The sequence below is a fragment of the Methylorubrum rhodinum genome, from assembly GCF_014199935.1.
In the GTDB taxonomy this organism is placed as follows: Bacteria; Pseudomonadota; Alphaproteobacteria; order Rhizobiales; family Beijerinckiaceae; genus Methylobacterium; species Methylobacterium rhodinum.
Genome location: NZ_JACHOP010000019.1, coordinates 1 through 106469, shown reverse-complemented (window position 1 = coordinate 106469; position 106469 = coordinate 1). Strand labels below are relative to the sequence as shown.

The 106469-nt window shown below is 71.0% G+C and carries 109 protein-coding genes, 1 tRNA gene and 2 pseudogenes; 60 read left to right on the top strand and 52 right to left on the bottom strand.

All coding sequences use genetic code 11. The features are described from left to right. Positions 1 to 330: 330 nt before the first annotated feature. From HNR00_RS18825 to HNR00_RS18785, 9 genes are all read left to right on the top strand, one after another. Positions 331 to 519 (top strand): Flp family type IVb pilin, encoded by a 189-nt coding sequence (locus HNR00_RS18825; protein ID WP_183571905.1) that lies wholly within the window; start codon positions 331 to 333, stop codon positions 517 to 519. A 179-nt stretch (positions 520 to 698) separates the two neighbouring features. Next, the gene (locus HNR00_RS18820) at positions 699 to 1217 is read left to right on the top strand and encodes an A24 family peptidase (RefSeq protein ID WP_183571904.1); all 519 of its coding nucleotides are present in this window, start codon (positions 699 to 701) and stop codon (positions 1215 to 1217) included. Between the two features lie 339 nt (positions 1218 to 1556). Then, positions 1557 to 2339, top strand: a complete 783-nt coding sequence (gene cpaB / locus HNR00_RS18815) for a Flp pilus assembly protein CpaB (RefSeq protein ID WP_183571903.1) — start codon at positions 1557 to 1559, stop codon at positions 2337 to 2339. Positions 2340 to 2350: 11 nt separating this feature from the next. Continuing rightward, positions 2351 to 3838 carry a type II and III secretion system protein family protein gene (locus HNR00_RS18810; RefSeq protein ID WP_183571902.1) on the top strand — a complete coding sequence of 496 codons (1488 nt, stop codon included), beginning with the start codon at positions 2351 to 2353 and terminating at the stop codon, positions 3836 to 3838. 92 nt (positions 3839 to 3930) lie between these two features. Next, the gene (locus HNR00_RS18805; protein WP_183571901.1) at positions 3931 to 4671 is read left to right on the top strand and encodes a CpaD family pilus assembly protein; all 741 of its coding nucleotides are present in this window, start codon (positions 3931 to 3933) and stop codon (positions 4669 to 4671) included. A 65-nt stretch (positions 4672 to 4736) separates the two neighbouring features. Then, the gene (locus tag HNR00_RS18800) at positions 4737 to 5981 is read left to right on the top strand and encodes a CpaE/TadZ family protein (protein WP_183571900.1); all 1245 of its coding nucleotides are present in this window, start codon (positions 4737 to 4739) and stop codon (positions 5979 to 5981) included. A gap of 49 nt (positions 5982 to 6030) precedes the next feature. Further along, a complete protein-coding gene (locus HNR00_RS18795) occupies positions 6031 to 7488 on the top strand; it encodes a TadA family conjugal transfer-associated ATPase (protein WP_183571899.1) in 1458 nt (485 codons plus the stop codon). Then, positions 7485 to 8456, top strand: coding sequence for a type II secretion system F family protein (locus HNR00_RS18790; protein ID WP_183571898.1), 972 nt, complete (start codon positions 7485 to 7487; stop codon positions 8454 to 8456). Before HNR00_RS18795 ends, HNR00_RS18790 begins: the two co-directional genes overlap by 4 nt. 98 nt (positions 8457 to 8554) lie before the next feature. Then, a complete protein-coding gene (locus HNR00_RS18785; RefSeq protein WP_183571897.1) occupies positions 8555 to 9529 on the top strand; it encodes a type II secretion system F family protein in 975 nt (324 codons plus the stop codon). Between the two features lie 7 nt (positions 9530 to 9536). Here HNR00_RS18785 and HNR00_RS18780 read toward each other — a convergent pair whose 3' ends face one another. Next, positions 9537 to 10586: a siderophore-interacting protein gene (locus tag HNR00_RS18780; protein WP_183571896.1), complete on the bottom strand. Its 1050-nt coding sequence runs from the start codon at positions 10584 to 10586 to the stop codon at positions 9537 to 9539. A gap of 334 nt (positions 10587 to 10920) precedes the next feature. Here HNR00_RS18780 and HNR00_RS18775 point away from each other — a divergent pair, with 334 nt between their 5' ends. From HNR00_RS18775 to HNR00_RS18750, 6 genes are all read left to right on the top strand, one after another. Next, on the top strand, positions 10921 to 11136 hold the full coding sequence (locus HNR00_RS18775) for an MbtH family protein (protein WP_183571895.1): 216 nt from the start codon (positions 10921 to 10923) through the stop codon (positions 11134 to 11136). Between the two features lie 31 nt (positions 11137 to 11167). Further along, positions 11168 to 12106: a TauD/TfdA family dioxygenase gene (locus tag HNR00_RS18770; RefSeq protein WP_183571894.1), complete on the top strand. Its 939-nt coding sequence runs from the start codon at positions 11168 to 11170 to the stop codon at positions 12104 to 12106. A 10-nt stretch (positions 12107 to 12116) separates the two neighbouring features. Beyond that, positions 12117 to 12938 (top strand): ABC transporter ATP-binding protein, encoded by an 822-nt coding sequence (locus HNR00_RS18765; RefSeq protein WP_183571893.1) that lies wholly within the window; start codon positions 12117 to 12119, stop codon positions 12936 to 12938. Next, the gene (locus HNR00_RS18760; protein WP_183571892.1) at positions 12935 to 14953 is read left to right on the top strand and encodes an iron ABC transporter permease; all 2019 of its coding nucleotides are present in this window, start codon (positions 12935 to 12937) and stop codon (positions 14951 to 14953) included. Before HNR00_RS18765 ends, HNR00_RS18760 begins: the two co-directional genes overlap by 4 nt. Beyond that, a complete protein-coding gene (locus tag HNR00_RS18755; protein WP_183571891.1) occupies positions 14953 to 15891 on the top strand; it encodes an ABC transporter substrate-binding protein in 939 nt (312 codons plus the stop codon). The genes HNR00_RS18760 and HNR00_RS18755 overlap by 1 nt, the downstream gene beginning before the upstream one ends. Positions 15892 to 16193: 302 nt before the next feature. After that, positions 16194 to 16937, top strand: a complete 744-nt coding sequence (locus HNR00_RS18750) for a DUF4336 domain-containing protein (RefSeq protein ID WP_183571890.1) — start codon at positions 16194 to 16196, stop codon at positions 16935 to 16937. On the opposite strand, the gene HNR00_RS18745 is transcribed toward HNR00_RS18750, so the two are convergent. Next, positions 16934 to 17074 carry a hypothetical protein gene (locus tag HNR00_RS18745; RefSeq protein WP_183571889.1) on the bottom strand — a complete coding sequence of 47 codons (141 nt, stop codon included), beginning with the start codon at positions 17072 to 17074 and terminating at the stop codon, positions 16934 to 16936. The genes HNR00_RS18750 and HNR00_RS18745 overlap by 4 nt on opposite strands. A 244-nt stretch (positions 17075 to 17318) precedes the next feature. On the opposite strand from HNR00_RS18745, the gene HNR00_RS18740 reads away from it, so the two are divergent. Beyond that, on the top strand, positions 17319 to 18311 hold the full coding sequence (locus HNR00_RS18740; RefSeq protein ID WP_183571888.1) for an SDR family oxidoreductase: 993 nt from the start codon (positions 17319 to 17321) through the stop codon (positions 18309 to 18311). Positions 18312 to 18469: 158 nt separating this feature from the next. On the opposite strand, the gene HNR00_RS18735 is transcribed toward HNR00_RS18740, so the two are convergent. The 12 genes from HNR00_RS18735 to HNR00_RS18680 form a co-directional block, all read right to left on the bottom strand. Next, entirely contained in the window at positions 18470 to 19132 is a 663-nt protein-coding gene (locus tag HNR00_RS18735) for a hypothetical protein (protein WP_183571887.1), read from the bottom strand. A gap of 39 nt (positions 19133 to 19171) precedes the next feature. Then, on the bottom strand, positions 19172 to 19411 hold the full coding sequence (locus tag HNR00_RS18730; RefSeq protein ID WP_183571886.1) for a hypothetical protein: 240 nt from the start codon (positions 19409 to 19411) through the stop codon (positions 19172 to 19174). Between the two features lie 80 nt (positions 19412 to 19491). Beyond that, positions 19492 to 20529 carry a formate dehydrogenase subunit gamma gene (locus tag HNR00_RS18725; protein WP_183571885.1) on the bottom strand — a complete coding sequence of 346 codons (1038 nt, stop codon included), beginning with the start codon at positions 20527 to 20529 and terminating at the stop codon, positions 19492 to 19494. A 105-nt stretch (positions 20530 to 20634) separates the two neighbouring features. After that, entirely contained in the window at positions 20635 to 21231 is a 597-nt protein-coding gene (gene fdh3B, locus HNR00_RS18720) for a formate dehydrogenase FDH3 subunit beta (protein ID WP_144768302.1), read from the bottom strand. Positions 21232 to 21249: 18 nt separating this feature from the next. After that, positions 21250 to 24192: a formate dehydrogenase subunit alpha gene (locus HNR00_RS18715; RefSeq protein ID WP_183571884.1), complete on the bottom strand. Its 2943-nt coding sequence runs from the start codon at positions 24190 to 24192 to the stop codon at positions 21250 to 21252. A 7-nt stretch (positions 24193 to 24199) separates the two neighbouring features. Next, positions 24200 to 24445 carry a formate dehydrogenase gene (locus tag HNR00_RS18710; protein ID WP_183571909.1) on the bottom strand — a complete coding sequence of 82 codons (246 nt, stop codon included), beginning with the start codon at positions 24443 to 24445 and terminating at the stop codon, positions 24200 to 24202. 82 nt (positions 24446 to 24527) lie between these two features. Then, entirely contained in the window at positions 24528 to 25163 is a 636-nt protein-coding gene (locus HNR00_RS18705; RefSeq protein WP_183571883.1) for a TorD/DmsD family molecular chaperone, read from the bottom strand. Between the two features lie 87 nt (positions 25164 to 25250). Next, positions 25251 to 26000 carry a DUF3306 domain-containing protein gene (locus HNR00_RS18700; protein WP_183571882.1) on the bottom strand — a complete coding sequence of 250 codons (750 nt, stop codon included), beginning with the start codon at positions 25998 to 26000 and terminating at the stop codon, positions 25251 to 25253. Further along, complete coding sequence (locus HNR00_RS18695; RefSeq protein WP_183571881.1) at positions 25997 to 26503, bottom strand: DUF3305 domain-containing protein; 507 nt, start codon at positions 26501 to 26503, stop codon at positions 25997 to 25999. Before HNR00_RS18695 ends, HNR00_RS18700 begins: the two co-directional genes overlap by 4 nt. 9 nt (positions 26504 to 26512) lie before the next feature. Then, a complete protein-coding gene (locus HNR00_RS18690) occupies positions 26513 to 27514 on the bottom strand; it encodes a DUF6352 family protein (protein WP_183571880.1) in 1002 nt (333 codons plus the stop codon). 207 nt (positions 27515 to 27721) lie between these two features. Beyond that, positions 27722 to 28279 (bottom strand): DUF6505 family protein, encoded by a 558-nt coding sequence (locus HNR00_RS18685; RefSeq protein ID WP_183571879.1) that lies wholly within the window; start codon positions 28277 to 28279, stop codon positions 27722 to 27724. Beyond that, positions 28276 to 29025: a biotin/lipoate--protein ligase family protein gene (locus HNR00_RS18680; protein ID WP_183571878.1), complete on the bottom strand. Its 750-nt coding sequence runs from the start codon at positions 29023 to 29025 to the stop codon at positions 28276 to 28278. The genes HNR00_RS18685 and HNR00_RS18680 overlap by 4 nt, the downstream gene beginning before the upstream one ends. A gap of 185 nt (positions 29026 to 29210) precedes the next feature. On the opposite strand from HNR00_RS18680, the gene HNR00_RS18675 reads away from it, so the two are divergent. Further along, positions 29211 to 31193: a 4Fe-4S dicluster domain-containing protein gene (locus HNR00_RS18675; protein WP_183571908.1), complete on the top strand. Its 1983-nt coding sequence runs from the start codon at positions 29211 to 29213 to the stop codon at positions 31191 to 31193. 52 nt (positions 31194 to 31245) lie between these two features. On the opposite strand, the gene HNR00_RS18670 is transcribed toward HNR00_RS18675, so the two are convergent. Further along, complete coding sequence (locus HNR00_RS18670) at positions 31246 to 32529, bottom strand: c-type cytochrome (RefSeq protein ID WP_183571877.1); 1284 nt, start codon at positions 32527 to 32529, stop codon at positions 31246 to 31248. 188 nt (positions 32530 to 32717) lie between these two features. Here HNR00_RS18670 and HNR00_RS18665 point away from each other — a divergent pair, with 188 nt between their 5' ends. Genes HNR00_RS18665 through HNR00_RS18650 form a run of 4 tightly spaced genes read left to right on the top strand, consistent with a single transcriptional unit; the run spans position 32718 to position 37568 of the window. After that, positions 32718 to 33812 carry a molybdopterin-binding protein gene (locus HNR00_RS18665; RefSeq protein ID WP_183571876.1) on the top strand — a complete coding sequence of 365 codons (1095 nt, stop codon included), beginning with the start codon at positions 32718 to 32720 and terminating at the stop codon, positions 33810 to 33812. Then, positions 33809 to 35788 carry a molybdopterin biosynthesis protein gene (locus HNR00_RS18660; protein ID WP_183571875.1) on the top strand — a complete coding sequence of 660 codons (1980 nt, stop codon included), beginning with the start codon at positions 33809 to 33811 and terminating at the stop codon, positions 35786 to 35788. The genes HNR00_RS18665 and HNR00_RS18660 overlap by 4 nt, the downstream gene beginning before the upstream one ends. After that, a complete protein-coding gene (mobB, locus tag HNR00_RS18655) occupies positions 35785 to 36321 on the top strand; it encodes a molybdopterin-guanine dinucleotide biosynthesis protein B (RefSeq protein ID WP_183571874.1) in 537 nt (178 codons plus the stop codon). Before HNR00_RS18660 ends, mobB begins: the two co-directional genes overlap by 4 nt. Beyond that, on the top strand, positions 36321 to 37568 hold the full coding sequence (locus HNR00_RS18650) for a molybdopterin molybdotransferase MoeA (protein ID WP_183571873.1): 1248 nt from the start codon (positions 36321 to 36323) through the stop codon (positions 37566 to 37568). The genes mobB and HNR00_RS18650 overlap by 1 nt, the downstream gene beginning before the upstream one ends. 3 nt (positions 37569 to 37571) lie before the next feature. On the opposite strand, the gene HNR00_RS18645 is transcribed toward HNR00_RS18650, so the two are convergent. Beyond that, complete coding sequence (locus HNR00_RS18645) at positions 37572 to 38564, bottom strand: substrate-binding domain-containing protein (RefSeq protein ID WP_183571872.1); 993 nt, start codon at positions 38562 to 38564, stop codon at positions 37572 to 37574. An 83-nt stretch (positions 38565 to 38647) separates the two neighbouring features. Between HNR00_RS18645 and HNR00_RS18640 the strand changes: the two genes are divergently transcribed. The 3 genes from HNR00_RS18640 (at position 38648) to HNR00_RS18630 (ending at position 41065) form a co-directional block, all read left to right on the top strand. Then, positions 38648 to 39343: an ABC transporter permease gene (locus HNR00_RS18640; RefSeq protein WP_183571871.1), complete on the top strand. Its 696-nt coding sequence runs from the start codon at positions 38648 to 38650 to the stop codon at positions 39341 to 39343. A gap of 199 nt (positions 39344 to 39542) precedes the next feature. Continuing rightward, positions 39543 to 40259 (top strand): ATP-binding cassette domain-containing protein, encoded by a 717-nt coding sequence (locus HNR00_RS18635; protein WP_183571870.1) that lies wholly within the window; start codon positions 39543 to 39545, stop codon positions 40257 to 40259. Beyond that, positions 40232 to 41065 (top strand): ABC transporter substrate-binding protein, encoded by an 834-nt coding sequence (locus tag HNR00_RS18630; protein WP_183571869.1) that lies wholly within the window; start codon positions 40232 to 40234, stop codon positions 41063 to 41065. Before HNR00_RS18635 ends, HNR00_RS18630 begins: the two co-directional genes overlap by 28 nt. A gap of 60 nt (positions 41066 to 41125) precedes the next feature. On the opposite strand, the gene HNR00_RS18625 is transcribed toward HNR00_RS18630, so the two are convergent. Together HNR00_RS18625 and HNR00_RS18620 are read right to left on the bottom strand one after the other, a co-directional pair. Then, positions 41126 to 41902, bottom strand: coding sequence for a cobalamin-binding protein (locus tag HNR00_RS18625; RefSeq protein WP_183571868.1), 777 nt, complete (start codon positions 41900 to 41902; stop codon positions 41126 to 41128). Between the two features lies 1 nt (position 41903). Next, the gene (locus tag HNR00_RS18620) at positions 41904 to 42425 is read right to left on the bottom strand and encodes a DedA family protein (RefSeq protein WP_183571867.1); all 522 of its coding nucleotides are present in this window, start codon (positions 42423 to 42425) and stop codon (positions 41904 to 41906) included. 122 nt (positions 42426 to 42547) lie between these two features. Here HNR00_RS18620 and pdxY point away from each other — a divergent pair, with 122 nt between their 5' ends. Genes pdxY through HNR00_RS18605 form a run of 3 tightly spaced genes read left to right on the top strand, consistent with a single transcriptional unit; the run spans position 42548 to position 45050 of the window. Then, entirely contained in the window at positions 42548 to 43399 is an 852-nt protein-coding gene (gene pdxY, locus HNR00_RS18615) for a pyridoxal kinase PdxY (protein ID WP_183571866.1), read from the top strand. A gap of 12 nt (positions 43400 to 43411) precedes the next feature. Next, the gene (locus HNR00_RS18610; RefSeq protein ID WP_183571865.1) at positions 43412 to 44329 is read left to right on the top strand and encodes a PhzF family protein; all 918 of its coding nucleotides are present in this window, start codon (positions 43412 to 43414) and stop codon (positions 44327 to 44329) included. Further along, positions 44319 to 45050: an NUDIX hydrolase gene (locus HNR00_RS18605; RefSeq protein ID WP_183571864.1), complete on the top strand. Its 732-nt coding sequence runs from the start codon at positions 44319 to 44321 to the stop codon at positions 45048 to 45050. The genes HNR00_RS18610 and HNR00_RS18605 overlap by 11 nt, the downstream gene beginning before the upstream one ends. A 1-nt stretch (position 45051) precedes the next feature. Here the strand turns inward: HNR00_RS18605 and HNR00_RS18600 are convergent, their stop codons facing one another. Then, positions 45052 to 45381 (bottom strand): hypothetical protein, encoded by a 330-nt coding sequence (locus HNR00_RS18600; RefSeq protein WP_183571863.1) that lies wholly within the window; start codon positions 45379 to 45381, stop codon positions 45052 to 45054. A gap of 390 nt (positions 45382 to 45771) precedes the next feature. Between HNR00_RS18600 and HNR00_RS18595 the strand changes: the two genes are divergently transcribed. Together HNR00_RS18595 and ilvD are read left to right on the top strand one after the other, a co-directional pair. After that, positions 45772 to 47322: a 2-isopropylmalate synthase gene (locus HNR00_RS18595; protein WP_183571862.1), complete on the top strand. Its 1551-nt coding sequence runs from the start codon at positions 45772 to 45774 to the stop codon at positions 47320 to 47322. Positions 47323 to 47524: 202 nt separating this feature from the next. After that, positions 47525 to 49360, top strand: coding sequence for a dihydroxy-acid dehydratase (gene ilvD / locus HNR00_RS18590; RefSeq protein WP_183571907.1), 1836 nt, complete (start codon positions 47525 to 47527; stop codon positions 49358 to 49360). Between the two features lie 48 nt (positions 49361 to 49408). Here ilvD and mdoH read toward each other — a convergent pair whose 3' ends face one another. Then, positions 49409 to 51337 (bottom strand): glucans biosynthesis glucosyltransferase MdoH, encoded by a 1929-nt coding sequence (gene mdoH / locus HNR00_RS18585; protein ID WP_183571861.1) that lies wholly within the window; start codon positions 51335 to 51337, stop codon positions 49409 to 49411. Between the two features lie 35 nt (positions 51338 to 51372). Between mdoH and HNR00_RS18580 the strand changes: the two genes are divergently transcribed. Further along, positions 51373 to 53040, top strand: coding sequence for a glucan biosynthesis protein G (locus tag HNR00_RS18580; RefSeq protein ID WP_183571860.1), 1668 nt, complete (start codon positions 51373 to 51375; stop codon positions 53038 to 53040). Between the two features lie 175 nt (positions 53041 to 53215). On the opposite strand, the gene HNR00_RS18575 is transcribed toward HNR00_RS18580, so the two are convergent. Further along, a complete protein-coding gene (locus tag HNR00_RS18575; RefSeq protein ID WP_183571859.1) occupies positions 53216 to 53458 on the bottom strand; it encodes a hypothetical protein in 243 nt (80 codons plus the stop codon). A gap of 93 nt (positions 53459 to 53551) precedes the next feature. Beyond that, positions 53552 to 54373, bottom strand: coding sequence for a cold-shock protein (locus HNR00_RS25850; RefSeq protein ID WP_183571858.1), 822 nt, complete (start codon positions 54371 to 54373; stop codon positions 53552 to 53554). 368 nt (positions 54374 to 54741) lie between these two features. Between HNR00_RS25850 and HNR00_RS18565 the strand changes: the two genes are divergently transcribed. After that, complete coding sequence (locus HNR00_RS18565; protein ID WP_183571857.1) at positions 54742 to 55221, top strand: response regulator; 480 nt, start codon at positions 54742 to 54744, stop codon at positions 55219 to 55221. Positions 55222 to 55230: 9 nt separating this feature from the next. Here HNR00_RS18565 and HNR00_RS18560 read toward each other — a convergent pair whose 3' ends face one another. Further along, positions 55231 to 56175: a metallophosphoesterase family protein gene (locus HNR00_RS18560; RefSeq protein ID WP_183571856.1), complete on the bottom strand. Its 945-nt coding sequence runs from the start codon at positions 56173 to 56175 to the stop codon at positions 55231 to 55233. Positions 56176 to 56411: 236 nt separating this feature from the next. On the opposite strand from HNR00_RS18560, the gene HNR00_RS18555 reads away from it, so the two are divergent. The 3 genes from HNR00_RS18555 to lpxK are packed head-to-tail and all read left to right on the top strand — an operon-like array spanning position 56412 to position 59451. Further along, complete coding sequence (locus HNR00_RS18555; protein WP_183571855.1) at positions 56412 to 57158, top strand: lysophospholipid acyltransferase family protein; 747 nt, start codon at positions 56412 to 56414, stop codon at positions 57156 to 57158. After that, positions 57155 to 58459: a 3-deoxy-D-manno-octulosonic acid transferase gene (locus tag HNR00_RS18550; RefSeq protein ID WP_183571854.1), complete on the top strand. Its 1305-nt coding sequence runs from the start codon at positions 57155 to 57157 to the stop codon at positions 58457 to 58459. The genes HNR00_RS18555 and HNR00_RS18550 overlap by 4 nt, the downstream gene beginning before the upstream one ends. Then, positions 58459 to 59451 carry a tetraacyldisaccharide 4'-kinase gene (gene lpxK, locus HNR00_RS18545; RefSeq protein ID WP_183571853.1) on the top strand — a complete coding sequence of 331 codons (993 nt, stop codon included), beginning with the start codon at positions 58459 to 58461 and terminating at the stop codon, positions 59449 to 59451. The genes HNR00_RS18550 and lpxK overlap by 1 nt, the downstream gene beginning before the upstream one ends. Here the strand turns inward: lpxK and HNR00_RS18540 are convergent. Next, the gene (locus HNR00_RS18540; RefSeq protein WP_183571852.1) at positions 59426 to 59650 is read right to left on the bottom strand and encodes a DUF2093 domain-containing protein; all 225 of its coding nucleotides are present in this window, start codon (positions 59648 to 59650) and stop codon (positions 59426 to 59428) included. The two genes, lpxK and HNR00_RS18540, sit on opposite strands and share 26 nt — an antisense overlap. A gap of 117 nt (positions 59651 to 59767) precedes the next feature. On the opposite strand from HNR00_RS18540, the gene HNR00_RS18535 reads away from it, so the two are divergent. The 4 genes from HNR00_RS18535 to deoA are packed head-to-tail and all read left to right on the top strand — an operon-like array spanning position 59768 to position 63080. Beyond that, positions 59768 to 60214, top strand: coding sequence for a cytidine deaminase (locus HNR00_RS18535; RefSeq protein WP_183571851.1), 447 nt, complete (start codon positions 59768 to 59770; stop codon positions 60212 to 60214). Further along, the gene (locus HNR00_RS18530) at positions 60204 to 61016 is read left to right on the top strand and encodes a purine-nucleoside phosphorylase (protein ID WP_183571850.1); all 813 of its coding nucleotides are present in this window, start codon (positions 60204 to 60206) and stop codon (positions 61014 to 61016) included. The genes HNR00_RS18535 and HNR00_RS18530 overlap by 11 nt, the downstream gene beginning before the upstream one ends. A gap of 10 nt (positions 61017 to 61026) precedes the next feature. Continuing rightward, complete coding sequence (gene deoC, locus HNR00_RS18525) at positions 61027 to 61773, top strand: deoxyribose-phosphate aldolase (RefSeq protein WP_183571849.1); 747 nt, start codon at positions 61027 to 61029, stop codon at positions 61771 to 61773. Next, positions 61770 to 63080: a thymidine phosphorylase gene (gene deoA, locus HNR00_RS18520; RefSeq protein ID WP_183571848.1), complete on the top strand. Its 1311-nt coding sequence runs from the start codon at positions 61770 to 61772 to the stop codon at positions 63078 to 63080. The genes deoC and deoA overlap by 4 nt, the downstream gene beginning before the upstream one ends. Before the next feature lie 226 nt (positions 63081 to 63306). Here deoA and HNR00_RS18515 read toward each other — a convergent pair whose 3' ends face one another. The 4 genes from HNR00_RS18515 to dnaK all read right to left on the bottom strand — a co-directional run bounded on the left by HNR00_RS18515 (position 63307) and on the right by dnaK (position 68124). Further along, positions 63307 to 63645: a hypothetical protein gene (locus HNR00_RS18515; RefSeq protein WP_183571847.1), complete on the bottom strand. Its 339-nt coding sequence runs from the start codon at positions 63643 to 63645 to the stop codon at positions 63307 to 63309. A 138-nt stretch (positions 63646 to 63783) separates the two neighbouring features. After that, positions 63784 to 64431 carry a class I SAM-dependent methyltransferase gene (locus tag HNR00_RS18510; protein ID WP_183571846.1) on the bottom strand — a complete coding sequence of 216 codons (648 nt, stop codon included), beginning with the start codon at positions 64429 to 64431 and terminating at the stop codon, positions 63784 to 63786. 270 nt (positions 64432 to 64701) lie between these two features. Then, a complete protein-coding gene (dnaJ, locus tag HNR00_RS18505) occupies positions 64702 to 65859 on the bottom strand; it encodes a molecular chaperone DnaJ (RefSeq protein ID WP_183571845.1) in 1158 nt (385 codons plus the stop codon). 348 nt (positions 65860 to 66207) lie between these two features. Next, a complete protein-coding gene (dnaK, locus tag HNR00_RS18500; RefSeq protein ID WP_183571844.1) occupies positions 66208 to 68124 on the bottom strand; it encodes a molecular chaperone DnaK in 1917 nt (638 codons plus the stop codon). A gap of 371 nt (positions 68125 to 68495) precedes the next feature. Between dnaK and HNR00_RS18495 the strand changes: the two genes are divergently transcribed. Both HNR00_RS18495 and HNR00_RS18490 read left to right on the top strand, forming a co-directional pair. Then, positions 68496 to 69527 carry a hypothetical protein gene (locus tag HNR00_RS18495; RefSeq protein WP_183571843.1) on the top strand — a complete coding sequence of 344 codons (1032 nt, stop codon included), beginning with the start codon at positions 68496 to 68498 and terminating at the stop codon, positions 69525 to 69527. 86 nt (positions 69528 to 69613) lie between these two features. Further along, positions 69614 to 71911: an FdhF/YdeP family oxidoreductase gene (locus tag HNR00_RS18490; protein ID WP_183571842.1), complete on the top strand. Its 2298-nt coding sequence runs from the start codon at positions 69614 to 69616 to the stop codon at positions 71909 to 71911. Positions 71912 to 71936: 25 nt separating this feature from the next. On the opposite strand, the gene HNR00_RS18485 is transcribed toward HNR00_RS18490, so the two are convergent. Beyond that, positions 71937 to 72500 carry a hypothetical protein gene (locus HNR00_RS18485; protein WP_183571841.1) on the bottom strand — a complete coding sequence of 188 codons (564 nt, stop codon included), beginning with the start codon at positions 72498 to 72500 and terminating at the stop codon, positions 71937 to 71939. Next, positions 72500 to 72694 (bottom strand): hypothetical protein, encoded by a 195-nt coding sequence (locus HNR00_RS18480; RefSeq protein WP_183571840.1) that lies wholly within the window; start codon positions 72692 to 72694, stop codon positions 72500 to 72502. Before HNR00_RS18480 ends, HNR00_RS18485 begins: the two co-directional genes overlap by 1 nt. Positions 72695 to 72991: 297 nt before the next feature. On the opposite strand from HNR00_RS18480, the gene HNR00_RS18475 reads away from it, so the two are divergent. Then, positions 72992 to 73285: an RNA polymerase sigma factor region1.1 domain-containing protein gene (locus HNR00_RS18475; protein WP_056244240.1), complete on the top strand. Its 294-nt coding sequence runs from the start codon at positions 72992 to 72994 to the stop codon at positions 73283 to 73285. Here HNR00_RS18475 and recN read toward each other — a convergent pair. From recN to HNR00_RS18405, 14 genes are all read right to left on the bottom strand, one after another. Continuing rightward, the gene (gene recN, locus HNR00_RS18470) at positions 73282 to 74988 is read right to left on the bottom strand and encodes a DNA repair protein RecN (RefSeq protein ID WP_183571839.1); all 1707 of its coding nucleotides are present in this window, start codon (positions 74986 to 74988) and stop codon (positions 73282 to 73284) included. The genes HNR00_RS18475 and recN overlap by 4 nt on opposite strands. A gap of 127 nt (positions 74989 to 75115) precedes the next feature. Further along, positions 75116 to 75994, bottom strand: a complete 879-nt coding sequence (locus tag HNR00_RS18465) for an outer membrane protein assembly factor BamD (RefSeq protein ID WP_183571838.1) — start codon at positions 75992 to 75994, stop codon at positions 75116 to 75118. Between the two features lie 165 nt (positions 75995 to 76159). Further along, positions 76160 to 77107: a UDP-3-O-acyl-N-acetylglucosamine deacetylase gene (gene lpxC, locus HNR00_RS18460; RefSeq protein ID WP_183571837.1), complete on the bottom strand. Its 948-nt coding sequence runs from the start codon at positions 77105 to 77107 to the stop codon at positions 76160 to 76162. Positions 77108 to 77444: 337 nt separating this feature from the next. Next, positions 77445 to 79232 carry a cell division protein FtsZ gene (gene ftsZ, locus HNR00_RS18455; RefSeq protein ID WP_183571836.1) on the bottom strand — a complete coding sequence of 596 codons (1788 nt, stop codon included), beginning with the start codon at positions 79230 to 79232 and terminating at the stop codon, positions 77445 to 77447. A gap of 109 nt (positions 79233 to 79341) precedes the next feature. Then, positions 79342 to 80664 (bottom strand): cell division protein FtsA, encoded by a 1323-nt coding sequence (gene ftsA, locus HNR00_RS18450; RefSeq protein ID WP_183571835.1) that lies wholly within the window; start codon positions 80662 to 80664, stop codon positions 79342 to 79344. Positions 80665 to 80723: 59 nt separating this feature from the next. After that, the gene (locus tag HNR00_RS18445; protein WP_183571834.1) at positions 80724 to 81662 is read right to left on the bottom strand and encodes a cell division protein FtsQ/DivIB; all 939 of its coding nucleotides are present in this window, start codon (positions 81660 to 81662) and stop codon (positions 80724 to 80726) included. Next, positions 81629 to 82552: a D-alanine--D-alanine ligase gene (locus HNR00_RS18440; RefSeq protein WP_183571833.1), complete on the bottom strand. Its 924-nt coding sequence runs from the start codon at positions 82550 to 82552 to the stop codon at positions 81629 to 81631. Before HNR00_RS18440 ends, HNR00_RS18445 begins: the two co-directional genes overlap by 34 nt. A 29-nt stretch (positions 82553 to 82581) precedes the next feature. Then, positions 82582 to 82788, bottom strand: a complete 207-nt coding sequence (locus HNR00_RS18435) for a type II toxin-antitoxin system HicB family antitoxin (RefSeq protein ID WP_183571832.1) — start codon at positions 82786 to 82788, stop codon at positions 82582 to 82584. Continuing rightward, positions 82788 to 82982 (bottom strand): type II toxin-antitoxin system HicA family toxin, encoded by a 195-nt coding sequence (locus tag HNR00_RS18430; protein WP_183571831.1) that lies wholly within the window; start codon positions 82980 to 82982, stop codon positions 82788 to 82790. Before HNR00_RS18430 ends, HNR00_RS18435 begins: the two co-directional genes overlap by 1 nt. Positions 82983 to 82988: 6 nt before the next feature. Further along, positions 82989 to 83921 carry a UDP-N-acetylmuramate dehydrogenase gene (murB, locus tag HNR00_RS18425; RefSeq protein WP_183571830.1) on the bottom strand — a complete coding sequence of 311 codons (933 nt, stop codon included), beginning with the start codon at positions 83919 to 83921 and terminating at the stop codon, positions 82989 to 82991. Continuing rightward, a complete protein-coding gene (locus HNR00_RS18420) occupies positions 83918 to 84379 on the bottom strand; it encodes an endonuclease domain-containing protein (protein WP_246390790.1) in 462 nt (153 codons plus the stop codon). The genes murB and HNR00_RS18420 overlap by 4 nt, the downstream gene beginning before the upstream one ends. A 78-nt stretch (positions 84380 to 84457) precedes the next feature. After that, on the bottom strand, positions 84458 to 85864 hold the full coding sequence (murC, locus tag HNR00_RS18415) for a UDP-N-acetylmuramate--L-alanine ligase (protein ID WP_183571828.1): 1407 nt from the start codon (positions 85862 to 85864) through the stop codon (positions 84458 to 84460). Between the two features lie 150 nt (positions 85865 to 86014). Beyond that, positions 86015 to 87127, bottom strand: a complete 1113-nt coding sequence (gene murG, locus HNR00_RS18410; RefSeq protein WP_183571827.1) for an undecaprenyldiphospho-muramoylpentapeptide beta-N-acetylglucosaminyltransferase — start codon at positions 87125 to 87127, stop codon at positions 86015 to 86017. A 115-nt stretch (positions 87128 to 87242) separates the two neighbouring features. Further along, positions 87243 to 88409 (bottom strand): FtsW/RodA/SpoVE family cell cycle protein, encoded by a 1167-nt coding sequence (locus HNR00_RS18405; protein WP_183571826.1) that lies wholly within the window; start codon positions 88407 to 88409, stop codon positions 87243 to 87245. A gap of 447 nt (positions 88410 to 88856) precedes the next feature. Between HNR00_RS18405 and guaB the strand changes: the two genes are divergently transcribed. Then, positions 88857 to 90350 carry an IMP dehydrogenase gene (gene guaB / locus HNR00_RS18400; protein WP_183571825.1) on the top strand — a complete coding sequence of 498 codons (1494 nt, stop codon included), beginning with the start codon at positions 88857 to 88859 and terminating at the stop codon, positions 90348 to 90350. A gap of 396 nt (positions 90351 to 90746) precedes the next feature. Here guaB and HNR00_RS18395 read toward each other — a convergent pair whose 3' ends face one another. Next, the gene (locus tag HNR00_RS18395; RefSeq protein ID WP_183571824.1) at positions 90747 to 91625 is read right to left on the bottom strand and encodes a hypothetical protein; all 879 of its coding nucleotides are present in this window, start codon (positions 91623 to 91625) and stop codon (positions 90747 to 90749) included. 437 nt (positions 91626 to 92062) lie between these two features. Here HNR00_RS18395 and HNR00_RS18390 point away from each other — a divergent pair, with 437 nt between their 5' ends. Further along, positions 92063 to 92278 (top strand): hypothetical protein, encoded by a 216-nt coding sequence (locus HNR00_RS18390; RefSeq protein ID WP_183571823.1) that lies wholly within the window; start codon positions 92063 to 92065, stop codon positions 92276 to 92278. A gap of 13 nt (positions 92279 to 92291) precedes the next feature. Here the strand turns inward: HNR00_RS18390 and HNR00_RS18385 are convergent, their stop codons facing one another. Then, positions 92292 to 93137 (bottom strand): hypothetical protein, encoded by an 846-nt coding sequence (locus tag HNR00_RS18385; RefSeq protein WP_183571822.1) that lies wholly within the window; start codon positions 93135 to 93137, stop codon positions 92292 to 92294. 160 nt (positions 93138 to 93297) lie between these two features. Next, a complete protein-coding gene (locus tag HNR00_RS18380) occupies positions 93298 to 93780 on the bottom strand; it encodes a universal stress protein (RefSeq protein ID WP_210306549.1) in 483 nt (160 codons plus the stop codon). Here HNR00_RS18380 and HNR00_RS25615 point away from each other — a divergent pair. The 14 genes and pseudogenes from HNR00_RS25615 to HNR00_RS18315 form a co-directional block, all read left to right on the top strand. Next, positions 93779 to 94015 (top strand): annotated as a pseudogene (locus HNR00_RS25615) (heavy metal translocating P-type ATPase); the annotation flags it as partial. The gene HNR00_RS18380 and the pseudogene HNR00_RS25615 overlap by 2 nt on opposite strands. Before the next feature lie 48 nt (positions 94016 to 94063). Next, positions 94064 to 94246, top strand: a complete 183-nt coding sequence (locus HNR00_RS18375) for a hypothetical protein (RefSeq protein WP_183571820.1) — start codon at positions 94064 to 94066, stop codon at positions 94244 to 94246. Next, on the top strand, positions 94243 to 95823 hold the full coding sequence (locus tag HNR00_RS18370; protein WP_246390788.1) for a cytochrome ubiquinol oxidase subunit I: 1581 nt from the start codon (positions 94243 to 94245) through the stop codon (positions 95821 to 95823). Before HNR00_RS18375 ends, HNR00_RS18370 begins: the two co-directional genes overlap by 4 nt. A gap of 17 nt (positions 95824 to 95840) precedes the next feature. After that, complete coding sequence (gene cydB, locus HNR00_RS18365) at positions 95841 to 96983, top strand: cytochrome d ubiquinol oxidase subunit II (protein WP_183571819.1); 1143 nt, start codon at positions 95841 to 95843, stop codon at positions 96981 to 96983. 16 nt (positions 96984 to 96999) lie between these two features. Continuing rightward, a complete protein-coding gene (gene cydX / locus HNR00_RS18360; protein ID WP_183571818.1) occupies positions 97000 to 97140 on the top strand; it encodes a cytochrome bd-I oxidase subunit CydX in 141 nt (46 codons plus the stop codon). Continuing rightward, entirely contained in the window at positions 97118 to 97396 is a 279-nt protein-coding gene (locus HNR00_RS18355; RefSeq protein WP_183571817.1) for a cyd operon YbgE family protein, read from the top strand. The genes cydX and HNR00_RS18355 overlap by 23 nt, the downstream gene beginning before the upstream one ends. A gap of 204 nt (positions 97397 to 97600) precedes the next feature. Continuing rightward, the gene (locus tag HNR00_RS18350) at positions 97601 to 97825 is read left to right on the top strand and encodes a hypothetical protein (RefSeq protein ID WP_183571816.1); all 225 of its coding nucleotides are present in this window, start codon (positions 97601 to 97603) and stop codon (positions 97823 to 97825) included. A 107-nt stretch (positions 97826 to 97932) separates the two neighbouring features. After that, positions 97933 to 98328, top strand: coding sequence for a hypothetical protein (locus tag HNR00_RS18345; RefSeq protein WP_183571815.1), 396 nt, complete (start codon positions 97933 to 97935; stop codon positions 98326 to 98328). Beyond that, positions 98325 to 98579 (top strand): hypothetical protein, encoded by a 255-nt coding sequence (locus HNR00_RS18340; protein WP_183571814.1) that lies wholly within the window; start codon positions 98325 to 98327, stop codon positions 98577 to 98579. Before HNR00_RS18345 ends, HNR00_RS18340 begins: the two co-directional genes overlap by 4 nt. Before the next feature lie 41 nt (positions 98580 to 98620). Then, complete coding sequence (locus HNR00_RS18335; RefSeq protein ID WP_183571813.1) at positions 98621 to 98833, top strand: hypothetical protein; 213 nt, start codon at positions 98621 to 98623, stop codon at positions 98831 to 98833. An 8-nt stretch (positions 98834 to 98841) separates the two neighbouring features. Further along, positions 98842 to 99324: a BON domain-containing protein gene (locus tag HNR00_RS18330; protein ID WP_183571812.1), complete on the top strand. Its 483-nt coding sequence runs from the start codon at positions 98842 to 98844 to the stop codon at positions 99322 to 99324. Between the two features lie 80 nt (positions 99325 to 99404). Further along, positions 99405 to 99620, top strand: coding sequence for a hypothetical protein (locus tag HNR00_RS18325; protein WP_183571811.1), 216 nt, complete (start codon positions 99405 to 99407; stop codon positions 99618 to 99620). Between the two features lie 95 nt (positions 99621 to 99715). Next, entirely contained in the window at positions 99716 to 99982 is a 267-nt protein-coding gene (locus HNR00_RS18320) for a BON domain-containing protein (protein ID WP_183571810.1), read from the top strand. An 82-nt stretch (positions 99983 to 100064) separates the two neighbouring features. Beyond that, positions 100065 to 100874, top strand: coding sequence for a universal stress protein (locus HNR00_RS18315; protein ID WP_183571809.1), 810 nt, complete (start codon positions 100065 to 100067; stop codon positions 100872 to 100874). 102 nt (positions 100875 to 100976) lie between these two features. On the opposite strand, the gene HNR00_RS18310 is transcribed toward HNR00_RS18315, so the two are convergent. Beyond that, positions 100977 to 101666 (bottom strand): PAS domain-containing protein, encoded by a 690-nt coding sequence (locus HNR00_RS18310; RefSeq protein WP_183571808.1) that lies wholly within the window; start codon positions 101664 to 101666, stop codon positions 100977 to 100979. Positions 101667 to 101826: 160 nt separating this feature from the next. On the opposite strand from HNR00_RS18310, the gene HNR00_RS18305 reads away from it, so the two are divergent. Next, complete coding sequence (locus HNR00_RS18305) at positions 101827 to 102567, top strand: Crp/Fnr family transcriptional regulator (protein ID WP_183571807.1); 741 nt, start codon at positions 101827 to 101829, stop codon at positions 102565 to 102567. Positions 102568 to 102579: 12 nt separating this feature from the next. On the opposite strand, the gene HNR00_RS18300 is transcribed toward HNR00_RS18305, so the two are convergent. The 3 genes from HNR00_RS18300 to HNR00_RS18290 are packed head-to-tail and all read right to left on the bottom strand — an operon-like array spanning position 102580 to position 104309. Then, positions 102580 to 102858 (bottom strand): c-type cytochrome, encoded by a 279-nt coding sequence (locus HNR00_RS18300; RefSeq protein WP_246390794.1) that lies wholly within the window; start codon positions 102856 to 102858, stop codon positions 102580 to 102582. Between the two features lie 35 nt (positions 102859 to 102893). Continuing rightward, positions 102894 to 103706, bottom strand: a complete 813-nt coding sequence (locus HNR00_RS18295; protein ID WP_183571805.1) for a universal stress protein — start codon at positions 103704 to 103706, stop codon at positions 102894 to 102896. Positions 103707 to 103751: 45 nt separating this feature from the next. Continuing rightward, the gene (locus HNR00_RS18290; RefSeq protein ID WP_183571804.1) at positions 103752 to 104309 is read right to left on the bottom strand and encodes an ion channel; all 558 of its coding nucleotides are present in this window, start codon (positions 104307 to 104309) and stop codon (positions 103752 to 103754) included. 150 nt (positions 104310 to 104459) lie between these two features. On the opposite strand from HNR00_RS18290, the pseudogene HNR00_RS18285 reads away from it, so the two are divergent. Both HNR00_RS18285 and HNR00_RS18280 read left to right on the top strand, forming a co-directional pair. Beyond that, positions 104460 to 104735 (top strand): annotated as a pseudogene (locus HNR00_RS18285) (alcohol dehydrogenase catalytic domain-containing protein); the annotation flags it as partial. 437 nt (positions 104736 to 105172) lie between these two features. Further along, positions 105173 to 105248, top strand: a tRNA-Ile gene (locus HNR00_RS18280). 79 nt (positions 105249 to 105327) lie between these two features. Here the strand turns inward: HNR00_RS18280 and HNR00_RS18275 are convergent. Continuing rightward, positions 105328 to 106293 carry a tyrosine-type recombinase/integrase gene (locus HNR00_RS18275; RefSeq protein WP_183571803.1) on the bottom strand — a complete coding sequence of 322 codons (966 nt, stop codon included), beginning with the start codon at positions 106291 to 106293 and terminating at the stop codon, positions 105328 to 105330. Between the last annotated feature and the right edge of the window lie 176 nt (positions 106294 to 106469).

Below are 106469 nucleotides of genomic sequence, written 5' to 3'. Positions count from 1 at the left end.
GGGGGCGGTGGTGCTTTTTTGGTGGTCTGTGCGGGGGGCTGGGGGGGGGGCGGGGGGGGGGGGGGGCCCCCGCCCCCCCCCCCCCCCGGGGCGGGGGGGGGGGGGGGGCGGGGGGGGGGGGGGCGCCCCCCCCCCCCCCCCCCACGGCTCGCTCCGCAATCGAAGCAACCGACCGTTAACTGAGCTGTCGAACAGCGCTCGCGGGCCGATCTTCGTTGATCCATTTAACCCAAACGCAACGCGTCCGCGGTAACTCTAGCCCCGTCGCCGATCGAAGCCTGAACAGACTTTCGACGGTCGCCCGGGACACCAGTTCAAGTGGAGATCACCATGAAAGCCATCGCCAAGCGTTTCGCCTCCGACGAGTCCGGCGCCACTGCAATCGAGTACGGCCTTGTGGCCGCGATGATGGGCATCGCCGTCGTCACCATCTTCACGGCCTTCAAGGACAAGCTCACGCTCGCCTTCGGCACGATGGGCGACGCCATCAACTCTCAGGCCGGTAAGATCAGCCAGTAAGCGGACTTCACCGAACACTCGGGCGTGCCGGGCCGTCAGGCGCCGTACGTCCGGGGGTTCTGGGACGGCGCGGGGCATTCCTTCGGGCTGCGGTGTCGCTTTCGCGCCGCCCGAAGGAATGCCATTTTTTGTCGAGGCACCGGGACGGGCCCGGGCGGATCGGGGATAGCAGCCAGACCATGTCGATGAGCGCAGCCCCTCTCCTGCTCGGCGTGGCGTTCCCCTTCCTCATGGCCTACGCGGCCGCGAGCGATCTGTTGACCATGCGGATCTCGAATCGGGTGACCGGCTTCGTGGTCGCCGGCTTCGTCCTCTACGCGCCGGTCTCCGGCATGGCGCTCGAAGAGCTGGCCTGGCACGTCGCCGCCGGGGCTTTGACCCTGGTCGTCACCTTCGTGATGTTCGCCCGCGGCTGGGTCGGCGGCGGGGATGCCAAGCTCGCGGCAGGTACCGCGCTCTGGCTCGGGATCGGACATCTGGCCGATTACCTCGTCGTCGCCTCGATCCTCGGCGGCGCCCTCACCCTGGCGATCCTCTACGCCCGCACCTTCCCGATGCCCGCCGTGACGGCCCGCCTGCCCTTCGCGGTGCACCTGCACGACACGAAGACCGGAATCCCCTACGGCATCGCGCTTGCCGCCGCCGCCCTCATCGTCATGCCGGGCGCCGCCGGCTGGGAACGCCTCGCCCTGATGTGAGGCGCCACTGCCGGCAGCACTGCTTCGGAGCGGGGCCACAGCCACGCGCCCGAGCCGCCGCGCACGCGTGTCTGAGACCGGCCGACACGTCGCGTCCCTCTGCGTCCCTCGGCGGCCGTCGTCGCTTCGCGCATCCCCGCTCTCCCGTGATCGCATCCAGGCGGTGTCCGTCGCCGCGAGCCCGCGCGCCGTCGCGGCGGATCGGCTCCCCTCCTCCGAAAAGCGCGTCAAAATCCGCGAGAAACGCCTCGGTGACGGGCGGTTAACCTTAACTACACGAATCCCGGGCAAGTCTTGGAACCTGACGGCGGAGAGCCGTCGAACGGTTCCGCACCCGCCATGAAACCTGCCCGTCTCGCCGTCCTGGCCGTCGCGATCGTCGCGGGCTGCGGCGCCGCCCTTCTGATGAGCGGCGAAGAGAAGCCCCCCGAGCCCGTCGCCCAGGCCGCGCCCGCGCCTCAGATCCCGCTCGCCGAGGTGCTCGTCGCCGCCGTCGACCTGCCGATGGGCCAGACCCTGAAGGCCGAGGATCTGCGCTGGATGCCCTGGCCGGAACAGGCGCTGTCGCCGACCTATCTCGAGCGCAAGGCCGCGCCGAAGGGTCTGGAGGACTCGGTCGGCTCGATCGTGCGCACCCCCTTCTCGGCCAGCGAGCCGATCCGCCCCGAGCGCCTCGTCAAGGCCGGCAGCGGCTTCATGTCGGCGATCCTGCCGCCCGGCATGCGGGCGGTGGCGATCACCACCGACAACCGCGGCTCGTCCTCGGCCGGCGGCTTCATCCTGCCCAACGACCGGGTCGACGTCATCAAGACCGCCCGCGACGAGGGCGGCAGCGGCAACGACCAGTTCGCCGAGACGCTGCTCACCGACATCCGCGTGCTCGCGGTCGGCCAGATCGTCCAGGAGAAGGGCGGCCAGAACGTCGTCACCGCCGAGACGGCCACGCTGGCGCTGACCCCGGGCCAGGCCGAGATCGTCACCCTCGCGCAGAAGATCGGGCAGCTCTCGCTCGTGCTGCGCAGCGTTCAGGATGCGGGCCAGACCGCCACGGTGGCGGATGCCGAGCCCGAAGGAGCCATGACGGTGGTGCGCTTCGGCGTCGCCAAGCAGCAGCGCCGGTAAGGACGAGACCGATGTCCCTTCAGATCCGCCACCGGGCTTTCGCCCTCGCCCTCCTCTCCGGCTCCTGCCTCGCGGTGCCGGCCCCCGCGACCGCCCAGGGCGTCGCCTCCCCGGTGCTCGCCATCGGCGCCAACGAGGCCGGCGTTTCGCGCAAGGTCGAGCTGACCAAGGGGCGCTCCCTGATCGTCGATCTGCCGCGCGACGCCAAGGAGGTGTTCGTGGCCAACCCCGCCGTCGCCAACGCGGTGGTGCGGTCCAGCCGCAAGCTGTTCCTGATCGGCATCGAGAACGGCGCGACCTCGATCTTCGTGATGGATGCCGACGGTCGCCAGATCGCGGCGCTGGACGTCACCATCGCCCGCGACATCAACGTGCTGAAGCAGTCGCTCCAGCAGAGCCTGCCCTCGGGGCGCTTCGACGTGAAGGCGGTGGGCGACTCGATCGTTCTCACCGGCACCGTCGCCTCGGCCTCGGAGGCACAGCAGGCGCTCGACATCGCCAACGCCTTCGTCGGCATCGCGGGCGCCGTCGGCGGCATCCGCGGCGCCGTCATCAACAACCTGACCGTGCGCAACAAGGATCAGGTGATGCTGCGCGTCACCGTGGTCGAGGTCTCCCGCAGCGTCATCAAGCAGTTCGGCATCAACACCGCCGGCAACTGGTCGGCGCTGAATCCGGTCGGAGGCAATTTCCTGACGAACGACACCGGCTTCCCGCTGACGGGCACGAGCACGCCGGTGGCCAACCAGCTTGCGGCCTCGGTCTCGGCCGGCGGCTTCTCGCTGCAGGCGACGCTGAAGGCGTTCGAGCGGGCCGGCGTCTCGCGCATCCTCGCGGAGCCGACGCTCACGGCCATCTCGGGCGAATCCGCCAAGTTCACCGCGGGCGGCGAGATCCCGGTGCCGAGCAACTGTTCGGCCTCGTCGTCGGTCGCGATCGGCACGACGCTCAACCAGAGCTGCACGGTCACGCTCGTCTACAAGCCCTACGGCGTCAGCCTCGCCTTCACCCCCGTCGTGATGGCCGAGAACCGCATCTCGATCCGCGTCGCCACCGACGTGGTCGAACTCGATCAGCAGAACAGCTTCACCTACTACCTGAACAATCGCCCGACGCCGGTGCCGGCCACGACGAAGCGCAGCTCGGAGACGACCGTCGAGCTGGCGTCCGGCGCCACGATGATGACCGCGGGCCTGATCCAGCAGAAGAACCGGGCCGCGATCTCCGGCCTGCCCGGCCTGATGAGCCTGCCGATCCTCGGCGCCCTGTTCCGCTCGCGCGACTACCAGCGCGACGAGACCGAGCTGATGATCATGGTCACCCCCTACATCGCCAAGCCGATGGAGGCGCGCCAGGTGCAGCGGCCCGACGACGGCTTCGTCGATGCGCCGGACGGCAAGGCGGTTCTGCTCGGGCAGATCAACCGGGTCTACGGCACGGTCGGCGGCGGCACGCTGGGACCGGCCTATCGCGGACGCGTCGGCTTCATCGCCGACTGAGATCGGACACGTGCAGCGGGGCCGGGCCGAGAAGGTCCGGCCGATCAGACGGATCGCGGGCGCGGCGTCGCCCCAGCAGGATCGAAGAACCGATGCCCTCCCCCACTCGCCTTCCCGTCCGGTCGCTGGCTCCGGTCTCCGTTCTGGTCCTCGCCGGCCTGCTCGGCGCCTGCCGGGCCGACCGGGTCAGCACGACCGGCTCGACCTATCCGATCGACGTGCGCACCCGCCATCCGATCGTTCTGGCGGATGCCGACCGCACCCTCGACGTGTTCCCGACCGGGGTCGGCCACATCGATCCGCGGCAGGCGGCCGACATCGAGGCGTTCCTGCTGGAGTACCGCCGCTACGGGCGCGGCCTCATCACCCTGGAACTGCCCCAGGGCGTGGCGCCCGCCCTCGCCGGCCCGGTCGAGCGCACCGGCGCCGCGATCCGCCGGCTCGGGGCCGAACTCGGCGTGCCGCCGGGCGGCTGGATCGTCGGCGGCTACCCGGTCGCCGCGCCCAGCCTCGCCGCGCCGGTCCGGCTCACCTTCCAGCGGATGCAGGCCAAGGTGTCGAGCAAGTGCGGGCTCTGGCCGCGCGACCTCGGCACGAGCGACATCCGCTCCGACTGGTCGAACGAGCCCCAGTGGAATCTCGGCTGCGCCACGCAGTCCAACATCGCCTCCCAGGTCGCCGACCCGGTCGATCTCGTGCGCGGGCGCCCCGAGGGCCGCATCGACACGGTCCGACGCACCCGCGACATCGGCGAACTGCGCCAGGGCAAGGATCCGTCAACCGAGTGGAAGCAGGATGGGAAGACGAACGTCAAGGACACGGTCAAGAACTGACCGGCGTCCTCGGCTCCGCCCACTCGCTTACGCTCCGCCAGACCATCGAACCGGAATCACCCGTCATGCCGGACATCCACGAGGCCACAGAGCGGACGATCGCCCCGGTGCCCCGGATCACGATCCAGGCCTTCTGCGAGACGCCGGAGACCGCGGCGATGATCGAGGGGATCGTCTCGGACCGGCGGATGCACAAGGCGCACGTCAAGGTGCAGATGGGCGGCGGCGCGGCCGCCGTCGAGGCCTACCGGCACGCACCGACGCCCAACGTCATCCTGATCGAGTTCGTCGGCACCAAGTCGCGCCCGCTCGAATGCCTCGACCTGCTCGCCGAGGTCTGCGACGAGGGCACCAAGGTGCTCGTCGTCGGCCACGTCAACGACGTGCTGCTCTACCGCCAGTTCATGCAGCGCGGGGTGAGCGAGTACCTGATGGCCCCGGTCGCCCCCGTGACGATGATCGCGGCGGTCTCCGACCTGTTCTCGGCCCCCGGCGCCAAGCCGGTCGGGCGCACCGTCGCGGTCTACGGCGCCAAGGGCGGCGCGGGCGCCTCGACGGTCGCCCACAACCTCGCCTGGACGGTGGCGCGCGAGCACGGCACCTCGACGGTGATCGCCGACCTCGACATCGCCTTCGGGACGGCCAGCCTCAACTTCAACCAGGACCCGCCCCAGGGCATCGCGGAGGCGGTGTTCGCCCCCGAGCGCCTCGACGCCAACCTGCTCGACCGGCTGCTCTCCAAATGCGCCGACAACCTCAGCCTGCTCTCGGCGCCCGCCACGCTGGACCGGACGATCGACCTGACCGAGCCGGCCTTCGACGCGCTCACCGACCTGCTGCGGGCGGCGGTGCCCTGCATCGTGCTGGACGTGCCGCATCACTGGTCGGCCTGGACGCGCCGCGTGCTGGTGGCGGCCGACGAGATCCTGATCGTCGCCTCGCCCGACCTCGCGTCGCTCCGCAACACCAAGAACCTGCTCGCCCTGCTCCAGGCGAGCCGGCCCAACGACGCGCGGGCGCGGGTGATCCTCAACGGCGTCGGCATGCCCAAGCGCCCGGAGATCGGGGCGGCCGAGTTCGCCAAGGCGCTCGATGCCACGCTCCAGGCGTCGATCCCGTTCGATCCGGCGCTGTTCGGCACCGCGGCCAACAACGGTCAGATGATCGCCGAGGTGCAGGCCGGCTCCAAGGCCGCCGAGATCTTCTCGGAGGTGGCGGGCATCGTCACCGGCCGGTCCGAGGTCAAGCGGGCGCGTGCCAACCTGCTGGAGCCGCTCTTGGCCCGGTTGACCCGCAAGAAGGCGTCGTGAACGTGCCTTCCGCCTCTTCCCTTTCCCTCAACTGAGGGCGCACGGCACCATGTTCGGACGACGCTCCAACGTCGCGGCGACGCCCGCCGCCCCGGTCGTCCCGGCCGGAAAGCCGGTCGCGCCCGCGCCCGTGCTGCAGGACGAGGTGCGCGCCGCGCGCCCCGAGGCCCCGCCGGCCGCGCGGCCCCCCGCCGCCCCGCCGCCCGCGCCGCACAAGTCGGAAGACTATTTCCGCACCAAGAGCATGATCTTCGGCGCGCTGATCGAGGCGATCGACCTCGCCCAGCTCGCTCGGCTCGACGCGGAATCGGCCCGCGAGGAAATCCGCGACATCGTCTCGGAGATCATCGGCCTCAAGAACATCGTCCTGTCGATCGCCGAGCAGGAAGAGCTGCTCGACGACATCTGCAACGACGTGCTCGGCTACGGCCCGCTGGAGCCGCTGCTCGCCCGCGACGACATCGCCGACGTGATGGTCAACGGCGCCGACCGGACCTTCATCGAGGTCGGCGGCAAGATCCAGCTCACCAACGTGCGCTTCCGCGACAACCAGCAGTTGATGAACATCTGCCAGCGGATCGTCAGCCAGGTGGGCCGCCGCGTCGACGAATCCTCGCCGATCTGCGACGCGCGCCTGCCGGACGGATCCCGCGTCAACGTCATCGCCCCCCCGCTCGCCATCGACGGGCCGGCGCTCACCATCCGTAAGTTCAAGAAGGACAAGCTCACCCTCGACCAGCTCGTGCGCTTCGGCGCGATCTCGCCGGAGGGCGCCAAGATCCTGCAGATCATCGGCAAGGTCCGCTGCAACGTCGTCATCTCCGGCGGCACCGGCTCGGGCAAGACGACGCTGCTCAACTGCCTCACCGCCTATATCGAGCACGACGAGCGGGTCATCACCTGCGAGGACGCGGCCGAATTGCAGCTCCAGCAGCCGCACGTGGTGCGGCTCGAGACCCGGCCGCCGAACCTGGAGGGCCAGGGCTCGGTCACCATGCGCGACCTCGTCAAGAACTGCCTGCGCATGCGGCCCGAGCGCATCATCGTCGGCGAGGTGCGCGGACCGGAGGCGTTCGACCTGCTCCAGGCGATGAACACGGGCCACGACGGCTCGATGGGCACGCTCCACGCCAACTCCCCGCGCGAGTGCCTGGCGCGAATCGAATCGATGATCACCATGGGCGGCTTCTCGCTGCCCTCCAAAACCCTGCGCGAGATGATCACCGGCTCGGTCGACGTCATCATCCAGGCGATGCGCATGCGCGACGGCTCGCGGCGCATCACCCACATCACCGAGGTGCTGGGGATGGAGGGCGACGTGATCATCACCCAGGACCTGTTCGTCTACGACGTGCTCGGCGAGGACGCGAACGGCCGCCTGATCGGCCGCCACCGCTCCACCGGCATCGGCCGCCCGCGCTTCTGGGACCGGGCGCGCTATTACGGCGAGGAGCGGGCGCTGGCCGCGGCCCTCGATGCCGCCGCAGCCGAGGGAGAGGCGGCGTGAGCGCCGTCAACCTCCCCCTCGCGGCCGGGCTCGTCGCCGTCGCGGCGGGCGCCGTCGCCTACGTCGTCCTGCTCCCCGTCCTCTCCGGCGAGCGGCGGGCCGAGCAGCGCCGCAAGGCGCTCGGGAACAACCGGGTCTCGCTGGCCGAGCGCGCCACCTCGGCGAGCCGCCGCGAGCAGGTCGCCAAGAGCCTCAAGGAGATCGAGGCCAAGAAGGACAAGACCAAGGTCACGCTGGAGCTGAAGCTCGCCCGCGCCGGCCTCGACTGGAGCCGGCGCAAATTCTACGTCGTCTCGGCCCTGATCGCGCTCGGCCTCGGTGTCGGCGTCCTCGCCGTGTCCGGCCGTCCGCTCGTCGCCCTGCTGGCGACCTTCGTCGGCGCGCTCGGCATCCCGGCCTGGATGCTCAAGCATCTGCAGAAGCGCCGCATCGCCGCCTTCATCGACGAGTTGCCCAACGCCATCGACGTGGTGGTGCGAGGCTTGAAATCCGGCATACCGCTGGGCGACTGCCTGCGGATGATCTCGCGCGAGGCGAAGGAGCCCCTGCGCAGCGAGTTCCGGGTCGCCAACGAGGCGCAGGCGCTCGGCCTGCCGATGTCGGAGGCGATCCAGCGCATGTACGAGCGCGTGCCGGTCACGGAAGTGAACTTCTTCGCCGTGGTGATCGGCATCCAGGCCAAGGCCGGCGGCAACCTCTCCGAGGCGCTGGGCAACCTGTCGCGGGTGCTGCGCGAGCGCAAGAAGATGGCCGGCAAGATCGCCGCGATGAGCATGGAGGCGAAGGTCTCGGCCGCCATCATCGCCGCCCTGCCCTTCGTGGTGGCCTTCACGACCTACCTGTCGAGCCCCGACTACATCTCCCTGCTCTGGACCACGGCGATCGGCAAGATCGCGCTCGCGGCCTCCGCGCTGTGGATGGGCCTCGGCATCGCGATGATGAAGAAGATGATCAGTTTCGAGGTTTGAGCATCGCCGCGTCCGATCCCGGCCGGGCCGTCGGGTCCGGGCGCGGATCGGGCGACGGGTGGAGGCGGGGCCGGCAGGCCGGGCGATCGGGGAAAGCGATGATCGAGGAAATGGTCGACGCGGCGCTTCAGCCGCGCTTCGTCGCCACCGTGCTGACCGGCATCGCGGCGGCCGCCACGGTGTTCACGCTGGTGCAGCCGCTGATCGAGACCGACCAGCTCGGCAAGCGGATGAAGCTCGTCAGCGACGAGCGCGAGCAGTTGCGGCAGCGCGAACGCGAGCGGCTCTCGACCCGCGCGACGCTGCGCAGCGAGCCCAAGGCCTACATGAAGCGGGTGGTGGAGCAGCTCAACCTGACCCGCTGGCTCGGCACCGAGACGGCCAAGGCCAAGCTCGTCCTGGCGGGCTATCGCGGCGCGGGCGCCGAGACGGCGTTCCTGTTCTTCCGCCTCGTGATGCCCGCCGTCCTCACCGTGCTGGCCCTGTTCTACCTGTTCGTGCTGGAGGTGCTGGACCAGCCGTTCATGATCCGGGCCGGCGTCGTGCTGCTGGCCGCCTTCGTCGGCTTCAAGCTTCCCGAGGTCTACCTGTCCAACGTGACCACCAAGCGCCAGGCCCAGATCCGGCTGGCTTGGCCCGACGCCCTCGACATGTGCCTAATCTGCGTCGAGTCCGGCATGTCGTCGGAGAACGCGTTCCGCCGCGTCAGCATGGAGATCGCCGTGCAGGCGCCCATCCTGGCCGAGGAACTGGCGCTGCTCAACGCCGAGCTGTCCTACCTGCCGGACCGCCGGGTGGCCTACGAGAACCTTGCGCTCCGCACCGGCCTCGAACCGGTGAAGTCGCTCACCACGGCGCTGATCCAGGCCGAGCGCTACGGCACCCCGGTCGGTCAGGCCCTGCGCGTGCTCGCCCAGGAAAGCCGCGACACGCGCATGAACGAGGCCGAGAAGAAGGCCGCCGCGCTGCCGCCGAAGCTGACCGTGCCGATGATCGTGTTCTTCCTGCCGGTGCTGTTCGTGGTCATCATGACGCCGGCCGGCATCCAGGCCTACGCGATGATGAACAAGTAGGCGCGTCTTAACTGCGCGTCGCCTGCCCCCGCTCCCAGTAGCCGACGGCGAGGTGGCGCTCGCGGCTCAAGGAGCGCTCCGAGCGCAGATGCTTGCGCAGCGCGCGGGCGGCGGCGAACTCGCAGCCGGCCCAGACGAAGAGGTCGTCGGTGTCGGGGAAATCGAGGGCGCGCACGCCGGCCACGAGCGGGCTCTCGCCCCCCTCGGACGGTTCGAGCCAGCGCACGCTCACACCCTCGGGCGCCGTCAGCGGATAGCCCGCATCCGCCTCCTCCGCCTCCAGGAGCACGATTCCGCGCGCCTGCGCCGGCATCGCCTCCAGCAGGCGGGCGATGGCGGGCAGCGCCGTCGCGTCGCCCGCGAGCAGGGTCCAGGCGGCGGGCGGCGCGGTGCGGCCGAGCGGACCGGCGATGCCGCAGACCGTGCCGGGCTCGGCGGTGACGGCGAACAGCGCGCCCGGCCCCGGCGCGTCGTGGAGCACGAAGTCGATCTCGACCGTGTCGGCCGTGGCGCGCCGGATCGTGTAGTAGCGCACCGCCGGGCAGCGCTCCGTCTCCGGCCACAGGGTGCGCCCGTCGGGGCCGGGACGGGGCCATTCCGGCCGCGTCACCCCCGGCGGCGGCAGGTAGAGCCGCACGTGCAGGTCCGCGTCGCTCGCGAAGCGGCCGAGATCGGTCCCGGTGAAGGTGAGCCGGCGCAGCCGCGGGGTCAGTTCCCGGCTCTCGACGAGCCGCAATTCGCGAAAGTTCGCGAAGGTCGCCGCCCCCGCTTCGAAGCCCGACCAGACGATCGCCGGCGTCTCGCCCTCGGCGAAGTCGACGATGTTGGCGGCGAGCAGCGCGCGCAGCATCTCCAGGCCGCCCTCGTCCGGCGCCTCGACCCTGACCCGCAAGGTCGCACCCATCGGCTCGAGGATGCCGGTGCCGACGCCGAGATGGGCGACGACGCGGGCTCCCTGCCGGTCATGGGCGACGTCGTAGGCGAGCATGTGCGCGACGAGGTCGTCGGTGAGCTTTTGGGGATCGGCGAGTGCGACCGTCGCCTCGGAGAACAGCATCGCGGATCGGCTCCTCGCCCGCACCTCGTGACAACGCCTCGGGCGGCTTCGCTCGGTCCGTTCCGCCTCGCAATGACGGCGTGAGTTGGAACCTGAGGTGATGGACCGGCAGCCGTATTAAGCGGCGGCCTCCCGGCCCGTCAACGCAATGCTGTCTTTCTTCGATCACGATTGGCAAGCGGCCTGATTGTACTTGTTCTAAACTCCCCCACATCGCTCTCGCGCGGCCAAAAGCTCCCTCCCCTAAATTCCTCAGGCCCCCGTTCGTCCCCCTCCCGACACGCCCCGGAGCGGCCCCGCCCCGACCGGGGCGCTCCGCAGGGAGTCCGCACCCTTGAGCTTCGACCGCGACGACATCCAGTTCCACGTGGTGGTGAACGACGAGGACCAGTACTCGATCTGGCCGGACTTCAAGCCGACCCCCGAGGGCTGGCGCTGGGTCGGCGTCAGCGGCGACAAGGCCGCCTGCCTCGCGCACATCGAGACCGTCTGGACCGACATGCGCCCGCGCAGCCTGCGCGAGGCGATGGACCGCGACGCCCGCGCCTGACACATCCTCCCCTCAAGCCGAGAGGCCGACCATGCCCGCACCCGCCCTCCCCGTCGTGCTCGAAGGCTCGGGGCCACTGATCCGGGCGATCGAGGCCCGCGATGCCGAGATCCGCGACGCGCTCGGCACCGTCGGCGGCGTGCTGCTGCGGGGCTACGACGTCGAGAGCGTCGAGGCGTTCCGGGCCTTCGCTGCCGGCTTCGGCCATCCGCTCCTGTCCTACGAATTCGGCTCGACGCCGCGCAGCAAGGTCGAGGGCGGGGTCTATTCCTCGACCGAGTACCCGGCCCACCGCGAGATTCCGCTCCACAACGAGCAGTCCTACACCCGCGACTGGCCGCTGCGGATCTGGTTCCACTGCGTCACCGCCTCTCCCGAGGGCGGCGCCACCCCGCTCGCCGACAGCCGCGCGATCTACCGGGCGCTCGATCCCGCACTTCGGGACAAGTTCGCCACGAGGGGCCTGCGCTACGTGCGCAACTTCGGCAACGGCCTCGATCTGCCCTGGACCAAGGTGTTCGACACCGACGACCGGAGCGCGGTCGAGGCCTATTGCCGGGACCACGCCATCGACTTCACGTGGAAGGAGGACGGCGAATTGCGCACGAGCCAGCTCTGCCAGGCGGTCGCCAAGCATCCCCGCACCGGCGAGGACGTGTGGTTCAATCAGGCCCACCTGTTCCATGTCTCGGGGCTCGACGAGGTGGAGCGCGAGGTGCTGCTCGACACGGTCGGGGAGGACGAACTCCCCCGCAACGTGTACTTCGGCGACGGAAGCCCGATTCCCGACGCCGACCTCGACGCCGTGCGCGCCGTGCTGGAGGCCGAGAAGGTGAGCTTCCCCTGGCAGGCGGGCGACGTGCTCATGCTCGACAACATGTTGATCATGCACGGCCGCGAGCCCTATGCCGGCCCGCGCAAGGTCGTCGTCGCCATGGCCGAGGCGCACGGGATGAACAAGGCAACATGAGCGTGACCGCATGAGCGGAGCCGCGATCCTCCGCGGACAGGGCCTCACCGTCGGCTACGGGGCGCGGCGGGTCCTCGACGGGCTCGACGTGGCGATCTCCGCCGGCGGCGTCACCGCGCTCTGCGGGCCGAACGGCTGCGGGAAGTCGACGCTGCTGCGCACGCTCGCCGGATTGCAGCCGGCCCAGGCCGGGACCGTGGAGATCGACGGGCGACCGCTTAGGGAGTTGCGACGGCGCGAGCGCGCCCAGGCGCTGGCGATGCTGGCCCAGGCCAACGAGGTGCCGGCCGGCCTCACCGTGTTCGAGCTGGCGGCCTACGGGCGCCACGCCCACCGCCGGCTGATCGGCGGGCTGTCTTCCGCCGACCGCAGCGCGATCCTCGACGCCCTCGCGGCGACGGGCCTGCGCGATCACGGCGCCCGCGAGGTGGCGGCGCTGTCGGGCGGCGAGCGGCAGCGGGCCTGGATCGCCATGGCGCTCGCCCAGCAATGCCGCGTGCTGCTCCTCGACGAGCCGACGACCTGGCTCGACGTGCGCCATCAGGTCGAGCTGGTCTCGGCCCTCAAGGCGCTGAACCGCGAGCGCGGCATCACCATCGTCTGCGTGCTGCACGACCTCAATCAGGCCGCGGCGCTCGCCGACCGGGTGCTGCTGATGAAGGCCGGGCGTATCCTCCACGACGGCCGCCCCGCCGAGGTGCTGCGGCCGGGGCCCTTGGCCGAAGTCTACGGCGTCGAGATGTGGCGGCTCGACCATCCGGATTCGGAGGCGCCGCTCTGCGTGCCGGCCTTTGCTCCGGCCCGACGCCAGACCCGCGAAGCCCGCTCATGACGGCGCTCGCCGCCGAGATGCCGGCGCGGGTCCGGCCGTCGCCGGGCCTCCGGCTCGGCCTGATCGCCGCCGTCCTTGTCGTGCTCGTGGCACTGGCCCGGCTGTCGCCGACGCTTCATGCACTCGCCACCGCGCCCGGCCCGACCGAGGCGGAGGCCGCCCGCTTTCTGTTCTGGGAACTGCGGCTACCGCGGGTGCTCGCCGGGCTCGCCGCGGGCGCGGCCTTCGGAACCGCGGGCGCCCTATTCCAGGCGGTGACGCGCAACCCGCTCGCCGCCCCCGATCTTCTGGGGGTGACAGCGGGCGCACAGATCGGTGTCCTGCTGGGCCTCACGGTGCCGGCACTGGCCGCGTTCTCGGGGCCGCCGCTGCTCTTCGTCTGCGGGCTCGGCGCGGCGGCGCTCGCGCTGACCGCCGCGGGCGGCTGGCGCGCCCCACCGCTCCGGCTGCTGCTCGCGGGCGGCGCCTGCGCCCTGCTGCTCGGCGCCGGCATCACCGTGACGCTCGCCCTGTTCGAGCAGAACATCGCCGGCCTCGCGCTGTGGAGCGGCGGCGCGCTCTACCAGCCCGGCGCCGACGGCCTCGCCGAGGCCGCCCTGTGGCTGCTGCCGCCGCTCCTCGCCCTGCCCTTCCTGCTGCGCGGCCTGGAGGCCCTGTCGCTCGGCGACGACGCCGCCACCGGCATCGGCGTCGCCGTGGTCCCCTTGCGCTTCGCGGGCGTCGTCACCGCCACCGCGCTCACCGCCTTCGCCGTGGCGCTCGCCGGCCCGATCGGCTTCATCGGCCTCATCGCCCCGAACCTCGTGCGCGCCGTCGGTATCCGCCGGCTCGGCAGCGTCGTCCTCCTCTCCGCGCTCGGCGGCGGCGGCCTGCTGATCGCCGCCGACGGCGCGGTGGCGGGGCTCGGACTCTCGGCAGGCCTCTCCACCGCCGTCGCCACGGCGCTGGTCGGCACGCCGATCCTGCTCGTCCTGGTGATGCGCGGGCGCACCCTGACGCCCCCGGACCGCGGCGAGGTCGCGGCCTCGGGCCGGGCCGCCTCGCTCGCCGTCGTGACGCTGGCGCTGCTTGCCGCCCTCGTGGCGCTTGCCGCCTTCGGCCTAGCCTGGGGCGAGACCTGGCTCCCGCCCGCCCGCTGGTTCGCGGCGCTCGCCGGCACCGATCCTGAAGCCGCACTGATCCTCGGCATCCGCGGTCCCCGCATCGCCGTGGCGGCGATCGCCGGGATGATGCTGGCGGCCAGCGGCGTCGTGCTCCAGAGCGTGGTGCGCAACGCGCTGGCAGGCCCCGAACTCCTCGGCGTCACGCAGGGCGCGGCGCTCACCACGCTCTGCGGCCTGCTGGCCTGGCCCCTGATCGGCCGCCCCGAGACCTTCGCCCTCGCGCTCGCGGGCGGGCTCGCGACGCTCGGCCTGATCCTCGCGATCAACCGCCGCCGCCGCTTCGCGCCGCTGCCCGTGGCGCTCACGGGGCTGGCCTTCAGCGGCCTGTTCGCAGCCCTGACCTACGCGGTGATCGTCGAGACCAGCGCCCAGCCGGCCCGCGCCCTGATCTGGCTCGTCGGCGGCACCTACGGCCGGGCATGGCCCGATGCGGTGGCGCTGCTGCCCTGGCTCCTCCTCAGCCTGCCGGCGCTCGCGTTCCTGAGCCGCCCCCTCGATCTCCTGACCCTCGGCGACGACGCGGCGGCGGGGCTCGGCCTCGACGTCGCGATCCTGCGGGCGCTGGCGCTGGCGCTCGCCGCGGTGCTGGCGAGCGCCGCGGTCGCCATCGTCGGGCCGCTCGCCTTCGTCGGTCTGCTGACGCCCCACCTCGCCCGCCTCGCCGGCTTCCACGCCCATGGCGACCGGATGCCGGTGGCGATGCTCCTCGGCGCGTTGCTGGCGGTCGCCGCCGACATCCTCGGCCGGGTCGCGCTCGCGCCGAAGGAGATCCCGGCCGGCGCGCTGACCGCGCTGATCGGCGCGCCCTACTTCCTCTGGCTGATGTCCCGCGGACGAAGGGCGCCCCGGTGATGCCGAGCCGCCGCGATTGTCTCGCCTGGGGGCTGGCCGCCGCTTCCGGGCTCGCCGTGAAGCCGGCGCGTGCCGCCGACCTCGTGTTCCGGCGCTCCGCCCATCTGCCGGAACCGGCCCGACGGGTCGTGGCGCTGGAATTCCTGATCGCCGAGATGCTCGCCTCGGTCGGCCTCCCGCCGGTGGGCATGTCGGACCCGAGGCTCTATCCCGGCTGGATCGGCGTCGCGTCCGATCGCCTGAAGGGCGCCGCCGACGTCGGCACGCGCCAGCAGCCGAGCCTGGAGGCCATCGCCCGGCTCAAGCCGGACCTGATCCTCGGCGTGTCCTATCGCCACGCGCCGCTCTTCGACGTGTTCGAGGGCATCGCGCCCACCGTGCTGTTCGACTTCGCCCCCGAGCCCCCGGCCACGCGGCTCGATTCCGCCTTCGCGCTCCAGACGATGATCGGCGGCTATGTCGGGCACCGGGCGCAGGCCGAGCAGGCGAACGCGGAGGTGTCGGCGGGCATCGCCAGGGACGCCGCCCGGCTCGTCGAAGCCGGTCGCGCCGGGCGGCGCCTCGTGGTGCTGCAGGAGCTGGGCGGCCAGGACACCTACTGGGTCTTCACCGCCGACAGCCTCTCGGCAGGCCTCGCGGAGCGGCTGGGCCTGCGCTTCTGGCCGCCGGATCGCAGCAGCGAGGGCGTGCGCCCGCTGACCTCCGAGGACCTTCTCGCCCTCGACGATGCCGACGTGATGCTGGCGAGCATGACCGGCCCCGCCGTCCCGCTCGACGCCAAGACGCGCAGCGCCGCCTGGCAGCGCGTCCCGGCCCTGCGCGCGGGCCGCGTCGGCCTGATCGAGCGCAACATCTGGAATTTCGGGGGACCCGGCTCGGCGTTGCGGCTCTCGAACAGGATCACCGAGACGATCCTGCGGGCGCCCGCTTCGGGCTGAGATGGCGCTCCGTCATCGCGAGGCGGAGCCGGAGCGATCCTGCGCTCCGCGTTTTCCGGCGATGTCGCGGCCCCTCATTCGAAGCCTGCGCGACCAGTCTCTTCGGCAGTACCCTGTCGCGACGCTGCGCCTTCTCCAACCCTCATCCTGAGCTGCTCGGCCGGAGGCTGAGCCTCGAAGGAGGGAGTTGGATGGGCAAGCCCGCCGAACCGGCTGCCGATGATCGCAATCGATCCGATGTTGTGGACGCCGTCGCCGCGAGCGTCCATCCGGAACGACAGAGTCACCACGACGGCGCGCCCTTGACCGACACCACCTATCCGCCCCTCGACATCCTGAAGCCGGTCGTCCCCGATCTCTGGATCGTCGACAGCGGCCCGCTCTCCGGCCCGTTGCCGCTGCCGGTGCGGATGACCGTCGTGCGGCTCTCCGACGGCGCGGTGTGGCTGCACTCGCCGACGCGCTTCGACGAGGCGCTGGCCCGCGCGATCGAGGCGATCGGGCCGATCCGCCACCTCGTCGCGCCCAACATTGCCCACTGGATGTTCCTCGGCGCATGGCAGCGGCGCTTCCCGGATGCCGTCACCTGGGCCGCGCCGAACCTGCGCCACCGCGGACAGGTGCGCCGCAGGATCGAGGCGGGCGAGTTGCGGCTCGACCGCGACCTCGGCGAGCAGAGCCCGGGGACGTGGGCGGGCGACCTCCGCCAGACCCTGGTGCCCGGCGGCCTGGGTTTTCGCGAGGTCGCCTTCTTCCACACCGCGTCCCGCACCCTGATCCTCACCGACCTCGTGCTGAACTTGGAGCCGGAGAAGCTGCCGGTGCACCTGCGACTGCCGCTGCGCCTTGCGGGCGCCACGGCCCCCGACGGGCGTGCGCCGCTCTACCTCCGGCTCGCCGTGCGCCTCGGCGGCCGCGCCGCCTCGCGGGCGGCGGCCGCCCTGGTGGCTTTGGCGCCGCAGCGGGTGCTGTTCGCCCACGGCGCGTGGTTCGAGCGCGAGGCGACGCCCGCCCTGCGGCGCTCCCTGCGCTGGCTGATCCGTTAGGCTGCCGAGGGAAGCATCAGGTCTCGCCGCGGCATGATGCCGGAGGCGAAGCCGAGACAGAGCCCGAGCGCGCCAACGATGTCGAGATGAGGCAGGACGGCGTTCGGCAGGACGGAGCCGAGATCCGCGGCGGTCATGCCTTTCAAGCTTTTGCTGAGGGGTCTGTGTCGGTTGGGCCGGCGATCGGCGCGCGCAGGCGCCCGGTCCCTGCCGATCCGCCAGGGTCGGACGGAGAAGCGAGAGTTCACGGGAGATGCCTGCGCCGGAGGGCGTTGCGCCGCGGCATCGCCCGGAACAGGGGCGCCGAAAGGGCGGTTCACCGGCAAGAATCCGACGGACAACCCGACGAACTTTGCCCCTGCCGCGCGAGGATCCTTGCCCGTGAGATTGAAGCCGCTTCGCGATCAGGTCGTCGTCGTCACGGGGGCCTCCAGCGGCATCGGCCTCGCCACCGCCCGCCGGGCGGCGCGCCGCGGCGCCCGCGTCGTGCTCGCCGCCCGCAGCGGGGAGGTGCTGGAAGACATCGCCCGCGAGATCGGGCCGCGCGCGCTCGCCGTCGTTGCCGATGTCGGCGAGCGGCGGGACATCGAGACTTTGGCCGAGCGGGCGGTGGCGACGTTCGGGGGCATCGACACCTGGGTGAACGTCGCCGGGCTGACGGTCTACGGGCCGTTGCGGGAGATCACGCAAGAGGACCACGAGCGGCTGATCCGCACCAATTTCTGGGGCACGGTCAACGGTTCGCTGGTGGCCGCCGAGCATCTTCGGGCGCGGGGCGGCGCGCTGATCAATGTCGGCAGCATCGCCTCCGACCTCGCCTTCCCGTTCCAGGGGCTCTACGCCGCCTCGAAGCACGCGGTGAAGGGTTTTACGGATACCCTGCGGATGGAGCTGATCGCGGAGGGCGCGCCGGTCTCGGTGACGCTGGTCAAGCCCGCCTCGATCGATACGCCGCTGCCGGCGCGTGCCCGCAACTACATGGACCGCGAGCCCATGCTGCCGCCCCCGGTCTACCCGCCGGAGGAGGTCGCCGCCGCGATCCTGCACGCCGCAGAGCATGCGGTGCGCGACATCGTCGTCGGCGGGGGCGGCAAGCTGTTCGCCGCCGGCAAGGAGTTCGCACCGGGCGCCTTCGACCAGTTGGCCCCTGCGATCATCGCGATGCAGAAGCGCAAAGGTCCGCCGCGGGCGCCGGAAGGGGCGCTGCATGCGCCGCGCGCCGCCGGCCGCGAGCGCGGCGACCAGCCGGGCTACGTCCAGCGCACCAGCGTCTACACGCGGGCGAGCCTCCACCCGCTGGCCTCGTCGGCCATCGGCATCGGCGTGGCAGCGACCGTCGCGGCGCTGGCGCTGGGCGGGCGACGGCGATCGTAATCATAGGCTGCATTGGGCGATTGTCCCCTCCCCCTTGTGGGGAGGGGTTCGGGGTGGGGGTGGTTCAGGAGGAACCGCCGAGTCTCATCCGGCACCACCCCACCCTCCTACCTCCCCACAAGGGGGAGGGAAATGCTTCCTCATGCCAGCCCTCAGCGCTACTGCTGGAAATACTTCAGATCGAGCGCCGACAGCGCCAGCAACGGCGGCGGGATGACGACGCCGGCGACCCGCATCGAGCGCGCTACGGCGCGGCAGGTGGCCAGATCGTTGGCGGCGGCGGCCGTCTCGATCTTCTCGATGGTGGACGCGTCCGGCTTCGGGCCGGGGGCGGGCGTGCCGGGGCCGGGGGGAACCTTGGCGTCGGCGTTGGCGCGGGCGCGGGGATCGGTCGCTGGGTTCGTCGCCGCGTTGGGCGTGGTCGCGGCGGTCTTGGGGTCCACAGGCTTCACCTCGGCCGGCTTGGCTTCGGCAGGCTTCGCCTCTGCGGCCTTGGCCTCCGGCTTCGAGCCGTTCTCGGAGACCGTGCCGCTGAGACCGGAGGTCTTCTGCGTCTCGCTGGTGCCGGAGGGCTTGCCGCCCTCGGTCTTGCCCGAGGGGTTCGAGACGGCGGTGGCCTGCTGCGGCGGTGTGGTCGCGGCCTGCTTGGCGGGCTCGGGCTGCTTCACGAAGGCGAGCAGGTCTTGGCAAAGGTTGGCCGGCTTGCCGGGCTCGGGCGCTGCGGGAGCGGGCGCCGCATCCTGCGCCGCGGCGAGGCCGACGGAGAGCGCGAAGGCGCCGAGGCCGGCCGCCAGAAGACGGGCGAGGGAGGACGAGGTCATCGGGCGCTCTCCTGACGCGGATCGAATACCGAAAAAAACTCACGAGCGCTTGGGATGCGAACCCTCGCCCTCGGCCTTGCCGTGCGGCTCCGACTCGAACTCGTCGGGGCGCGGCGCGCCGTTCCAGCGCGGGCCGACGAGGTTGGTGCCGGGCTCCGACACCCTGGCGCCGGAGGTCGCGAAGGCCTGGTAGGCGAGTTTCTGGCTGCTGGTGAGCGCGAACATCGCCAGCACCCCGAGGGTGACGGCGGCGATCACGGCGGCGGCGAAGGCTTTCATGGAGGCGGTTCTTCCCGAGGGAGCCGGGTGGCTCCGGTTCGAAAGGCGGGCCGGGACGGCGGGTTTTCGCCGTCCCTCGGTCACTCGGCCGGAGCCGGATGTCCCTTCAGCTGCGGGCCGCTGGCGGTGCGGGCCTGCTCCTGCTCGACCCAGAGGTCGTGGTGCGCGCGCGCCCAGGCGAGATCGACCTTGCCGCTGCCCATGGCGTCGTAGGCGCCCTCCATGCCGAGCGAGCCGATATAGATGTGGGCCAGGATGCCGGCGATGAAGGCGATGCCGATCACCGAGTGGACCACCTGCATCAGCTGCATGCCGTTGATGTCGGTGAGCGCGAAGGGGAAGATCATCATCAGGCCGGTGACGCTCATGGCGGCGCCGAAGCCCGCGACCATCCAGAACACGCCCTTCTGGCCGGCATTGAAGCGGGCCGCATGCGGGTGGCCCTTGCCGATCAGGCCGCCGCCGGCCTTGAGCCACGCGATGTCGATCTTGTTCGGGATGTTGTCCTTGATCCAGAGGACGAACATGAAGGCGACACCGAGCATGAACGGCCACGCGAGGTAGATGTGGCTGTACTTCGCCCATTGCGCCAGTGTGCCGAAGGCATCGGGTCCGATCAGCGGCATCAGCAGACGCTTGCCGAAGATGTAGTTCAAGCCCGAGAGCGACAGGATGATGAAGCAGGTCGCCGTCATCCAGTGGGTGAAGCGCTCGAAAGCGTTGAAGCGCAGGATCTTCTTACCGGATTCCTGGCTGTGCTCCATCTTGATCCGGCCGCGGAACATGAAGAATGCCCCGAGCGCGGCGATCATGCCGAGGATGGCGAGCGCGCCGATCCACGGCAGCCAGCCCTCGCGAAAACTCTGGTACTCGCGGCCCTGCGGCTGGATCAGGTAGGCCGACTTGCCGTCGGGGATCGAGACCCGGCCGGTGATCGTGTCCTTCTGCTTGAACAGGAACTCCTCGTTGACCGAATCCGCCGTCGGCCGCGCGCCCATCGGGTTCACGCCATCGGCCTGGATCGGGTTCTGCGCCAGCGCAGGCGCGAGCGCCGCCGGGCCGGCGACGAGCATCGCGGCCAGAAGGAGGGTCTTGAGGAAGGTCACTGCCCGCCGCATCGGCGTTCCTTTCCAAATCCGTGTCGAGGCGCCGCCGACCGGCACCTCAGGATGAGGTCGAGGGTGGGAATACGGTTCGAGGACTTGCGCCCTCGAACCGAGCGTTCAGATCGCGACGGTCTCGCGGTAGGCCGTCTTCCAGCCCCAGGCGCCGGAGCCGTAGCCGCGCTTGATCACCCGCTGCTTGTAGATCTCGGCGATCATCTCGCCGTCGCCCGCGAGCAACGCCTTGGTCGAACACATCTCGGCGCAGAGCGGCAGCTTGCCCTCCGCGAGGCGGTTCGAGCCGTACTTCTCGTACTCGGCGGTCGAGAAGTCGGGCTCGGGGCCGCCGGAGCAGTAGGTGCACTTGTCCATCTTGCCGCGCGAGCCGAAGTTGCCGACACGGGGATATTGCGGCGCGCCGAACGGGCAGGCGTAGAAGCAGTAGCCGCAGCCGATGCAAATGTCCTTCGAATGCAGGACGACCGCGTCGGCGGTGGTGTAGAAGCAGTTCACCGGGCAGACCGACGCGCAGGGCGCGTCGGTGCAGTGCATGCAGGCCATCGAGACCGAGCGCTCGCCGGGCTTGCCGTCGTTCAGCGTCACGACGCGGCGACGGTTGATGCCCCACGGCACCTCGTGCTCGTTCTTACAGGCGGTGACGCAGGCGTTGCACTCGATGCAGCGATCCGCGTCGCAGAGGAACTTCATCCGGGCCATGGTTCGGGTCGCTCCTCGTCAGGCCGCTGCGATCTGGCACAGGGTGCACTTCGTTTCCTGCATGCCCGTCACAGGATCGAAGCCGTAGGTCGTCACGGTGTTCACGCTCTCGCCGAGCACCACCGGGTCGGTGCCCTTCGGGTAGTAGTCGCGCATGTCCTTGCCCTGGTACCACCCGGAGAAGTGGAACGGCATGAAGGCCACGCCCTTGCCGACGCGGTCGGTCACCAGCGCCTTCACCTTGGTCTTGGACTTGTTCTCAGGGCCGTAGACCCAGACGAACTGCCCGTCCTTGATGCCGCGATCGGCCGCGTCGCCGGTGTTGATCTCGACGAACATGTCCTGCTGCAGCTCGGCAAGCCACGGGTTCGACCGGGTCTCCTCGCCGCCGCCCTCGTACTCGACCAGACGGCCGGAGGTGAGGATGATCGGGAAGTCCTTGGCGATGCCCCGGTCCACCACCGCCTTCTGCACCGTGAGGCCGATGTTGGGCACGCGCAGCTGCCGCTCGTCGGGGCGGGTCGGGTATTTCGCCACGAGGTCGGGGCGCGGCGAGTAGATCGGCTCGCGGTGGACCGGCACCGGGTCGGGCAGGTTCCAGGCGTTGGCCCGGGCCTTGCCGTTGCCGAAGGGCGAGACGCCGTGCTCCATGCACACCCGCTGGATGCCGCCGGAGAGGTCGGTGGCCCAGCTCACGGTGTCGGGCTTCTCGCCGCCGATCTTGAGGATCGTGGCGCGCTCCTCCTCCGTCAGGTCCTTGTCCCAGCCGAGCTTCTTGAACACCCCGAAGGTGAATTCGGGGTAGCCGTCGGTCAGGTCGGAGCCCTTCGAGAAGGAATCCTCGGCCAGCAGCGTCTGGCCGTTGCGCTCGGTGCCGAAGCGAGCGCGGAAGGTGCCGCCGCCCTCCTTCACATGCATGTTGGTGTTGTAGAGGATCGCCGAGCCCGGATGCTTCAGCTCCGGCTTGCCCCAGCACGGCCAGGGCAGGCCGTAATAGTCGCCGCCGACCTCCGGATCGTCCTTCGGCGCGCGCAGCGTGATGAGGTCGAACTTGTGCTGGTTGCGCATATGCGCCTTCAGCCGCTCCGGCGACTGGCCGCAATAGCCCGTCGACCAGCCGCCGCGGTTGATCTCGCGCAGGATGTCCTCGGCGACCGGAATGCCGTTCTCGACCTTGATGTTCTTGCACAGCTTGTCGGCGAAGCCGAGCTTGGTCGCCAGCTTGTAGAGCACCTCGTAGTCGTTCCTCGACTCGAAGGCCGGCTGGACGATCTGCTCGCCCCACTGGATCGAGCGGTTCGAGGCCGTGCGCGAGCCGTCCATCTCCAGCGAGGTGCAGATCGGCAGGAGGTAGGTGTTGTCCTGCCGGGCATCGAGCGCCGCGAAGGTGGTCGGGTGCGGATCAGCGACGACGAGGAGTTCGAGCTTGTTCATGCCCTCGATCGCCTCGGGCATGCGGGTGACGGTGTTGCCGCCGTGGCCGAACACCATGAAGGCCTTGATCGGGCTGCGCTGATCGATCTGCTCCGGGGGCAGGTTCACGGCATCGAACCAGCGGGTCGAGGTGATGCCCGGCGCCTCCATGTTCTCCTTGCGGGTGCGGGCCTTGCGGCCGGCGGTCGCCGGGACTTCGTCGAAGCGCGATTGCAGCCACTCGTAGGGCACGTCCCAGACGCGGGCCCAGTGCCGCCAGCCGCCCTCGACGAGGCCGTAATAGAGCGGCAGCGTCGTCACATCGAGGCCGAGATCGGTCGCGCCCTGCACGTTGGTGTGGCCGCGGAAGATGTTGGCGCCGGTGCCCGGCTTGCCGACGTTGCCGGTGGCCAGACACAGGATGCACAGCGCGCGCACGTTGGCGGTGCCGACGGTGTGCTGCGTCGCGCCCATGCACCAGATCAGGGTGGCGGGCTTCTCCTTGGCGAACTTTTCCGCGACGCGCTTCAGCTGCTCGCCGGGCACGCCGGAGACGCGCTCGACCTCGTCGGGCGTCCACTTGGCGACTTCCTTGCGCACGTCGTCCATCGCGTAGACGCGCTGGGCGATGAACTCCTTGTCCTCCCAGCCATTCTGGAAAATGTGCCACAGGATGCCGTAGACGACCGGGATGTCGGTGCCCGAGCGGATGCGGACGTATTCGGTGGCGTGCGCGGCGGTGCGGGTGAAGCGCGGATCGATGACGATCATGTTCGCGCGGTTGATCTCCTTGCCCGACAGCACGTGCTGGAGCGAGACCGGGTGCGCCTCGGCCGGATTGCCGCCGAGCACGATCATCGTCTTGGCGTTGCGGATGTCGTTGTAGCTGTTGGTCTGGGCGCCGTAGCCCCAGGTGTTGGCCACGCCCGCAACGGTCGTCGAGTGGCAGATGCGCGCCTGATGGTCGATCGAGTTCGTGCCCCACAGGGCGGCGAACTTGCGCATCAGGTAGGAGGCCTCGTTGGTGAACTTGGCCGAACCCAGCCAGTAGACCGAATCCGCGCCGTTCTTCTCACGGATGGCCAGCAGCTTGTCGCCGATCTCTTCGTAGGCCTGATCCCACGAGATGCGCTTCCACTGACCGCCCTCGAGCTTCATCGGGTACTTGAGGCGCCGGTCCGACGAGACCAGCTCGCGGATGGCCGCGCCCTTGGCGCAGTGCGTGCCGCGGTTAATCGGGCTGGCATAGGACGGCTCCTGGCCGACCCAGACGCCGTTGACGACCTCGGCCGTCACCGTGCAGCCCACCGAGCAGTGGGTGCAGATGTTCTTCTTCACGACCGTGTCCGGTCCGACCGCCGAGGAGCCGGCGGCCTGCGCCTTGCGCACGGCGCCGAGCTGGATCGTGCCGGCGGCCGCCAGCGCGCCCGCCGTGAGGCCGGAGCGGCGCAGGAAGGCGCGCCGGTCGAGCACGCCCGCGGCAAGGCCCGCGGCCACCGCCTGATGCTTGGAGCGAGACGCCTCGCCGCTTCTACGCTTGATCAGCATCGCCGCCTCACTTCGGTCCGGTGGACGTCGGGTCCATGTTCTTCTTCAAGGTCTCGTACCCGTTGGTGCGGTAGAACGCCTTGACGTGGTCGCTCTCGCGGTAGCGGCTCTTGGTCTCGTCGTTGCCCGGATCGTAGGCCTGGGCCTCGGTCGCCCCCATCGGCGAGGCGACCGCGGCGGCCACCGCCACCGTGCTGCCGCCGAGCGCGCGGAAGAACTGCCGGCGACCGAGCGTCTTCCCGTCCTGTGCCATCATCCCGTCTCCCCTGGCGGCGCCTCATCCTCGGATGATCCGTCCGCGCGTGACTCTTTCACCGCCGGAGCGGCGTTCGACGTCAGCCTTCCATCGCGAAGGCTTCGGTCTCGATCTCGATGAAGGTCCGGCCGAGTTCCCCGACCGTCCGGTAGAACCGCGCCGCCTTGGCCTGCTCCAAGTCGGCGAAGAAGCGGGTCGCCCACGGCGCGACGTGCCGGGCGAAGAAGCGCGCCTGCATCCCGGGCTCCGCCTCGAACCGCCCGGCGGCGAGGCCGGCCATGACTTCGAGGAGCATCGCGAGGTGATCCTCCGGCTCGCTCATCGCCTCGCCGCGCTCGATGCCGAGGGCGGAGAAGTCTTCGCGCACGCGGGCGAGCGGGCGCTCGTTGAGGAAGCCGGTGAGGTAGTAGGAGGCGTAAGGCAGAAGTTCGCCGCGACCGACGCCGACGAACAGCTCGAAGAACTCGCGCTCGATCGCCTGCGCCGAGGTCGTGGCGGCGGCCCGGCTGAGATCGGACAGGTGACGGCCGAGAACGCCCTCGCCGCCCTCCATCTCCCCGAGCGCATCGAGCAGGGCCACGTCCGGCGCCCGGCCGAGCAGGGCAGCCAGCAGGTCGTAGTGCCGGGCGCGCAACTGATCGACGTCGTCGATCACGGGGGAAGCCCCCGGCGCCGCTCCCTCGGTCAATCCCACCACCGACGCCACAGAACCCACCGTCCCTCCGAGCCCATACCCCAGGACCGCTTGTTTGGATCGATAATAAAAAGCGTTTGTGTTGGCCGCAATCGGATTTTGCCTGAATTACGCGGGCTTCGCCCCTCCGTGACGCCGCAGCCGCGGTTCCGGCCGCGGCGCTTCGGCCGCTTTGGGCTGAGGCGGTTCGGCAGATACAATCGAAGCTTGCGCAGGCTCCGGTTCGGGCGCGGGCACTTCGTCGGCGGCCTCCGCGACCCCCGTTTCCGGCGACTCGGTGGGCTCCGGTTCGGGCGCGTCGGCCGGCGATCCGGCTTCGGGTTTCGCCTCCGCGGGGTCGCGGAACAGCCGACCGAGCATCGCCTTCACGTCGTCGCCCGGCAGTAGCGGCCCCATCCCCGGCACGCCGCCCGGCGTGTTCCAGTCGTAGGCGTATTCCCGCGCCTCGCTGACGAAGTCGCGGATCGACGGATCGAGCGACCACATCCGCCGCAAAGCCGCGTTGCGCAGCGCCGAGGGGACGCCGGTGCGCAGGAAGGGCGTGAGGTCGGTGTCGGGGGTGAGAGCATCGAGGGAGGGAAGGTCGAGGAGATGCTGGTCGGTGTCGGCAGGCACTTCCGAAGCCGCCGTTCGATCACCGAGCGCCTCAAGGTCGGGCGCCTCTCCTCCCCCTTGCGGGGAGGAGGGAGGAGGTGGGGGTGGTGCAGGAGGCACCGCTCCCGCCTCATCCTGCACCACCCCCACCCCTACCCCTCCCCACAAGGGGGAGGGGACAGGCGCCTCCTGCGCCACGTTCTGCTCCGCGGCCTTCACCGCCTCCTTGCGGCGGGCCCAGCGGGAGAGGAAGCCGTCGCTCATTCCCCCCTCCCCGACTCGATCCGGGCGCGGCGGGCGAGCGCCTCCGGGTCGGCGCGGTCGCGCTTGCGCTTCTCGAAGGTGCGCTCGATGTGGAAGGCTTCGAAGAAGGCCAAGAGCTTGGCCTGGATCTCGGGGGGCATCGCCACCGCCTCGACGATCTCGCCGATGCCTTCGGCCATCGCCTCGCCCTCGTAGGGGTCGGCGGTGACGGTGGCGATCTCGTAGGTCTCGTCGCCCGTGGCGCGGAGCGCCACCCAGAGCGAGGGTTGGCCCGAGACGAGGTTGTCGCGGTAATGCGCGGTCTCGGCCACATGCAGCGAGACCTCGTAGGCGCCGGCGTAGAAGGTCGCCTCGTCCTCGGTCTCGCCGAGCGGGGTCCAGGCCGGCGCGGCGGGCGCCGCCGGAAGTGCCGCCACGGGCATCCAGGCATGGCTCGCCCACGGCCCCTTGAGCCGGCGGCGGGCGACGATGATGCCGACCTCGAAGCGATCCTCGGGGGTCATGCTCGATCCTCAGGCGGCGCGGTCGGCGAGCGGCAGGCCGACGACGAGGTTGTGGGGCTTGAGCGTCACGGACTTCTGCGCGTTCATGGCGAGCAGGAGATAGACCGGCCTGTCGCCGACCCGCGGATCGACGCGGGCCGGATCGGCGAAGGTCAGCGCGAAGACGACGAGCAGGCGCTCGCGGGCGGCGGCATCCAATGCCTCGCCGTTCCAGAGCGCGTTGCCCAACCGCGTGCCCTCCGCGTCGAGCCCGACGAACCAACGCCAGTCCGGGTCCTCCAACCCGTCGCGGGTTTCGACCCGCACCTCGGCGTTCAGCAGATGGCCGACGAAACTCTCGATGGCGCGGGCGAGCCCGTCGCGCGCCTTCTGGCTCGCGAGGTTGAGCGCCACGGTGAAGGCGTCGGAGCGGCTCCAGTAGGTCCAGGCGTTCTCGTCGTTGAGGACGTCGAGTTCGTTGGCCGCTTCCTTGCCGAGCATGCCGACGAGCGGCGGGAGCGGGGCCGAGCCTTCGCGCGCCTCGATCACCTCCGCATCGGCGAGCAGCACCGCCCCCTCATGCAGGCTGACCCGCTGTGGGCGGAAGAACAGTTCGGCCGCGCGCAGCACGAACGGGTCGTCGCAGGCATCGAGCGCGTTGCGCAGGATCAGGTGGCAGAGCTGGTTCAGGAACAGCCCCGGCACGCCCTGCAATCCACCGCGGATCAGCGCGAGATAGGCCGCCTCGACCGAGCGGGCGGCGAGCAGCCGGTCGCGGAAGGCCAGCATCACCTCCCAATTCTCGCGGGCGTCCAGATCGGCGATTTTTTGCAAGTCACTGCGCGGGATGGGGCAGCGCGGGTCGGCCATCAGCGCGGCGTGAAGCGCCCGCTCGGCCTCGCAGGCCTCGTCCGGCGGCACCAGTTCGGGCCGGGCGAGGTAGGCGAGGATCAACTCGTCCGTCACCGCGAGCCCACCGCCCTCGGTGCGCTGCGTCAGGTGGTGGCCGCTCGAAACCCAGAACTCGGTCATCGTCTCATCGTCTCAAGGCCGCCCGACATCGCACTTTTCCCCACCCAACTCCCTCATCCTGAGGTGCGGAGCGAAGCGCAGCCTCGAAGGAGGGCTCCAGCCGGCCGCGCGATCCCTGGAGCCCTCCTTCGAGGCCGCTTCGCGGCACCTCAGGATGAGGGGGTTGGGTTGGAGCACGCCGGAACACGGCGCTCATCCTACACTCGCTCAACGCCTCGGCTCGCTGCCCCGCACCATGCCGACCAAGTCGGCCTCCTCCTCCGGCCCCTCCTCGTCGGTCTCGACGAAGTGGAAGGCGCGGGCGTGGAGCGGGTCGGCCCCCGGCGCCCGCTGGTGGAGCGTACGGAAACTTTCGTGGATCTCGCCGCCGTCCACCGTGCGGTGCATCGCCACGACGCTGCCGACGGGCAGATTGCAGAGAGAGGCCGCCACCGCGATCTCCTCCTCCGCCGCGCCACGGGCCGCCGCGAGGTTCGGCGCGCCGAAGCGTTCCAAGATGTGGCGGGCGAGCGTCTCCACCGCCTCCGTGCGCTCGGCCTCGCTCGCCTCGCTCACCACGACGAGGGTCGAGAAGCCGAGCGAGCGCACGCCGGCAAAGCCCGAGCGGAAGGCGGCGCGCGCCTTGCCGGTGAGTTCTGCGGGGTCGGAATCGAGAAAGAGAAACGAGCCCGTCACCGCCCACTCGCCGGGCTCGGCAGCCTCAGCGAAGACGAAGGTGTCGGACGGGTCGAGCCGCAGGGTACGCGGCAGCCGATGGGCGCTCACAGCCGCACCGTCCCGGTCTCGGGATCGCACCACGCCGGTTGCACGAGGGCGGGCAGCAGCGGCCGGTCCTCGCTGAGGCCGGGGGCGAAGGTCAGGCGCAGGTCGCCGTCGTCCACGATCTGCGCCTCCCGGGCGTGGGGCGGCAGGGCGAGATGGTCGAGGTAGCGCCCGGCGAGGTGCTGAAACCCGTCCTCGGTCCAGATCTCGAACGCCTTGGTGAGGAAGCGGGCAAAACTCTCGGCGAGCGGTCGGGCGAGGTCGGCGGGAAACCCCTCCTCCTCGAGCGAGGTCGATTCCGGCGTCAGGCCCGGATCGCCCGCATGGCGCTTCGAGGCGATGAGGCTCGCCGAGAAGACGAGCCAGTCCGGCACATCCCCCTCGCCGCAGCCCTCCGGCCAGCCGAGCCGGCCGCCGCCGAGGCGCGCCTCGTTGAAATGCAGGGTGTCGGGCCAGGAGACCACGACCGGAATCTCCGGCGGGCCGAAGCCGCCGATGGCCTCACTGAGCGCCCACATCCCGGCAAACAGCGCGCGGCGGGCGCCGGCCAGCGGCTCGTCGGGGGCGAGCACCACGGCGAGCGTCAGGATGCCGTCGCGCTCGCCGAGCACCAGCGTGCCGGCCTCGGCATCCGAGGCGGCCAGCCGACAGGTCTCGCCATGCACGTCGGTGCCGGCCGCGGCGAAGACACCGGTGAAGGCCGGCGGGAGGACGAGATCCGCCGGGCGGGCCTCCGGAAACAGGGTCATGAATGGGCGTCTTCGAGGCTGCGGCGTCGGGTCGTCGAGGGCCGGGCGGGCGTGTCGGCTCGTCGTTTGGAACGATATGAGTATATGAAATGCAGGCCCCGGCGCGAAGGGGCCGCACTCCGTCGAAGCAGTCAGGTTTCCCCGTGTCCGATCGTCTCGTGTTCGCCTGCTCCTGCGAGAAGACGATGCCGCTCGATGCCGCCGCCCTGGAGAAGGGCTGCGGCGGGCAGGTGCATCTCGCCGACCAGCTCTGCGGGCGCGAGCTCGACCGCTTCCGGCAGGCCCTCGCCGGGCAGGCTCCCGTCACCGTCTCCTGCACGCTGCAGGCGCCGCTGTTCGACGAGGTCGCCGAGGAGACGGGCGCTGGGACCGAAGTCACCTACGCTAAGATCCGCGAGACCGCGGGCTGGTCGACGCAGGCCGCCCGCTCCGGCCCGAAGATGGCCGCGCTTCTCGCCGCCGCCGCCGAGCCGCTGCCCACCGCCGGGACCGTGCCGATGGAGAGCCGCGGCGTCGCCCTCGTCTACGGGCGCGACGAGGTCGCGGTGGAGGCGGGCCGGCGGCTGGCCGAACATCTCGACGTGACGGTGCTGCTCTCGCGCCCCGGCGCGGTGGCCCCGCTCCACCGCAACGAATTCCCGATCCTGAAAGGAACGGTGCGGACCGCGAAGGGCCATCTCGGTGCGTTCGAACTGCGCATCGACGATTACGCCCTGCCCAGCCCGTCCTCGCGCACGCAGCTCGATTTCGGCGCCGCCCGCGACGGCGCGACCTCGACTTGCGACCTCGTGATCGACCTCACCGGCGGCACGCCGCTGTTTCCCGCACACGACCTCCGCAGCGGCTACCTGCGGGCCGACCCGCGCGATCCGGCCGCGGTCGAGCGGGCGATCACGGCGGCGTCCCATCTGGTCGGCGAGTACGACAAGACCCGCTTCGTCGATTTCCGCGCCGAACTCTGCGCCCATTCGCGCTCGCGCATCACCGGCTGCACCCGCTGCCTCGACATCTGCCCCACCGGCGCCATCGCGCCGGCCGGCGACAGCGTCACGATCGATCCTTATGTCTGCGCCGGCTGCGGCAGCTGCGCCGCCGTGTGCCCGACGGGGGCGGCGGGCTACGCCCTCCCTCCCGGCGACGCGCTGATGCGCCGCCTGCGGGTGCTGATGCGCGCCTATCGAACGGCGGGCGGAACGGACGCCGTCGTGCTGTTCCACGACGGCGATCACGGCGAGCCGCTGATCGACGCACTCGGCCGCCATGGCGAGGGCCTGCCGGCCAACGTCCTGCCGGTGCGGGTCAACGAGGTGACGCAGCTCGGCCCCGAGGTGTTCGCGGCGCTCTTCGCCTACGGCGCGGCCGGCATCCGGTTGCTGGCGCGTGCCCGGCCCAAGCACGATCTCGACGGCCTGCACCGCACCATCGCGCTCGCCGACACCCTCGCCGCGGCCCTCGGCTACGGCGCCGGCCTCGTCGCCCTGATCGAGACCGACGATCCCGACGCGCTCGGCGCCGCCTTGCGCGACATCGCGCCTGGCCGCACGGCGGTGACCCCCGCGGGCTTCGTGCCGGACGGGGGCAAGCGCGAGATGCTGCGCCTCGCCTTCCGCGAGATGCACGCCGCCGCGCCCGATCCGGTGGAGGCGGTGCCGCTCGCCGCCGGGGCGCCGTTCGGCGGGCTCGATTTCCGCAGCCAGGACTGCACCCTCTGCCTGTCCTGCGTCGGCGCCTGCCCGACCCACGCGCTCACCGACAGCGCGGACCGCCCGCTGCTGGCCTTCGAGGAGAGCCTGTGCGTCCAGTGCGGGCTGTGCGCCGCGACCTGCCCGGAGGACGTGATCGACCTCAAGCCCCAGATCGACTTCGCCGCCTGGGCCGCGCCGCGCCGGGTGGTGAAAGAGGAGGAGCCCTTCGCCTGCATCGCCTGCGCCAAGCCGTTCGGCACCCGCTCCAGCATCGAGCGGGTCATCGACAAACTGCGCGACCGCCACTGGATGTTCACCGGCGAGGCCGGCGAGGCGCGCATCCGCTCGCTGATGATGTGCGACGATTGCCGCGTGGAAGCCGCGCTGAACCAGGGCTTCGACCCGCACGCGCCGGAGCGGGCGAAGCCGCGCACGACCGAGGATTATCTGCGCGAGCGTGAGTCGGGTGGGGCGGCGTCGTGAGGGGGGATCGGCGACGCTCCAAGTGAAGCGAGCGTGTCTCGGAATCCGTCCCCTACTGCGTCGCCTTCTCCAGGAACCGAACCAGCGCGGCGCGGTCGTCCGCGCTGGTGATCGTCTGCTCCGGCATCCGCGTGCCCGGCGTGTAGCGGGCCGGGCCCACCTCGAACAGGCGCGCCACCGTCTCCGGCGTCCAGACGATGTCCATGCGCCTGAGCGCCTCGGAATAGCGGTAGTCCGGCAGGCTGGCGATGCGGCGGCCGAAGAGGCCGGCGAGCGTCGGGCCGGCGCGGGGGCCCTCGTCGGCTTTCAGCGAGTGGCAGGCCACGCAGGCGCGAAACACCTCGGCGCCGCGCTCGCCGTGGAAGGCCGCGAGGGTGTCGGCCGGGCGCGGCATGGCGAGCGGGCCGATCGGCGCGCCGGTCGCCGCGTCCCAGCGGCGCACGAGCCGGTCGCCGCCGCCGGTGATCAGCTCCGAGCCGTCCGGGCGCCACGCCACCGACCAGACCGGCAGGCCGGGGCCGACCAGGGTGTAGAGGATCTTCGTGGTGTCCCGCTCGATCACCGCCACCGTACCGCCCGCCCCCGCCGCAGCGAGCCGCCTGCCGTCGGGCGAGAGCGCCAGGGCGATCACCGGCGCCGGCCCGAGTTCGACCGAGGCGCGGACCGCGCCGTCCGCATCGATGAAGCGCACCGTCGCATCCGCTCCGGCGGCGGCGATCGTCCCGTCGGGGGCGACCGCCAGCGTGCTCAGCGCGCTCGGCAGGGTGACGCTGGTGACCGGCTCGCCCGCAGCCGACCAGATTCGCACGGTGGCATCGGAACCCGCCGTGACGGGGCGGCCATCGGGCAGGAACGCGACGGCGTTGACGTTGCCCTTGTGGCCCTCCAGCACCCGCGCCGGGCCGCCGGCCAGCGGCCAAAGCCGGGCGGTGCCGTCCCAGGCGGCGGAGGCGAGGGTCCGGCCATCGGGCGAGACCGCGAGGCCGGCGACCGGGCCGGCATGGCCCTCCAACACCCGCTCCGGCTCCGGCAGCCCGAGCCGCCAAAGGGCGATGCGCCCGTCCTCCGAGGCGGTGGCGAAGCGCCCGTCCGGCAGCACCGCCACCGCGTTCACCGCGCCCTCGTGGAAGCGCAGCACCGAGAGCGCCGTGCCGGTGTCGAGCCCCCAGACGATGGCCGCCTGATCGAACCCGCCGGAGACGGCCAGCCGCCCGTCGCCGGTGACCGCGAGCGCCCTCACCGGCCCGCCATGGCCGCGCATCTGGGCGGAAGCCGGCGACGTGGCGAGGACGGCGAGGGCGGCGGCAAGGCCGAGGATCGGGATGCGCTGGATCATGGCGGCTCGATCGGAAAAGGCGCGGGACCATAGCCGAGGCGCACGTGGCCTGTCTGCGCCGCGCGGCTGGGCCGCGATGTCCCATGCGCTCACCCAATCTTGATCATCCCGGAGGGATGGCGCATCGCTCCGATCATGAGACAGGCGGGCCCTCGACAGCCGATCCCGACGCTCCTGCGGGCCGGCGCATGACGCGCACAGCCTCGGCGGCATTGATGCCGCTCGCCGAAGCGCGCGCGCTCCTGCTCGGGCTGGCCCGGCCGGTTTCGCCGGAGAGGGTGCCGCTCGCCGAAGCGCTGGGCCGCATCGCCGCAACGTCGATCCAAGCCCCGCGCGACCGGCCGACCGAGCCCACGTCCCTGCGCGACGGCTACGCCGTGGACTCGAGTCTCGTCGGTGGCGCCTCGCCCTACGCGCCGGTGCGGCTGTCGCAGGCACCGGCCTGGATCGAGACCGGACACACCCTGCCCGCGGGCACCGACGCGGTGCTGGCGCCCGAGGGACTGGAGGGGCGCGACGCCGTCGCGGAGGTGTTTTTCCGCGAAGGCGTGCGGGCGCCGGGCGAGGACTTCCTGAAGGGCGATTCCCTCGTCGCGGCGGGCGAACGGATCGAGCCGCGCCATCTTCTGGCGCTCGCCGCCTGCGGGGTGGCGACCATCGACATCCGGCGACCGCGCGTCGCCCTCGTCGCCACCGGCCCGTCCGAACCCGATGCGCTGACGCCGTTCCTGGCGGCCCTCGCCGCGCGGGAGGGCGCAGGGGTCGTGACGGCGCAGGCATCCGACGAGGCGGAGGCCATCGCGGAAAAAATCCGCGGCGTCGAGGCCGACGCCGTGCTGCTGCTCGGCGGGACCGGCCTCGGGCGCACCGATCACAGCGCCGCCGGCCTCGCCGGAGCCGGCCGGCTGCTGGTCCACGGCATCGCCCTGCGGCCGGGCGAGACCGCCGGGATCGGCGAGGTGGAGGGGCGCCCGGTGCTGCTCGTGCCGGGCCGGCCCGAGGCGGCGGTCGCGGTGTTCCTGGCGCTGGGCCGGCCGCTCGTCGCGGCGCTGTCCGGCTCGGCCCCGCCGGCCCCGACCCCTGCGGTCCTCACGAAAAAGATCGCGTCGGGCATCGGCCTGAGCGAGATCGTGGTCGGACGCCGGGTCGCGCGGGGCGTCGAGCCGCTCGGCGGCGTGGACCTGCCGCTGCGGTGTCTCGTACACGCCGATGTCGCCGTGCTGGTACCGCCGGAGCACGAGGGCTATCCCGAGGGGACCGAGGTCGAGGTTTGGGACCTGTGAGCGAGCCCCGCGACACCGAGGATTTCGTCCGCCGCCTCGCGGCCGCTTCGCGTCAGGAGCAGTTCCTGACGGTCGTGAGCCGGGAGGACGCGCAGGCCGCCTTTCGCAGGGCGGTGCCGCACGTGGCTCTTCGCCCGGAGACGGTGCCGCTCGCCGCTTCGCTCGGCCGGGTGCTCGCGGGCGATGTCGCCTCGCCGATCGACGTGCCGCCCTTCGACCGGGCTCTGGTCGACGGCTTCGCGCTGCGCGCCGCCGACACCGAGGGCGCCGGCCCTGCGCGGGCTCGGCGGCTCGCCCTCAACCGCGAGATCCTGGCCTGCGGCGTCGCCCCGGCGCTGGCGATCGAGCCCGGCACCGCCACGCCGATCGCCACCGGCGGCGTGATCCCCCGCGGGGCCGACGCCGTGGTGATGGTCGAGCAGACGGAGTTCGACGAGGGCGCGCTCGCCATCGACGTCGCCGCGCCGGTGCGCCCCGGCCAGTTCATCGGCTACGCCGGGGCCGACATGGCGCTCGGCGAGACGGTCCTGCGCAAGGGGCTGACGATCACCGCCCGCGAGATCGGCATGCTGGCGGCCTGCGGCATCGCCGCGGTGCCGGTGGTGCGCCGCCCGCTTGTCGCGATCCTCTCCACCGGCGACGAGCTGACGGCGCCCGGCGCGGCGCTGGCACCCGGCGCGATCTACGATTCGAACGGGGCGATCGTCGCGGCCTCCGTCACCGAGAACGGCGGCGAGCCGGTGTCGTTCGGCATCGTGCGCGACGACGAGGCCGCCCTCGAACGGGCCCTGCGCGAGGCGTTGGCCGGCAACGATCTCGTCGTCCTGTCCGGCGGCACCTCGAAGGGCGCGGGCGACGTGTCCCACCGCATCCTCGACCGGCTGGGTTCGCCCGGCATCCTCGTCCACGGCGTGGCCCTGAAGCCCGGCAAGCCGCTCTGCCTCGCGGTCGCCGACGGAACGCCGGTCGTCGTGCTGCCGGGCTTCCCGACCTCGGCGATGTTCACCTTCCACGACTTCGTCGTGCCGCTGGTCCGCGCCCTCGCCGGCCTGCCGCCGCGGGAGGAGCAGGCGGTCGCCGCCAGCCTGCCGCAGCGGGTGCCGTCCGAACTCGGCCGCACCGAATTCGTGATGGCCTCGCTCGGCCGCGGGCCCGAGGGGCCGGTGGCTCTGCCGCTGCCGAAGGGCTCGGGCTCGGTCACCGCCTTCTCCCAGGCCGACGGCTTCTTCGCGATTCCGGCGGCCCGCTCCGGGCTGGAGGCGGGCGAGACGGTCTCGGTGGTGCGGCTCGGCGCCGGCGTGCGGGCGCCCGACCTGACGATCGTCGGCAGCCACTGCGTCGGGCTCGACCGGCTGGTCGGCCTCGTGGCCGAGCGCGGCTTCACCGCCCGCACCGTCTGGGTCGGCTCGGCGGGAGGGCTCGCGGCGTTGCGGCGGGGCGAGTGCGATCTGGCCGCCATGCACCTGCTCGACCCCGAGACCGGCCGCTACAACGCCCCGCTCCTGGAGCCCGGCATGCGCCTCGCCCCCGGCTGGCGCCGGCTTCAGGGCGTGGTGTTCCGCCCCGGCGACGGGCGCTTCGAGGGCCGCGGCGCCGGGGACGGCGTCGCCGCGGCCCTGGCGGATGCCGATGCCGTGATGGTCAACCGCAATGCCGGCTCCGGCACGCGCCTCCTCGTCGACGGCCTGCTCAAGGGCGCGCGGCCTCCGGGCTTCTGGAACCAGCCGCGCTCGCACAACGCCGTCGCGGCCGCCGTCGCGCAGGGGCGGGCCGATTGGGGCGTGGCCATCGCCAGCGTCGCCGCCGCCTACGGCCTCGGCTTCCTGCCGCTGACGGAGGAGCATTACGACTTCGCCTACGCGGCCGGCACGGAGGAGCGCCCGGCGCTCGCGGCTTTCCTGGCGCTGCTGCGCGCATCCGAGACTGCGGCGGCGCTGACCGAACTCGGCTTCACACCGGCGGGAGATGCCGCATGAGCGGGCTCAAGGTCATCGGCCTCGCCGGCTGGAGCGGGGCGGGCAAGACCACCCTGCTCGCCCGGCTGATCCCGCTCCTCGTCGCCCGGGGCGTGCGCGTCGCGACGCTCAAGCACGCCCATCACGGCTTCGACGTGGACCATCCGGGCAAGGACTCGCATGTCCATCGGCAGGCGGGCGCGAGCGAGGTCATCGTCTCTTCCGCCCGGCGCTGGGCGCAGATCCGCGAGGTCGAGGAGGGCGAGGAAGCCCGCCTGCCCGCTCTGCTGCGGCGCCTGACGCCGGAGGGCCTCGCCCTGGTCGAGGGCTTCAAGCGCGAGGCCCATCTCAAGCTCGAAGTGTTCCGCGAGGCCAACGGCCGCCCGCCGATCCACCCCGACGATCCCCGCATCGTCGGCATCGCCAGCGACGTGCCGTTCCCGCAAGCCGGTCTCCCCGTGGCCGGGCTCGACGACATCGCCGCGATCGCCGATCTGGTGCAGCGCCTCGCCGAGCCGCTCGATGCGGTGCTGGCCCGGCTGGAGACCGCCTGATGGCCCAGCTCACCGACGATTGCTTCGCCTTCGGCGGCAAGCTCCTGGCGATCGAGGAGGCGGTCGCCCGCATCGCCGAGCGTTTTCCGGTGATCGCCGGGACCGAGATCGTGCCGCTGGCCGAGGCCGACGGGCGCGTCGCGGCCGCGGACGTCTTCGCCGAGCACGACCTGCCGCCCTTCGCCAACTCCGCGGTCGACGGCTACGCCGTGCGCCACGCCGACCTCGCCGACGGCACCGAGACCGTGCTGCCGGTCACCGGCCGCCTGCCCGCGGGCCGTGCGGCGGAGGATGACTGGCCGGGCGGAGCGATCCGCATCTTCACCGGCGCGCCGATGCCGCCGGGTGCCGACACGGTGTTCATGCAGGAGGACGTGCGCCGCGACGGCGACCACGTCGCCCTGCCGCCGGGGCTGAAGCCCGGCGCCAACGCCCGGCCCGCGGGCGAGGACATGGCGCGCGGCGCGCTCGCGATTCCCGCCGGGCAGAGGCTGCGGCCGCAGGACCTCGCGCTCGCCGCCGCCACCGGCCATGCGCGCCTCACCGTGCGGCGGCGCCTCAGGGTGGCCCTGTTCTCCACCGGCGACGAACTCGCCGAGCCCGGCGCGGCCCTGCGGCCGGGTTCGATCCACGATTCGAACCGGGTGCTGCTCGCCTCGCTTCTCCACCGGCTCGGCTGCGCGGTCTCGGATCTCGGCATCCTGCGCGACGATCCCGCGACGCTGCCGGCCCGTCTCGCGGCGGCGGCGGAGGGCCACGACCTGATCCTCACCTCCGGCGGCGTCTCGACCGGCGAGGAGGACCACGTGAAGGCCGCGGTCGAGGCGATCGGACGGCTCGTGCTGTGGCGGCTCGCGGTCAAGCCCGGCCGGCCGGTGGCGGCCGGGCTGGTGGCCGGCACGCCCTTCCTCGGCCTGCCGGGCAATCCAGTCGCGGTCTACGTGACGCTGCTGTTCGTGGTGCGGCCGCTGCTCGCGGCGCTCGGCGGCGCGCGCTACGCGCCGCCCCTCGCTGTCCCCGTGCGTTCCGGATTTCCGTACAAGAAGAAGCAGAGCCGCCGGGAATTCGTGCGCGTCATCCTGTCCAGGGACGCGGACGGACTGACCGCAACAAAGTTTCCGCGGGACGGGGCGGGCGTGCTGACCTCGCTCACCGGCAGCGACGGTCTCGTGGAGCTGCCCGACGACACGACCGGCGTCGCGCCGGGCGATCTTCTCGCCTTCTATCCCCACGCCCTGCTCTGGTGAGGCTCAAGCCTCCGGCGGCGGGGCGTAGCCCGAGACCGCGCGGGCGCGGTTGCGCATCAGGTCGCGCAGCGGCGCCAACCGCTCCGGCGGCAGCGCGGCGCGGGCGGCCAGATAGTAGGTCTCCCAGCCGAGCGGCCGGTAATCGAGGGCGAAGCGCTCGGCCACCGCCCGGGTGCCCATGCCGACATCCGCCGCCCCGGTGGCGATGAGCGCGGCCACCGCCTGATGCGTGAATTCCTCGCTGTGGTACCCGATGATCTCGTCGACCGGCAGGCCGGCCTCCCGGCACAGCCGCTCGAACCAGATGCGGGTGCCCGCGCCCCGCTGCCGGTTCACGAACCGCGCTCTTCGCGCGGCGATGTCGGCGACGCCGGTCAGGCGAAGCGGGTTGCCGGGGGCCAGCAGCAGGCCCTGCTCCCGGCGGAACAGCGGCGCGACCGCGAGTTCGGCGTCGCGGAACAGGGCGTCGAAGGGCGGCGGGGGCGGCCCGTCCGCGCCGAAGTGGAAGCCCGCGGCCTCGACCGCGCCCTCGCGCAGCCGCGCCAGCGCGTCCAGGCTGCCCGCGATCATCAGATCGATCTCGGGCCGCGCCTCCACGGCTTCGAGAAGCAGCGGATCGTGGCTCGCGGCGAGACGGATGCGGGCCACCTCCGGCTGCAGCAGGCGCCGCAGCCCCTCGGCGAGGGCCAGTTCCTCGGCGGCGAGCGCCGGCCCGAGCCGCACCTGCGAGGCCCGCAGCAGGGTGAGCAGGCCGGTCCCGAGCGGGGTCAGGACGCTGCCGTGGCCCTTCGTCTTCACCGCCGCCGGGCGGCCGAGCGCGTGCTCCAGCGCGGCGAGCTGCCCCCAGGCCGAGCGGTAGGAGACGCCGAGTTCCTCCGCCACGCCTTGGAGCGAGCCGGAACGGTCGAGGGCCTCCAGCAACGCATGCGTCGGCCCCAGCGCGATGTCGGCCCGGCCGCCGCCCGCGCGGCCCTCCATCCGCAGGCTCACCCTCATATGCAAGCCCTTTCCTATTGATCTTCGCCCACGTGGCGTAGCATCCGGCGGATCGAGGCGCAGCCCCGGCGCCGGCCGCGGCGATGACCCAGACCCTCCACGAGACGTTCGCCCGCCTGTGGACCCTCGACCGCGACGTCGTCGCGATCGCGTGGCTGTCCCTGCGCGTGAGCCTCACGGCGGTGGGCATCGGCCTCGTCCTCGGCATCCCGCTCGGCGCGCTCGTCGCGGTGGCGCGCTTTCCCGGGCGGGATGCGCTGGTCGCCGGGCTCAACGCCTTCATGGGCCTGCCGCCGGTCGTCGTCGGGCTGGTGCTCTACCTGCTTCTCTCCCGCTCCGGCCCGCTCGGGCCGCTGGGCCTGCTGTTCACCCCCGGCGCCATGGTGGCGGCCCAGGCCGTGCTCGCCACGCCGCTGGTCGCCGCGCTGTCCCGGCAGGTGGTGGCGGATGCCGAGGCGCATCTCGGCGAGCAGCTGCGCTCGCTGCGCCTCTCGGCCCCGCGACGGGCGATGGTGCTGATCTACGACGTGCGGTTCTCGCTGGTGACGGCGGCGCTCGCCGCGTTCGGCCGGGCGATCTCGGAGATCGGCGCCGTCCTCGTCGTCGGCGGCAACATCGACGGCCACACCCGCACCATGACGACGGCGATCTCGCTGGAGACGCAGAAGGGCGACCTCAGCCTCGCCCTGGCGCTGGGCCTCGTGCTGATGGGGCTCGTCATCACGGTCAACGCCGCCGCCGCGCTGCTGCGGGGGCATGCGGCGAGGGCCTACGGATGATCCGTCCTCGGGCCGAAGCGTCCACCGGATGGCCGGACCAAGCGCGGGTCCCCTCCCCCTTGCGGGGAGGGGTCAGGGGTGGGGGTCGGGCAGAAGGCACCGGGGCACCTCATCCTGAACCACCCCCACCTCCTCCCTCCTCCCCGCAAGGGGGAGGAGAAGCGCATCCCTTCGAGTCGTCGAAGCATCGGTTCCCCGCATGAGCGCGGAGCCCGCCATCCGCCTCGACGGCGTGAGCCTTGCGCTGGGCGGTCGCCCCATCCTCGACCGGCTCACCCTCGACGTGCCGGCCCGCGGCGTCACCGCGCTGATCGGCCCGAACGGCGCCGGCAAGAGCGTGACCCTGCGGGTGATCGACGGCCTGCTGCGGCCCGATTCCGGAGCGGTGCGGGTCAGCCCCGGCCGCTCGGCCTTCGTCTTCCAGCGCACCGCCCTGGTGCGGGCGAGCGCCGCCGCCAACGTCGCCCTGGCGCTGGCGTCGCTCGGGCTCTCCCGCCGGGAGCGGGGCGAGCGCGTCGCCGCCGCGCTCGCCCGCGTCGGGTTGGGCCATCGCGCGGGCGACGCCGCCACCCGCTTCTCCGGCGGCGAGCAGCAGCGTCTGGCGCTCGCCCGCGCCTGGGCCCTGCGCCCCGCCCTCCTCCTCCTCGACGAGCCGACCGCGAGCCTCGATCCGGGGGCGACGGCGATCGTCGAGGATCTCGTCGCCGAGATGGCGCGGGGCGGCACCGCCGTGCTCCTCGTCTCGCACAATCTCGGGCAGGTCGCCCGGCTCGCCGAGACCGTGGCCGTGCTCGAGGCCGGCCGTACCGTCGAGCAGGGCCCGACCCGCACCATCCTCTTCTCACCCCGAACGCCCGAAGCCCGGGCCTACCTCACCGGAGAACTGCCTTGGACATCCTTCGCCGCGGCTTCCTGACCCTCGGCCTGCTCGCCGGCCTCGCCGCCGCCGTGCCGGCGCAAGCCGAGCCGCAATCCATCGTCGTCGCCTCCACGACCTCGACCGAGCAATCGGGCCTGTTCAAGCACATCCTGCCGCTGTTCAAGGACAAGACCGGGATCGAGGTGAAGGTCGTGGCGCTGGGCACCGGACAGGCCCTCGACGCCGCCCGGCGGGGCGACGCCGACGTGGTGCTGGTCCACGACCGCGCCGCGGAGGACAAGTTCGTCACGGAGGGCTTCGCCAAGGCGCGCAAGGACGTGATGTACAACGACTTCGTCGTGATCGGCCCGAAATCCGACCCGGCGGGCATCAAGGGCGCGGGTCTTCAGGATGCGTTCCGCAAGCTCGCCGAGGCCAAGGCGCCGTTCGTCTCCCGCGGCGACCGCTCCGGCACCCACAGCGCGGAGGTGCGGGCCTGGAAGGAGGCGGGCGTCGATCTCGCCGCCGCCAAGGGCGAGTGGTACCGCGACGTCGGCCAGGGCATGGGCCCGGCCCTCAACACGGCCTCGGCGCTCGGGGCCTATATCCTCGCCGACCGCGGCACGTGGCTCTCGTTCAAGAACCGCGGCGACCTGACCGTTCTGGTCGAGGGCGACCGGAAGCTGTTCAATCCCTACGGCGTGATGCTGGTGAACCCCGAGAAGCATCCGACCGTGAAGGCGAAGGAGGGCCAGGCCTTCGTCGACTGGCTGGTCTCGCCCGAGGGTCAGGCGGCCATCGCCGGTTACAAGATCGGCGGCGAACAGCTGTTCTTCCCGAGCGCGGACAAGGGGGCGAAGTAGGCCGTTCGGGCTCTCGCCCCGACACCCGACCGCCCGGCGCGCGATCGACCGGGAGGCGCGTCACCCCAGCGCCGCCCGGATGGCGTCGAACCCGTCCGTCAGCGCCGCCGGTCCCGGCTGGAGGATCAGCGGCGACTTGATCTCGTGGATGCGCCCCGCGGCGACCGCGGGGATCGCGTCCCAACCCGGCCGGGCGCGGATGCGGTCGATGTTGACGCGCTTGCCGCACCACGAGGCGAGGATCACGTCGGGCGCCGCCGCGATCACCTGTTCCGATGTGACGATGCGGTCCCTGGCGGCCTGCATCCGGCTCAACGCCGAAAACACGTCCCGGCCGCCGGCATGGCCGATCAGGTCGGAGACCCAGCCGATGCCGGAGATCATCGGCTCGTCCCATTCCTCGAAGTAGACTTTTGGACGTGCGCGCCCGGCCGTCGCGGCAGAGGCTTGAGCGAGCCGCGCCTCGTAGGAGAGCGCCAGGGCCTCGGCCCGCTCGGGCGCGCCGACGAGGGCGCCGAGCGTGCGGATCATCGCGAGGCAGCCGGCCACGTCGCGCTGGTTGAACAGGTGGACGGCGACGCCCGCGCGGGCGAGGTTCGCCACGATCTCCGCCTGGAGGTCGGAGAAGGCGAGAACGAGGTCGGGTTCGAGCGCCAGGATCTTGGGCAGGTCGGCGCTGGTGAAGGCCGAGACCCGCGGCTTCTCCTTGCGCACGCGCGCCGGGCGCACCGCGTAGCCCGAGACGCCGACGATGCGGTGATCCTCGCCCAGCAGATACAGCGTCTCGACGGTCTCCTCCGTCAGGCAGACGATGCGTTCGGGCGGGAAGCCGCGCATCCTAATGCTTGAACCACGTCAGCAGCCCGGCGCCGGGGGCGAGCATGAGGAAGCCCCAGACGAAGGCCGAGAGCCAGTTGGCGATCTGGAACGGGATGCGGTTGACGCCGAAGGAGCCGGCGACCAGCGGCACCACCGCGCGGGCCGGGCCGATGAAGCGCCCGATCGCCACCGCGCCCGCGCCCCAGCGTCGTAGAAAGTCCTCGGCCTTGTCGGTCATCTCGGGATAGCGCTTCATCGGCCAGACTTTTTTGACGTCGTGCTTGAAGTAGTGGCCGACCTCGTAGGACACCCAGTCGCCGAGGCCGGCGCCGATGCCGGCCCCGATCACCATCGGCCAGAACGGCAGATCGCTCGATCCGATCAGCGCGCCGATCGCGAGCAGGATGAAGGTCGCAGGCACGAGGAGCGACAGGAAGGCAAGCGATTCGCAGAAGGCGATCACGGCGGTCACGACCGGCGCCCAGGCCCTGTGCGTCTCGACGAAGGTCAGCACGGTCGTCTTGATCGTCTCGAAATCCATGCCGCCCCCGTGCGCCGCGACGCTTGTCTATTCGGAGCCGCAACGCGGCGATAGGCGCATGGGATGCGTCGCGCGGCGCGGCGGGCTACGAAAGCGGTGCAAGACGGCATATCCGGAGCGTCATGAAGGTTCTGTCGATCCAGTCGCACGTCGCCTACGGCCATGTCGGCAACGCCTCCGCGGTCTTCCCGATGCAGCGGCTCGGCGTCGAGGTCTGGCCGGTGCACACGGTGCAGTTCTCCAACCACACCGGCTACGGGAAGTGGCGCGGCCGGGTGTTCGACGGGCCGGCGGTCGAGGAGGTGGTGCAGGGCGTGGCCGAGCGGGGCGCCTTGAAGCACTGCGACGCGGTGCTCTCCGGCTACATGGGCTCGGCTGATATCGGCACCGCGATCCTGCGGGCGGTCGCCGCCGTGCGGGCGGCCAACCGCGAGGCGCTGTATTGCTGCGATCCGGTGATCGGCGACACCTATGCCGGCGTCTACGTGCGGCCGGGCATCGCCGACTTCATGCGGGATCAGGCGGTGCCGGCGGCCGACATCCTGACGCCGAACCAGTTCGAGCTGGACCTGATCGCCGGCACGCCCACCGACACGCTGGCGGGCGCCAAGGCGGCGGTCGGGGCGGTGCAGGCGCTGGGTCCGATGGTGGTGCTCGTCACCTCGCTCGTCACCGCCGAGACGCCCGCGGATTCGATCGACATGATGGCGGGCGAAGGCGGCGCGTTCTGGCGGGTGCGCACGCCGCGGCTCGACCTCAAGGCGGTCTCCGGCGCGGGCGATGCGGTGGCCGCGCTCTACCTCGTGCATTACTGGCGCACCCGCTCGGCGGCGCTCGCGCTCGGCATGGCGGCGGCCTCGATCCACGGGCTCCTGCGCCGCACGGCGGAAGCCGGGGCCGAGGAGCTGTTGACCGTCGAGGCGCAGGACGAGTTCGTCGCGCCCACGAACGCCTTCCCGGTCGAAACCGTCTGATAAGGATATTCGATGCCGAAACGCCGCTTCGCCACCCTCGACGTTTTCACCGACACGGCGCTGGCCGGAAACCCGCTGGCGGTGGTGCTCGACAGCGGCGGCCTGGACGATGTGCAGATGCAGGCCGTCGCCCGCGAGTTCAACCTGTCCGAGACGGTGTTCGTGGCCGCCCCCGCCGAGGCGCGTCACCGGGCTTCGCTCCGCATCTTCACCCCGGCCCGCGAACTGCCGTTCGCCGGCCATCCCACCATCGGCACCGCGGTGCTGCTGGCGCTGCACGACCGCGCCGCGCGAACCGGGGCCGACGCCCTCGCCTTCGGACTGGAGGAGCGGATCGGCACGGTCTCCTGCGTGGTCGAGACCGGGGCCGACGGACGCTCCGGCCGCGCCCGGTTCAAGCTGCCGGTGCTGCCGACCTATCTCGGCGAGGCGCCGGCGGCGGACGCGCTCGCCGAGGTGCTCGGGCTGTCGCCCTCCGACATCGGCTTCGACCGCCATCGTCCGAGCCGGCACGGGGCGGGCCCGGACTTCACCTTCGTGCCGGTGGCGAGCCGCGAGGCGCTCGACCGGGCGCGGGTCGACGAGTCCGGCCTCGCCCGGCTGTATCCTGAGGGGGCCGACGCGCTCTACCTCTACGCCGTCGATCCCGAGGGGATCGGGCTCCAGTATCAGGCCCGCATGTTCGCCCCGCGGCTGGGCGTACGCGAGGACCCAGCGACGGGCAGCGCGGCGGCGGCCTTCGCCGGCGTGCTGATGCAGTTCGAGCCGCTGGGCGACGGCACCCACGACGTGCTGATCCGCCAAGGCGTCGCCATCGGCCGCCCGAGCGCGATCGACCTGCAAGTCGTCATCGCGGACGGCGCCCTGCGCTCCGCCGAGATCGGCGGCGGCGCCGTGCTGGTCGCGGAAGGCACGATGCATGTCGATTGAGGGCGAGAGCCTGCCCGCGCCGGGCTTCACCCTGACGCCGCTGAAGCACATCACCGCTCGTCTGGCCGCTTACGACTGGGCCTGGGCCCGCGACAACGCCGAGGCGATCGATCGCAACTGGGAGCGGCGCCGGCAAAAGACGCCGGGCCTTTTCGACGGCCCGGTCTATCTGGCGAGCGGCTGCTCCATCGCCGACGGCGCCTGCGAGGCGGCGTTCTTCGAGGCGCGCTATTCCCGCTTCATCGCGTTTCGCGATGCGGGCGTGCCGGACGCGCTCGTCGCCAACGCCTTCGCGGCGATCGTGCCGCACACCGCGGACGGCGCCGTGGTGCTCGGCGTGATGGGCGCCCACACCGCCAATGCCGGGCAGATCTACTTCCCCTGCGGCACGCCCGACCCTGGCGACCTTCGTGACGGCGAGGTGGTGGACCTCGCCGGCAGCGCCGAACGCGAATTTCTGGAGGAAACCGGCCTGCCCCTGCCGGACGACGCGGCGCAGGACTGGGTTCTGCTGCGCGGCGACGGCCAGCTCGCCTTCCTGCGCCCGGTCCGGTTCGATCTCGACGCCGAGGCGTTGAGCGCGCGGATCGACGCCCATCGCGGCCACGAGGACGAGCCGGAACTCGCCCACAGCATCGTCGCCCGCTCGCGGGCCGATATCGACGCGGGACGGATGCCGGGCTTCGTGCAGGCCTATCTGGCGAGCGTGTTTCCGGGGTGAACTACCGGTAGCCGTACCGCGCCTTGGCCGCCGCATGCAGGCGCAAGGCCTCCGCGTCGCGCCCTGCCGCGCAGGCGTCGGCCGCCTTGCCGAGATCCGCGCCGAATCGCTGGCCGACCGCTTCCGACAGGTCGCCGGTCTTCACATCGCCCGCGACGATGGATTGCGTCCGCGCGATGGTCGGGCCGCAGCCGGCGCCGGGAGCCAAGTCGGCGATCACCGGGGCGGGCGCCGCGGCCACCGCCGCGACCGGCGGCGGTGCGCTCGACTGGCAGGCGCCGAGTGACGAAGCGAGGACGGTCAAAACGATGGCGGAACGGGGCGAGGGCACGACGAGGTCTCCCGGCAGACGCGTTCGATAAGGCCGAGCTTGTGCGATGCGTCGGAAGGACGGTCAATCACGGCGCGGGGTCGCGCTTGTCACACTCCCCACCAATCGATACACACGCGAACCCTGGTCGCGGGCCTTATGCCGGCGAGTCAGCCCCTGAGGAGACCGAGCGTGGCCCCTGGCCGCTCCGTGCAGACGATCGACGGCGCCGCTTTCGCGGCCGCGTCGGCCTGCGCGCTCATCCTCGTCGGCCTGCTTCTTAGCCGCCCCTGAGGGCCGTCCGGGCGCGCGCCTGGGCTCTCAGGGGATGCCGCTCGAACCCGGAACCGACAGGCTTATTCCGACGCCGCTCCTCACGAGGTCGAGCGCGCCGGCCGCGAGGATAGACCCATGGCGAATACCAAGGACCGCGTCGTCATCTTCGACACGACGTTGCGCGACGGCGAGCAATGCCCCGGCGCCACCATGACGCTCGACGAGAAGCTGGCGGTGGCCGAACTCCTCGACGGGATGGGCGTCGACATCATCGAGGCGGGCTTCCCCATCGCCTCGAACGGCGATTTCGAGGCGGTGTCCGAGATCGCCCGGCGCACCAAGCGCGCCACCGTCGCCGGGCTCGCCCGCGCGATTCCCGCCGACATCGCCCGTGCGGGCGAGGCCGTGCGCCATGCGCAGCGGGGGCGCATCCACACCTTTGTCTCGACCTCGGCGATCCACCTCGCCCACCAGATGCGCAAGACGCAGGACGAGGTGATCGAGATCATCCTGAAGACCGTGGCCCAGGCCCGCGACCTCGTCGAGGACGTGGAATGGTCGGCCATGGACGCGACCCGCACCGACATCGACTACCTGTGCCGCTGCGTCGAGGCGGCGATCCGCGCGGGCGCCACCACGATCAACCTGCCCGACACGGTGGGCTACGCCACGCCGCAGGAATACGGCGCGATGTTCCGCGCCGTGCGCGAGCGCGTGCCGGATGCCGACAAGGCGATCTTTTCGGTGCATTGCCACGACGATCTGGGCCTCGCGGTCGCGAACTCGCTCGCGGGGCTGGAAGGCGGCGCGCGCCAGATCGAGTGCACCGTCAACGGCATCGGCGAGCGGGCGGGCAACGCGGCGCTCGAAGAGATCGTCATGGCGATCCGCACGCGGGCCGACGTGATGCCCTACGACACCGGCATCGACACGACGATGCTGACCCGCGCCTCGAAGCTCGTCAGCCACGCAGCGAATTTCCCGGTGCAGTACAACAAGGCCATCGTCGGCCGGAACGCCTTCGCCCACGAGAGCGGCATCCATCAGGACGGCATGCTCAAGCATTCCGAGACCTACGAGATCATGACGCCGGCCTCGGTCGGGCTCGCCAAGACCTCGCTGGTGATGGGCAAGCATTCGGGCCGGGCGGCCTTCAAGTCGAAGCTCGCCGAACTCGGCATCTCGCTGTCCGACAACCAGATGCAGGACGTGTTCGAGCGCTTCAAGGATCTGGCCGACCGCAAGAAGCACGTCTACGACGAGGACATCGAGGCGCTGGTCGATCAGAACCTCGCCACCGCGCACGACCGAATTAAGCTGGTCTCGCTCTCCGTGATCGCCGGCACGCGGGGCCCGCAGCGCGCGACGATGAAGATCGAGATGGACGGGCGCACCTTCACCGAGGAAGCCGACGGCAACGGGCCGGTGGACGCGGTGTTCAACGCCATCCACGCGATGGTGCCGCACGACACGGTGCTCGAGCTCTATCAGGTCCACGCCGTGACCGAGGGGACCGACGCGCAGGCCGAGGTCTCGGTGCGATTGAAGGCCGGCGAGCGCTCGGTGACGGCCCGCGGCGCCGACCCGGACACGCTGGTGGCCTCGGCCAAGGCGTATCTGTCGGCGCTCAACAAGCTCTCGGCGGTGTCGGTGCGTCTGCACGCGCAGCACGCCGCGGTGGTGTGACCGACGCCGCGATCATCCCACCCTCCTCCTCATCCTGAGGTGCTCAGCCAAAGGCTGAGCCTCGAAGGAGGGCTCCAGGGATCGCCGTGAACTACTGGAGCCCTCCTTCGAGGCTCCGCTTCGCTTCGCACCTCAGGATGAGGGCGTGTCTTGGAGGATCGGCCTCGCGGCCGATCCGGCTCGAAAAGTCGATCGCGAAAAGATGCCCGCCTATCGCTCCCGCACCACCACCCACGGCCGCAACATGGCCGGCGCCCGCGGCCTGTGGCGGGCCACCGGCATGAAGGATTCGGATTTCGGCAAGCCGATCATCGCGGTGGTGAACTCGTTCACGCAGTTCGTGCCCGGCCACGTCCACCTGAAGGATCTCGGCCAGCTCGTCGCCCGCGAGATCGAGCAGGCGGGCGGCGTCGCGAAGGAATTCAACACCATCGCGGTCGATGACGGCATCGCCATGGGCCACGACGGGATGCTGTACTCACTCCCGTCGCGCGAACTCATCGCCGACTCGGTCGAGTACATGGTCAACGCGCATTGCGCCGACGCCATGGTCTGCATCTCGAATTGCGACAAGATCACCCCCGGCATGCTCATGGCGGCGCTCCGCCTCGACATCCCGGCGGTGTTCGTCTCCGGCGGGCCGATGGAGGCCGGCAAGGCCGTGATGAACGGCATCACCCGCACGTTCGACCTCGTGGACGCCATGGTGGCGGCGGCCGACGACCGGGTCTCGGACGAGGACGTGGCTGTGATCGAGCGCTCGGCCTGCCCGACCTGCGGTTCGTGCTCGGGCATGTTCACGGCCAATTCCATGAACTGCCTGACGGAAGCGCTCGGCCTGTCGCTGCCCGGCAACGGCTCGACGCTGGCGACGCATGCCGACCGCAGGCGCCTGTTCGTCGAGGCCGGGCACCTGATCGTCGATCTGGCCCGCCGCTACTACGAGCAGGACGATGCGAGCGTGCTGCCGCGCTCGGTCGCCTCGTTCGCGGCGTTCGAGAACGCGATGACGCTCGACATCGCCATGGGCGGCTCGACCAACACGGTGCTGCATCTGCTCGCCGCCGCGCACGAGGGCGAGGTGCCCTTCACCATGGCGGACATCGACCGCCTGTCGCGCCGCGTGCCGGTGCTGTGCAAGGTCGCCCCGGCGGTGGCCGACGTCCACATGGAGGACGTGCACCGGGCCGGCGGCATCATGGCGATCCTGGGCGAACTCGACCGCGCCGGCCTGATCGACCGCAGCGTCGGCAACGTGAGCGCCGGCACGCTGGGCGAGGCGCTCGACCGCTGGGACGTGACGGTGACTCGCAGCGAGTCGGTGCAAACCTTCTTCCGGGCGGCGCCGGGGGGCGTGCCGACCCAGGTCGCGTTCAGCCAGGATTCGCGCTGGGACGAACTCGACCTCGACCGGGAGGCCGGCGTGATCCGCGACGCCGCGCACGCCTACTCGCAGGACGGGGGGCTCGCCGTGCTCTACGGCAACCTCGCGGAAGACGGCTGCATCGTGAAGACCGCGGGCGTGGACGCCTCGATCCTCACCTTCACCGGCACGGCCCACGTGTTCGAGAGCCAGGACGCCTCGGTGGAGGCGATCCTCAACGGCCGGGTCAAGGCCGGCGAGGTGGTGCTGATCCGCTACGAGGGCCCCCGCGGCGGCCCCGGCATGCAGGAGATGCTCTATCCGACGAGCTACCTGAAATCGAAGGGCCTGGGTAAGGCCTGCGCGCTGGTCACCGACGGGCGCTTCTCCGGCGGCTCGTCGGGCCTTTCCATCGGCCACGTCTCGCCGGAGGCGGCCGAAGGCGGGCTGATCGGGCTCGTGGAGCAGGGCGACCGAATCGAGATCGACATCCCCAACCGCCGCATCCATCTGGCCGTGGACGAGGCGGTGCTGGCCGAGCGCCGCGCCGTCCGCGAACGCGAGGGCTGGCGCCCGGCGGCGCCCCGCAAGCGCAAGGTGAGCACGGCGCTGCGTGCCTACGCGATGCTGGCGACCTCCGCGGCCAAGGGGGCCGTGCGGCGGATCGAGGAATAGCCCGGCGTCGAGGCCGGCTCCCGTACGCGCCCGCCGCGATGGCGGTTCTCAGCGCGGGGTCGAGGCGCGTGACGGGTCAATCGGGCCCGGCAGCCATGTCACCGGCTCGCCCGCCGGCGCCGACGCCGTGCCGGTCACCCGGCTCTGATGCAGTTCCGCCAGTTCAGGCGCCTGCCGGGTGTCGTCCTCGGTGAGGAACAGCCCCCGCGCCTTCGAGCCGAGGCCGAGGCGGGTCGAGCTGGTGAGCACGCTTTGCGCCGGGCTCGTCAACAGGGCGAAGGCGACCGGGGCCATCCAGGCGGCGAGCAGGGGATCGCCCGCCACCGCGACGAGGACGGCGAGTGCGGCGCCGGCGGCGACCGCGTCGCTCTGGAGCCGAAAGGCCTCGCCCCACGGCACGCTGCGGTCGTCGCGCGATTGCGCGTCCCAGCGCACTACCCGGCCGAACAGGGTCGAGACCACGGCGCCCGCGCTGAACAGGGCCATGACCGGCCACAGCACCACCCAGATCGCCTGCTCGATCGCGGCGCTGACGAGCAGCGAACCGGTGCCGCCGAAGGCCGCACGCCGCTCGGACGAGGCCAGCACGTAGCCGAGGCTGAGGAGCTTCGGCAGCGCCATCACGGCGACGACGAGGGCGGCGAGCCCCCACGCGGCGGGCGTGCCGCCGTCCACGCCGTAGCCGAGAAGGCCGAGTTCGCGGAGGCTTACCGCCTGCCACGTGCCGAGCGCCAGGAAGGCGATCCACAACGGATAGACGCCGTAGCCGAGGATGCCGACGCCGAGATGCCAGCGGCTCGCGCCGAGCAGGCCCTTCATCGGCAGCACGCGGATGTGCTGGAGGTTGCCCTGGCACCAGCGCCGCTCGCGCCCGAGCAGGTCGATGAGGTTGGTCGGCATCTCCTCCCAGGTGCCGCCCATCTCTGGAAGAAGGCGCACCTCCCAGCCGGCGCGGCGCAGGAAGGCGCCCTCGACGATGTCGTGGCACAGGATCTCGCCGCCGAGCGGGGGCTTGCCCGAGAGCACCGGAAGCGCGGCGTTCTGCGAAAACGCCGCGATCCGCAGGATCGCGTTGTGGCCCCAATACGAGCCGTCCGGCCCCTGCCACGTCTCCAGGCAGCGCAAGCTGAGCGGCGCGTAGAGCCGCACGGCGAATTGCTGGATGCGGGCGAACAGCGTGTCGCGGCCGGCCGCGTAGGAGACGGTCTGGATCAGGCCGACGCGGGGGTTCTCCTCCATCAGCCGGGCGAGCTTGCGCATGGCGGCGCCGGTCATCAGGCTGTCGGCGTCGAGCACGATCATGAAATCGTACTCGTCCCCGTAGCTCCGGCAGAACTCGGCGATGTTGCCGGCCTTGCGGCCGGTGTTCTGCGCCCGGCGGCGGTAGCGGATGCGCGGCATGCCGCAGCCCTCGCGCTCGGCCCAGGCGACCGCGCGGGCGAATTCGTGCTCCTCGACCGCCGAGATCGCCCCCTCGCGGGTGTCGGACAGGACGAAGATGTCGATGTCCGAACCGTGCCCGCCCTCGCGCTGGAGCGAGCGGGCCATGACACGGATGGCGGAAAAGACCGCGATCGGGTCCTCGGCGTGGATCGCCACCACGGCCGCCGTGCGGCTCAGGCCGGTCGGGCGCGACGAGACGGTCGCGGCCCGCCGCTCCAGCGGCGACAGCACACGGTCGCCCATCCCCGTGGCGATCAGCCCGTAGAGGTACTGCCACGCGGTGAACGACTGCCACGCCATCAGCAGGGTGAACAGGCCGAGTACGATGCGCCCGAGCCACGTCTCCGGCAGGCCATAGGCGGCGAGGGCCAGCCCGAGGATCGCTCCGGCGGTCGCGAGCGTTGGCAGCACCAGCGCGAGGCGGCGCAGACCGAACGAAGGGGCCCGCGCCGCCGGGCCGGTCCCGGAGGGCCGGGCCGGGGCTTCGCCCGTCTCGACGGGCGCGTCGACCTGCGGCAAGTCTGGGCTGGACATGGTCGGCGTCGACTACTCGCGGGAGGAATCAGCGGATGACGGAACCGTCGGACAGAGACGGGGATGCGCGCCGGGACGGGGACGTCTCGCGGCGGCACGTGGTGCGGATCGGGCTCGCCGGCCTATCCGGCGTATCGGTTCCTAGCCTCTTCGACCTGAATGCCGACAGAACGATGGCCCAGACCGCTTCCCCGCCTCAACCCGGAGCGCCGTCGCAGGGCGAGACCCGTCCGGTGAGGCTGGAGGACGTGGCGGCGCGCGCCGAATCGCTCGCCCGTTCCCCCTACCGTCCGCACGACGACGACCTGCCGCCGGAACTGGCGGCCCTCAACTACGACGATACGCAGGCCATCCGCGTCCGCCCGGAGGCGACGGTGCCGCTCGGCCCCGGCTTCTCGATGCAGCCGTTCCATCGCGGGGGCCTGCAGCGGCGCCGCGTCGATATTCTGCTCCAGAGGGCCGGACAGGCGCCCGAACCGTTCGGCTACGATGCGGGGCTGTTCGATCTCGGACCGGCCCTGAAGGGGCGCAGCTATCCGGCCGCGCTCGGCTATGCGGGGTTCCGCATCGCCCACGCCTTCGATACCGCCCGGCCGGACAACCAAGAGGAATTCCTCGTCTTCCTCGGCGCCTCCTATTTCCGGGTGCGGGGCAAGGGCCAGATCTACGGCCTCTCGGCCCGCGGCATCGCGGTCGATACCGGGGCGCCGACCGGCGAGGAGTTTCCCGATTTCACCACCTTCTGGATCGGGCCGGTCGAGGGCGGCACGATTACGGTGCTCGCCCTGCTGGAAGGCCCGAGCCTGACCGGTGCCTACCGCTTCGTCGTCACGCCGGGTGATCCCTCGACGCTCGCGGTCACCGCCGCGCTGTTTCCACGGCGGGCGATCGCCGGGCTCGGGCTCGCGCCGCTCACCAGCATGTTCATCGACGGCGAGAACGGGCCCGGGGCGCGGGGCGCCGTGCCGTTCGACGATTTCCGCCCGCAGGTGCACGATTCGGACGGCCTGCTGGTGCAGACGCCCGGCGACCGGCTCTGGCGCCCGCTCGCCAATGGCAGGGCCGCGCCGCAGACCTCCGCCTTCCGCGCCGCCCCCCTCGAAGGGTTCGGGCTGCTCCAGCGCGAGCGGCGCTTCGCCGCCTATCTCGACGTCCAGGCCCGCCACGAGGACCGGCCCGGCCTGTGGGTGCGACCCGAATCCGGCTTCGGGACCGGTGCGGTGCGGCTGTTCGAGATTCCCTCGCGGGAGGAGGCGACCGACAACATCGTGGCCGCCTTCGTGCCGGAGGCGCCCGTGGAGCCGGGCCGGCGGCTCGACCTCGCCTATGCACTCGTCACCGTCGGGGCGGAGCCGGCGGCTGCCATCGCGCCGCCGCTGGCGCGGGTGGTCTCGACGCGGGTCGGCTCGGCCGAGCGGCTGCGCCCGAGCAATCCGCCGAGCCCGAAGCGGCGCCTCTTCGCCATCGACTTCGAGGGACCGGGCCTGCCCGACGATCCGAAGGCCACTGTCGAGGTCGCCCTCTCGGCCAGCGCCGGCGCCTTCGTCGAGCCCTATACCGAGCGCGTGCCGCAGACCGGCGGCTGGCGCCTCTACGCCGAGTTCCGCCCGCCCGAGCCGATGCCGGCGGGCGACGTGGTTCTGCGCGCCCGCCTCAGCCATGCCGGGCGGGTGATCACGGAGACATGGGACGGCGTGGCGTGACAGGGGACCTTGCCCGGTTTCCCCCCACCGATCCCCCCATCCTGAGGTGCGGAGCGAAGCGTAGCCTCGAAGGAGGGCTCCAGAAGTCGCGCGTGAACTGGAGCCCTCCTTCGAGGCTGCTTCGCAGCACCTCAGGATGAGGGGGATGGGCAGGACGGGTTGGTTCCTCGGGCGCTCAGCGGCCTCGCCGGGCCGGCGGCGTTTCGGAGCGGCGCTGTTGCTCGATCCGGGCGACGCTCGGCGGCAGGCCGTTCTCATCGCGGTCGGCGCCGGTCGGCGGCAGGGTCGCGGCGCCGTCGCGGCCGCGCTCGAACGCCCAGCCGGCATTCACCCCGGCATAGAACCCTGTGAAATCCTCGGCTGCGGCCGGGCCGGTGACGAGCAGCAGGCCCAGACAGATCGCCGTCGCCCCACGCATCCGCTCGGTCCTCGCTGAACGATCCTGCCGGCATCCCGACAAACGAAAACGGCGGCCCTGAGGCCGCCGTTTCGTCATCCGATACCGGTTCGATCAGTAATCGACGCTGATGCTGGAGGCTTCGCGGCCCTTCTGGCCCTCGACCACGCCGAGGGTGACCTGCTGGCCTTCGGCCAGCGAGTCGAGGCCGGCGCGGGACAGGGCGGACCGGTGCACGAACACGTCCTTGCCGCCGTCGTTGACGGAGACGAAGCCGAAGCCCTTGGCCGGGTCGTACCACTTCACGGTGCCGGTCATCTCGACCGACGGGCCGGAGGCGAAGCGACCACCGCCGCCGCCCCGATCACCGCCGCCGAAGCGATCACGGCCACCACCGCCGAAGCGGTCGCCGCCGCCACCGAAGCGGTCGCCGCCACCACCGCCGAAGCGATCGCCGCCGCCGCCGAAGCGCGGGCCCTCGCGCCGGGGCGGAGCCGCCTCGGCCGTGGAGGTGTCGACGCTGTTGACCGCGGTGACCTGCGGACCCTTCTGGCCCTGGGCGGTCTGCACCGTGAGGCGCGTGCCGGGCAGGAGGTCGTCGTGGCCGGCGGCCTCGACCGCGCGGATGTGGAGGAAGGCATCGCCGGAGCCGTCGCCGAGCTCCACGAAGCCGAAGCCCTTCTCCTTGTTGAACCACTTCACCGTGGCGTCACGCTCCGGGCCCGTAGGCGCCGCAGCCGCGGGGGCGCCCCGCGAGGGGCCGCGGTCGAAGCCACCGCCACCACCACCGTAGCCGCCGCCACCGCCGCCGAAGCGGTTGCCGCCACCACCATATCCACCACTGCTCGGGGGCAGCTGGTCCGGCCACTGAGGCTCGGCACCGCCCTCGTCGAAGCCGCGCTTCTGCGGCCCCCGAAAATCACGACCACGTCCCATTGAAAGCTCGCAAAAACCGTCCGCCCGCCACGTCTCGAATACCGCGTGCGCGCTATCCCGAGACAGCCCACGCCTCGCACTATCATCCCCTCGGCAGCGGATACCGAGATCGATGCCTCAGGTCTGACGCAATCGCGGCCGATCCGCAAGGAACTTCTAACCCGTCCGTGCCTTGCCCCACCGATTTTCGCGGTGAACTGCGTAGAGTGGCGGCGTGCACCCGGTTTTCACGGCTCGGCCGAGAACCGTTCCAGATAAATGCATCATCACGGACACGATGCGCAGGTCGCTTTAGGGAAACGCAAACGCGCCTCCGCTAGGCTTTTGGGGCAGCCCGCGCATCGCGAGGCCGGGCCCCAACGCCGCCGATGATCGCCACCCCGACCTTCCCGGACCTCTCGGCCCTCGTCGTCGACGAGAGCCTCTACATCCGCCGCATCGTTCGCGACATGCTGATGCGCGTCGGCATCAAGCGCGTGCTGGAAGCCCCGGACGGGGCCGAGGCCCTGGGCGTTCTGGCCGAGAGCAAGCCGGACCTGACCATCCTCGACTGGGATCTGGCGATCCTCTCCGGCGAGGAGTTCATCCGCTTGGCCCGCACGCCCGCGACCTCGCCCTCGCCCACCGTGCCGATCATCCTGATGCTGGCCCAGCCCCGGCGCAACGTGGTGGACCGGGCCATCGCGCTCGGCGTCAACGAGATCATCGCCAAGCCGTTCTCGCCCAAGACCCTGTGGTCGCGCCTCGACGAGGTGATCAACCGGCCCCGACCGTTCTCGCAGGTGAAGAGCCTGCTGCGCCCGCTGCCGCGCGCCAGCGGGCTATCGAAGGGGATGGGGCTGAACTGACGCCGCGCCTCAATGCCGTCGCCGCCGCTTCGGGGCGGGTCCGATCCGGTCGGCGGGCGGCGTCTCGATGTCGAAGGCGGCGAGTTCGGCGATGCCGCCCTCCGCATCGAGCCCGCGCTCGACGACGGCGATGCGGTGTCCGGTCTCGCCCGGCACGATCGTGTAGAGGTAGTAGGAGGCGCGCCGGTTCACGAGCAGCGAGCGGGCGGACGCCGAAGGCGCGCCGACCACCGGCACCGGCCGCCCGTCCGGCCCGGGAATGTGCGCCACGGTCCCCACGTGATTGTGACCGTGCAGGATCAGGTCGGCTCCGGCCCGCCCGATCATCGCCGCGAAGGCGGCGGCGTCCTTCAACTCGCGGCCGGAGGCGGCGCCGCCCGGATGGGGCGGATGGTGGATCATCACCACGCGGCAGGGCCGCTCGGGCACCTCAGCGAGATCGCGCAACAGGCGCTCGGCGGCCTCGATCTGCACCGGCCCGAGCCGCCCGGTCGCGGCGAACGGCTTGGTCGGGATCGCCGAGGAGAGGCCCACCAGCGCGAGCGGCCCGCGCCGCCTCAGATACGGGAACAGCCCGCTGCGGCCGTCGTCGGCCGCGGTCCAGCCGCCGCAGGTGCCGAGCAGGCCCTCCAGCGAGCCGCGGACATAGGCGTCGTGGTTGCCCGGCACGAAGCTGACCCGGTCGGCCGGTCCCAGCGCCTCCAGGAAGATGCGGGCGGTGTCCCACTCGTCGGGCAGGCCGAGATTGCACAGGTCGCCGGTGCAGGCGACGTGGTCGCTATCCTGCGCCCGAAGATCCGCGACGAGGGCGCCGAGCAGATCCATGCAGTGGTGGCGCCCGCGCCCGCGGTGCCAGTTCACGTAGCCGGTCGCCCGCTTGCTCAGCAACTGGCGCAGGCGCAGGCGGGGCAGCGGCCCGACATGGGGATCGGTGAGATGGGCGAGCCTGAACATGTTGGCTCACGGCATCGTGTGATCGGCCGCTCGCGTCAACACTTCGGCGTCCTTCCCGCGGTGTTCGGGCGATGATCGGAAGCCGGGGCGACGCCCGAACTCCGCCGCATTGCGGCACGACTCCGCGGGTTCTCCTTTCGGTCGCGTTGCCACCCGGCGCGGCCCGGGGCTAGACACCCGGCCAGGGCGGCATCCCGATTCGAAACGCGAGCGAAGAGGCGGAGCGGTCCGAGCCCATGGGCCTGATCAAGACCATCGGCCGCAAGCCCGCGGTGCAGCGCGTGCTCGGCGCAATCGCCTACGGCTACCTCAAGCTGGTGAAGCGCACGAACCGCTTCACCCTGGAGCCGGCGAGCATCTACGAGCGGCTCGACGCCACCGGCGCGTTCATCGCGGCGATGTGGCACGGCCAGCATCTCATGATCTCGTTCATGAGCCGCCCGCAGGACCGGGTCGCCACGATCATCTCCCGCTCGCCCGACGGCAACATCAACACCATGGCGCTGGAGCGGATGGGGGTGCGGGTGATGCGCGCCTCCGGCGCCCGCGGTCGCGCCGTCCGTGATGCCCGCGCCAAGGGCGGCGCCGAGGGCCTGCGCGCGATGGTGAGGGCGCTGAAGGGCGGCGAGACCGTCGCCTTCTCGGCGGACGTGCCCAAGGTCTCGCGGGTGTGCGACGCGGGCATCATCATGCTGGCGCGCTTCTCCGGCTGCCCCATCGTTCCCGTCGCCGTGGTGACGAGCCGGCACATCCGCTTCAATTCGTGGGACCGCGCCTGCCTCGGCCTGCCGTTCGGCCGTGGCGCCATGGTGTTCGGCGAATCGATCTTCGTCCCCCGCGAGATCGAACCGGAGGCGGTCGAGGCCCTGCGCGCCCGCGTCCAGGCGGAGCTGAACCGCGTCCACGACCGCGCCTACGCCCTGGTCGGCCGGCCCGACCGCGTCGTCGGCTCCCGCGACGACGCCCTGGGGCAAGCCGCGTGAGGGTCCCACCGCTTCCCGCCGTCCTGCGGGCCTACCGCTACGGGCTCTATCTCGGCGAGCCCGCGGTGGCGGGCCTGCTCGCGTGGCGCTCCAGCCGCGGAAAGGAGGACCCGGCGCGCCTGCCCGAGCGGCGCGGGCGCCCCGGACGCGCCCGGCCGGTCGGGCATCTGGTGTGGATGCACGGGGCCAGCATCGGCGAGGCGCTCTCCCTCGTCGGCCTGATCGAGGGCATGATCGCCCGCGGCTGCTCGGTGCTCGTCACCACCGGCACCCGCAGCGCCGCCGACCTCCTGAGCCAGCGCCTGCCCGCGGGCGCCGTGCATCAGTACATGCCGCTCGACGCGCCGCGCTGGGTCGAGCGCTTCCTCAAGCATTGGCAGCCCGATCTCGCCATCGTCGCCGAATCGGAGATCTGGCCCAACACCGTCGTCGCCCTGCACGAGCGCGGCATCCCGCTGGTGCTCGTCAACGGCCGGATGTCGCAGCGCTCGTTCCAGGGCTGGGCCCGCTCGCCGCGCACCGCCCGCGCGCTGCTGTCGCGCATCGCCGTGTGCCTCTGCCAGACCCGCGACGATGCCGAGCGCTTCGCCCGGCTCGGCGCCCCGCGCATCAGCGTGGTCGGCAACCTCAAATACGATTCAGCGGTTCCTCCGGCCGATACGCAGCAGCTCGCCTACCTCCGCGACATGGTCGGCGACCGGCCGGTCTGGGTCGCGGCGAGCACCCATTCGGGCGAGGACGCCACGATCGCCCGCGTCCATGCCCGGCTGAAGGACCGCTTCCCGCGGCTGCTCACCATCGTGGTGCCGCGCCATCCCCGCCGGGGCGAGGAGGTGGCGCAGGTGGCCCACGAGGCCGGACTGCGCACCAGCCGGCGGGCGAAGAACGGGCGCCCGCAGGCGAACGTCGATGTCTACGTCGCCGACACGCTGGGCGAGCTCGGCCTGTTCTACAGGCTCTGCCCGCTGGTCTTCCTCGGCGGCTCGCTGGTGGAGCATGGCGGCCAGAACCCGATCGAGCCGGTACGCCTCGGCAGCGCCGTGCTGCACGGCCCCCACATCCACAATTTTTCCGAATCCTACGGCGCGCTGGACGAGGCGGGCGGCGCCCGCGCGGTGACGGGCGAGGACGATCTCGCGGCCGCCGTGGCCGACCTTGTGGCGAATCCGGCCCGCACCACCGGGATGGCGCGGCAGGGCCAGGCGGCGCTCGCCGCCTTCGAGGGGGCGGTCGGCCGAACGCTGGCCGTGCTCGACCCCTACGTCGCGCAGATGAAGCTGTCCGCCCGCGAACGGGCCTGATGCGCCCGCCGGATTTCTGGACCCGCGCGCCCGCCCACCCGCTGGCCCGGCTGCTGGCCCCCGTCGGCGCACTCTACGGCGGGCTGACCGCACGGCGGATGGACCGGCCGGGCACGGCCGGCCCCTGCCCGGTCCTGTGCATCGGCAACTTCACCCTCGGCGGAGCCGGCAAGACGCCGACGGCGCTGGCGCTCGCGGCCATCCTGCGGGACGATCTCGGCCGCCGCCCGGCCTTCCTCAGCCGCGGCTACGGCGGGCGGCTCGCCGGACCGGTGGCGGTGGATCCGGCCTCGCACGGCGCCCTCGATGTCGGCGACGAGCCGCTGTTGCTCGCCCGTTCCGCGTTCACCGTGGTCGCCCGCGACCGCCTCGCGGGTGCGCGGCTCTGCGCCGATCGCGGCGCCGACGCGATCGTGATGGACGACGGGCTTCAGAATCCGAGCCTGCGGAAGACGCTGTCGCTCGCCGTGGTCGATGCCGGCGCGGGCATCGGCAACGGCCTGCCCTTCCCGGCCGGCCCCCTGCGGGCGCCGCTGGCGCGGCAATGGCGGCATGTCGGCGGCGTGGTGCTCGTCGGCGAAGGCGAGGCCGGCGAGCGCGTGGGGCGGGCGGCGCGGGAGCGCGGTCTGCCGCTGCACCGGGGCCGCCTCGTGCCGGAGGCGCCGGAGCGCTGGCAGGACCGGCCCGTCGTCGCCTTCGCCGGGATCGGCCGTCCGCAAAAGTTCTTCGACACGCTCGCGGGCCTCGGGGCGCGGGTCGTCGCCACCGAGAGCTTTCCGGACCACCATCCGTATCGGGCCGGCGATCTCGACGGGTTGCGGGCGATCGCCGCGCGCGAGGGCGCGCGCCTCGTCACCACCGAGAAGGACGCCGTGCGCCTGCCCGCGGGCGAGAGCGCGGAGGTGCTGCGGGTCGCCCTCGCCTTCGCCGATCCGGCGGCCCTGCGGCGGCACTTGGCAGAGGCCCTTACGGGGCCCGGCCGATCTCCTTGAGCCGCTGCATCGCCGCCTCGGGAGTAGCATAGGCCTCCTGGCGATCGACGTTCCAGTAGCGCAAAGCGTCGAGATGGATCGGCTCGCCGGTCACGGCGCAGCGCACGAAGGTGCCGGGCTTGAGCACCCGCATGGTGCCGTCGCCGTACTCGACCTTCGCCTCGCCGTTGTTCGAACCCCGATCCAAGCGCCCGAGCATGTCGCTGGCTCCCTGCCGCCCCCGCAAGGGTTCGGCATAGAAGGCGAACGCGCACCTGTCGACCGCCCATCAAGACGGGCCCTCGACAGGGACCCTCGCCTCGGGCCAAACGGTGCCATGACCGCGCCCGGCTCCCCGCCCCCGAGCCCCGATCTCGACGCCCTTTTCGCGGCGGCCGCCGCCGTGCGGGCGCGGGCGCATGCGCCCTATTCGGGGTTTTCGGTGGGGGCGGCGCTGAGTGACGAAGCGGGCCGCGTGCACGCCGGCTGCAACGTCGAGAACGCGGCCTACCCGGTCGGTACCTGCGCCGAGGCCGGGGCCATCGCGGCGATGATCGCGGGCGGCGGGCGGCGCATCCGGGCGATCCTGATCCTCGCCGACAGCCCCGCCCCGGTCACGCCCTGCGGCGCCTGCCGCCAGCGCATCCGCGAGTTCGCCGGGCCGGACACGCCGATCGTTTCGGCCGGGCCGAACGGCGTCCGCGCCCGCTTCACCCTGGAGGCGCTGCTGCCCGCCTCGTTCGGCCCCGAGCACCTGCCGGAGCACATCGTCGATGCCGAGTGAGGCCGAAGCCGTCGCCGCCTTGCGCGAAAACGGGTTCGCCGGCCCCATCGCCCTGGCGATCGTGACCGGGACCGGCCTCGGCGCCCTCGTCGAGGCGATCGAGGGGCGGATCAGCCTCGATTACTCCGAGATTCCCGGTTTCCCTCGGCCTGGGGTGTCCGGCCATGGCGGGCGGCTTCATCGCGGGACGCTCTCGGGGCGGCCGGTGCTGGTGCTGGAAGGGCGAGCGCACGCCTACGAACGGGGCGAGCCCGCCGCCATGCGGATGCCTCTCGCGGCGGTGGCGGCGCTCGGGGCGAAGCGCGTTCTCCTGACCAATGCCGCCGGCTCGCTGATGCCGAAGGCCGGTCCCGGCAGCCTCGTGGTCCTGACCGACCACATCAACCTCTCCGGGCTCAACCCGCTGATCGGCGAGGCGAGCGAGGCCCGGTTCGTGCCGATGACGAACGCCTACGCCCCCCGTCTGCGCGCAGCCTTGCGCGCCGCGGCCGAGATGGAAGGCCTCTTCCTGCACGAGGGCGTCTATGCGTGGTTCTCCGGCCCGAGCTTCGAGACGCCCGCGGAAGTCCGCATGGCGGGACGGCTCGGGGCCGACCTCGTCGGCATGTCCACCGTGCCGGAGACGATCCTGGCCCGCTTCCTCGGGCTCGAAGTCGCCGCGGTCTCGGCGGTGACGAACTTCGCCGCCGGGGTCTCGGGCGGCGATCCGCACCATGCCGAGACCAGGGCGGTCGCGGCCCGCGCCGGCTCCGACCTCGCCCGCCTCGCCGCCGCCTTCGCGGCGCGCCTCCCCGAAACGTGAGCTTGTTGCGATGACCGCAGCCGATCCCCTCTCGGACGTGGCCGCCCGCGCCCTGCCGCTCCTCGACCTGACCGACCTGAGCGAGGGCTGCACGGCGGAGGCGGTTCGCGGGCTCTGCGAGCGCGCGCAGCGGCACGCGGTGGCGGCGGTGTGCGTCTGGCCGCGTTTCGTCGCCCAGGCCGCGCAGGCGCTCGCGGGCAGCGGCGTGCGGATCGCCACCGTCGTCAATTTTCCCGAGGGCAGCGAGGACGTGGCCGGCACGGTGGCCGAGACCCGCGCGGCACTCGCGGACGGCGCCGACGAGATCGACCTCGTTCTGCCCTACCGCGCATTCCTGCGCGGCGATGCGGACGCGGCCCGGGCCATGGTCGCGAGCGTTCGCGAGGCCTGCGGCGAAAAACTGCTCAAGGTGATCCTGGAGACCGGGATGCTGCCCGATGCCGGGACGGTGGCGCGGGCGAGCCGGCTGGCCCTGGAGGCGGGCGCCGACTTCCTCAAGACCTCGACCGGCAAGACGCCGGTCTCGGCCACGCCCGAGGCGGCGGAGGCGATGCTGTTCACGATCCGCGACCGGGACGGCGCGCGGCCGGTCGGGCTGAAGGTGTCCGGCGGCCTGCGCCGCGTCGAGGATGCCGCGCGCTACCTCGCGCTCGCCGACCGGATCATGGGCCCGGTCTGGGCGAGCCCGGACACGTTCCGCATCGGCGCCAGCGCGCTCCTCGACGACCTTGCCCGCGCCGTGGAGGCTGCGGCGTGAGGCTTCCGCAGGAGATCATCCGCGACAAGCGCGACGGGCGGGCGCTCTCCGAGGCCGACATCGCCGACTTCATCCGCGGCCTCACCGCGGAGCGCGTCACCGAGGGGCAGGCGGCGGCCTTCGCCATGGCGGTTTTCTTTCGCGGCCTCTCGCTCGACGAGCGCGTGGCGCTCACCCGCGCCATGCGGGATTCCGGTACGGTACTGGCCTGGGACCTGCCCGGCCCGGTGCTCGACAAGCACTCCACCGGCGGCGTCGGCGATACGGTGAGCCTCGCGCTGGCCCCCATGGTCGCGGCCTGCGGCGGCTTCGTGCCGATGATCTCGGGGCGCGGCCTGGGACATACCGGCGGCACCCTCGACAAGCTCGCCGGCATCCCCGGCTACGACGTGGCGCCGGGGCTCGACCGCTTCCGCGCGGTGGTGCGGGAGGCGGGCTGCGCCATCATCGGCCAGACCGGCGACCTCGCGCCGGCCGACCGGCGCCTCTACGCCATCCGCGACGTCACCGGCACGGTCGAATCGCTGGACCTGATCACCGCCTCGATCCTCTCGAAGAAGCTGGCGGCGGGTCTCGGCGGCCTCGTCATGGACGTGAAGGCGGGCTCCGGCGCCTTCATGGCGCGGGACGAGGAGGCGCGGGGGCTGGCGCAGAGCATCGTCACGGTGGCCAACGCCGCCGGCCTGCCGACGCGTGCCCTCCTCACCGACATGGACGCCCCGCTGGCCTCCGCCGCCGGCAACGCGGTGGAAGTGGCCTATGCCGTCGATTACCTAACTGGCCGCGCCCGCGAGCCGCGCTTCCACGCGGTGACGATGGCGCTCTGCGCCGAGATGCTGCTGCTCGGCCGCCTCGCCGCCGACCGCGCGGAAGCCGAGGCACGGCTGCAAGCCGCCCTCGACACCGGGGCCGCCGCCGAGATTTTCGGCCGAATGGTCGGCGCGCTCGGCGGCCCGTCCGATTTCGTCGAGGCGTCGGAGCGGCATCTGCCGCGGGCGCCGGTGGTGCGGCCGGTCGCGGCGGAGAGAGCCGGCATCGTCGGGTCTGTGGACACCCGCGCGGTCGGCCTCGCGGTGATCGGTCTCGGCGGCGGGCGGACCCGATCGCAGGACGACATCGACCCGCGGGTCGGTTTCTCGGAATTGGCACGACCCGGCGACCGGCTCGGGGCCGGCGATCCGCTCGGGCTCGTCCACGCGGCGGACGAGACGGCGGCGGAGCGGGCGGCGGCGGCCCTGCGGGCGGCCTACCGGATCGGCGCGACGGTGCCGGTGGCGCGGGAGGCGATCATCGAGCGGGTGGGCTGATCGAGGCTCACGTCGCTCCCATCCATCCCCCTCATCCTGAGGTGCGGAGCGAAGCGGAGCCTCGAAGGAGGCTCCAGAAATCGCGCGGCTGGTTGGAGCCCTCCTTCGAGGCTGCTGCGCAGCACCTCAGGATCAGGGGATGGGTAGGACGAAGCCGAATGATCGGTTTTCGAAAAAGAAACCGCGCGCACGGTTCCCCATGCGCGCGGACCCTCGGAGCCGTGACTCAGTAGAAGTGGCGGCGATGGCCCCAGCCGTGGTGATGGCCCCAGTGGCGGTGGCGGTGGTGACCCCAGTGGTGGCGGCGGTGATGGCCCCAGCCGTGATGATGGTGGTGATGACGGCGCCAGCCGCCGTGGTGGCCCCAGTGATGGCGGCGATGGCCCCAGCCGCCGTGATGGTGCCACTGCACGGTCTCGACCGCGGTGTCGGTGGCGAGGGCGGCGGCGGGCGGGGCCGCGAGCGGGGCGGCCTGCGCGACTGGGGCGCCGATCAGCCCGCCGGCGAGCACGGCCAGGGCGGCGAGCGCGCGGCGGATACGCTTGGTCGAAACGATGTCCGACATCGGTGAACTCCTTTCGTCCGGCCGCCCGGTGGCGGCCTCGGATCGAGACGCTAGGAGCCTCGCCATGAACGGTGCCTGAGACGCATTCCTACAAACGGAAACACTTCTCAGGCGGATCAGAAGCGGATCGAAATCGTGTCAGGCGGTCGTCTTGCCCGGCCGGCGATAGACCCACACGCGGGCGGGCGGCAGGTTCAGCCAGACCCGGTTGGAGCGGCTGGCGGTGTAGCTGCCGGCCTCGCAGCGGGCCGGGATCGGCGGCACGACGGCATAGGTGAACTGCACGAAGGGCGCGCCCGGCTGCATCACGTCGTGGGCGTCCTGCAGCAGTTCCATCCGCTTCTCCAGCGGCTTGGTGAAGAGCGGCAGGCTGGAGATGGTCGCGGCGCAGGGCTCGGTGACGGTGCTGCCCAGCGTCTCGCGGATGCTGTAGGCGTCGCCGCGGATCACCGTGGTGCGGGGGAAGCGGCGGCGCAGCAGCGTGCAGAAATCCGGATTGAACTCGACGAGGATCAGCCGTTCCTGCTCGAAGCCGCGCCGGATCAGCGCCTCGGTCACCGGGCCGGTGCCCGGACCGAGCTCGATCACCGGGCCGGGGACCGACGGGTCGGCGTAGGAGGCCATGGTGCGGGCGAGCATCTTGCCCGAGGGGGTGACGGCGCCGGTGACGAGGGGCCGCTCGAACCACGAGCGCAGAAACCGGGCCTCGTCCTCCAGCGGATCGCGCCCCTCCCGCAGGCGGGTCGCGGCGACGGCTCGGGCGCTGGAACGGCGAAGCGGCGGCACGACCGATGATCCTCGGATCAGGAGTGGAAGGACGGGGTGGAACCGCACGCGGGCCGCGCGCGGTGGCGCAATCCCGGCCTGACACCAGGGCTGACGCGCGCGCTCGCCGAGCCGGCGAACGATCCGGCGGGGAGCGTTCTAGACGACGAAAACCCGCACCCCGTCAAGGTCGGCCGTCCCAGGGCGCAAGGGCGCCCGCCGGCCGCCCGACAGGGGCGACCGCGGGCATAACAGGCCGAACCTCACGTTTGATCCCGAGCCGCATTCCGATCACGTGCGGCCCGCGCCGCTCACGAAGAAGTCACGGACCTTGGAGAAGAAGCCCGCGCTCTCCGGGTGGTTCTCGTCGGAGGCCGACTGGTCGAACTCCTGCAGCAGCTCGCGCTGGCGCTTGGTGAGGTTCTGCGGCGTCTCGACCGAGACCTGGATGTAGAGGTCGCCGATCTCGCGCGAGCGCAGCACCGGCATGCCCTTCCCCTTGATGCGGAACTGCTTGGCCGTCTGCGTACCAGCCGGGATGCGCACCTGGGTCTGCGATCCGTCGATCACCGGCACGGTGATTTCGCCCGACAGCGCGGCCGTGACCATCGAGATCGGCACGCGGCAGAACAGGTCGGCTCCGTCGCGCTGGAAGAACGGGTGCGGCTTGATCGAGAGGAAGACGTAGAGGTCGCCCGCCGGTCCGCCGCGCAGGCCGCTCTCGCCCTCGCCGGCCAGCCGGATGCGCAGGCCGTCGTCGACGCCCGCCGGCACGTTGATCGAGAGCGTCCGCTCGCGGTTGACCCGGCCGGCGCCGGAACAGGCGGTGCAGGGATCGTCCACCACCTCGCCGCGGCCGTGGCAGTTCGGGCAGGTGCGCTCGATGGCGAAGAACCCCTGCGCCGCCCGCACCCGGCCGTAGCCGCCGCAGGTCGGGCAGGTGCGCGGCTTCGAGCCGGCCTTGGCGCCCGTGCCGGAGCAGACCTCGCAGGCGACGGAGGTCGGGATGCGGAGCGTCTCGGTCTTGCCGGCGAACGCCTCCTCCAGGCTGATCTCGAGGTTGTAGCGGAGATCCGCGCCGCGCTCGCGCCCCGGCTGGCCGCGCCCGCGTTGACCGGCCCCGCCGCCCGGCTGGCCGCGTCCGTCGCCGAAAAAATTCTCGAAGATGTCCGACATGAAGTCGCCGAACTCGTTGCCGAATCCGGGGCCGCCCTGACCGCCCTGGCTGAACGCGGCGTGGCCGAAGCGGTCGTAGGCCGCGCGCTTCTGGCCGTCGGAGAGGCACTGATAGGCCTCGTTGACTTCCTTGAACTTGATCTCGGCTTCCTTGTCGCCGGGATTGCGGTCCGGGTGGTGGACCATGGCGAGCTTGCGGAAGGCGACCTTGAGTTCGCTCTCCGTGGCGGTCTTGGCGACGCCCAAAACCTCGTAGTAATCCCGCTTGGACATACCCAGCCTTCAAACCTCGTCCGCGTCTCTTCGGACGCAGCGGCCGATTCGCGATTTCGCTCGGACGAATCGTCTCTAGCGCATCATCATCGGCTTCGTATCCGGGAAGATGCACGCGGGCCTTGCTCGCACGTGCTCTTTTTCTCGTGAGCCGCCGCTCGTCCCTCTCCCCTCTGCGGGAGAGGGTGGGCCTCGCGTCAGCGAGGATCGGGTGGGGGGAGCGACGGTGCCGGAGGAAGCGCGCGTCATCCGACGCATCGACCTCTCCTGAACCGTCGCTCCCCTCTCCCGCCTCGCATCGGCGAGGCACCCTCCCCCGCAGAGGGGGGAGGGTTCCGGAGCCGTCGATCAGGCGCGCTTCTTCTGGTCCTTGTCGTCGACCTCCTGGAAGTCGGCGTCGATGACGTCGTCCTTCTTCTCGGCCGACGCGGAGGCGCCCTCACCCGGCGCGCCCTCGTTCTGCGAGGCGGCGTACATCGCCTCGCCGAGCTTCATCGAGGCCTGCATCAGGTCGTTGGTCTTGGCCTTGATGCCCTCGGCATCCTCGCCCTCCAGCGCGGTGCGGAGCGCGGTGATCGCGGACTCGATGGCGCCCTTGTCGGCGGCCGAGACCTTGTCGCCGTACTCCGACACCGACTTCTCGGTGGCGTGGATCAGGCTCTCGCCCTGGTTCTTCACCTCGACGAGTTCGCGGCGCTTCTTGTCGGCCTCGGCGTTGGCCTCGGCGTCCTTGACCATCTTCTCGATGTCCGCGTCCGAGAGGCCGCCGGAGGCCTGGATGCGGATCTGGTGCTCCTTGTTGGTCGCCTTGTCCTTGGCCGTGACGTTCACGATGCCGTTGGCGTCGATGTCGAAGGTCACCTCGATCTGCGGCATGCCGCGCGGGGCCGGCGGGATGCCCATCAGGTCGAACTGGCCGAGCAGCTTGTTGTCGGCCGCCATCTCGCGCTCACCCTGGAAGACCCGGATGGTGACCGCGTTCTGGTTGTCCTCGGCCGTCGAGAAGACCTGGGACTTCTTCGTCGGGATCGTGGTGTTGCGGTCGATGAGCCGCGTGAACACGCCGCCGAGCGTCTCGATGCCGAGCGAGAGCGGGGTGACGTCCAGCAGCAGCACGTCCTTCACGTCGCCCTGGAGAACGCCGGCCTGAACCGCGGCGCCGATGGCGACGACCTCGTCCGGGTTGACGCCCTTGTGGGGCTCCTTGCCGAAGAACGCCTTCACGACCTCCTGCACCTTGGGCATGCGGGTCTGGCCGCCGACGAGCACGACCTCGTCGATCTCGGAGGCCGAGACGCCGGCATCCTTGAGCGCCTTGCGGCACGGCTCGATCGTCCGCTGGACGAGGTCGTCGACCAGCGACTCGAACTTCGCCCGGCTGAGCTTCAGCGCGAGGTGCTTCGGGCCCGAGGCGTCGGCGGTGATGTAGGGCAGGTTGATCTCGGTCTGCGTGGCCGAGGACAGCTCGATCTTGGCCTTCTCGGCGGCCTCCTTGAGGCGCTGGAGGGCGAGCTTATCCTTGGTCAGGTCGATGCCCTGCTCCTTCTTGAACTCGGCGGTCAGGTACTCGACCACGCGGTTGTCGAAGTCCTCGCCGCCGAGGAAGGTGTCGCCGTTGGTGGATTTCACCTCGAACACGCCGTCGCCGATCTCGAGGATCGACACGTCGAAGGTGCCGCCGCCGAGGTCGTAGACCGCGATGGTGCCAGCCTTCTTCTTGTCGAGGCCGTAGGCAAGCGCGGCGGCCGTCGGCTCGTTGATGATGCGCAGCACTTCGAGGCCGGCGATCTTGCCAGCATCCTTGGTGGCCTGACGCTGGGCGTCGTTGAAGTAGGCCGGGACCGTGATGACGGCCTGCGTCACCGGCTGGCCGAGATGCGACTCGGCGGTCTCCTTCATCTTCTGAAGGGTGAAGGCGGAGATCTGCGAGGGCGAGTACTTCTTGCCGTCGGCCTCGACCCAGGCGTCACCGTTGTCGCCCTTGGCGATCTTGTAGGGGACGAGCCCCTTGTCCTTCTGCGTCAGCGGATCGTCGTAGGTGCGGCCGATCAGACGCTTGATCGCGAAGAACGTGCGCTCCGGATTGGTCACGGCCTGCCGCTTGGCCGGCTGGCCGACGAGGCGCTCCCCGTCGTCGGTGAAGGCGACGATGGACGGGGTGGTGCGGGCGCCTTCCGCATTCTCGATGACCCTCGGCTGCGTGCCTTCCATGACGGCCACGCAGGAATTGGTGGTTCCGAGGTCGATACCGATCACTTTACCCATGGTGGGATCCCTCTGTTCGCTGTTTCAAGCAGACCGCCGAGCCCCGAAGCAGCTCGACCCATGGCGGTACAAAACTTCCAGGCTTGAGAACGGGATGGATCCGAAGCGCGTCGTCTGGGCAGACGGTGCTTCCAAGGCCTCGTCCCGTGTCCCGCCGCATATAAGAAGACGGCTACGCCGCCGCAAGAACGGGCGAGGACGCGCGAACCACACCCCACAATCCCGTGTTCCGCAGGACTTTTTGCCGAAACGACACGCGGAAGGCCGCCCTTCCCCGTTGCCAGGCTGCCACGCCCGCGCCACGGGTGGCGTGCTAGAGAGCATGAAGATTCCCTCAACGACCGGCCCCGAGCCAGGATGGCGAAAGCCTGATGCGACTGCCCGTCTCGTTAAGTTCCGCCGCACGGCCCGCCCGCTTTCGGCGCATGGCAGCAGTAGGCCTCGTCTGCCTCGTGGCGCTCAGCCCCGCCGGAGCCCAGGCACAGAACTTCTTCGAGGAGCTGTTCGGGATCGGCAAGGCGGCCAAGCCCCCCGCCCCGCCCCGCAACGTGCCGGCCGAGCCGTCGCCCGCTCCCGGGCCGACGGCGCCGGGCGCCCCGGCCCTTCCCGGCGAGGGGGCCGAGACGCGGCCGAGCGCGCCCGCCGCGCCGCGCCAGCCGGTGGTGCTCAAGGTGCCGGCGGAGGACAACGTCGTCGGCCAGGATCTTCTGCTGAACGGCCTCAACGGTGCGCTCAAGATCGAGAAGGCGGGCGCGGGCTACACCGCGTCGATGACGCTGCCGGGCACCAAGGTCTCGCAGCCGACCGAAGCCTGCGCGGTCAAGCTCAACGCCGGCAAGCCGGTGGCGCTGACCGCCGAGGGGCGTTCGCAGGGCGTGTCGCGCTTCTCCATGAGCGCGCCGGAATGTCCGCTGAAGCTCGAAGTGCTCGACGGCAGCGTGCTGGCGACCCCGCTCGGCGACAAGGTCTGCACCTTCACCGCGCAGGACTGCGCCACGACGCCGGGCGGCCTGTGGGGGCCCGGCGCCGCGGCGCTGATCCCGCAGGCCGGCGAGTTCGACACCGCCCGCGGCGTCGCCGACAAGGCGGTGCGCGACAACTTCAAGATCATGACCCAGCGGGCCCGCGGTCAGGACGTTCGGCCGATCGTGCAGGAGCAGGCGGCCTTCTCCTCGGACCGCGAGCAGGCCTGCCGCACCTATGCCCGCGAGGGCGCGCACGGCTATTGCCACCTGCGCTACACCGAGGCGCGGGCGATCGCGCTCGCCGCCCGGCTCGGCGCGAACACCGCGAGCCCGACGGCATCGAACACCTCGGCACCCCGCCCGCGCCGGCCCAAGCCCGCGGTCGACGGCGTGAACCCGGACGCCGCGGGCGGCGGCGACCCGTTCTTCGAGCCGTAGGCGCCGGGTCGGCATCGTCGCGGGCCGGAACCGGCGGTTCGCGGCCCCTGTTCCGCCGAGGTCCACGGGAGCCTCGCGAGCGCGCCATGACCGACCAGAAGATCGAAGCCTATACCGACCCGGCCGGCGGCTGGGGCTCGGCGCGATCCCTCGTCGACATCCTGACGCGCGAACAAATTCCGGTCACCGGCGCGGCGATGCTGCTCAAGCAGAACAAGCCCGGCGGCTTCATGTGCGTATCCTGCGCGTGGTCGAAGCCGGCCAAGCCCGCGACCTTCGAGTATTGCGAGAACGGCGCCAAGGCCACCGCCTGGGAGCAGACCCGTAAGCGCATCGGCCCCGACTTCTTCGAGCGCCACACCCTCACCGAACTGCTGACGTGGTCGGACTATGCTCTCGAAGAGAAGGGCCGGATCACCCATCCCCTGCGCTACGACCCCCAGCGCGACCGCTACGTCCCGGTCGCCTGGGAGGAGGCCTTCGCCGAGATCGGCCGGGAGCTGAAGGGGTTCGATCCGAATTCGGTGGTGTTCTACGCCTCGGGCCGGGCCTCGCTGGAAACGAGCTACATGTACGCGCTGTTCGCGCGGATGTACGGCACCAACAACCTGCCCGACTCCTCCAACATGTGCCACGAATCGACATCGAAGGCGCTGCCGCAATCGATCGGCGTGCCGGTCGGGACGACGGTGCTGGAGGATTTCGAGGCGACCGACCTGATCCTGTTCTTCGGCCAGAACGTCGGCTCGAACGCGCCGCGGATGCTGCATCCGCTGCAGGACGCCCGCCGCCGGGGCGTGCCGATCATCACCTTCAACCCGCTGCGGGAGCGGGGCCTGGAGCGCTTCACCGACCCGCAATCGCCCGTCGAGATGCTGACGAAGTCCTCGACGCAGATCTCGACCCAGTACCATCAGGTCAAGGCGGGCGGCGACATCGCGGCGATCACCGGCATCTGCAAGGCGCTGTTCGCCGCCGATCGGACGGCGCAGGAAGAGGGCCGCCCGCGCGTCCTCGACGTCGACTTCATCGCCGAGCACACCCACGGCTTCGAAAAGTTCGAGAATTTCTGCGACCGGCACGACTGGCCGGCTTTGGAGGGCAAGTCCGGCCTCAAGCGCGAGGCGATGGAGGCGGCCGCCGCCGTCTACGCGCGGGCGCAAGCGGTAATCGGCATCTACGGCATGGGCCTGACCCAGCACCGCCGCGGCACCGAGACGGTGCAGATGCTGGTCAACCTGCTGCTGCTGCGCGGGCATATCGGCCGGCCGGGCGCCGGCATCTGCCCGGTGCGGGGGCACTCCAACGTGCAGGGCCAGCGCACCGTCGGGATCGCCGACGATCCCGAACTCGTGCCGCTCGACAAGTTGAAGGACCTCTACGGCTTCGAGCCGCCGCGGGAGAAGGGCCTCAACACGGTCGAGGCCTGCGAGGCGATCCTGGACGGCAAGGTGAAGGCCTTCATCGGCCTCGGCGGCAACTTCGTCCGAGCGGTGCCGGACACCCAGCGCATGGAGGAGGCGTGGCGCCATCAGCGCCTCACCGTGCAGATTTCGACCAAGCTCAACCGCTCGCACCTCGTCCGGGGCGAGATCGCCTACATCCTGCCCTGCCTCGGGCGAATCGAGGTGGACGAGCAGAAGAGCGGCCCGCAGGCGGTGTCGATGGAGGATTCGAGCTCCTGCTTCCACGGCTCCAAGGGTGTGGCGAGCCCGATCAGCGACCATGTCCGCTCCGAGCCGTGGATCGTGGCCGAACTCGCCAAGGCGACGCTGGCGCCGAACCCGAAGCTCGATTGGGACGCCTGGGTCGGCGATTACGCCAAGGTCCGCGACGCCATCGAGGCGACCTACCCCGAGACATTCAAGAACTTCAACGCGCGCCTGTTCGAGCCCGGCGGCCAGCACAAGCCGATCGCCGCCCGCGAGCGCAAGTGGGAGACCGACACCGGCAAGGCCAACTTCGTAGTTCCGCCGGACGGGCTGGAGGAGGACCCGGATATGCCGGCCCGCGGGCGCGAGGTGCTCGACCTCATCACGCTGCGCTCGAACGACCAGTTCAACACCACGGTCTACGGCTATCACGACCGCTTTCGCGGCGTGAAAGGCACCCGCGACATCCTCTTCATGAACGAGAACGACATCGCCCGCCTGGGGCTCGCCGACGGCGAGACGGTAGACGTGGCCACCGACGCGTCAGACGGGTTCGACCGTGTTGTCAGAGGCCTGAGGATCGTCCGCTACGACATCCCCGAGGGCAATTGCGGCGGCTACTATCCGGAGCTGAACGTGCTGATCCCGCTCTGGCACCACGACGTGCAGGCCAAGGTGCCGGCCGCGAAGGCGATTCCGGTGCGGGTCACCAGGACGGCCGCGCCGGCCTGAGACCTGCCGGGTGGAAAAGGGCGGTCTACCGCTGACCGTCCGGCTTCGCCGCGTCGGGGGGAGCGGCCTGTCTTGAGACAGCGTCCTTGACGCCCGCGATTGTCGGGATGGCCTTCTCGCCGAGCAGGGCCAGGGCGAGGATGCCGCCGATGATGATGGGTGCGAGGATGGCCGTCAGCAGGGCGATGGCGGCTTGACGCCAGAGCGCCCCTGCCGACTTCACCTGCTCCAGGGTGGCCTTCAGCCCAAGCTCCTGAGCCTTGGTCGCGCTGGCCACCTCGCGCAGCACGCCGCTCTGCAGGGCTTCCTGCCGTGCCGCCTCGATCTCGTCCTGCATGTAGTCGCGGGCGGCGTAATCGAAGAAGCTCTGGGCGCGCAGCCGCAACTGCTCGAAGCTGTGGGGCGTATGGTTCATGGTCCAGGCCGCGACCATTTCCTCGGTCGGCTCCCGGCCATCCTCCCGGGTCCGGTGGGCGAACCACTCCCGTCGATCGAAGGCGAATTGCGCGTAGGTGAGGAAGTTGCTGACGTCCGAGTGGTTCGGGTCGCCGGTGAGGTGCTGAAACACCTCGCGGTCGTTGGTCGGCATCAGCGCTTCGGCGCCGACGACTTGTCTTTGGACTGGAAAGCGCCCGTCGCCTCGCTGGCGCGCTTCCACGACGCCTCGACCCGCGCCGCGACATCCTTCGTTACCGTCGCCGGCGTGCCGCGCCCGGCTTTAGCCAGGGTGTATCGGCCCGAAACGGACGAGCGGGTTGCTGAGCTTGGCCCCTTGGGCGACATGCCGACGATCTCTGCCTGACGGTGGGATGCTGGCACCGTGATCGATGCGCTGCAAGACGGGATGCGATGCTGACGGGTTTAATTGCTCCGCTGGCTTCCAGACGATCGCACGCGATCTCCACCGACACTCCGGTCGCCACCGACTCCCCCGGATCGGCCTCGCTACAGCCAAACGCTGCCTTCACCACCCTATCCTGTGACACGTCATGCGCGGTGGCCGAGACCGGTCACATCACGCACTCCCCCGTTGCGGTGCCGAGACTCGACGCCGGCCCGCGCCGGTCCATATTCCGCCCCATGGATGGACCGGACGGAGCCCATGCGCGGCGGCAGGCGATCATCGATCGCCTGCTCAGCGACGCCCTTCGCCCGGCGGGCGGGGTCGTGCTGCCGAGCCACGACGCCCTGCCGGCCGACATCCGCATGACCGTCGACCGCCTGCTCGCCAAGGCGGATGCCGAGCGGCGCCGCTCGCTCACCTACGACGACCTCGAAGAGGCGCTGCCGCCGCGCGACGTGACCGCGGACGATCTCGAAGCGATCTTTTGGGTGCTGGCCGAGTACGGGATCGAGCTGGACGAGGGCGATTAGCCCTCGGCCCCCTGCAGCAGCCGCGCCGCCGCGGCGCGGGCCTCGTCGGTGATGGTGGCGCCGGCGAGCATCCGGGCGATTTCCTCCCGGCGCGCCTCCGCTGCGAGGCCGACCACGCGGGTGGTGACGCGCTCCTCGGCCTTGCCCTTCGCCTTGGCCGCCCCCTTCTCGCCCTTCACGCTGTCCTTGGCGATGCGGAAATGCGTGCCGGCCCGCGCCGCGACCTGGGGGGCGTGGGTCACCGCCACGACCTGAACCTGCGCGGCCAAGCGCCCGAGCCGCGCGCCGATGGCGTCGGCGACCGCGCCGCCGAGGCCGGTGTCGATCTCGTCGAAGATCAGCGTCGGGGCCGAGCCCTTGCCGGCGAGCACCACCTTGAGCGCCAGCATGAAGCGCGACAGCTCGCCGCCGGAGGCGACCTTCATCATCGGGCCGGCGCGGGTGCCGGGATTGGTCTGCGCCCAGAACTCCACCCGTTCGGTGCCCGACGCATCGCGGGAGGCCTCGTCGACGCTGATCTGGGTGATGAAGCGGGCGCCCTCCAGCTTCAGCGGCGGCAGTTCGGCCTGCACCGCGGCGTCGAGCGCCTTGGCGGCGCGGCGGCGCCCATCGCCGAGTTTCTTGGCCGCCGCCGCGTAGGCCGCTTCCGCCGCCGCCTGCTCGGCTTCCAGACCCGAAAGGGCCTTCTCGCCCGCGTCGAGGGCGGCCACATCCGCATCGTAGCGGCTGCGCAGGTCGGCGAGGTCGTCCGCCGGCACCGAATACTTTCGCGAGGCGGCGCGCAGGGCGAACAGGCGCTCCTCCACCCGCTCCAGTTCGCGCGGATCGAACTCGGCGGCGAGCACCGCCGCGTCCAGCGACGTGCGGGCCTCGTCCAGGGCGGTCAGCGCTGCGTCGAGGGCGAGGATGCTCGGCTCGACCAGGCTCGGGACCGTGGCGGCGCGGCGCTCCAGCCGGCGCAGGGCGGAGGAGAGGTGCGGCACCATCGAGCCCGAGCCGCCGACGAGGTCGAGCGCCTCGTTCAGCTCGCGGGCGACCTTCTCGCCCTGCTGCATCAGCGTACGGCGCTCGGCCAGGCTCGCTTCCTCGCCTCCCTGCGGATCGAGGGCGCCGAGTTCGTCCACCGCGTGGCGGAGGAAGTCGGCCTCCTTCTGCGCCGCCTCGACGCGGGCGCGCTGCTCGGACAAGGCCGTGCGGGCGGCGCGCACGCGCTTGGCCGCGGAGGCCACCGCGGCGAGCGGACCCTGGAGGCCGCCGAAGGCGTCGAGGATGGCGCGGTGGGTGGTCGGGTCGGCGAGCGCCCGGTCGTCGTGCTGGCCGTGGATTTCCACGAGGGCGGTGCCGATCGCCCGCATGGTCTGCACGCCGACCGGCTGGTCGTTGACGAAGGCGCGGGTGCGCCCGTCGGCGAACTGGGTGCGGCGCAGGATCAGGTCGCCGTCGGTGTCGATCTCGGCCGCCGCCGCGACGGCCCGTGCGGGATGGTCGGCGGGCAGGTCGAACACCGCCGTGACGCCGCCCTGCGGCTCGCCGTGGCGCACGAGCCCGCCGTCGCCGCGCCCGCCGAGGGCCAGCGCGAAGGCGTCGAGCAGGATCGACTTGCCCGCACCGGTCTCCCCGGTGAGCACGGTGAGCCCCCCGGAGAAGGCGAGGTCGAGCTTGTCGATCAGAACGATGTCGCGGATCGCGAGCTGGACGAGCATGCCGCGCCGGAAATTCCTGTCGTGAACGGACGGCGTCTCTTACGGCGGCGCGCGCCGGACTTCACGCGAAAAAAGAAGGGCGCGGCCGATGCCGCGCCCCTCGTCCGTCCGATCCCTGCGCGCGGCCTCAATCGGCCGAGGCGGTCTTCTGGCCGGTGACGGCGCGGAACGCGCGGCTGAGCCAGGAGGACTTCTCCTCGCGGGGCTCCAGGCCGCCGGTCTGCAGGAGCGCGTAGGCGTCCTTGTACCAGGGGCTGTCGGGGAAGTTGTGGCCGAGCACGGCCGCGGCGTTCTGCGCCTCGCCGGTGATGCCGAGCGCCATGTAGGCCTCGACGAGACGCTCCAGCGCCTCCTCGGTGTGGCGGGTGGTCTGGTACTTCGAGATCACGTCGCGAAACCGGTTGATCGCCGCCGGGAAGGAGCGCTTCTCGAGGTAGAAGCGGCCGACCTCCATCTCCTTGGCCGCGAGCTGGTCGCGGGTGATCTGGATCTTCGCCTTGGCGTCGTTGGCGTACTCGGAGGTCGGGTACTTCTGGACGAGTTCCTGCAGGGCGACGAGGGCGCGCTCGGAGCGCTCCTGATCGCGGGTCACGTCCGGGATCTGCTTATATTGCGACATCGCCATCAGGTACTGGGCGTAGGCCGCATCCTTGCTGGCGGGATGGCGTTGGAGATAGCGCTTCGAGGCGGTGATCGCGTCGTCGTACTTCGCGCCCTCGTAGTTCGAGTAGGCGGTCATCAGCAGAGCTCTGCGCGACCAGTCGGAGTAGGAATACTGCTTGTCGAGCTGGTCGAAGGACTTCGAGGCGCCCTCGTAATCCTTGTCCTCCATCTTCGCGAGGCCGTCGCTGTAGAGCTTGTCGGCCGGCGTGTCGGCGACCACCTCGGGCTTGTACTTCTCGGCGAACAGGTTCGACGGGTCGAGGGCGTCGCAGCCGCCGAGGCCGACCCCGAGGCTGAGGAGGACGGCCGCCATCGCGCCACGGGTCGGAAGGGTCAGAGGCATCGCGGTCAAATCCCTGTCAGGCACGGGCCACTCGAAAGAGCGGCACGCGTCCTACGCGCAGGCTCTAGCGTTGAGGTCCGATTCTGGCGCGAAAGCGGCAGGTTCCGACGAGATGTTAAGGAATCCCGTGCGGCGCGCCGGAGCGGCGGACCTGTGTCTTGTCGGTTACAGTTCGGCGGCGAAGGCGGCGAGCCCCAGGGCCGCGCCGTACTCGGCCCGCGCGGGCTCGCGGCGGGCGCCTTGGCCCTCGACGATGGCGTAGTTCGCGCGGTCGGCGAACAGGGCCTGGAGGATGCCGACATTCATGCGGTGGCCGCCGCAATAGGAGCGGTAGGCGCCCTGGATCGGCAGGCCGGCCAGCGCGAGGTCGCCGACGGCGTCGAGGATCTTGTGGCGGACGAACTCGTCCGGAAAGCGCAGGCCTTCCGGGTTGACGACCGCGGTCTCGCCGACGGCAACCGTGTTGTCGAGGGAGGCGCCCAGCGCGAAGCCGGCCTTCCAGTAGCGCTCCACGTCCTTCATCATGCCGAAGGTGCGGGCGCCCGCGATCTCGCGGCGATAGGCGGCCGGCGTCAGGTCCATCGCCTTGCGCGAGCGGCCGATCACCGGGGATTCGAAATCGATCTCCACGTCGAGGCGGAAGCCGCGGTCGATCGGGCGGAGCTCGGCGAAGGCGCGGCCGGACTCGATGCGGACCGGCTGGAGCACCTTGATCCAGCGGCGCGGGGCGCTGCAGGTCGTGAGGCCGACGCCGTCGATGGCCTGGACGAAGAGGCGGGCACTGCCGTCGAGGATCGGCATCTCGGGCCCGTCGATCTCGACGAGGACGTTGTCGACGCCCAATCCGTAGAGGGCGGACATCAGGTGCTCGATGGTGGCGACGGCACCGGTCTCGTTGTCGCCGACGACGGTGCAGAGCTCGGTGGCGGAAACGCAGGCGTAGTGGGCCTTGATGAGCCGGTCGTTGCCGGTCGGCGTTCCGGTGCGGAGGAAACTGACACCGTGATTGGCGGGGGCTGGGTGGAGAATGATCTCCGCCGGGTTCCCGGAGTGGACGCCGATGCCGGTGAGGGTCACGGACGCTTTGATCGTTGTTTGTTGGTTCGTCCGCATACCTTAGCCCTCGGCCAGGATCCTTCGCGCGCGCCCTTCGGGAAGCACGATGCGTGAAGTCCGTCCGCTGCTTGAAGCCTCTGCGAGCGCTCCGGCTGTGACCGCCGTTCGCGCCTTTCGTCGTTCCGAGGGTGTGTATAGCTGCGGCGCACACACCGGCCAAATCACGGATTCTTACGATCTGTTACAGCCACGGTTTCGCCACGATCTTTGAAAAGCCTTTTATCATCCGTGTGTTAACAAGCAGCTAAACCCGGAACCTTACGGTCCCGGGTCTGTGGCCGAAATATCCCAGTGACGGCTGACGCGCAGCGTCAGCCCATCACGGCAACGCTTCTCAGTTCGCCTGCCGGCGGAGGAAGGCCGGGATCTCGAGCTGGTCGTCCTCCATCATCCGCGGCGGCAGGGCGCGACCCTGCGGGTCGAGATGGCCGGCGGCGGGGCGATATTGCGGCGCCTGGGGGGCCGGCGCGCGCACCGCGTGCTCGACGCGGGGCGCCGGGATCGACGGGGCCGGAGCGGCGGCGCGGGGGGCCGGCGGCAGCGGGGCGGCCTCGGCCTCCTCGCGGCGCCCGCCGAAGCCGACGGTGGCGAGACGGCGCAGCAGGGTCATCCGCTTGGAGTCCGGAGCGGGCTCGGACACCGGCTCGTCGCCGCGGCTCTTGAGGATCTGCGCCTGGGTGTGGGGCGGCAGGTCCGAGATCTGCGGCATGCGCGGCGGACGGGCCAGCTGCGGGCGCGGCGGCACGTAGGGGCCGGCGCCGAGCGGGGCGGCGTCCTGTACGGGGGCGGCCGGAACCGGCGGCTCGTAGGCCGGGGCGGCGACGCGGGCGGGGGCCTGGGTCAACATCACGTCGTGGTGATGCAAGACCGGGGCCGGCTCGGGACGAAAGGTGTCGCCGCGAAAGGTTTCGGCCCGCACCGGCTCGGCGGCGACGGCCTCCGGCATCGCCGGACGCGAGGCGGGTGCGGCCTCGGCGGCCCGTACCGGCTCGGGGGCCGGGCGCTGGGCGTGGAGCGGGGCGGCGGTGGGGCTCGCGGGCGAGAGCGCGGCGGAAGCGCGGGCGCGGGCCTCGGCGCGCAGGCGCTCGGCCACCTCGGCGATGCGCTGCTCGGTCTGGGCGATCTCCGGGTTGTTCGGCGAATCGGCCGAGATCAGCGCCGGCTCGATGCCGGTGGCGACCACCGACACGCGGATGATGCCGTCGAGGCTCTCGTCGAAAGTGGCACCGAGGATGATGTTGGCGTCCTGATCGACCTCCTCGCGGATGCGGGTGGCGGCCTCGTCGAGTTCGTAGAGGGTCAGGTCCGAGCCGCCGGTGATCGAGATCAAGAGGCCGCGGGCGCCCTTCATCGACACCTCGTCGAGGAGCGGGTTGGCGATGGCGGCTTCCGCGGCGCGGTTGGCGCGGTTCTCGCCGGAGGCCTCGCCGGTGCCCATCATCGCCTTGCCCATGCCGCGCATGATCGCGCGCACGTCGGCGAAGTCGAGGTTGATCAGGCCTTCCTTGACCATGAGGTCGGTGATGCAGGCCACGCCCGAGTAGAGCACCTGATCGGCCATCGCGAAGGCGTCGGCGAAGGTGGTCTTCTCGTTGGCGACGCGGAACAGGTTCTGGTTCGGGATGACGATGAGCGTGTCGACCGCGGCCTGAAGCTCCTGGATGCCGGCCTCCGCCGTGCGCATCCGGCGCATGCCCTCGAACTGGAAGGGCTTGGTCACGACGCCGACCGTGAGGATGCCCATGTCGCGCGCCGCACGGGCGATGACCGGGGCCGCACCCGTGCCGGTGCCGCCGCCCATGCCGGCGGTGATGAAGCACATATGCGCGCCCGAGAGCTGGTCGCGGATCTCGTCGATCACCTCTTCGGCCGCCGCCGAGCCGACCTCGGGGTGCGAGCCCGCGCCGAGGCCCTGCGTGACGCCGATGCCCATCTGGATCACCCGCTCGGCCTTCGAGGAGGTGAGTGCCTGGGCGTCGGTGTTGGCCACGACGAACTCGCAGCCGAGGAGCCCCGACTCGATCATGTTGTTGACGGCGTTGCCGCCCGCGCCGCCGACGCCGAAGACGGTGATGCGGGGCTTGAGCTCGCGGATATCGGGAGCCTGAAGAGAGATGGCCATGGTGGTCGTGCCCTTCGTGACTGCTTGAAAGATTGTCTGATCGACGCCCTGAGGACGCCTGCCCTGTTCTTTTCCCCGCCCTTCACCTCTCGGCTGGGCGGGTCGTTCTTCAGAAGCTCTCGCGGATCCAGCGACCGACCCGTGAAAAGTATCCGTCCGTTCCCGTGCCGGCGAAGGCGCCCTGCCCCCGCGGCTCGAAATGCTCCGCATGCGCGACCTGCGGGTAGACCAGCATCCCGACCGAGGCCGAGAAGGCGGGGCCCTTGGCGGCTTCCGGCAGACCGCGGATGCCGAGCGGGCGCCCGATGCGGACCTGTCCCTGGAGGATGCGCCGGGCCGTCTCCGGCAGGCCGACGAGCTGGCTCGCCCCGCCCGTCAGGATCACCCGGCGGCCGGCCTGGGCGCCGAAGCCGGCGTTGCGCAGGCGGTCGCGCACCAGTTCGAGCACTTCCTCGACCCGCGGCTTGACGATGCGCACGAGTTGCGAGCGCGGCACGTGGGAGGGCGCCTCGCCCTCGTCCTCGCCGACGCCGTGGACCGCGATCATGTCGCGCTCGTCGGACGGCGTGGCGATGGCCGAGCCGTAGAGGGTCTTCAGCCGCTCGGCGACCGAGACGCGGGTCGAGAGGCCGCGGGCGATGTCCATGGTGACGTGGTGCCCGCCGACCGCGACCGCGTCGCAATGGACGAGGTGGCCGCCGGTGAACACGCCGACGCTGGTGGTGCCGCCGCCCATGTCGACGACGACGCAGCCGAGTTCGGCCTCGTCGTCGACGAGCGCCGAGAGGCCGGCGGCGTAGGGGGTGGCGATCACGGCATCGACACCGAGATGGCAATGCTCGACCGCGAGCATCAGGTTGCGGGCGGCGGCCGCCTCCGCGGTGACGACGTGGAGATCGACGCCGAGCGAATCGCCGATCATGCCGGACGGGTCGATCACCGCGCCCTGGCCGTCCAGCGCGTAGCCGGTCGGCAGGGCGTGGAGCACGGCACGTCCGGGGCTGACGCCGTGGGCGCTCGCGGTCTCCAGCACGCGCTCGACATCGGCGCCGGTGACGGTGCCGGAGCGGACGTTCACCCGCGCCTCGAAATGCTGCGAGGCGAGGCGCCCGCCGGAGATGTTGACGATGACCGACTGGACCTCGGCCTTGGCCATCCGCTCGGCGGCATGCACCGCGTGACGGATCGCGCCCTCGGCGGCCTCCAGATCGACGATGGCGCCGCCCTTCAGCCCGAGGGAGCGCTGATGGCCGATGCCGATGATGCGGGCGAGGTGGGTGCGGCCCCGCAGGGTCGAGACCGCCTCGGCCGGCTGCAATTCGGCGATGAGGCACACGACCTTGCTGGTGCCGATGTCGAGCACCGACAGGGTCGCGCTCCGGCGGGCGGAGAGCGGCTTCAGGCGCGGCGTGAGGCAGTGGGGGGTCTGCATCGGACGCTACTCGGCGAGAACACGGCGGGGAACGAGGCGGAGGGTGGTCGGGCGGGCGCTCATGTCGGCGTCGCCTTCTTCGGCTTCTTGCGGCTCTCGGCACGGGCGGCGGCGGCCTCCTCGGTGAGGCGCACCACGACGCGGTCGGCCATGCGCAGGTCGACGGCGATGATGTCCTTGTCGAGGATGCGGTTCTCGCGCTCGATCCGTACCAGCCGGGTCAGCGCCTCGGCCGCGCCGGTCTCGGGCAGGCGGATGTCGACGCCGTCGAGCTTGAGCGTCCAGCGCCGGCCGGAGACGAAGGTGCCGGCCTTGATGCGCGACCCGAGCGGCCCGGCGGCCTCGATCAGCCCGAGATATTCGGTGAGGCGGGCGTTGGCCCCCTCCCCCACGACGAGGGGCAGGTTGACGTAGCGCTCGTCGCGCATCTCGTCGATCACGGTGCCGTCGGCGGCGATCACCTGGATCTCGCCGTTGCGCTGCCAGAGGGCGGCGGGCTCGCGCTCGACCTGGTTGATCACGATCTCGTTGGGATAGAGCTTGCGCACCGACACGCTGGCGATGAGCGGCTCGGCGAGCAGGCGCTCGCGCGCCCGGTCGAGGTCGAGGAAGGGCACCGAGGAGCGCCAGTCGATCCCGGCGGCGGAGAGCACCTCGCGCTCGTACATCCGCGAGATGCCGGAGATCGTCACCCGCTCGACGCCGAAGCCGGCGATGCGGGCCATGATGTCGAGGGGCCGCCCGTTCTCGGCGACGAAGGCGTCGTAGCGCCCGCTCGCCACGAAGCCGGCCAGTGCCAGGACACCGGAGAGACCGGAGACCAAAGCGATGCCGGCGAGCCGCGGCACGCGCTGCTCGATCGGCGCGGCCACGCGCAGGCGGCGGGCGGAAAACCGCCGCAGGAACCGGGGCAGCCGCAGCCGGAACCCCGCGGGGGCTCCGCCGCTTCCGAGGCCGGAAGCGTTCAGCGGCTGAGAGAAGCGTCCTCCACCATCCATCGGACGAGTTCACCGAAACTCAGGCCTGCGTGGGCCGCGATCTCCGGCACAAGGCTCGTCTGGGTCATGCCGGGCTGCGTGTTGACCTCCAGCACGACGAGGGCGCCGGTTCCCCCCGGCGTGTCGTCGTAACGAAGGTCGGCACGGCTGACGCCACGGCATCCCAGTGCTTGATGCGCCGTTAACGCCAACTCTTGGACACGCTGGTAAACATTTGGTTTAAGATCGGCGGGAAGGACGTGGATCGACCCGCCTCCGGCGTACTTCGCGTCGAAGTCGTACCACTCCCCCGAGACCGGCTTGATCTCGGTGACGCCGAGCGCCCGGTCGCCGATCACGGCGCAGGTCAGTTCGCGGCCGGCAACGTAAGTCTCCGCAAGGACTTCCTCGCCGTAGGTCCACGCGTCGGAAGCCAGGATCTGGGGCGGATGCGAGCGCCCGTCGCGCACGATGATGACCCCCATGGAGGAGCCCTCGGCGATGGGCTTCACGACATACGGAGGGGTTAACGGGTGTGACTTCGCCGCATCATGACGGTTAACGACGCGGCCCTCCGGCACCGAGACTCCGGCCGCCCGCATGACCGTTTTGGCACGCTCCTTGTGCATGGCGAGCGCCGAGGCCAGCACGCCGGAATGAGTGTAGGGAATCTTGAGGATTTCGAGCAGGCCCTGGATCGTCCCGTCCTCGCCCGCCGGCCCGTGAAGCGCGTTGAGCGCCACGTCGGGCGCAAGCGCGGTCAGCACGGCGGCGATGTCGGGCCCGACATCGACGGGCGTGACCCGGAACCCCTCCCCTTCCAGCGCCCGGGCGCAGGCATTGCCGGAGCGCAGCGAGATCTCCCGCTCGGAGGACCAGCCGCCCATCAGGACGGCGACGTGCTTGGACATGGGATGGCTCCGGAAGTCGGCCGAAAAAATTAGGCGTCGACGTACTCAGCCCGGCTGGTCGGCTCGGGCACGGGCTCGCCGTCGGCGCGCAGTCCGTCGATGTGGAAGCGGATGGCCTCGCGAATCTCGCTCTCGACGGCCTCGGGGGTCGGCGCAGTGGCGATGCAGCCCGGCAGATCGGGCACGTAGGCCGAAAAATTGTCTCCGGCCCGCTCGATGACGACGGCGTAGCGCATCAGTCCTGTCCCTTCAGGCCCGCCTGCTTGAGGATGCTCCCCCGCGTTCCGGGCGCGATTTCGTCCGATGGGGCGCCCGCTACAGTGACGCGGCCGGGCTTCGTCGGATGCTTGTACTGCCGATGAGAGCCGCGTGTCGCGACGAGGCTCCATCCGTCAGCCTCGATCAGGCGGATGATCTCACGGACCTTCACCGCCGCTCACACCTCGGACCGGTCGACGCCGATCCGCTTGATCTCCCAATGCAGCTCGACTCCGGACGACTCGCGCACCCGGCGGCGGACTTCCTCGCCGAGGCCCTCGATGTCGGCGGCTGTCGCCCCGCCGCGGTTGATAAGGAAGTTGCAGTGCATCTCCGAGACCTGGGCCCCGCCCAGTGTCAGCCCGCGGCAGCCGGCGGCGTCGATGAGCTGCCAGGCCTTGCCGCCCTCCGGGTTCTTGAAGGTCGAGCCGCCGGTGCGCTCGCGAATCGGCTGAGCCGCCTCGCGGGCCGCCGTGACCCGATCCATTTCGGCTTCGATTTCTTGTCGATCACCCGGACGGCCACGGAAGGTCGCGCTCGTAAAAATAACGTCGCCGGGGGCCGAGGAATGGCGATAGCGGAATCCCATCTCGGCGTGGGTGAAGGTCCGGGCTTCCCCCTTGCGGTCGATGCCGCGGGCCTGCGTCAGCACGTCGGTGGTCTCGCCGCCATGCGCCCCGGCGTTCATGCGGAGCGCTCCGCCGACCGAGCCGGGGATGCCGCGGAAGAAGGCGAGCCCGTCGAGGGACGCCTCGGCGGAAGTCTTGGCGAGGCGCATGTCGGGCACCGCGGTGCCGGCGCGGATCGTCTCGCCGTCGATCGCGACCGAGCCGAACGCTTTGCCCCCGAGCCGGATCGTCACGCCGGGAATGCCACCGTCGCGCACGATCAGGTTCGAGCCCAGCCCGATCACGGTCACCGGCACGGCCGGATCGAGGGCGGCGAGGAACTGCGAAAGATCCTCCTCGTCGGCCGGGCTGAACAGCACCTCGGCGGGCCCGCCGACGCGAAACCACGTGAGGTCGGACAGCGACTGGTTCTCGAGAAGCCGGCCGCGGAGGTTGGGTGCAGCGGCGCGGATGGCGTCGGTGAGGTTCGAAGAGGCAGTCATCCAGAGTCTCCCCCTCTCCCCGCACGCGGGGAGAGGGCTTCGGCGACCTCGTCGTCGCCGAAGCGAGGCGGCAGCCGGGGGTGAGGGGGCGGCAACGAATGAGGCTCGGGCGGACAAGCCCCCTCACCTTCGCTACCGCTCGTCGCGCCGACGACGAGGTCGTCGCGACCCTCTCCCCGCACGCGGGGAGAGGGGGGAAGCGCGGCCAGGATCGTGTCGAGCACGCCGATCGTGTTCGTCATGGCCTCCGCGTTCCAGAAGCGCAACACGCGGTAGCCTTGTGATGCGAGCCACGTGTCTCGAATGGTGTCACGGGGATTGTCGGCGTGCTGGCTTCCGTCGATTTCAATGATCAGCTTCGCCTCGCGACAGCAGAAATCGGCCACATAAGAGCCGACACTCTCCTGCCGCACGAACTTGAAGCCAGCGAGGCGACGATCCCGAAGACGAAACCACAAGCGGCGTTCGGCCTCCGTCAAATCGTGCCGAAGCTGGCGCCTGAATCCTCTCCGCTCGTCATCCGCGGAGCGCACGCCTCACCCCTTCAGCGCCGCCAGCTCCCCCGGCAGCGCGTAGGCCCACTGAGTGATCGTGCCGGCGCCGAGGCACACCACGTAATCGCCCGCCTGCGCCCGTCCGGCGACCAACCCGGCCAATTCCTCCGGCGCGTTCAGCGCCAGTGCGTCGCGGTGGCCGCGGGACTTCAGGCCGGCGACCAGCGAATCGCGGTCGAAGCCCTCGATCGGCGCCTCGCCCGCGGCGTAGACGGGGGCGACGATGACCGTGTCGGCGTCGTTGAAGCAGGTGCAGAAATCCTCGAACAGCGATTGCAGCCGGGTGTAGCGGTGCGGCTGCACCACGGCGACGACGTTGCCTTCGGTCGAGGCGCGGGCGGCCCGCAGCACGGCCGCGATCTCCACCGGATGGTGGCCGTAATCGTCGAAGATCGTCGCGCCGTTCCACTCGCCCGTGCGGGTGAAGCGGCGCTTGACCCCGCCAAAGCTCGACAGCGCCTTGCGGATCGCCTCCTCCGAGACGCCGAGTTCGTGGGCCACCGCGAGCGCGGCGGTAGCGTTCAACGCGTTGTGCTTGCCCGGCATCGGCAGGACGAGATCCTGCATCTCCAGACGGAAGCCGGGGCGGCGGTCGCGGATCATGACGCGGAAGCGGCTTTGCCCCCCCTTCAGGTCGATGTCGAGGAGGCGCACGTCGGCCTGCGGGTTCTCGCCGTAGGTGATGATGCGCCGATCCTCGATATGGCCGACGAGGTCCTGCACGATCGGGTGATCGATGCACATCACCGCGAAGCCGTAGAACGGGATGTTGTCGATGAAGCGCCGGAAGGCGTCCTTGATCGCGTCGAACGAGCCGAAATGGTCGAGATGCTCGGGGTCGATGTTGGTGACGATCGCGACATCCGCCGGCAGCTTGAGAAAGGTACCGTCCGACTCGTCGGCCTCCACCACCATCCAGTCGCCCGCGCCCATGCGGGCGTTGGTGCCGTAGGCGTTGATGATGCCGCCGTTGATCACCGTCGGGTCGAGGTTGCCGGCATCCAACAGGGTGGCGACCAGCGAGGTCGTCGTGGTCTTGCCGTGGGTACCGGCCACCGCGACGCAGGACTTGAACCGCATCAGCTCGGCCAGCATCTCGGCGCGGCGCACGACGGGCAGGCGGCGCTCGCGGGCCTCGACCAGCTCGGGGTTGTCGCGGCGGATCGCGGTGGAGACCACGACCAGCGCCGCGTTCTCGACGTTCTCAGCCTTATGGCCGACGAAGGTGCGGATGCCCTTCTCGGAGAGGCGCCGGACGTTGGCGTTGTCGTTCGCGTCCGAGCCCTGCACGGTGTAGCCGAGATTGGCCATCACCTCGGCGATGCCGGACATGCCGATGCCGCCGATGCCGATGAAGTGGATGGGGCCGAGCTTTTCGGGCAGCTTCATGTGACGGAACCTTCGAGGGCCGGGGCGCAAGCGAGCCCCGATTCAATCTCTACCGGATCGCGCCGGGGCGCGATCCGCCCCCGCGAATGCGGGGCGGCGGTCGTCCGCCGGACGCGGCAGATTTGCCGCACCTAGCCAGACTTGCCGCACCTAGGATGCTGCGGCGGCGGTCTCCACGACGACGGCGGCGAGGCGGTCGGCGGCGTCGAGGATGCGGGCGGTTTTGGCCGCCGCCGCGGCTTGGGTCAATTTCCGGGGGGCGCCGAACAGATCGACGAGTTCGGCGGCCAGCCGATCCGGCGTGAAGGCGCTCTGCGGGATCGAGAGCGCGGCGCCGATCCCGGCGAGCGTCGCGGCATTGGCCGCCTGATCCTGATCGAGCGCGCCGGGCAGCGGCACGAGGATGGCGGGGCGGCCGATGGCGGCAAGCTCCGAGACGGTCGAGGCACCCGAGCGGGCGACGATGAGGTGGCTCGCGGCCATGCGGCTCGGCAGGTCCTTGAAGAACGGCGCCGCCTCGATCCCGGCCAGCCCCATGGCGAGATAGCGGTTCTGCACCGCCGTCAGGTCCTCGGGCCGGGCCTGTTGGACCAGATGGAGGCGGGCGCGCAGATCCGCGGGCAGCTTCTCCAGCGCGGCCGGCACGACCTCGCTCATGACGCGGGCGCCCTGGCTGCCGCCGAACACGAGGAGGCGCAACGTCGCCGCCTCGTCGAGGCCCGGGTAGGGCAGATCGGCGACGGACAGCACCGCCGGGCGGATGGGGTTGCCGGTGTGGACACGCCGCGCGGTCGCCTTCTCGGGCACGCCGCGGACTTCCGCGAAGCCGGTGGCGATGACGCGAGCGCCCTTGGCCAGGAAGCCGTTGGCCCGGCCCATCACGGCGTTCTGCTCGTGCAAGATCGTCGGCACCTTGAGGAGCTGGGCGGCCAGCATCGGCGGCACGGTCGGGTAGCCGCCGAAGCCCACGACCGCGGCCGGGTTGAGCCGGCGCACGGCGCGGGCCGCCTGACCGAAGCCGCGACCCAGCGTCACCATCGCACCGGCCCGCCGCAGCGGCGAGCGGCCCGACGGCGTGGCGGAGGCGATGGTGACGATCTCGTCCGCCGGGAAGTCGCCGGCGATGGAATCGACCCGCGCGTCGGTGGCGAGCGCGACCCGGATGCCGCGCTCCTTCAACGCGTAGGCGAGGCTCTGCGCCGGAAACAGGTGGCCACCGGTGCCACCGGCACAGACCAGAACGAGTGGCGTGAAAACGGTCATCTTGCTTGTCCTCGATGCTGACGCCTCGAGGACGACCCGCCATACGAGCGGCTTCGCGCCTGTGCGCTTGCCGACGGCCTCGGCGAGGCGGTGGCGGTCGTGTTCGCCGTCGGGTTCACTGCATGATCCCCGGAACCGCCGAGGGCAGCGTGCCGGGCGGGCGCTGGCTCAGCATCGTCGTGCGCGGGCGCTTGCGGGTGAGCGCCACGAGGAAGCCCATGCCGAGCGCCAGCGAGATCAGCGACGAGCCGCCGTAGGAGACGAACGGCAGCGTCATGCCCTTGGCTGGCATGAGCTGCGTGTTCACCGCCATGTTGATGCAGGCCTGGAGGCCGAACAGGGTGGACAGACCGGTGATGGCGAGCCTCGAGAAGGTGTCGTCGGTGCGGCGCGCGAGCTTGAGCCCGCGCAGGACGATGTAGGCGAAGAGCGCCACGAGGCCCAGGCAGACCAGCACGCCGAACTCCTCGCCGGTGACGGAGAAGATGAAATCGGTATGCGCGTCGGGCAGGTGGCGCTTGGCCACGCCTTCCCCCGGCCCGGTGCCGAACCAGCCGCCGGAATTGAACGATTCCCGCGACCAGAACTCCTGGAAGCTGTCGCCCGAATCGCGGTCCATGAAGCGGTTGATGCGCTCGCGGACGTGGTGGAGGAAGGTGTAGGCGGCAAACACTCCGGTGAGCCCCAGCACGCCGAGGCCCGCGACCCAGAACCAGTGCAGGCCGGCGACGAAGAACAGCGCGCACCACACCATGGTGATCAGCATGGTCTGGCCGAAATCGGGCTGGAGGATCAGCGGCACGATGGTGACCGGCAGGAGCAGGATGGCGAGCAGCCCGCCGGGCATGTCGCGGCGCTGCGCCCCTTCCGAGAACGCCCAGGCGGCCACCACCACGAACGCGGGCTTCACGAACTCGGACGGCTGGAGGCCGAAAGGCCCGAACTGGATCCAGCGATGCGCGCCCTTGATCTCCGGGCCGAACTTTCCGGCGGCGATGCACAGCGCCACCCCGACGATCCAAGTGACCAGCGCGAAGCGCCGGATGTGGCGCACCGACAGGAAGGAGACCGCGATGATGAGCAGGATCGTCGGCGCGAGGTAGAGCGCCTGACGGTTGAGGAAGTAGAAGGTCGGCAGGCCGATGCGCTCGGCCACCGGCGGTCCGCCGCCCATCAGGAAGACGAGGCCGGCCACCATCAGGCAGCCGAGGCCCGCGAGCAGGCCGCGATCCACGGTCCACCACCAATCGGCCAGGGGGCTGCGTTCGGCGCGCGACATCATGGCGGGGCTCGACTCCGGGGCGCGTCGTCCCGCGACGAGACACGGGCGGCCCGCCCTGATCGTGGAATGGAAGGGTTAACGGTCTGTTGCGCTGAGTAAGAATGCGGTCGTGAAACGCGCCGCACATCCCCCTCCCCCCTCCGCGGGGGAGGGTGCCCGCGGAGCGGGCGGGAGAGGGGTAGCGCGACGATCCCGCTCGGCCGCCCTCGTCCAGTTATCTCCGGAAGCGTCGCTCCCCTCACCCGACCCCCTTCGGGGGCCACCCTCCCCCGCGGAGGGGGGAGGGTTACGCGCCAAGGGTCAGCCAAAAACAAACACCCAGCCATGCACCGGCGCGCGCATCCGCCGCTAGGCGCCGGCTCGGTCGCGTGATACTGGCCCCTGCCAACCCGATCCCGCTGGCCGAACGCTTCGGCCCGGCGCTGTCTTCGTCACCGGAGTTGGTTCATGGCCCGTATCAGCGCAGATTCGATCATCGAGGGCCTGACCTTCGACGATGTGCTGCTGCGCCCCGCCGCCTCGTCGGTGATGCCGACCGAGGTGAACGTCGCCACGCGGCTGACCCGCACGATCCAGCTCAACCTGCCGATCATCGCCTCCGCCATGGACACGGTGACGGAGGCGCCCATGGCCATCGCCATGGCGCAGAACGGCGGGCTCGGCGTCATCCACCGCAACCTCGAGCCGGCCGAGCAGGCCGAGCAGGTCCGCCTCGTCAAGAAGTACGAGTCGGGCATGGTGCTCAACCCGATCACCATCCATCCCGACGAGACGCTGGCCGACGCCTTCGAGGTGATGAAGAAGAACCGGATCTCCGGCATCCCGGTGGTCGAGCGCGGCCCCAACGGCTCCCGCGGCAAGCTCGTCGGCATCCTGACGAACCGCGACGTGCGCTTCGCCACCAAGACCGGCCAGCCGGTGGCCGAGCTGATGACCCGCGACCGGCTCATCACGGTGCGCGAGGGCGTGACCCAGGACGAGGCCAAGCGCCTGCTGCACCAGTTCCGCATCGAGAAGCTCTTGGTCGTCGACGACCACTACCGCTGCATCGGCCTCATCACCGTCAAGGACATCGAGAAGCAGGTCGCCTATCCCGGCGCCGTCAAGGACGAGCAGGGCCGCCTGCGGGTCGCCGCCGCCACGACCACCGGCGATTCCGGCTTCGAGCGGGCCGAGCGCCTGATCGATGCGGGTTGCGACGTGATCGTGGTCGACACCGCCCACGGCCATTCCCGCAAGGTGCTCGACAGCGTCGCGCGGGTGAAGCAGCTCTCCAACGCCGTGCAGATCATCGCGGGCAACGTCGCGACCGCCGAGGGCGCCCGCGCGCTGATCGATGCGGGTGCCGACGCGATCAAGGTCGGCATCGGGCCGGGCTCGATCTGCACCACCCGCATCGTCGCGGGCGTCGGCGTACCCCAGCTCACCGCGCTGATGGAGGCGGTCGAGGCCGCGCAGGGCGCGGACGTGCCGGTGATCGCCGACGGCGGCATCAAGTTCTCGGGCGACCTCGCCAAGGCGATCGCGGCGGGCGCCTCGGTCGCCATGCTCGGCTCGCTCTTGGCCGGCACCGACGAGGCGCCGGGCGAGGTCTTCCTGTATCAGGGGCGCTCGTACAAGAGCTATCGGGGCATGGGCTCGGTGGGCGCCATGGCCCGCGGCTCCGCCGACCGCTACTTCCAGGCCGAGGTCAGCGACACCCACAAGCTCGTGCCGGAGGGCATCGAGGGCCAAGTGCCGTACAAGGGGCCGGTGGCCGCCGTGCTGCACCAGCTCGCGGGGGGCTTGCGCGCCGCCATGGGCTATGTCGGCGCCGCGACCGTACCGGAGTTCCAGGAGCGGGCGCAGTTCGTCCGCATCACGAATGCCGGCCTGCGCGAGAGCCACGTCCACGACGTGACCATCACCCGCGAGAGCCCGAACTATCCGAGCCGGGCCTGACGGCCCGAGCTCATCAGAGCCAGATCAGGGTGACGACGAGGATGGTGCACTCGAAGGCGAGCAGCGTCCCGATGAGGTAGGTCACCCAGTCGCGTTCCCCGCTTGGATCAGCTGAATCGTCTCCCGGCATCGCGTGCCTCCTCGTCGGCATCGAGAAATAGCCGGGCCGATCCGGGAACGCTTTGATATAGTTTATGTTATCCGGCGGGAAACAGTTTCGCGTTCGGAAGAAGATACTCCGCGAGCCGTCAGGCCGCGGAGTTGAAGTCTCGGGAAAAGCCGCAAACAATTCGGCGAAGACCGTTCACCGTCGCGCACGGACTCCGGGGATCGGGCCGCGCGAGGACGACGTCGAGCGGAACCCGATGCGATGGGACCGGACGGCGGGCGCACACCTCACGGCTTCGGGGCGGCCTCGGCGGATTTCTCGGTCTCGACCTGCTTCTCCATCGCGGCGGCGAAGGCGTCGGGCGAGAGTTCGACGAAGCGGCGCATCGCCTCTTGGAACTCGGCTTCCTTGTCCGCGGGCGGGCAGCTGAAACCCTTCTTCTGCAACTCGCCGCGAACGGTCGCCTCGACCGGGGCCATGTCAGGCTGGAGCGCGGCGATGCGGCTCTCCACGCCGGCGCGCTGCCGGCCCGTCGAGCTGACGTCGCAGTCCTTCAGCACCCGCTGGATGACGAGGCCGACCGCGTAGGTCGCGATCCTGCCCTGCGAAGGAAGGGCGGGCGTCGGGCTCGCGACGGCGGCGCCGATCGCCGATTGCGCGGCGGATTTCGGCGGGGCGGCGTCGCAGCGGCGCAAGGCCTCGTAGCCCGCGGCGAAGTTCGGAATCCGGAAGTCCGCCTCACCGTTCTCGAAGCGCAGGATCACGGTCTTGGCCGCGAGCAGGTCCGGCACCAGAGCGTCGGGGAACTGCGCCCGCAGGGTCTTGCCGTCGCCGGTCCAGTTCGCCTTGAACTTGATCGCCTTCTTGTCGAGGAAGAACGGCACCTTCACCGCTTCGTCCTTGTCGAAGTCCCAGCCCTGATAGGCGAGGACGAGCGTCGCCCTGTCGCCGGCGAGGGCGAAGACGACCGCGTTCATCGCATTGTTGTCGTCCTTGTCCTCGTAGGTGTGGGTCATCAGGCAGGGATTGGCGCTCTTGTCGCCGACGGTGCGCTCGACCTCCCAGCCCTTCACGGTCTCGAACGGTTCGCGTTGGGCCGCCTCGGCGGAAAGACAAGGCAGGATCGCGACGGAGAGCGCCGTCGCCAGAGAAAGGAATGGGCGCACCGTTGGTCTCCGAGACGACGGCCAGCGCGCGGCTGCAGGGCGCAGGAGGCTTGGCGGCTTCAGCTTAGCCATGAAACGAGCCGGCAACCAGGGCGATCCGAAGCGTCATCGACGATCATCAACCGCTTCTGTCATCCGAACTTTACGATGCGCGGACCCGTGCATGGACGGACCGACGTTGTGCTTGCGAACACTTGAGCGGTGCCGGCTATACGCGAACAGGTGTCGCTTCGGTCCGCCGCTGACGCGGCAAACGCTCACTATTCGTGCGACCGAGTGCCAATGCGCACCGCAACAATCTCTTCGGCAGCGCAAATATGAATTTGCGGTAAAAATGTGAACGGGCCGCGGAACTTGCCACCGCTGCCCTCGTTATTCACCGACAGCCGAGCTTGTGCTCGGCGGCCGCGTGCCCCGGACAGGGGCGGGAGCCGGTCATGCCAGTCTTCGAAGCGAAGAATCTGCTTACCCAGGACGAGGACCGGAACCTCCTCGCGATGATCCTCCACCCGACGCCCGCCGCCCGGGAACAGGCGCGCGAGCGCGGTCGCACCCGGATCGAGCGGGCGACGATGCTGGCGGAACTGGCGCCTGCCGTGCCGGGCACGACCCTCGCCGCGCTCACCGGACAGAACGCGGTGCCCGCGGTCTGAGCCCGGCGGAGCGTCACCAAGCCTGCGGCGTGATCAGCCCCTGGCGCGTGACCACGACCCAGTTGCGGCCGCGTCGCTCGATCGCCTCCACGCGCCCGACGCCCGGCACCGCATCGCCGGCGCCCACCTCGACGAGACGGCGGCGGCGATCCTCCAGGATGGCGACGCCGTCGTAGACGTCGCGCACCGCCCACCCCTCGACGGTCTCGACCTTCGGCCGGTCCGGAAGGCTGCCGGTCTGCACCGGCTCGGCGCGCGTCTCCGGCTTCGGCTCGACCTTGGCTTCCGGCTTCGGCAGGGCGGGGAGTGCCGGCTGAAGCTTCTTGTCCATCAGCGTGGTCAGGCCGGCAAGCCGCGCGCCCTGCTCGCGCTCGGACTGGGCGAGCGTGTCGGAGAGCGAGGCGAGGCGTTTGTCGAGCCCCTGCTCGAGCCGGCCGATCCGCTCGCCGAGCGTGCCGTTCAGCGCCTTCGTCTCGGTCCGAAGGGCCTCGCTCGTCTCGCGGAGGGCGGACGCCGTGCGGGCGAGCCGCTCCATGTCCTGCGACAGCCGGAGCGTCTCGGCGCGCCCGGCCTCGATCCCGGCCCGCAGCTGGGCCAGCGCCTCGCCGGAGCGTTCCTTCGGCGAGGCCGCCAGACCGAGCCCGATGCAGATGCCGCCGACCAGCGCGGCGCACGAGGCCGCCGCCAGCCGACCGTTGGCGTTGAGCCGGAACGGCCGGCGCGTCGGGGCGGGCGCACTCGCGCTCTCCACCGGGGCGGCCGGCTTCGCGGCGGCGGCGCCCACAGCCTGCTTCAGCATCTCTTCCGGCGAGGCCTTGCCTGCGGACGCCGCCTTCTCCGCTTCGACCGTCTCCGCCATGACCCTGGCTTTCCCTGATGGATCTCCACCGCGCAGGGTCCGGCCGGGCCCGACAAGCCGCATCACCGCCGCACGCGAGGCGCCGGCCCGCCCCGCGCGCGCCTCACGGGCGATGCCGCGTTCCGGTCCGATGTCCTAAGACGATGGTAGGCATGTCTGTTTACCGAAAGGTTACCATACGGCACGGACCGACTTCGCGATCGAAGACCATCTCCCGCAAACGCGAATGTCGGTAGGCGCCCATCACCACCAAGTCAGCCCGGAACAGTCCGGCTTGGTTGCGCAGAATGTCTTCCACGCGTCCGTAGGCGGGCAAATCGTCGACCGTGACGTTCACGCCGTGGCGCGCGAGGTGCGGTGCGATCTCCGCGCCCGCCACCGTGTCCGCCATGTCCCGTATCCCCACCACGCAGGCGACCTCGACGGCTTCGGCCGCACGAAGGAACGGCATCGCGTCGTTGATCGCCCGCGCCGCCTGGGTGCCGCTGTCCCAGGCCACGAGGATTCGCTTCGCCGAGAAGATCGACACGCCGGGCGGTACGACGGCGACCGGCCGCCCGCTGCCGAACAGCAACTTCTCCGCTCGCTCCAGGTCGATGTCTCCACCCGGTCGGGATGCATCCAGCACCGTCAGGTGGAACATTCGGATCGCGCGGCGGGCGCGCGTCATTGCCCTTCAGAGCGTCGTGGTCGGCCTGGGCCTGTCCCTGGTCGGCATGGCGGCGGGCATGGCGGCGGCCGCGTTCGGCCACCTCTCGCCTCTCCAGGGCGCCCTTCTTCAAGAGGCCATCGACGTCGCGGTCATCCTGAACGCGCTCCGCGTCCTGTGGGGCATACCCGGCGACCCGGTACCCGGAGCGAGCCCAGGCCTGCCTTGAGGTGGATCAAGGAAGCCCGCCTCCGCGACCGCCAAACCTCTCCGGGCCATGCTCCAGCATCCGCTCGCCCGTGAGGTCGCCCTCGTCGTCGCCGTGAAGACGCTTCTCGTCCTGGCGGCCGGCCTCCTCCTGTTCGGGCCCGGGCAGCGGCCCCGCCTCACCCCCGGCAGCGTCGAGGACAGGGTCCTCGTCACCGCCGCACCGCCCCTCTCCGGGAGACCCGATCCATGACCGCCGCAGCCATGGACGTCGTGCAGCTGTCACGGCTCCAGTTCGGCCTGACCGCCATGTACCACTTCCTGTTCGTGCCGCTGACGCTCGGGCTCGCGCTGCTGCTCGGCATCATGGAGAGCATCTACGTCATGACGGGCCGCGAAATCTGGCGGCAGATGACGAAGTTCTGGGGCACGCTGTTCGGCATCAACTTCGCCATGGGTGTGGCCACCGGCATCACCATGGAGTTCCAGTTCGGCACCAACTGGGCCTATTACAGCCACTACGTCGGTGATGTCTTCGGTGCGCCCCTCGCCATCGAAGGGCTGATGGCCTTCTTCCTGGAGGCCACCTTCATCGGGTTGTTCTTCTTCGGCTGGGACAAGCTCTCCAAGGTCGCCCACCTGTGCGTGACCTGGCTCGTCGCGCTCGGTTCGAACCTCTCCGCGCTCTGGATCCTGATCGCCAACGGCTGGATGCAGCACCCGGTCGGCGCCCGCTTCAACCCCGACACCATGCGCATGGAGGTGACCGACTTCGCGGCCGTGCTGTTCAATCCGGTCGCCCAGGCCAAGTTCGTCCACACGGTCAGCGCCGGCTACGTCACCGGCGCGATGTTCGTGCTCTCGGTGAGCGCCTTCTACCTGCTGCGCGGCCGGCACGTGGACCTCGCCAAGCGCTCGATGACGGTCGCGGCGAGCTTCGGGCTGGCCGCCGCCCTCTCGGTCGTCGTGCTCGGCGACGAGAGCGGCTACACGACCGGCGAGAACCAGAAGATGAAGATCGCCGCCATCGAGGCGATGTGGGAGACGGAGCCTGCGCCGGCCGCCTTCACGGTGTTCGGCCTGCCCGATCTGGAGGGCCGCCACACCGCCTACGAGGTGAAGGTGCCCTGGATGCTGGGGCTCATCGCCACCCGCTCCCTCGACAAGGAGGTGCCGGGCATCCGGGACCTCGTCGCCCGCGCCGAGAGCCGCATCCGCACGGGGCTGACCGCCTATGCGGGCCTGGAGGCGTTCAAGCGCGACCGCACCGATGCCGCCGCGCGGGCCAAGCTGGAAGCCCATGCCGGCGACCTCGGCCACGCCCTTCTCCTGAAGAAGATCCGCCCCGACATCCTCGCCGCCACCGAAGCCGAGATCGCGCAGGCGGCGTGGTCGACGGTGCCGCCGGTCTCGCCGCTGTTCTGGAGCTTCCGGATCATGGTGGGTCTCGGCTTCGGGTTCATCACCTTGTTCGCCGTCGCCTTCTGGCTCGCCTGCCGACGCCGGCTCGACGCCCACCCCGCCTTCCTCTGGACGGCGCTGCTGGCACTGCCGCTGCCCTGGGTCGCGGCCGAACTCGGCTGGTACGTCGCCGAGGTCGGGCGCCAGCCATGGGTCATCGAGGGCGTCCTGCCGACCTTCCTCGCGGTGTCGAGCGTCTCGGCCGCCAACGTTCGGATCACCCTCGTCGGCTTCGTCGCGTTCTACTCGGCCCTGCTGGTCATCGACCTCTACCTGATGGGCAAGACCATCCGGCTCGGGCCGGAGGCGCTGCTCGACCCGGTCATCGTCGCACCGCGCCCGGCCCCCCTGCCGGTCGCCGCCGAGTAGCCCTTCGGAGATCCACCATGTCCCTCGACTACGAGACCCTGCGCCTGATCTGGTGGGCGCTGCTCGGCGTCCTGCTGATCGGCTTCGCCGTCATGGACGGCTTCGACCTCGGCGTCGGCCTGCTGCTGCCGGTCGTCGCCCGCACCGATGCCGAGCGGCGCGTCGCCATCAACACCGTCGGCCCGGTCTGGGAAGGCAATCAGGTCTGGCTGATCCTCGGCGCCGGGGCGATCTTCGCCGCATGGCCGCCCCTCTACGCGGTCGCCTTCTCCGGTTTCTACCTCGCGATGTTCCTCGTGCTGTGCGCGCTGATCCTGCGACCCGTGGGGTTCAAGTTCCGCTCCAAGGTCGCCGACCGGCGCTGGCGGACGGCCTGGGACGGTGCGCTGTTCGTCGGCGGGCTGGTGCCGGCCCTGATCTTCGGCGTCGCCGTCGGCAACGCCTTCCTCGGCGCGCCCTTCCGCTTCGACGCCGACCTGCGGCTGACCTACGAGGGCGGGCTCCTCGACCTGCTCAACCCCTTCGCCCTGCTGTGCGGGCTGGTGAGCGTCGCCATGCTGGCGATGCACGGCGCGAGCTATCTCGCCCTCAAGGCGGACGGTCCGGTCGCCGCCCGCGCCGCCGGCCTTATCGGCAAGGCCGCCCTCGCGACGCTCGTCCTGTTCTCGCTCGCCGGCCTCGCCCTCGCGTTCGGCGTGGACGGTCACGCGGTCGTGCAGGGACCGGGGGGCAACGCGCCCTCGAACCCGCTGATGAAGCGGGTCGTCACCGAGTCCGGCGGCTGGCTGCGCAACTACGGCGAGCAGCCCTGGATCGCGGCGGCGCCGCTCCTCGCCTATCTCGGGGCGGCGCTCGCCGGGCCGCTGGCGGAGCGCGACCGGCCCGGCCTCGCCTTCGTGGCGAGCGGGACGGCGGTGGCCGGCATCGTCGCCACGGCGGGCCTCAGCCTGTTCCCGTTCCTTCTGCCGTCCTCCCTCGACCCAAATGCCGGGCTGACGGTGTTCGACGCCTCGTCGAGCCGCACCACCCTGCTGATCATGCTCGGGGCGACCGTCCTCTTCCTGCCGCTCGTCCTTGCCTACACCGCATGGGTCTACCGGGTGCTGCGGGGCCGCGTCACCGCCGCCTGGGTCGAGGCCCAGGGCAAGGCCGTCTACTGAACCGGAGGCGTTTTCGATGTGGTACTTCGCCTGGATGCTCGGCGTCGGCTTCGCCTGCGCCTTCGCAGTCCTCAACGCGCTCTGGCTGGAGGCCCAGCCCGGCAAGCCGCCCGTCCCGGTCGGGAACCCGAACGATGTCGATCACGACTTCGTCTAGGGCGGCGTCCCTGGCGGCGGCGCTCGTCCTCTCGGCGGCGCTGCTCCTCTACCCGCGCATCCTCGGTGCCCGGTTCGGACCGGTCGAGCACGCCGTGCTGCCCCTGCTGCTGCTCGGCGTCTCCGGCGCCTTCGTCTCCGGCCTCGGCTACCAGCCCGACAACCGGGTCGCGCGGGCCGTGCTCTCGCCGGCGGCCGCGTGGAGCCTGATGACCTTCGGGGTCGCCCTGCTCGCCCTGCGTCGCCTCGCCATCTGAGGCGAACGACTTTTGATCCATCTCAAGGGCGACGAGGGACACCCGGCTCACCGTCGGACGACGAGACCATCGTCGAGACCTCGGCTTCGGCCTCGGCCTGATGATCTCGGCCTGATGATCTCGGCGGCCGCCGAGCTTCGGCGCTTGCGGCAGGTGCCGGGCCCGCGCGTCGTCTGACCGTCCGCGACGATGGAACGCGCGCTCATGCCTCTCGAAACGGTCAACCTCGTCCTCGCGTCGGCCTTCACCGCCGGCTGCATGGTGATCCATGCCTGCCGACATCGGGCGGACGACATCACCTTGGTGCTGGTGTTGGTGCTGATCGGGCTCGCGAACCTATCCGCGGCCGCCTTGCTCTCCCGGACCGGGCCTGCCCTCGATCCGGCCTTCGCGGCCGGGCTCGTGGCCTACCGGTCGCACCACGAGTAGCCGGCCACCTGTCCGAAGAGCGGGTCTCCTGCGCTCGACCTCTTGCGCTGGATCAAGGGCACGGACGCGGCGCTCGGCCATGGCTCCCGCTCCCCATGGAGGTGCCCATGCTTCGGACTGTCACCCTGACGCTCGCCCGCTGCCGCGAGCACCCGGAGGGTCATGCCGGCTGCGGCTATGACATCGTCGCACCGCTCGGCTCGGACGGCCGCCTCGACGTAGATCTCTGGCGATGCGAGCGGGATCGCTGCCGCGTCCGCCGGTTCTGGACCGGCGAGCCCGACCGCCACGGCCGCCTCGTGCATCGAGCCGGCGGTCCCGGCGGGGCCACTTGGCTGATCGACTACGACGACCGCACCACGAAGGACGACGAGCCCGGCTTCCGCCTCGGCGGCCACCGCCTCGTCGCGGGCGAGTACGTCTCTATCCGCGACGCCGACCGGGATCTGTTGCGCACCTTCAAGGTCGCCGATGCAGGCAATCCCGGTGGGGGTGCGGCGTGAGCGCGACCACGACCGCGATGTCGGATGTGCCGGGGCCGATCCTGGCAGTGATGGAGGCGGGGTTCGGCCTTTGGCGCATGCTCTGGTTCGAGTTGCCGATCGCGTGGTTGAGCGAGGTCGATCATGCCCTGGCCCTCGTTGCCTTGAGCGCCGCTCCGATGTCCCCGTTCCACGCCGTCGCCCTGGGTCTCGGCTGCCGGGGCGCCGAGGACGACCGCGTCCTTGCGCTGGATCAAGGCCGCTCTCCCTGACGGCGCCACCATGGCGCCCGTATCCAGCGAGGGAGACGACGATGACGATGGTCGTGAGGGCCACCTCCGTGACGATGTTGCGGGAAGTCCGGATGCCGCGTGGGGCCGCGGCGCGCGATGTGACCCAGCCCGCGAGGGCCGGTGAGGTGATCGAAGACGGGTCCCGGCACCGGGCCATCGGCAGCCTTCACGCGCTCGGCTTGGCCATCGTCGCATCGGTGCTGGTGACCGGCCTGCTCTACGCCGCCCTTTGAGATCCGCCATGGACGACAAGACGCTCCGGCTTCACCGCGTCGAGGAACTCGATTTCCTCCCGCAGCTCGACGCGGCCCGGATCGGGGTGGCCGTCGCCGACGGCGTGGTCTCCCTGACGGGTCACGTCGCCACCTACGGCGAGAAGCTCGCCGCCGAGCGGGCCGTGCTGCAGGTGCGCGCCGTCGTCGAACGGATCGAGGTTTCAAGCCCCGACCACCTGCGCGTCGGAGACGAGGAACTCGCGGACCGCTGCGCCCGCGTCATCGAGGGGGACGCGACCGTCCCGCACGGTTCGGTCGTGGTGAAGATCGAGAACGGCTGCATCACACTGACGGGCTGGGTCGAGCGATACGAGCAGAAGGACGCAGCTGACCGGGCGCTGCGCCGGCTCGTCGGCGTGACCGACATCGTGAACACGGTCGGGGTTCGCCATCCGACCCCGGTCGAGGCCGCTCCCGTCCGGGACGAGGCCTGGTCCGTCCTCTACTGAGCGGGCGCCTTGCGCTGGATCAAGGCCGCCGCCCGGCGCTCCGGGTCAGCTTCCACCCAGGTCAAGGACGGAGCCAGCCCATGCGCCAGTACCTCGTCAGCTTCCACAAGGTCGTCACCGACGGCAGCGGTCACGACCGCCGCATCGTGCAGCGTCAGGCGCTCGTCCGGGCAAGGTCCGAGGTCTCCGCCCTGTTCGAGGCCAAGGCGCTCTTCCGCGAGGAAATGGGTGTCGCGGACTGGCGGCTCCGCGCCGACACCTGCGAAGCCGTCGAACTGGCCGACATCGCCGCTTGAGGAGGCCGGGATGAGCCACGAACGCGGCGAGCCCGTGCCTTGGCGGGGGCGGCAACGGGCGGTGGAAGGACCGGAAGACCGAGGCCAAGGCCGCGGTGAACCGCCGGCACGGCGTACTCGGTCTCATCGACCTGATCGCGGTGACGCCCCGCGCCGACGCGGCCGACATGCGCCACCAGATCGTCGCGGCGCTGAAGCGGAACGCCCAGGTCGAGGCCGACTCGATCAGCGTGAACGTGGCCGGCGACAGGGTCACCCTGCACGGCAAGGTCCACGCCCGGCACGAGCGCGGCGTCGCCGAGCGCGCTGCGTGGTCCGCGGCGGGGGTGCGCTCGGTGGACGCCCGCATCGAGGTCGTCTGACCGTCCGGGACCGGCCCCGCCCTTGTCTCCGGCAGCTCGGCCGGCGCGCCCCGCCGGAGCCTTCCCGTCCGAGGAGGCCGACATGACCTTTGGGACCGTCATGGTGACCGTCGATCCGAGTGAGGCTGCCCGGACCCGGATACGGCTGGCGGGGCACCTCGCCGACGCTTTCGGGGCGAGCCTGCTCGGGGTGTCGGCACAGGTGCCGATCCACCTGCCGCCGGCGGGCGGCCCGCCGGTCGACGCCTACGTCACGCCCCGCCTGCGCGAGGCGTGCCTCGACGGCTTGGCGCGGGCCCATGCGGTCTTCGAGGAAGCGGCCGCGGGCCGGAGCCGGAACGCGTGGGTCTCCGATGTCGACTTCCCGCTCTCCTTCATCGTCCGCCAAGCCGCCCGCGCCGGTCTCGTCGTGACCGGCCGGCCGGGCGCCGACGAGCCGCCATGCCTCGTCGCCGATACCGGCGACCTCGTCATGAACCTCGGCCGACCGCTGCTCGTCGTGCCCCGGGGGGTCGACCACCTGGATGGGCGGCGCGTCGCCCTCGGCTGGCGCAACACCCGGGAGGCACGTCGGGCCGTCACCGACGCGCTACCCTTCCTGCGCCGGGCCTCCAAGGTCGTCGTCGTCGCTATCGACGAGGGCGGGGGTACCTGCAGCGGCGAGCCGGTCATCCGCTACCTGTCGGGGTTCGGCATCCAGGCCACGGCGGTGCGGGCGTCCGCCGAGGGTGCCGGCACGGCCGAGGCGCTCGTCGATCTCGCCTGCGAGCACGCCGCCGACCTGCTCGTCACGGACGCCTACGGGCATTCCCGACTGAGGGAATGGGCGTTCGGCGGCGTCACCCGGGACTTGCTCCGAGGCTGCCCGATCTGCTGCCTGCTCAGCCACTGAGGGCCCTGGACGGCGCCGAGCCGGTGTCGAGATGGCTGGAACCCTGAAGGACAGCCCTCCCCTCGGCGGCAGGCATCGACGCAGGTGACGGCATGGTCGGCCTCACGGGGCTGTCGGTGTGCCTCCAAGGCTCAGGCCGACCCGTCCGGCATCCCCGGTGAACACCACCCCGTTCGCCTCGAAGGCCGCCTTTGCCGCGTCGAGGTTCGACCGACGGACGCTCCCGATGCGCGCCGCATCCTCGATCCGCGCGACCGTCGACGGTGACAGGTCCGCTTCCGTCGAGAGGCGCTCGATGGTCCAACCCAGCAATGCCCTGGCCGCCCGGACCTGCGCGGCGGTGAGGCGCGTGGTGGAGGATCCTGGGATCCGCAGGTCGACCTGAAACCTCTTGCTGCCCGTGATGGGAAGGCACATCCCGACCCATTCCCGGATGGCACCGTCATGGTCGAGGACCGGCGCACCGCGTGCATTGAACCAGCGGTGGATGCCGTCCGCGCACCGAATACGATAGTCGGTATCGTAGACGCCCTGGTGGAGCACCGCGGTCCGCCATGCTTCGCGCGTGCGTTCGCGGTCCTCTGGGTGGATGGCGTCGAGCCACCCGTAACCTGTCATCTCCTCGGTCGTCTGCCCGGTCAGCGTCGTCCAGTCCGATCCGACCCGCGTGCCTCCATCGGGCGTCGCCGTCCAGACGACCGTCGCCACCGCGCGAACCAGGGCGCTGTACCGTTCGTGCGCCAATTCGGTCGGGTCCTCGACCCGAGGCGCGACGCCCATCGATATGCCCATGTGAAATGGTACCGCCCGGCCAGCCAAGTTTATTGACCGATTTTCATTCTTCTATCGCCATGGCGGCCCGCAATCCAGTTTTTTCCGCGTTTTCTCTGTTCGCGGCGCGTGGGAATTGCTAGCGAGAGTGCTGCCGATGGAACCGATTCTGGAGGCTTCCATGTTGAGCAGAACCGGGGCGCCGCCCCCTACCGGACATGCCTGCGTCCACGCGCGCTCCTCGGGCGGCTGCTCCGAGTGCAAGGTTCGCCTCCTCAGCGTCTGTGCCGCCCTGACCTGCGAAGAGCTCGACGAGCTCGAGGCGCTGAGCCAGCGACTGCACCTTGCGCCGCGTCAGGCGCTGTTCCGGCAAGGTGACCCCGCCGATGCGGTATACAACGTGACCGAGGGCATGGTCCGCCTGTCCCGTCTGCTGCCGGACGGACGCCGGCACGTCATGGGCTTCGCGATGGTCGGCGACTTCCTCGGCCTGGCGCTCCCCGAGCGTTACAACGTCACCGTCGAGGCCCTGTCGCCGACGGCCCTCTGCCGGTTCGAGAGACGCCCCTTCGCGAACCTCGTCGCCGGCAAGCCCCACCTCCTTCGGAAGCTCCACGAGCGGGCCGGCTACGAGCTCACCCTCGCGCAGGACCACATGACGCTCCTCGGCCGGCGCACGGCGGAGGAGAAGGTCGCGAGCTTCCTGCTCACCATGCGCGACCGCTACGCCCTGGTCGGGCAGGGCTCCGTGACCGTGGCGCTGCCGATGGGCCGCCAGGACATCGCCGACCATCTCGGCCTCACCATCGAGACCGTGAGCCGCTTGCTGACGCGTCTCGACCGCGAGAAGGCACTGCTGATCGTTCCTGGAGGCGTCCGGCTCACCAACCTCGACCGACTGGAGAACCTCGCCGCCGCCTGAGGCCGCCTGGCGTTACCGTTCGAGCGTCTTCAGGTAGTCGATGAGGTTCTGGGCCTCGTCCGGGTCCAGCCTGAACTCGGGCATGGTGGGGTGGCCGGTGACGATGCCCTCCGCCAGCGCTTCCGAGAGGTCTTCGACAGGGTAGCGTCGATGAAGCTCCCGGAACGGCGGGGCCGCCCCGAGCGGGCTGCCGCCGAGGCGCCCGACCGCATGGCAGCGGGCGCAGTTCGTCAGCGCGATGACCTCGCCCCGCCGGACGTTGCCGTCCGCCTGGACGGAGGGGGGCGTCATGACGAGCGCGGCCGCGACGAGGATGGCGGCCCGCATCAGTGGCACATCAGGCTGCAGATGGGGCTACGCTGCAGGATCTCCCGCGTCACGCCGCCCAGCACCCATTCCCGAAGCCGGGAATGCCCGTAGGCCCCCATGACGAGCAGGTCGGCATCGTGCATCTGGGCGAAGCGGAGGATCTCGGCGCCATCCGTGTCGACCGCGCGCAGGAAGTGGGTGGCGACGGAGGCGCCGTGCCGTGCGAGGTGGGCGGCCACCTCCTCGCCGCCCTGAAGTCGGGCGTCGGAGCCGGTGGTCACGACGTGGACGTGGTCCGCGTTGCGGAGGAACGGCAGGGCGGCCGAGACCGCCCGGCGCGCGGGCGGTCCGTCCTTCCACGCCACGACCACCCGGGATCCCTTGAGGTTCTCGATCCGCGGCGGCACCACGAGGACCGGGCGACCGGCCTCCATCAGCACGGGGCCGGGCGGCACGTCGAACTGGCGTGGAGCGTCATCATCGGCGCCGTGGCGGCCGACGACGACAAGGTCGGCGGCCCTGGCCAGGTCGACGAGGTGCGTCACCGGCCCGGCCAGCGCCGGGCGCCAGTCGGTCCGCAGACCCTCGCCGAGGTTGGCGTTGAACACCGTGCCGGCCTCGGTCAGCGCCTCCCGGACCTTGGCCGCGTTGTCCTCCTCCTGCCTCGCGGCGTCGTAGATGTCGTGCACCAGCAGCGGGGCCGGCACCGTCTCGGCGGCCGCGCCGGTCAATGTGGCTTCGAAGCGGCGCGCGAGGCCGGCCGCGAGCTTGACCCTGTCCGGAGCGGCCTCGCCGAGATCGACCGAGACCAGGATGTTCGCGTAGCCCATGACCGCCTCCCTCCGGCCGCCCGTCGGCCCGATAGGGAATCCTCGTCACCCGGAGCCGGCGGGGCCTTGATCCAGCGCAAAGCCCTCGTCCTGTCGGGCTTCGGCGACCGGTTGCGCGAGCCGCTTTCGGGCCGTTGCCGACCGGCGCGCCGTGGCGGCAGGGCGAGCGCGGGCCTTGCCATGGAGCGGCCAGTACCGCTCCATCGCGAGATAGGTGAACGAGGCCGACCAGCCGATCAGGACCAATCCGTTCAGCGCCTCGACGCCGGTCAGCAGCCGCGCGTGGCCGAGGGGGATGTGGTCGCCGTAGCCAAGCGAGGTGTAGGCCACGACCGAAACGAACAGGCAGTCCTCGAAGGACTCGACGGGCACGCCGGAGAAGGCACCGAGACCCAGCTTCAAGACGAGGAGCCAATAGGCCCCCGCATAGGTCCAGACCGCGACAGTGTGTCCGGCGAAGGCGGCCAGCACCACGGCGATGATCCGCGCCCGCGGCGGCACCGGCAATTCGGCCAGGTGCTCCGAGGTCAGCCACAGGGTCTCGTAGAGCACCAGGATGGTGACGACGACGAGGACGACGCTGGCGGCCAGCACGACGGGCATCGAGCCAACTTGAGGCCCGGACGACCGGGCAGCTTTGACCTGCCTCAAGGCCTGCGGGGCGTGCGGCGGGCTTCATGGGCTCCGGACAAGAGGCCGACCTTGAACCTCGTCGCGGCGCCGACCGCCCCGGTCGCTACCCTGCCGGAGCATATCCGGCCACAGGTCAGCAAGCTGAAGGCTGCGGTGTTCGTCGAGCCCGGCCGGATCGCCCTTCAAGACAAGCCTGCGCCCGATGTCGGCGCGTTGGACGCCCTGCTGCGGATCACGACCACCACCATCTGCGGCACCGACGTTCATATCCTCAGGGGCGAGTATCCGGTCGCGAAAAGGCTGACGGTCGGACACGAGCCCGTCGGCGTCATCGAGAAACTCGGCTCGGCCGTGCAGGGCTACCGGGAAGGCCAGCGCGTCGTTGCCGACGCCATTTAAACCTTCTTCAGCAAACGACGAGTGGGCAGCCGCATCATCGTAGAGAGACGTTTCCACGGTCGAAATCTCTGCGTTCGCCCTGGTTTGCCCGGCGGCATCCTGCAGGGCATCCGTGGACGCCACAAGGCGCCTGAGGCCATCAGCGTCCCTCCCCTCGACCCGGGCGACGATGTCCTGCGCGTAAGCGTTCGGCATCCCTTGGCCGAGAACCGTCTCCACGCACGAGCGCTGGTAACGTATGCGCCGGACCGTTACCGCCTCTTCGTGGTCGAATGCCCCCATCCGGGACTTTGTGACCCGGGCCCGCACCCCGCCGGAGGCGATGAGGTTCATTGTCCGGTCAAGGGCACGAGTAGGGCATGGGAATGAAAGGGAATTTGGGGTGACGAAACCGGCTCTTTCGCGTATCCGGCAATAGCGTATCCCAGAGCGCAGGGCCTGTAGCTCAACGGTTAGAGCCGACCGCTCATAACGGTCTGGTTGCAGGTTCGAGTCCTGCCGGGCCCACCACTTGTCTAATAAGCATCTGATTTTTCTCGTAAAAATCCGAGCTATCCCGCACCTTGGAAATTTGCAGGGATTTCGGTCCCTAAAGTATCTCGATTTTCTGGCCTTGCTCCCGCGCCGATGCCGAGTGGGCGGGATTTCTGCGGGCTTCGCGGGCGAGCTTCACCCGGTTGGCCGTCCGGGTGTAGACCGCGCTTTCCCGGCTTCCGTCGGCCCATCCGAACAGGGCGTTGAGCTGCGCCTCGGTGGCGCCTTCCTCGGCCGCACGACGCGCGCCGGCCTTGCGCAGGCCGTGGGCCGAGCCGGGGCAGCGCGCCGAGCGGCACGCCTCCCTGAACCAGTTGCCGAAGGATTTTTTGACGAAGGGGCGGCCTCGCTCGGTCGCGAGGAACGTCAGCTCGCCAGTTGCCGTCGCGGCGATCGAGGCGACCAGCGCCGGGAGGATCGGCGCCACCACCACCATGCCCGTCTTCTCGGTGCGGATGGTGAACTCGTCGTTCCGCACGTGGGGCCGCCCCAAGCGCACCGCATCGCCGCGGCGCAGGCCGGTATAGAGCAAAATGTCGAAGGCCAAGCGCTCGCGCGTGCCGATCGGCCAGTGGGCTTCGAAGCGGGCCACCTCCTCCTCGGTCCAAGCGTGGAAGCCGTCCTTGTCCGCGCCGATCGGCAGGAGCTTGATGCCGTGCGTTGGGTCGCTCTTCACGTAGTCGGCGGCGAGCGCCCACGTGAACAGCGCCCGCATCGCCTTCAGAAAATTGTTGGCCGCGAACGGGGTGTCCCGCCGCCGGTCCCGCCCGGCCAGGATAGCGCATCGGTCGATGTCCGAGACCTGCGCGGTTCCGGCCGTCTTCTCCGCCGCCTTGAAGAAGCTGCCGCGCTGCTTCCGGGTGGCGGCGCTGAGGCCTGCCCACTCGGCCGAGGCCATATGCCGGACGATGAGCCACGACAGCGTGCCCGGCGCCGGCCCGGTCGCGGGAGCGAGTGGCTTGCCCTCGACGGCCAAGCGGTAGTCGCGCCAGAACTGTTCGGTGTCGTAACGCTCGCGCATCCGCGTGCGGGGGCCCTGTCCTACCCGGACGTATGATCCGCCCCCATGGGAGTGGTCCGCCCTGAGGTATGGCCTGCGGGCCAGGACGAGGACGGACAGATGGGAACGAAGCGGCACAAGCCGGAGGATGTAGTCGCCAAGCTGCGGCAGGCGGACGTGTTGATCGCGCAGGGCCA

Bases quoted from the DNA above. Each gene is read 5' to 3' on its own strand.
- fdh3B (WP_144768302.1), bottom strand. From the start codon at position 21,231: ATGGCCCGGATGAAGTTCCTCTGCGACGCGGATCGCTGCATCGAGTGC.
- HNR00_RS18605 (WP_183571864.1), top strand. From the start codon at position 44,319: ATGTCGATTGAGGGCGAGAGCCTGCCCGCGCCGGGCTTCACCCTGACG.
- HNR00_RS25850 (WP_183571858.1), bottom strand. From the start codon at position 54,373: ATGGGACGTGGTCGTGATTTTCGGGGGCCGCAGAAGCGCGGCTTCGAC.
- HNR00_RS18575 (WP_183571859.1), bottom strand. From the start codon at position 53,458: ATGCGTGGGGCGACGGCGATCTGTCTGGGCCTGCTGCTCGTCACCGGC.
- HNR00_RS18305 (WP_183571807.1), top strand. From the start codon at position 101,827: ATGTTGAGCAGAACCGGGGCGCCGCCCCCTACCGGACATGCCTGCGTC.
- HNR00_RS18680 (WP_183571878.1), bottom strand. From the start codon at position 29,025: ATGACCCTGTTTCCGGAGGCCCGCCCGGCGGATCTCGTCCTCCCGCCG.
- HNR00_RS18535 (WP_183571851.1), top strand. From the start codon at position 59,768: ATGACCGCGCCCGGCTCCCCGCCCCCGAGCCCCGATCTCGACGCCCTT.
- HNR00_RS18695 (WP_183571881.1), bottom strand. From the start codon at position 26,503: ATGACCCCCGAGGATCGCTTCGAGGTCGGCATCATCGTCGCCCGCCGC.
- HNR00_RS18315 (WP_183571809.1), top strand. From the start codon at position 100,065: ATGACCTTTGGGACCGTCATGGTGACCGTCGATCCGAGTGAGGCTGCC.
- HNR00_RS18390 (WP_183571823.1), top strand. From the start codon at position 92,063: ATGCCAGTCTTCGAAGCGAAGAATCTGCTTACCCAGGACGAGGACCGG.
- HNR00_RS18480 (WP_183571840.1), bottom strand. From the start codon at position 72,694: ATGTCGCCCAAGGGGCCAAGCTCAGCAACCCGCTCGTCCGTTTCGGGC.
- HNR00_RS18595 (WP_183571862.1), top strand. From the start codon at position 45,772: ATGGCGAATACCAAGGACCGCGTCGTCATCTTCGACACGACGTTGCGC.
- HNR00_RS18755 (WP_183571891.1), top strand. From the start codon at position 14,953: ATGCCGAGCCGCCGCGATTGTCTCGCCTGGGGGCTGGCCGCCGCTTCC.
- HNR00_RS18665 (WP_183571876.1), top strand. From the start codon at position 32,718: ATGACGCGCACAGCCTCGGCGGCATTGATGCCGCTCGCCGAAGCGCGC.
- dnaJ (WP_183571845.1), bottom strand. From the start codon at position 65,859: ATGTCCAAGCGGGATTACTACGAGGTTTTGGGCGTCGCCAAGACCGCC.
- HNR00_RS18540 (WP_183571852.1), bottom strand. From the start codon at position 59,650: ATGCTCGGGCGCTTGGATCGGGGTTCGAACAACGGCGAGGCGAAGGTC.
- HNR00_RS18565 (WP_183571857.1), top strand. From the start codon at position 54,742: ATGATCGCCACCCCGACCTTCCCGGACCTCTCGGCCCTCGTCGTCGAC.
- HNR00_RS18370 (WP_246390788.1), top strand. From the start codon at position 94,243: ATGACCGCCGCAGCCATGGACGTCGTGCAGCTGTCACGGCTCCAGTTC.
- HNR00_RS18700 (WP_183571882.1), bottom strand. From the start codon at position 26,000: ATGAGCGACGGCTTCCTCTCCCGCTGGGCCCGCCGCAAGGAGGCGGTG.
- HNR00_RS18805 (WP_183571901.1), top strand. From the start codon at position 3,931: ATGCCCTCCCCCACTCGCCTTCCCGTCCGGTCGCTGGCTCCGGTCTCC.
- HNR00_RS18580 (WP_183571860.1), top strand. From the start codon at position 51,373: ATGACGGAACCGTCGGACAGAGACGGGGATGCGCGCCGGGACGGGGAC.
- HNR00_RS18350 (WP_183571816.1), top strand. From the start codon at position 97,601: ATGCCTCTCGAAACGGTCAACCTCGTCCTCGCGTCGGCCTTCACCGCC.
- HNR00_RS18635 (WP_183571870.1), top strand. From the start codon at position 39,543: ATGAGCGCGGAGCCCGCCATCCGCCTCGACGGCGTGAGCCTTGCGCTG.
- HNR00_RS18810 (WP_183571902.1), top strand. From the start codon at position 2,351: ATGTCCCTTCAGATCCGCCACCGGGCTTTCGCCCTCGCCCTCCTCTCC.
- HNR00_RS18735 (WP_183571887.1), bottom strand. From the start codon at position 19,132: ATGACCTCGTCCTCCCTCGCCCGTCTTCTGGCGGCCGGCCTCGGCGCC.
- HNR00_RS18380 (WP_210306549.1), bottom strand. From the start codon at position 93,780: ATGTTCCACCTGACGGTGCTGGATGCATCCCGACCGGGTGGAGACATC.
- cpaB (WP_183571903.1), top strand. From the start codon at position 1,557: ATGAAACCTGCCCGTCTCGCCGTCCTGGCCGTCGCGATCGTCGCGGGC.
- HNR00_RS18760 (WP_183571892.1), top strand. From the start codon at position 12,935: ATGACGGCGCTCGCCGCCGAGATGCCGGCGCGGGTCCGGCCGTCGCCG.
- mobB (WP_183571874.1), top strand. From the start codon at position 35,785: ATGAGCGGGCTCAAGGTCATCGGCCTCGCCGGCTGGAGCGGGGCGGGC.
- pdxY (WP_183571866.1), top strand. From the start codon at position 42,548: ATGAAGGTTCTGTCGATCCAGTCGCACGTCGCCTACGGCCATGTCGGC.
- mdoH (WP_183571861.1), bottom strand. From the start codon at position 51,337: ATGTCCAGCCCAGACTTGCCGCAGGTCGACGCGCCCGTCGAGACGGGC.
- HNR00_RS18675 (WP_183571908.1), top strand. From the start codon at position 29,211: ATGCCGCTCGATGCCGCCGCCCTGGAGAAGGGCTGCGGCGGGCAGGTG.
- HNR00_RS18820 (WP_183571904.1), top strand. From the start codon at position 699: ATGTCGATGAGCGCAGCCCCTCTCCTGCTCGGCGTGGCGTTCCCCTTC.
- HNR00_RS18440 (WP_183571833.1), bottom strand. From the start codon at position 82,552: ATGTCCAAGCACGTCGCCGTCCTGATGGGCGGCTGGTCCTCCGAGCGG.
- HNR00_RS18645 (WP_183571872.1), bottom strand. From the start codon at position 38,564: ATGAGGGTGAGCCTGCGGATGGAGGGCCGCGCGGGCGGCGGCCGGGCC.
- HNR00_RS18610 (WP_183571865.1), top strand. From the start codon at position 43,412: ATGCCGAAACGCCGCTTCGCCACCCTCGACGTTTTCACCGACACGGCG.
- HNR00_RS18330 (WP_183571812.1), top strand. From the start codon at position 98,842: ATGGACGACAAGACGCTCCGGCTTCACCGCGTCGAGGAACTCGATTTC.
- dnaK (WP_183571844.1), bottom strand. From the start codon at position 68,124: ATGGGTAAAGTGATCGGTATCGACCTCGGAACCACCAATTCCTGCGTG.
- HNR00_RS18650 (WP_183571873.1), top strand. From the start codon at position 36,321: ATGGCCCAGCTCACCGACGATTGCTTCGCCTTCGGCGGCAAGCTCCTG.
- HNR00_RS18385 (WP_183571822.1), bottom strand. From the start codon at position 93,137: ATGGCGGAGACGGTCGAAGCGGAGAAGGCGGCGTCCGCAGGCAAGGCC.
- HNR00_RS18555 (WP_183571855.1), top strand. From the start codon at position 56,412: ATGGGCCTGATCAAGACCATCGGCCGCAAGCCCGCGGTGCAGCGCGTG.
- lpxC (WP_183571837.1), bottom strand. From the start codon at position 77,107: ATGCGGACGAACCAACAAACAACGATCAAAGCGTCCGTGACCCTCACC.
- HNR00_RS18690 (WP_183571880.1), bottom strand. From the start codon at position 27,514: ATGACCGAGTTCTGGGTTTCGAGCGGCCACCACCTGACGCAGCGCACC.
- HNR00_RS18725 (WP_183571885.1), bottom strand. From the start codon at position 20,529: ATGCGGCGGGCAGTGACCTTCCTCAAGACCCTCCTTCTGGCCGCGATG.
- deoC (WP_183571849.1), top strand. From the start codon at position 61,027: ATGACCGCAGCCGATCCCCTCTCGGACGTGGCCGCCCGCGCCCTGCCG.
- ftsA (WP_183571835.1), bottom strand. From the start codon at position 80,664: ATGCAGACCCCCCACTGCCTCACGCCGCGCCTGAAGCCGCTCTCCGCC.
- HNR00_RS18345 (WP_183571815.1), top strand. From the start codon at position 97,933: ATGCTTCGGACTGTCACCCTGACGCTCGCCCGCTGCCGCGAGCACCCG.
- HNR00_RS18325 (WP_183571811.1), top strand. From the start codon at position 99,405: ATGCGCCAGTACCTCGTCAGCTTCCACAAGGTCGTCACCGACGGCAGC.
- lpxK (WP_183571853.1), top strand. From the start codon at position 58,459: ATGCGCCCGCCGGATTTCTGGACCCGCGCGCCCGCCCACCCGCTGGCC.
- ilvD (WP_183571907.1), top strand. From the start codon at position 47,525: ATGCCCGCCTATCGCTCCCGCACCACCACCCACGGCCGCAACATGGCC.
- HNR00_RS18770 (WP_183571894.1), top strand. From the start codon at position 11,168: ATGCCCGCACCCGCCCTCCCCGTCGTGCTCGAAGGCTCGGGGCCACTG.
- HNR00_RS18445 (WP_183571834.1), bottom strand. From the start codon at position 81,662: ATGGATGGTGGAGGACGCTTCTCTCAGCCGCTGAACGCTTCCGGCCTC.
- HNR00_RS18730 (WP_183571886.1), bottom strand. From the start codon at position 19,411: ATGAAAGCCTTCGCCGCCGCCGTGATCGCCGCCGTCACCCTCGGGGTG.
- HNR00_RS18290 (WP_183571804.1), bottom strand. From the start codon at position 104,309: ATGCCCGTCGTGCTGGCCGCCAGCGTCGTCCTCGTCGTCGTCACCATC.
- HNR00_RS18825 (WP_183571905.1), top strand. From the start codon at position 331: ATGAAAGCCATCGCCAAGCGTTTCGCCTCCGACGAGTCCGGCGCCACT.
- HNR00_RS18780 (WP_183571896.1), bottom strand. From the start codon at position 10,586: ATGCTGTTCTCCGAGGCGACGGTCGCACTCGCCGATCCCCAAAAGCTC.
- HNR00_RS18475 (WP_056244240.1), top strand. From the start codon at position 72,992: ATGGATGGACCGGACGGAGCCCATGCGCGGCGGCAGGCGATCATCGAT.
- HNR00_RS18515 (WP_183571847.1), bottom strand. From the start codon at position 63,645: ATGTCGGACATCGTTTCGACCAAGCGTATCCGCCGCGCGCTCGCCGCC.
- HNR00_RS18800 (WP_183571900.1), top strand. From the start codon at position 4,737: ATGCCGGACATCCACGAGGCCACAGAGCGGACGATCGCCCCGGTGCCC.
- guaB (WP_183571825.1), top strand. From the start codon at position 88,857: ATGGCCCGTATCAGCGCAGATTCGATCATCGAGGGCCTGACCTTCGAC.
- HNR00_RS18560 (WP_183571856.1), bottom strand. From the start codon at position 56,175: ATGTTCAGGCTCGCCCATCTCACCGATCCCCATGTCGGGCCGCTGCCC.
- HNR00_RS18795 (WP_183571899.1), top strand. From the start codon at position 6,031: ATGTTCGGACGACGCTCCAACGTCGCGGCGACGCCCGCCGCCCCGGTC.
- HNR00_RS18335 (WP_183571813.1), top strand. From the start codon at position 98,621: ATGACGATGGTCGTGAGGGCCACCTCCGTGACGATGTTGCGGGAAGTC.
- HNR00_RS18765 (WP_183571893.1), top strand. From the start codon at position 12,117: ATGAGCGGAGCCGCGATCCTCCGCGGACAGGGCCTCACCGTCGGCTAC.
- cydB (WP_183571819.1), top strand. From the start codon at position 95,841: ATGTCCCTCGACTACGAGACCCTGCGCCTGATCTGGTGGGCGCTGCTC.
- HNR00_RS18375 (WP_183571820.1), top strand. From the start codon at position 94,064: ATGCTCCAGCATCCGCTCGCCCGTGAGGTCGCCCTCGTCGTCGCCGTG.
- HNR00_RS18490 (WP_183571842.1), top strand. From the start codon at position 69,614: ATGACCGACCAGAAGATCGAAGCCTATACCGACCCGGCCGGCGGCTGG.
- HNR00_RS18745 (WP_183571889.1), bottom strand. From the start codon at position 17,074: ATGACCGCCGCGGATCTCGGCTCCGTCCTGCCGAACGCCGTCCTGCCT.
- HNR00_RS18495 (WP_183571843.1), top strand. From the start codon at position 68,496: ATGCGACTGCCCGTCTCGTTAAGTTCCGCCGCACGGCCCGCCCGCTTT.
- murB (WP_183571830.1), bottom strand. From the start codon at position 83,921: ATGACTGCCTCTTCGAACCTCACCGACGCCATCCGCGCCGCTGCACCC.
- ftsZ (WP_183571836.1), bottom strand. From the start codon at position 79,232: ATGGCCATCTCTCTTCAGGCTCCCGATATCCGCGAGCTCAAGCCCCGC.
- HNR00_RS18640 (WP_183571871.1), top strand. From the start codon at position 38,648: ATGACCCAGACCCTCCACGAGACGTTCGCCCGCCTGTGGACCCTCGAC.
- HNR00_RS18275 (WP_183571803.1), bottom strand. From the start codon at position 106,293: ATGCGCGAGCGTTACGACACCGAACAGTTCTGGCGCGACTACCGCTTG.
- HNR00_RS18530 (WP_183571850.1), top strand. From the start codon at position 60,204: ATGCCGAGTGAGGCCGAAGCCGTCGCCGCCTTGCGCGAAAACGGGTTC.
- HNR00_RS18295 (WP_183571805.1), bottom strand. From the start codon at position 103,706: ATGGGCTACGCGAACATCCTGGTCTCGGTCGATCTCGGCGAGGCCGCT.
- HNR00_RS18620 (WP_183571867.1), bottom strand. From the start codon at position 42,425: ATGGATTTCGAGACGATCAAGACGACCGTGCTGACCTTCGTCGAGACG.
- HNR00_RS18710 (WP_183571909.1), bottom strand. From the start codon at position 24,445: ATGGCACAGGACGGGAAGACGCTCGGTCGCCGGCAGTTCTTCCGCGCG.
- murC (WP_183571828.1), bottom strand. From the start codon at position 85,864: ATGAAGCTGCCCGAAAAGCTCGGCCCCATCCACTTCATCGGCATCGGC.
- cydX (WP_183571818.1), top strand. From the start codon at position 97,000: ATGTGGTACTTCGCCTGGATGCTCGGCGTCGGCTTCGCCTGCGCCTTC.
- HNR00_RS18785 (WP_183571897.1), top strand. From the start codon at position 8,555: ATGATCGAGGAAATGGTCGACGCGGCGCTTCAGCCGCGCTTCGTCGCC.
- HNR00_RS18465 (WP_183571838.1), bottom strand. From the start codon at position 75,994: ATGCCTCTGACCCTTCCGACCCGTGGCGCGATGGCGGCCGTCCTCCTC.
- HNR00_RS18715 (WP_183571884.1), bottom strand. From the start codon at position 24,192: ATGCTGATCAAGCGTAGAAGCGGCGAGGCGTCTCGCTCCAAGCATCAG.
- HNR00_RS18405 (WP_183571826.1), bottom strand. From the start codon at position 88,409: ATGATGTCGCGCGCCGAACGCAGCCCCCTGGCCGATTGGTGGTGGACC.
- HNR00_RS18435 (WP_183571832.1), bottom strand. From the start codon at position 82,788: ATGCGCTACGCCGTCGTCATCGAGCGGGCCGGAGACAATTTTTCGGCC.
- HNR00_RS18355 (WP_183571817.1), top strand. From the start codon at position 97,118: ATGTCGATCACGACTTCGTCTAGGGCGGCGTCCCTGGCGGCGGCGCTC.
- HNR00_RS18300 (WP_246390794.1), bottom strand. From the start codon at position 102,858: ATGACGCCCCCCTCCGTCCAGGCGGACGGCAACGTCCGGCGGGGCGAG.
- HNR00_RS18670 (WP_183571877.1), bottom strand. From the start codon at position 32,529: ATGATCCAGCGCATCCCGATCCTCGGCCTTGCCGCCGCCCTCGCCGTC.
- recN (WP_183571839.1), bottom strand. From the start codon at position 74,988: ATGCTCGTCCAGCTCGCGATCCGCGACATCGTTCTGATCGACAAGCTC.
- HNR00_RS18310 (WP_183571808.1), bottom strand. From the start codon at position 101,666: ATGGGCATATCGATGGGCGTCGCGCCTCGGGTCGAGGACCCGACCGAA.
- HNR00_RS18625 (WP_183571868.1), bottom strand. From the start codon at position 41,902: ATGCGCGGCTTCCCGCCCGAACGCATCGTCTGCCTGACGGAGGAGACC.
- HNR00_RS18485 (WP_183571841.1), bottom strand. From the start codon at position 72,500: ATGCCGACCAACGACCGCGAGGTGTTTCAGCACCTCACCGGCGACCCG.
- murG (WP_183571827.1), bottom strand. From the start codon at position 87,127: ATGACCGTTTTCACGCCACTCGTTCTGGTCTGTGCCGGTGGCACCGGT.